General features: G+C 61.2%; 104 protein-coding genes and 1 tRNA gene (1 of these 105 running past the window's edge). 93 read left to right on the forward strand and 12 right to left on the reverse strand.

The features are described from left to right. Positions 1-85: IS3 family transposase (locus tag GJE22_RS10305; RefSeq protein WP_407923528.1), on the forward strand; the 85-nt coding region annotated here is incomplete at its 5' end. A gap of 1,221 nt (positions 86-1,306) precedes the next feature. On the opposite strand, the gene rpmB is transcribed toward GJE22_RS10305, so the two are convergent. Next, entirely contained in the window at positions 1,307-1,495 is a 189-nt protein-coding gene (gene rpmB, locus GJE22_RS05945; protein ID WP_019128451.1) for a 50S ribosomal protein L28, read from the reverse strand. Positions 1,496-2,130: 635 nt separating this feature from the next. Here rpmB and GJE22_RS05950 point away from each other — a divergent pair. The 16 genes from GJE22_RS05950 to ffh all read left to right on the forward strand — a co-directional run bounded on the left by GJE22_RS05950 (position 2,131) and on the right by ffh (position 21,751). Further along, complete coding sequence (locus GJE22_RS05950; protein WP_144688373.1) at positions 2,131-4,443, forward strand: ABC transporter ATP-binding protein; 2,313 nt, start codon at positions 2,131-2,133, stop codon at positions 4,441-4,443. Then, positions 4,443-6,257: an ABC transporter ATP-binding protein gene (locus GJE22_RS05955; protein ID WP_144688374.1), complete on the forward strand. Its 1,815-nt coding sequence runs from the start codon at positions 4,443-4,445 to the stop codon at positions 6,255-6,257. Before GJE22_RS05950 ends, GJE22_RS05955 begins: the two co-directional genes overlap by 1 nt. Before the next feature lie 153 nt (positions 6,258-6,410). Then, positions 6,411-6,794: an Asp23/Gls24 family envelope stress response protein gene (locus tag GJE22_RS05960; protein WP_186297433.1), complete on the forward strand. Its 384-nt coding sequence runs from the start codon at positions 6,411-6,413 to the stop codon at positions 6,792-6,794. Positions 6,795-6,841: 47 nt separating this feature from the next. Then, positions 6,842-8,512, forward strand: a complete 1,671-nt coding sequence (locus tag GJE22_RS05965; RefSeq protein ID WP_144688375.1) for a DAK2 domain-containing protein — start codon at positions 6,842-6,844, stop codon at positions 8,510-8,512. A 3-nt stretch (positions 8,513-8,515) separates the two neighbouring features. Beyond that, the gene (gene recG, locus GJE22_RS05970) at positions 8,516-10,711 is read left to right on the forward strand and encodes an ATP-dependent DNA helicase RecG (protein WP_144688376.1); all 2,196 of its coding nucleotides are present in this window, start codon (positions 8,516-8,518) and stop codon (positions 10,709-10,711) included. After that, on the forward strand, positions 10,708-11,292 hold the full coding sequence (gene rsmD / locus GJE22_RS05975; RefSeq protein WP_144688377.1) for a 16S rRNA (guanine(966)-N(2))-methyltransferase RsmD: 585 nt from the start codon (positions 10,708-10,710) through the stop codon (positions 11,290-11,292). The genes recG and rsmD overlap by 4 nt, the downstream gene beginning before the upstream one ends. A gap of 87 nt (positions 11,293-11,379) precedes the next feature. Then, entirely contained in the window at positions 11,380-11,889 is a 510-nt protein-coding gene (gene coaD, locus GJE22_RS05980; RefSeq protein ID WP_144688378.1) for a pantetheine-phosphate adenylyltransferase, read from the forward strand. A 65-nt stretch (positions 11,890-11,954) separates the two neighbouring features. Next, positions 11,955-12,458, forward strand: a complete 504-nt coding sequence (locus tag GJE22_RS05985) for an ATP synthase subunit B family protein (protein ID WP_019128442.1) — start codon at positions 11,955-11,957, stop codon at positions 12,456-12,458. 2 nt (positions 12,459-12,460) lie between these two features. Further along, positions 12,461-13,015, forward strand: coding sequence for a YceD family protein (locus tag GJE22_RS05990; RefSeq protein ID WP_144688379.1), 555 nt, complete (start codon positions 12,461-12,463; stop codon positions 13,013-13,015). A 95-nt stretch (positions 13,016-13,110) separates the two neighbouring features. Next, positions 13,111-13,290 (forward strand): 50S ribosomal protein L32, encoded by a 180-nt coding sequence (rpmF, locus tag GJE22_RS05995; RefSeq protein ID WP_019128440.1) that lies wholly within the window; start codon positions 13,111-13,113, stop codon positions 13,288-13,290. Positions 13,291-13,369: 79 nt separating this feature from the next. Next, the gene (gene plsX, locus GJE22_RS06000) at positions 13,370-14,389 is read left to right on the forward strand and encodes a phosphate acyltransferase PlsX (RefSeq protein WP_144688380.1); all 1,020 of its coding nucleotides are present in this window, start codon (positions 13,370-13,372) and stop codon (positions 14,387-14,389) included. A gap of 126 nt (positions 14,390-14,515) precedes the next feature. After that, entirely contained in the window at positions 14,516-14,761 is a 246-nt protein-coding gene (locus tag GJE22_RS06005) for an acyl carrier protein (RefSeq protein WP_144688381.1), read from the forward strand. A 3-nt stretch (positions 14,762-14,764) separates the two neighbouring features. After that, positions 14,765-15,490, forward strand: a complete 726-nt coding sequence (gene rnc, locus GJE22_RS06010; RefSeq protein WP_144688382.1) for a ribonuclease III — start codon at positions 14,765-14,767, stop codon at positions 15,488-15,490. Positions 15,491-15,499: 9 nt separating this feature from the next. Beyond that, entirely contained in the window at positions 15,500-19,036 is a 3,537-nt protein-coding gene (smc, locus tag GJE22_RS06015) for a chromosome segregation protein SMC (RefSeq protein WP_144688383.1), read from the forward strand. Further along, positions 19,036-19,947, forward strand: coding sequence for a signal recognition particle-docking protein FtsY (gene ftsY / locus GJE22_RS06020; protein WP_144688384.1), 912 nt, complete (start codon positions 19,036-19,038; stop codon positions 19,945-19,947). The genes smc and ftsY overlap by 1 nt, the downstream gene beginning before the upstream one ends. Before the next feature lie 310 nt (positions 19,948-20,257). Continuing rightward, positions 20,258-21,751, forward strand: coding sequence for a signal recognition particle protein (gene ffh, locus GJE22_RS06025; protein ID WP_144688385.1), 1,494 nt, complete (start codon positions 20,258-20,260; stop codon positions 21,749-21,751). A gap of 326 nt (positions 21,752-22,077) precedes the next feature. Here the strand turns inward: ffh and GJE22_RS06030 are convergent, their stop codons facing one another. Continuing rightward, positions 22,078-22,962 (reverse strand): MerR family transcriptional regulator, encoded by an 885-nt coding sequence (locus GJE22_RS06030; protein WP_144688386.1) that lies wholly within the window; start codon positions 22,960-22,962, stop codon positions 22,078-22,080. 95 nt (positions 22,963-23,057) lie between these two features. Between GJE22_RS06030 and GJE22_RS06035 the strand changes: the two genes are divergently transcribed. The 10 genes from GJE22_RS06035 to GJE22_RS06080 all read left to right on the forward strand — a co-directional run bounded on the left by GJE22_RS06035 (position 23,058) and on the right by GJE22_RS06080 (position 33,115). Next, positions 23,058-23,768, forward strand: coding sequence for a YitT family protein (locus GJE22_RS06035; protein ID WP_144688387.1), 711 nt, complete (start codon positions 23,058-23,060; stop codon positions 23,766-23,768). 128 nt (positions 23,769-23,896) lie between these two features. Beyond that, positions 23,897-24,745 carry a thymidylate synthase gene (thyA, locus tag GJE22_RS06040; RefSeq protein ID WP_144688388.1) on the forward strand — a complete coding sequence of 283 codons (849 nt, stop codon included), beginning with the start codon at positions 23,897-23,899 and terminating at the stop codon, positions 24,743-24,745. Between the two features lie 373 nt (positions 24,746-25,118). Beyond that, positions 25,119-25,721: a dihydrofolate reductase gene (locus tag GJE22_RS06045; protein WP_144688389.1), complete on the forward strand. Its 603-nt coding sequence runs from the start codon at positions 25,119-25,121 to the stop codon at positions 25,719-25,721. A 2-nt stretch (positions 25,722-25,723) separates the two neighbouring features. Then, entirely contained in the window at positions 25,724-26,650 is a 927-nt protein-coding gene (locus tag GJE22_RS06050; protein ID WP_144688390.1) for a TrmH family RNA methyltransferase, read from the forward strand. A 154-nt stretch (positions 26,651-26,804) separates the two neighbouring features. Further along, positions 26,805-28,709, forward strand: coding sequence for an ATP-dependent zinc metalloprotease FtsH (gene ftsH, locus GJE22_RS06055; protein ID WP_186297430.1), 1,905 nt, complete (start codon positions 26,805-26,807; stop codon positions 28,707-28,709). Between the two features lie 247 nt (positions 28,710-28,956). Next, on the forward strand, positions 28,957-29,526 hold the full coding sequence (locus GJE22_RS06060) for an RNA polymerase sigma factor (RefSeq protein ID WP_144688391.1): 570 nt from the start codon (positions 28,957-28,959) through the stop codon (positions 29,524-29,526). After that, complete coding sequence (locus GJE22_RS06065; RefSeq protein ID WP_144688392.1) at positions 29,523-30,398, forward strand: hypothetical protein; 876 nt, start codon at positions 29,523-29,525, stop codon at positions 30,396-30,398. Before GJE22_RS06060 ends, GJE22_RS06065 begins: the two co-directional genes overlap by 4 nt. 170 nt (positions 30,399-30,568) lie before the next feature. After that, positions 30,569-31,582 (forward strand): NYN domain-containing protein, encoded by a 1,014-nt coding sequence (locus GJE22_RS06070; protein WP_144688393.1) that lies wholly within the window; start codon positions 30,569-30,571, stop codon positions 31,580-31,582. Between the two features lie 167 nt (positions 31,583-31,749). Then, positions 31,750-32,265, forward strand: coding sequence for a zinc-ribbon domain-containing protein (locus GJE22_RS06075; protein WP_022349467.1), 516 nt, complete (start codon positions 31,750-31,752; stop codon positions 32,263-32,265). A gap of 334 nt (positions 32,266-32,599) precedes the next feature. Continuing rightward, positions 32,600-33,115 carry a DUF523 domain-containing protein gene (locus GJE22_RS06080; RefSeq protein WP_154324126.1) on the forward strand — a complete coding sequence of 172 codons (516 nt, stop codon included), beginning with the start codon at positions 32,600-32,602 and terminating at the stop codon, positions 33,113-33,115. A gap of 81 nt (positions 33,116-33,196) precedes the next feature. Here the strand turns inward: GJE22_RS06080 and GJE22_RS06085 are convergent, their stop codons facing one another. Together GJE22_RS06085 and GJE22_RS06090 are read right to left on the reverse strand one after the other, a co-directional pair. Further along, on the reverse strand, positions 33,197-33,751 hold the full coding sequence (locus tag GJE22_RS06085) for an NADPH-dependent FMN reductase (RefSeq protein WP_144688395.1): 555 nt from the start codon (positions 33,749-33,751) through the stop codon (positions 33,197-33,199). A 129-nt stretch (positions 33,752-33,880) separates the two neighbouring features. Further along, a complete protein-coding gene (locus GJE22_RS06090; RefSeq protein ID WP_144688396.1) occupies positions 33,881-35,215 on the reverse strand; it encodes a PAS domain-containing protein in 1,335 nt (444 codons plus the stop codon). Positions 35,216-35,600: 385 nt separating this feature from the next. On the opposite strand from GJE22_RS06090, the gene GJE22_RS06095 reads away from it, so the two are divergent. The 32 genes from GJE22_RS06095 (at position 35,601) to GJE22_RS06250 (ending at position 68,960) form a co-directional block, all read left to right on the forward strand. Further along, a complete protein-coding gene (locus GJE22_RS06095) occupies positions 35,601-36,425 on the forward strand; it encodes a Cna B-type domain-containing protein (RefSeq protein ID WP_186297431.1) in 825 nt (274 codons plus the stop codon). A 474-nt stretch (positions 36,426-36,899) separates the two neighbouring features. Further along, complete coding sequence (gene ileS, locus GJE22_RS06100; RefSeq protein ID WP_144688398.1) at positions 36,900-39,737, forward strand: isoleucine--tRNA ligase; 2,838 nt, start codon at positions 36,900-36,902, stop codon at positions 39,735-39,737. A 123-nt stretch (positions 39,738-39,860) separates the two neighbouring features. Next, positions 39,861-40,466: a signal peptidase II gene (gene lspA / locus GJE22_RS06105; protein WP_235895830.1), complete on the forward strand. Its 606-nt coding sequence runs from the start codon at positions 39,861-39,863 to the stop codon at positions 40,464-40,466. A 2-nt stretch (positions 40,467-40,468) separates the two neighbouring features. Further along, entirely contained in the window at positions 40,469-41,488 is a 1,020-nt protein-coding gene (locus GJE22_RS06110; protein ID WP_144688400.1) for an RluA family pseudouridine synthase, read from the forward strand. 278 nt (positions 41,489-41,766) lie between these two features. Further along, positions 41,767-43,008 carry a glycosyltransferase family 2 protein gene (locus tag GJE22_RS06115; RefSeq protein ID WP_235895840.1) on the forward strand — a complete coding sequence of 414 codons (1,242 nt, stop codon included), beginning with the start codon at positions 41,767-41,769 and terminating at the stop codon, positions 43,006-43,008. A 116-nt stretch (positions 43,009-43,124) separates the two neighbouring features. Next, positions 43,125-44,522, forward strand: a complete 1,398-nt coding sequence (locus GJE22_RS06120; RefSeq protein ID WP_144688402.1) for a hypothetical protein — start codon at positions 43,125-43,127, stop codon at positions 44,520-44,522. Beyond that, complete coding sequence (locus tag GJE22_RS06125) at positions 44,519-44,956, forward strand: prepilin peptidase (RefSeq protein WP_186297432.1); 438 nt, start codon at positions 44,519-44,521, stop codon at positions 44,954-44,956. Before GJE22_RS06120 ends, GJE22_RS06125 begins: the two co-directional genes overlap by 4 nt. A gap of 78 nt (positions 44,957-45,034) precedes the next feature. After that, positions 45,035-46,306, forward strand: coding sequence for a deoxyguanosinetriphosphate triphosphohydrolase family protein (locus GJE22_RS06130; protein ID WP_144688404.1), 1,272 nt, complete (start codon positions 45,035-45,037; stop codon positions 46,304-46,306). A 10-nt stretch (positions 46,307-46,316) separates the two neighbouring features. Then, positions 46,317-47,666, forward strand: coding sequence for a replication-associated recombination protein A (locus GJE22_RS06135; protein WP_144688405.1), 1,350 nt, complete (start codon positions 46,317-46,319; stop codon positions 47,664-47,666). Between the two features lie 102 nt (positions 47,667-47,768). Beyond that, complete coding sequence (locus tag GJE22_RS06140) at positions 47,769-48,386, forward strand: hypothetical protein (protein WP_144688406.1); 618 nt, start codon at positions 47,769-47,771, stop codon at positions 48,384-48,386. Then, a complete protein-coding gene (locus GJE22_RS06145) occupies positions 48,379-48,762 on the forward strand; it encodes an ATP-binding protein (RefSeq protein WP_144688407.1) in 384 nt (127 codons plus the stop codon). Before GJE22_RS06140 ends, GJE22_RS06145 begins: the two co-directional genes overlap by 8 nt. A 1-nt stretch (position 48,763) precedes the next feature. Beyond that, positions 48,764-49,555: an RNA polymerase sigma factor SigF gene (locus tag GJE22_RS06150; RefSeq protein ID WP_022349452.1), complete on the forward strand. Its 792-nt coding sequence runs from the start codon at positions 48,764-48,766 to the stop codon at positions 49,553-49,555. Further along, positions 49,552-50,883: an AI-2E family transporter gene (locus GJE22_RS06155; protein ID WP_235895831.1), complete on the forward strand. Its 1,332-nt coding sequence runs from the start codon at positions 49,552-49,554 to the stop codon at positions 50,881-50,883. The genes GJE22_RS06150 and GJE22_RS06155 overlap by 4 nt, the downstream gene beginning before the upstream one ends. A 336-nt stretch (positions 50,884-51,219) precedes the next feature. After that, positions 51,220-53,877 (forward strand): alanine--tRNA ligase, encoded by a 2,658-nt coding sequence (gene alaS, locus GJE22_RS06160; protein WP_144688408.1) that lies wholly within the window; start codon positions 51,220-51,222, stop codon positions 53,875-53,877. Positions 53,878-53,880: 3 nt separating this feature from the next. After that, positions 53,881-54,294, forward strand: a complete 414-nt coding sequence (ruvX, locus tag GJE22_RS06165) for a Holliday junction resolvase RuvX (protein WP_144688409.1) — start codon at positions 53,881-53,883, stop codon at positions 54,292-54,294. A 489-nt stretch (positions 54,295-54,783) separates the two neighbouring features. Next, complete coding sequence (locus tag GJE22_RS06170; RefSeq protein WP_144688410.1) at positions 54,784-55,776, forward strand: PTS sugar transporter subunit IIB; 993 nt, start codon at positions 54,784-54,786, stop codon at positions 55,774-55,776. Between the two features lie 13 nt (positions 55,777-55,789). After that, positions 55,790-56,605, forward strand: coding sequence for a PTS mannose/fructose/sorbose transporter subunit IIC (locus GJE22_RS06175; RefSeq protein ID WP_144688411.1), 816 nt, complete (start codon positions 55,790-55,792; stop codon positions 56,603-56,605). Between the two features lie 18 nt (positions 56,606-56,623). Further along, positions 56,624-57,568: a PTS system mannose/fructose/sorbose family transporter subunit IID gene (locus tag GJE22_RS06180; RefSeq protein ID WP_144688412.1), complete on the forward strand. Its 945-nt coding sequence runs from the start codon at positions 56,624-56,626 to the stop codon at positions 57,566-57,568. 118 nt (positions 57,569-57,686) lie between these two features. Beyond that, positions 57,687-58,061 (forward strand): DUF956 family protein, encoded by a 375-nt coding sequence (locus tag GJE22_RS06185; RefSeq protein WP_144688413.1) that lies wholly within the window; start codon positions 57,687-57,689, stop codon positions 58,059-58,061. Between the two features lie 116 nt (positions 58,062-58,177). Beyond that, a complete protein-coding gene (gene mltG / locus GJE22_RS06190) occupies positions 58,178-59,461 on the forward strand; it encodes an endolytic transglycosylase MltG (RefSeq protein ID WP_235895832.1) in 1,284 nt (427 codons plus the stop codon). Next, positions 59,458-59,955 carry a YqeG family HAD IIIA-type phosphatase gene (locus GJE22_RS06195; RefSeq protein ID WP_144688414.1) on the forward strand — a complete coding sequence of 166 codons (498 nt, stop codon included), beginning with the start codon at positions 59,458-59,460 and terminating at the stop codon, positions 59,953-59,955. Before mltG ends, GJE22_RS06195 begins: the two co-directional genes overlap by 4 nt. A 6-nt stretch (positions 59,956-59,961) precedes the next feature. Beyond that, on the forward strand, positions 59,962-60,516 hold the full coding sequence (locus GJE22_RS06200) for a shikimate kinase (protein ID WP_144688415.1): 555 nt from the start codon (positions 59,962-59,964) through the stop codon (positions 60,514-60,516). After that, positions 60,513-61,613, forward strand: a complete 1,101-nt coding sequence (locus GJE22_RS06205; RefSeq protein ID WP_144688416.1) for a hypothetical protein — start codon at positions 60,513-60,515, stop codon at positions 61,611-61,613. Before GJE22_RS06200 ends, GJE22_RS06205 begins: the two co-directional genes overlap by 4 nt. A gap of 96 nt (positions 61,614-61,709) precedes the next feature. Then, on the forward strand, positions 61,710-62,840 hold the full coding sequence (locus GJE22_RS06210; RefSeq protein WP_144688417.1) for a M24 family metallopeptidase: 1,131 nt from the start codon (positions 61,710-61,712) through the stop codon (positions 62,838-62,840). 207 nt (positions 62,841-63,047) lie between these two features. After that, positions 63,048-63,611, forward strand: a complete 564-nt coding sequence (efp, locus tag GJE22_RS06215) for an elongation factor P (RefSeq protein WP_019128392.1) — start codon at positions 63,048-63,050, stop codon at positions 63,609-63,611. A gap of 33 nt (positions 63,612-63,644) precedes the next feature. Next, entirely contained in the window at positions 63,645-64,004 is a 360-nt protein-coding gene (locus GJE22_RS06220; RefSeq protein WP_144688418.1) for an Asp23/Gls24 family envelope stress response protein, read from the forward strand. A 2-nt stretch (positions 64,005-64,006) separates the two neighbouring features. Beyond that, the gene (gene nusB, locus GJE22_RS06225) at positions 64,007-64,570 is read left to right on the forward strand and encodes a transcription antitermination factor NusB (RefSeq protein ID WP_144688419.1); all 564 of its coding nucleotides are present in this window, start codon (positions 64,007-64,009) and stop codon (positions 64,568-64,570) included. A gap of 2 nt (positions 64,571-64,572) precedes the next feature. Continuing rightward, positions 64,573-64,869 carry an exodeoxyribonuclease VII small subunit gene (locus tag GJE22_RS06230; RefSeq protein ID WP_144688420.1) on the forward strand — a complete coding sequence of 99 codons (297 nt, stop codon included), beginning with the start codon at positions 64,573-64,575 and terminating at the stop codon, positions 64,867-64,869. A 12-nt stretch (positions 64,870-64,881) separates the two neighbouring features. Continuing rightward, the gene (locus GJE22_RS06235) at positions 64,882-65,685 is read left to right on the forward strand and encodes a TlyA family RNA methyltransferase (protein WP_144688421.1); all 804 of its coding nucleotides are present in this window, start codon (positions 64,882-64,884) and stop codon (positions 65,683-65,685) included. Continuing rightward, entirely contained in the window at positions 65,682-66,542 is an 861-nt protein-coding gene (locus GJE22_RS06240; RefSeq protein ID WP_144688422.1) for an NAD(+)/NADH kinase, read from the forward strand. The genes GJE22_RS06235 and GJE22_RS06240 overlap by 4 nt, the downstream gene beginning before the upstream one ends. After that, the gene (locus GJE22_RS06245; protein ID WP_144688423.1) at positions 66,532-68,166 is read left to right on the forward strand and encodes a DNA repair protein RecN; all 1,635 of its coding nucleotides are present in this window, start codon (positions 66,532-66,534) and stop codon (positions 68,164-68,166) included. The genes GJE22_RS06240 and GJE22_RS06245 overlap by 11 nt, the downstream gene beginning before the upstream one ends. 44 nt (positions 68,167-68,210) lie before the next feature. Then, positions 68,211-68,960, forward strand: a complete 750-nt coding sequence (locus tag GJE22_RS06250; protein WP_144688424.1) for a transposase — start codon at positions 68,211-68,213, stop codon at positions 68,958-68,960. A gap of 23 nt (positions 68,961-68,983) precedes the next feature. On the opposite strand, the gene aroQ is transcribed toward GJE22_RS06250, so the two are convergent. Genes aroQ through aroF form a run of 8 tightly spaced genes read right to left on the reverse strand, consistent with a single transcriptional unit; the run spans position 68,984 to position 77,528 of the window. Next, positions 68,984-69,418, reverse strand: a complete 435-nt coding sequence (gene aroQ / locus GJE22_RS06255) for a type II 3-dehydroquinate dehydratase (protein ID WP_144688425.1) — start codon at positions 69,416-69,418, stop codon at positions 68,984-68,986. 43 nt (positions 69,419-69,461) lie between these two features. Next, positions 69,462-70,706, reverse strand: coding sequence for a shikimate kinase (locus tag GJE22_RS06260; RefSeq protein ID WP_144688478.1), 1,245 nt, complete (start codon positions 70,704-70,706; stop codon positions 69,462-69,464). After that, positions 70,706-71,851 carry a prephenate dehydratase gene (gene pheA, locus GJE22_RS06265; RefSeq protein WP_144688426.1) on the reverse strand — a complete coding sequence of 382 codons (1,146 nt, stop codon included), beginning with the start codon at positions 71,849-71,851 and terminating at the stop codon, positions 70,706-70,708. The genes GJE22_RS06260 and pheA overlap by 1 nt, the downstream gene beginning before the upstream one ends. Before the next feature lie 26 nt (positions 71,852-71,877). Beyond that, complete coding sequence (aroC, locus tag GJE22_RS06270) at positions 71,878-72,981, reverse strand: chorismate synthase (protein WP_144688427.1); 1,104 nt, start codon at positions 72,979-72,981, stop codon at positions 71,878-71,880. 4 nt (positions 72,982-72,985) lie between these two features. After that, positions 72,986-74,302, reverse strand: coding sequence for a 3-phosphoshikimate 1-carboxyvinyltransferase (gene aroA, locus GJE22_RS06275; RefSeq protein WP_144688428.1), 1,317 nt, complete (start codon positions 74,300-74,302; stop codon positions 72,986-72,988). Beyond that, positions 74,299-75,498, reverse strand: a complete 1,200-nt coding sequence (gene aroB, locus GJE22_RS06280; protein ID WP_235895833.1) for a 3-dehydroquinate synthase — start codon at positions 75,496-75,498, stop codon at positions 74,299-74,301. The genes aroA and aroB overlap by 4 nt, the downstream gene beginning before the upstream one ends. Positions 75,499-75,542: 44 nt before the next feature. Further along, a complete protein-coding gene (locus GJE22_RS06285) occupies positions 75,543-76,502 on the reverse strand; it encodes a prephenate dehydrogenase (RefSeq protein WP_144688429.1) in 960 nt (319 codons plus the stop codon). A 3-nt stretch (positions 76,503-76,505) separates the two neighbouring features. Beyond that, complete coding sequence (aroF, locus tag GJE22_RS06290) at positions 76,506-77,528, reverse strand: 3-deoxy-7-phosphoheptulonate synthase (RefSeq protein WP_144688430.1); 1,023 nt, start codon at positions 77,526-77,528, stop codon at positions 76,506-76,508. A gap of 401 nt (positions 77,529-77,929) precedes the next feature. Between aroF and GJE22_RS06295 the strand changes: the two genes are divergently transcribed. From GJE22_RS06295 to GJE22_RS06460, 34 genes are all read left to right on the forward strand, one after another. Next, positions 77,930-78,006 (forward strand) — tRNA-Arg (locus tag GJE22_RS06295). Positions 78,007-78,250: 244 nt separating this feature from the next. Beyond that, positions 78,251-81,127, forward strand: a complete 2,877-nt coding sequence (locus tag GJE22_RS06300) for an HAD-IC family P-type ATPase (protein ID WP_235895834.1) — start codon at positions 78,251-78,253, stop codon at positions 81,125-81,127. A gap of 10 nt (positions 81,128-81,137) precedes the next feature. Continuing rightward, positions 81,138-83,813, forward strand: coding sequence for an aconitate hydratase AcnA (gene acnA, locus GJE22_RS06305; protein WP_144688431.1), 2,676 nt, complete (start codon positions 81,138-81,140; stop codon positions 83,811-83,813). Between the two features lie 44 nt (positions 83,814-83,857). Next, complete coding sequence (locus GJE22_RS06310; RefSeq protein WP_144688432.1) at positions 83,858-84,970, forward strand: zinc ribbon domain-containing protein; 1,113 nt, start codon at positions 83,858-83,860, stop codon at positions 84,968-84,970. A 162-nt stretch (positions 84,971-85,132) separates the two neighbouring features. Then, a complete protein-coding gene (locus GJE22_RS06315; RefSeq protein WP_022349424.1) occupies positions 85,133-85,684 on the forward strand; it encodes a peptidylprolyl isomerase in 552 nt (183 codons plus the stop codon). Positions 85,685-85,711: 27 nt separating this feature from the next. Continuing rightward, entirely contained in the window at positions 85,712-87,109 is a 1,398-nt protein-coding gene (locus tag GJE22_RS06320) for a tetratricopeptide repeat protein (protein ID WP_144688433.1), read from the forward strand. A gap of 137 nt (positions 87,110-87,246) precedes the next feature. Further along, on the forward strand, positions 87,247-88,278 hold the full coding sequence (gene mreB / locus GJE22_RS06325) for a rod shape-determining protein (RefSeq protein WP_019128371.1): 1,032 nt from the start codon (positions 87,247-87,249) through the stop codon (positions 88,276-88,278). Positions 88,279-88,293: 15 nt separating this feature from the next. Beyond that, positions 88,294-89,316 (forward strand): rod shape-determining protein MreC, encoded by a 1,023-nt coding sequence (gene mreC, locus GJE22_RS06330; RefSeq protein WP_328592322.1) that lies wholly within the window; start codon positions 88,294-88,296, stop codon positions 89,314-89,316. A gap of 9 nt (positions 89,317-89,325) precedes the next feature. Further along, a complete protein-coding gene (locus GJE22_RS06335; protein ID WP_144688434.1) occupies positions 89,326-89,904 on the forward strand; it encodes a hypothetical protein in 579 nt (192 codons plus the stop codon). Positions 89,905-89,916: 12 nt separating this feature from the next. Next, a complete protein-coding gene (mrdA, locus tag GJE22_RS06340) occupies positions 89,917-91,971 on the forward strand; it encodes a penicillin-binding protein 2 (protein WP_144688435.1) in 2,055 nt (684 codons plus the stop codon). Between the two features lie 12 nt (positions 91,972-91,983). Next, positions 91,984-93,195 carry an FtsW/RodA/SpoVE family cell cycle protein gene (locus GJE22_RS06345; RefSeq protein WP_144688436.1) on the forward strand — a complete coding sequence of 404 codons (1,212 nt, stop codon included), beginning with the start codon at positions 91,984-91,986 and terminating at the stop codon, positions 93,193-93,195. Positions 93,196-93,222: 27 nt separating this feature from the next. Continuing rightward, the gene (locus tag GJE22_RS06350; protein ID WP_144688437.1) at positions 93,223-94,149 is read left to right on the forward strand and encodes a YcjF family protein; all 927 of its coding nucleotides are present in this window, start codon (positions 93,223-93,225) and stop codon (positions 94,147-94,149) included. A gap of 74 nt (positions 94,150-94,223) precedes the next feature. Next, a complete protein-coding gene (locus tag GJE22_RS06355; RefSeq protein ID WP_144688438.1) occupies positions 94,224-96,101 on the forward strand; it encodes a TIGR03960 family B12-binding radical SAM protein in 1,878 nt (625 codons plus the stop codon). Then, positions 96,098-96,853 (forward strand): TIGR03936 family radical SAM-associated protein, encoded by a 756-nt coding sequence (locus GJE22_RS06360; RefSeq protein ID WP_144688439.1) that lies wholly within the window; start codon positions 96,098-96,100, stop codon positions 96,851-96,853. The genes GJE22_RS06355 and GJE22_RS06360 overlap by 4 nt, the downstream gene beginning before the upstream one ends. 281 nt (positions 96,854-97,134) lie before the next feature. Further along, the gene (gene rplU / locus GJE22_RS06365) at positions 97,135-97,509 is read left to right on the forward strand and encodes a 50S ribosomal protein L21 (RefSeq protein ID WP_019128363.1); all 375 of its coding nucleotides are present in this window, start codon (positions 97,135-97,137) and stop codon (positions 97,507-97,509) included. Between the two features lie 28 nt (positions 97,510-97,537). Continuing rightward, positions 97,538-97,795: a 50S ribosomal protein L27 gene (gene rpmA / locus GJE22_RS06370; protein WP_019128362.1), complete on the forward strand. Its 258-nt coding sequence runs from the start codon at positions 97,538-97,540 to the stop codon at positions 97,793-97,795. A 78-nt stretch (positions 97,796-97,873) separates the two neighbouring features. Beyond that, the gene (gene obgE / locus GJE22_RS06375; RefSeq protein ID WP_144688440.1) at positions 97,874-99,274 is read left to right on the forward strand and encodes a GTPase ObgE; all 1,401 of its coding nucleotides are present in this window, start codon (positions 97,874-97,876) and stop codon (positions 99,272-99,274) included. A gap of 6 nt (positions 99,275-99,280) precedes the next feature. Next, complete coding sequence (nadD, locus tag GJE22_RS06380) at positions 99,281-99,961, forward strand: nicotinate-nucleotide adenylyltransferase (RefSeq protein ID WP_035101364.1); 681 nt, start codon at positions 99,281-99,283, stop codon at positions 99,959-99,961. Between the two features lie 2 nt (positions 99,962-99,963). Further along, positions 99,964-100,593 (forward strand): bis(5'-nucleosyl)-tetraphosphatase (symmetrical) YqeK, encoded by a 630-nt coding sequence (yqeK, locus tag GJE22_RS06385; RefSeq protein WP_235895835.1) that lies wholly within the window; start codon positions 99,964-99,966, stop codon positions 100,591-100,593. A gap of 177 nt (positions 100,594-100,770) precedes the next feature. Continuing rightward, positions 100,771-101,187 carry a ribosome silencing factor gene (rsfS, locus tag GJE22_RS06390; protein ID WP_235895841.1) on the forward strand — a complete coding sequence of 139 codons (417 nt, stop codon included), beginning with the start codon at positions 100,771-100,773 and terminating at the stop codon, positions 101,185-101,187. A gap of 33 nt (positions 101,188-101,220) precedes the next feature. Beyond that, positions 101,221-102,513, forward strand: a complete 1,293-nt coding sequence (gene dinB / locus GJE22_RS06395; RefSeq protein WP_144688442.1) for a DNA polymerase IV — start codon at positions 101,221-101,223, stop codon at positions 102,511-102,513. 179 nt (positions 102,514-102,692) lie between these two features. Next, positions 102,693-103,031, forward strand: a complete 339-nt coding sequence (gene rpsP, locus GJE22_RS06400) for a 30S ribosomal protein S16 (RefSeq protein ID WP_019128356.1) — start codon at positions 102,693-102,695, stop codon at positions 103,029-103,031. Positions 103,032-103,036: 5 nt separating this feature from the next. Next, a complete protein-coding gene (locus tag GJE22_RS06405) occupies positions 103,037-103,321 on the forward strand; it encodes a KH domain-containing protein (RefSeq protein ID WP_019128355.1) in 285 nt (94 codons plus the stop codon). A gap of 36 nt (positions 103,322-103,357) precedes the next feature. After that, complete coding sequence (locus tag GJE22_RS06410) at positions 103,358-103,924, forward strand: ribosome maturation factor RimM (protein WP_235895842.1); 567 nt, start codon at positions 103,358-103,360, stop codon at positions 103,922-103,924. After that, complete coding sequence (trmD, locus tag GJE22_RS06415; protein ID WP_144688486.1) at positions 103,924-104,688, forward strand: tRNA (guanosine(37)-N1)-methyltransferase TrmD; 765 nt, start codon at positions 103,924-103,926, stop codon at positions 104,686-104,688. The genes GJE22_RS06410 and trmD overlap by 1 nt, the downstream gene beginning before the upstream one ends. 10 nt (positions 104,689-104,698) lie before the next feature. Further along, the gene (lepB, locus tag GJE22_RS06420; RefSeq protein WP_144688446.1) at positions 104,699-105,259 is read left to right on the forward strand and encodes a signal peptidase I; all 561 of its coding nucleotides are present in this window, start codon (positions 104,699-104,701) and stop codon (positions 105,257-105,259) included. Between the two features lie 77 nt (positions 105,260-105,336). Next, positions 105,337-106,251 (forward strand): glycine--tRNA ligase subunit alpha, encoded by a 915-nt coding sequence (locus GJE22_RS06425; RefSeq protein WP_019128351.1) that lies wholly within the window; start codon positions 105,337-105,339, stop codon positions 106,249-106,251. After that, positions 106,252-108,348 carry a glycine--tRNA ligase subunit beta gene (gene glyS, locus GJE22_RS06430; RefSeq protein ID WP_144688448.1) on the forward strand — a complete coding sequence of 699 codons (2,097 nt, stop codon included), beginning with the start codon at positions 106,252-106,254 and terminating at the stop codon, positions 108,346-108,348. A 549-nt stretch (positions 108,349-108,897) separates the two neighbouring features. Continuing rightward, positions 108,898-109,731, forward strand: coding sequence for a pyruvate, water dikinase regulatory protein (locus GJE22_RS06435; RefSeq protein ID WP_144688450.1), 834 nt, complete (start codon positions 108,898-108,900; stop codon positions 109,729-109,731). Between the two features lie 240 nt (positions 109,732-109,971). Next, positions 109,972-112,713, forward strand: a complete 2,742-nt coding sequence (ppdK, locus tag GJE22_RS06440; RefSeq protein WP_144688452.1) for a pyruvate, phosphate dikinase — start codon at positions 109,972-109,974, stop codon at positions 112,711-112,713. Positions 112,714-112,849: 136 nt separating this feature from the next. After that, positions 112,850-113,191: a 50S ribosomal protein L19 gene (rplS, locus tag GJE22_RS06445; RefSeq protein ID WP_019128348.1), complete on the forward strand. Its 342-nt coding sequence runs from the start codon at positions 112,850-112,852 to the stop codon at positions 113,189-113,191. A 171-nt stretch (positions 113,192-113,362) separates the two neighbouring features. Next, entirely contained in the window at positions 113,363-114,151 is a 789-nt protein-coding gene (locus tag GJE22_RS06450) for a ribonuclease HII (RefSeq protein ID WP_144688453.1), read from the forward strand. A 165-nt stretch (positions 114,152-114,316) separates the two neighbouring features. Further along, entirely contained in the window at positions 114,317-114,772 is a 456-nt protein-coding gene (locus GJE22_RS06455; protein ID WP_235895836.1) for a YraN family protein, read from the forward strand. Next, positions 114,769-115,343, forward strand: the start of a protein-coding gene (locus GJE22_RS06460; protein WP_144688456.1) for a YifB family Mg chelatase-like AAA ATPase. Its footprint extends 934 nt past the window's final position; 575 of the gene's 1,509 nt are visible here — the first part of the coding sequence; it begins with the start codon at positions 114,769-114,771; its stop codon lies off the right edge, out of view. The genes GJE22_RS06455 and GJE22_RS06460 overlap by 4 nt, the downstream gene beginning before the upstream one ends.

Consider the following 115,343-nt stretch of genomic DNA (forward strand, 5'->3'; position numbering starts at 1 on the left):
TTGGAACCACGTGAGGCGCCAGAAGAAGCTGGGCGGGCTGACCCCGGTGGAGTTCCGGGAGCGGGCCCTCCGGGAGGCGGCTTAGGGGTTATCATTTAGCGCGTCCAAGTTTTGGGGCGCAGTTCAGGACGCCGTTTTGGGGTATACTCGTAACGAGCAGAAGGTTTTAAGCCCTCCTGTGGATAAAGCTTGGTGGGTGATGCCCACACCGAACAGCCGTCTCCACGAAAGGCGGCTGTTCCCATTTGCGCAGGCATCACCCTATGCTCGACCTAGCCGAGCAGCATCTCGTAGGCCAACAGAATCAGCGCTACAAGCACAGCTGCCGATAGCAGCAGCTGGGTGAGCTTGCTCATGGGATCCCTCCATATACCCCGTTGGACTCGGAGGGCACCGCCCGCTCGTATGGCGATATTCTACCATTCTGAGCTGGCAAAAGAAACATACGTTCGTATATTGAAGAAAAAGTAAACTAGTCTAAAGAGGCTCATTCTCGAATGCTATAAAGTATACCTTCTTGAAGCTCGCCGCTCCTTCAAACAAGCGTTGCTCGACCTGCTCATACCGCTTGATATGCGAGCATATTCAACGAGTGGCATGGTGCATGCTTGACCGGCTACCTGAAAAAGCAGGTAGTTGACAAGGGAAGCGATTCACCTTTCGAGCAGACGAGTCGCTTAAGTACGAGATGCGGGTTCTCGAGTGTTCGGATAGTAAGCTCAGGTGCCATTCACCATTCAAAATGTCGGATGATGCAAGTTTGTTTTGCCTTTTCGTCTCGGGAAAACGCGTCAGAGCCTTCCGGTCTCCGTATGTTTGGGGTCTTGCCCCCTCGCCGCCCGCTTTATGGGCGAGTTTTGGGCGTTCAATGGGTCCTAGGAGATTCCGATTTCAACTTTTGGTCACTCGAACGCATGCTATCAAAGTAGACGTGCCGATTGCGGTTTATCGTACGCATGTTTGCGCAGCTCAGCGGCTTGCGTTTTTTGCGGCATTCTTTGTGTACTTGACGGGTTCGTGATGAAGTGCCCAAAAGTTGAAACTACGTATTTGGGCGGGGTCGTAATTCCGGGCTCAGTCAATTTTGGTGGCGCACGAAGTTCGTTTTGTGGCGCGCCGGGTCCGCTTTTATGGTGAGCGGAGTCCGTTTTGGCCGCGTACGGCTTCGTCGTGCTTTGCTTCCGGGGGGGGCGACGATCAAATTTAACTGCGAGCGAACAACGAACAAAAAAGACGCCCCGAAGGGCGCCTTGCATGCAAATAAGTTCCCAAGAAGGGGAGCGCCGCGTCTGCGACGCCAGTGCACTTAGGAGCGTGCCACCTTGCCGGACTTGAGGCAGTTGGTGCACACGTTCATCTTCTTGCGCTGGCCATCGACCACGCAGTACACGCGCTGGATGTTGGGACGGAACTTACGGTTGGTCACGCGGTGGGAGTGGCTGATGGAGCGACCAGCAACGGGGTGCTTACCGCAGACTTCGCAAACTTTGGACATATCGAAACCCTCCTTGGGCGGTCTGGAACTACCCACTTAATCAAACAGATAGGAACTATAGCACAGAACACCGGAAATGCGAGTAATCTTCACGAACAAATTCCAGCATTTTGCCCGCGTACATGCTACGCGTACCGCTAAGCGCCGTCAACAGGCGGGGCGAACCTCCATGAGCGCTATCCTTGCCTCCCGGGCGAGATCCAGCAGGACGTGGTTCGCGAGCTCTTTGGGGGGAACCTCCATGAGCGTTATGTTCGCCTTCTTATATAGATATCTACAGGCGATTCCTTTCGCGACCGTTCGCTTGCCACCCGGCGCATCGTGCTCAGGCACAACGCTGCCCGAACCACGCATTCCGTTCGGTACCTCATGAATGATAATTGTATGAAGGGTGCCCAAAGCTTTCCCGCGACAACCCATTTTCGAAATCGATGGGGTACAACTTGCTCCACGTGCGCGGAGGGGTAGGGCGTGCGACAGGTGTGCTGCCTGGTTCGCATGCGGCAACTCTACACACATATATACGAGAAGAGGAGGGTGCCTACGGGCGCCCTTCGAGCGTCTGGGCTCATAGGCCGTCGCGAGGCATGCGGCGGGAAGATGGCCCGGCGCACGGCAACGGAAGGGATGGGCCGTTGAAGATCTTCAAGTTCCTCAAAGGGCACGGGATCAACTTCCTCATCGCGTTGGTGCTGCTATTCATGCAGGCCAATTGCGAGCTGACCCTGCCTGGGCTCATGAGCAACATCGTAGACGTGGGCATCAGCCAGGGCGGCATCGAGAGCGCCGTTCCGGATCAGATCACCGAGAGCGACCTCGCAGATGTCGAGCTATTCCTCGACAAGGACGTTGCAAGCCAGGTCGATGCGTTCTACAGCGGGCCCGATGCGGGCGGCGTGCGCACCTTCGTTGGCTCAGACGATGACCGTGCCGCGATTGAGAGCGAAATGGCCGAGGCCGAGATGCTCGTCTACCAGATAAACCAAGGTATTGCGGTGGAGGACTTTGCTTCCGCCGAGGCGGCCGAGGGCATGCCGGCGTTCGATGCCCTCAAAGCGCAGTTTGGTGACACCATCGACCTCGACGAGCTCGTCGGCATGGTTGAAGGGTACTTGTCTGCCGAGGCCGGGCACGCCGTCAAAGTGGAGGCGGGCAGCTTCGCGCAGATGCGCGCACAGCTCGTCGATTCCCTCGGCGATCAGGGCGATACCATCATCGAGGGCCGCGCCATCGAATACGTGAAGGATGCCTACCGCGATGCCGGCCTGGACCTGAACGACGTCCAGACGTCCTATCTCTTCTCCGAAGGCCTTACCATGCTCGCCTACGCGCTGCTCTCGGCGCTCTGCGCCATCCTTGCGGCGTTCAACGCGTCGAAGACCTCGGCCGCGATCGCGCGCGACCTTCGCCACCAGCTCTACGAGCGCGTGCTGTCGTTCTCACCTGCGGAGATGGAGAAGTTCTCCGCCGCGTCGCTCATTACGCGCGCAACAAACGACATCCAGCAGATCCAAATGGTCCTCGTGATGTGCCTGCGCATCGTGCTCTTCGCGCCCTGCATGGGCATCGGCGCCGTGGTGCGCGTGCTCACCACGCCAACCGGGCTCGAGTGGATTCTTGTGGTCGCAATCCTGGTCATCGCCATCACCATCGGCATCCTCATGGGCATCACCATACCCAAGTTCCGCCGCATGCAGAGCCTGGTGGACCGCAACAACCTGGTCGCCCGCGAGATCGTGACGGGCATCATGCCCGTCCGCGCCTTCGGCCGCCAGACCTACGAGCAGGAACGCTATGACAAGGCGAACCGCGAGCTCACCAACACCTATATCTTCACCAACCGGTGCATGGCGGCGCTCATGCCCATGATGCTCATCGTGATGAATGCCACGACTGTCGGCATCGTGTGGTTCGGCGGGCAGGGTGTCGACGCGGGCAACCTCATGGTGGGCGACCTCATGGCCTATATCAACTACGTCATGCAGGTGATCATGAGCTTCATGATTCTCACGATGATCTCGGTCATGCTGCCGCGTGCCGACGTGGCGGCGGAGCGCGTCCAAGAGGTCCTTGCCTGCCATTCCAGCATCGAGGACCCCGCCCCCGCCGATCGCGTGTCTCGTGAGCACGGCGAGGGGTGGCGCGGCGTCATCTCCTATAACGACGTGACGTTCACCTATCCTGATGCCGACGAACCCACCTTGGAGCACATCAGCTTCACGGCCGAGCCGGGCAAGACCTGCGCCATCATCGGCTCCACCGGCTGCGGCAAGTCTACCCTCGTGCAGCTTATCCCGCGCCTCTACGATGTCACTGAGGGTTCCATCACGCTTGATGGCGTGGACATCAGAAAGATCGGCCTCGAGGAGCTGCGCCGCACCATAGGATATGTGCCGCAGAAGCGCATGCTCTTCAGCGGCACCATAGCGAGCAACATCAAGTACGGCGACCCCTCCATGCCCGATGCCGACATGGTCGAGGCAGCTCAGATCGCTCAGGCGACGGAGTTCATCGAGGGTAAGCCCGATACGTACGAAAGCCCCATCAGCCAGGGCGGCTCCAACGTGTCCGGTGGCCAGAACCAGCGTCTTTCCATCGCCCGCGCCCTGGCCATCCGTCCGCGCGTGCTCGTGTTCGACGACAGCTTCAGCGCGCTCGACTACAAGACCGATTCGGTGCTGCGCCAGGAGCTTGCCGACCGCGCGGGAGACGCCGCCATCGTGATCGTGGCGCAGCGCATCGCGACCATCATGCACGCCGACGAGATCCTCGTGCTCGACGATGGCCGCATCGTGGGCCGCGGTACGCATGAAGAGCTTCTGCGCTCCTGCCCCGAGTACCTCGAGATTGCGAAGAGCCAGCTCTCTGCGAAGGAGCTTGGCCTTGACGATGCGGCAAACGGGGCCTCTGCCTTGGACGCCAACGCTTTGGAAGGAGGTGAGCGCTGATGCCGGGCCCCATGGGACGTGGTCCCGCGTCTGAGCGCGCGAAGGACTTCAAGGGAACCATCAAGAAGCTCGTCGCCTATATCGCGCACGAGCGCATCGCGCTCATCATCGCTATCGTCTGTGCCATCGCTTCGGTGGTGTTCAACGTGCTCGGCCCCCGCATTCTGGGCCAGGCTACGACTGGGCTCTTCCAGGGCCTCGCTGCGAAGGTCACGGGCACGGGTGGTATCGACTTCACCAAGATCGGCTACATTCTGGCTGGGCTCCTGTGCCTTTACGTGACGAGCGCGGCTATGAACTTCGTCCAGGGCTGGATTATGACCGGCCTGACCCAGCGCGTGTGCTATCGCATGCGTAGGGAGATCGTCGAGAAGATCGACCGCATGCCGCTCAGCTACTTCGAGACGAACTCGGTCGGCGACGTTATGAGCCGTGTGACCAACGACGTGGACACCCTCGGGCAATCGCTCAACCAGAGTGTGACCCAGCTCATCACCTCGGTGACGCAGATCATCGGCGTCGCCGTCATGATGGTTTCGGTCTCGGTGACGCTCGCGGGCCTCACCTTCCTCACGGTGCCCGTCTCGCTCGTGCTCGTGGTGGTCGTCGTGCGCTCGTCGCAGCGGTATTTCCGCCGCCAGCAGGCCATCTTGGGCCGCGTGGACGGCATCATCGAGGAAAGCTTCTCGGGTCAGAATGTCATCAAGGTCTTCAACCGCGAGCAGCGCGCCGTGGCCGATTTCGATGTGGAGAACGCTAACCTCTATGATTCAGGCTGGCGGGCGCAGTTTTTCAGCGGCCTCATGCAGCCGATCATGAACTTCGTGGCGAACCTCGCCTACGTGGCGGTGGTCATCGTAGGCGCATTCCTGGCCATTGCCGGCACCATCAACCTGGGCGATATCCAGGCGTTCATGCAGTATGTGCGCAACTTCACGCAGCCCATCACGCAGCTTAGCCAGGTGTCGAACATGCTTCAGATGCTCTCGGCTGCAGCCGAGCGCGTATTCGAGTTCTTGGCCGAGCCCGAGGAATCTGCCGACGCGTCCACGCCCGAGCTGCCCCGCTGCCGCGGAGAGGTCGCCTTCGACCACGTGCGCTTCGGATATGTTCCCAACAAGACCATCATCCACGATTTCAGCTGCCATGTGGAGCCGGGCCAGACCGTTGCCATCGTAGGGCCCACGGGCGCGGGCAAGACCACGCTCATGAAGCTCCTCATGCGCTTCTACGACGTGAACGCCGGGTCCATCACCGTGGATGGCGTGGACCTGCGCGACTACGCACGCGACGACCTGCGCGAGAACTTCGCCATGGTCCTGCAGGATACGTGGCTCTTCAAGGGGAGCATCAAGGAGAACATCCGCTATGGCAGGGCGTCTGCCACAGACGATGAGGTGCACGCTGCCGCCCGCGCCGCGCTCGCGGACCATTTCATTCGCACGCTTCCCGGTGGCTACGACTTCGAGCTCAACGAGGACGCCTCCAATGTGAGCCAGGGCCAGAAGCAGCTTCTCACCATCGCCCGCGCGTTCATTGCCGACCGCCCCATCCTCATCCTGGACGAGGCCACTTCCAACGTGGACACGCGCACCGAGGAGCGCATCCAGCGCGCCATGGACGCCCTCATGCAGGGCCGCACGAGCTTCGTGATCGCGCACCGCTTGAGCACCATCCGCAATGCCGACGTGATCTTGGTGCTGCGTGACGGCGACATCGTGGAATCTGGCACGCACGACGAGCTCCTTGCTAAGAACGGCTTCTACGCCGAGCTCTATAACTCCCAGTTCGAGGATGGCGAGCCCGAGGAATAGCGGGCGCAGATCATGAGGCAGCCAGGGCAGGGGACGCAGCATTTCCTCTGTCCTGGTTTTGCAAAAATACCTCTGTCCTGATTTTGCATGGCGTGCATTTTCAGCATGGGTTCCAAACTCGTAGTAAGATACAGGGGATTACTCGTGAAACCGATGCGCTGTGCATCAGATAAGGAGATTCCCGTGCCTGATACAGTGTCCGGAAGCCTGAGCGTTTCTAACGATGTCATTGCCGATATCGCCGGCTACGCTGCCATGTCTTGCTATGGCGTGGTGGGCATGGCCGAGCAGCTGCAGGGTGCCGAGAGCGTGCGCCTGCTTGCCGGCCAGCGCCTGCGCAAGGGCGTGCTTGTCTCCAACACCGAGGAGGGGCTCGCCGTCGATTTGCACGTGGTGCTCGAGAGCGGTGTGAACATGAAGTCCGTGTGCGAGAACCTTTCCAGCGCGGTCGCGTTCACGCTGCAGGAGATCGCAGAGATCGACCCCGCCAAGTTGAAGGTCGTCATCCATATCGACGCGCTCAAGAACCTCGGCTAGACGCCGGGCGCAACGTACCCTGGCTAGAACCAACGGAGATATCCCACATGATTGCGAAGACCATTCGAACCTGCTTTCCCATTGCGGCCGCCGCGGTCTCTGACAAGGCAGAGGACATCAACAAGCTCAACGTGTTCCCCGTGCCCGATGGCGATACCGGAACCAATATGTCGCTCACGCTCGCCTCGGTGGTGAAGGAGCTCAGCAGCCTTCCCGCCGATGCCGATATGGAGGCCATCGCCGGCGCCATCACCCACGGCTCGCTCATGGGCGCGCGTGGAAACTCTGGCGTCATCACCTCGCAGATCCTGCGCGGCGTTGCCGAGGGGCTCGTCGACGCGACGGACCCTGCGACGTCTGCCGATGTGGCCGCTGCGCTCCGCAACGCCGTGAAGGTCGCCTTCAAGGCGGTACGCAAGCCGGTCGAGGGCACGATCCTGACCGTGCTGCGCGATATCTCCACCAAGGCCGATTCTTGCGCCAAGGCTCGCGAGTCGGTCGAGGATACACTCGACGCCATCGTGGTCGAGGCGTATCAGTCCGTCGCGCGCACGCCCGATCTGCTCCCGGTGCTCAAGGAGAACGGCGTGGTGGACTCCGGCGCGTTCGGCTTCGCCATCTTCCTCGAGAACTTCGTTGCGGCCGCCCTCGGGCGCACCGCTGTCAAGACCGAGGACTTCGCCGCCACCTTCGATGCCTCCGCCGATAGCGCCCGCGAGGGTGCGCTCGATCGCGTGAAGATCGAAGCGAACGACGACTGGGAGGGCTCGGAGTACCGCTACTGCAACGAGTTCCTCTTCAAGGCGGATGCTCCCTTCGACGAGGAGGAGTGCCTCCAGTTCCTCGCCTCCATGGGCGATTGCGAGCTTCTCGTGGGCGCCTATCCCGACTATAAGATTCACGTTCATTCCAATACCCCGAACCTCGTGCTCGAGCACATGCTGCAGCTCGGCCAGATCTACGAGGTTTTCATCCACAACATGGATATGGAGTCGCGCGAGCGCACCGCTAAGATTCACGAGGACCAGGATGCGGCGCCTGCAGAGCCTGCCAAGCCGCTCGGCTTCGTGGCGGTGGCGGCAGGTTCCGGCGAGGCCGAGATCCTTGAGTCGCTTGGCGTCGACGTGGTGGTCTCGGGCGGGCAGACCATGAACCCGAGCACGGCCGACCTTCTCGATGCCGTCTCGAAGGTCAACGCCGAGGCCGTGATCATCCTGCCCGACAACGGCAACATTCGCATGGCGGCCGAGGCCGCTGCGACCGCCTGCACCGACAAGCAGGTTGCGGTCGTTCCCACGAAGACCGTGCCGCAGGCATTCTCGGCGCTCTTCGCCGTGCTCCCGGATTCTTCGCTCGAGGATGCGGTCGAGGCTATGACCGAGGCGCTCGAGGATGTGCGCGATGGCGAGGTTACCTCGGCCGTGCGCGATAGCCAGGCGTCCGATGGCTCGCCCATCCACGCTGGCGATGTCATGGGCATCATCGGCGGGTCGATCGATGTGGTCGGGTCCGACGTCAAGCAGGTTACGCTTGAGTGCATCAACCGCATGCAGGAAGATGAGGAGGGCGACTCGCTCACCATTCTCGCTGGCGCGGATCTCTCCGACGAGGATTTCGAGGATATCATCGCCGCCATCGAGGAGGTCCAGCCCGACCTCGAGATCGATTCGCACCGTGGAGAGCAGCCGCTCTATCCGGTGATTTTCTCGATCGAGTAGATCGTGGCCGCGCCTCAGCGTAGCTATGCCTTGTCGCCGGCGCACGCGCGCCTGCTTCGGGCTAGCGCGCTCGATGAGGATGTGTCGCGCCTAAAATATGTATCTGGTGCTCGCGAGGAGGCGCTCAGGCGTTTGGGGATCGAACGCGTGGGCGACCTCCTTCTCCATATACCGCGTCGCTACCTCGATTTCTCACATGCCTATACCATTGAAGATGCTCCGCTGGGCGAGGTGTCGACCATCGTCGCAACCGTCGATCGCGTGGTGGAGAAGCACCCGCGCCCGCGGCTCAGCGTGGTCGAGGTTTCGCTTATCGATGAAACGGGCGTGATCCAGGCGGCGTTCTTCAAGCAGCCATGGCTTGCGCGCGACATCAAGCCCGGCGATCGCCTCGCACTCATGGGCAAGGTCGAATTCGCCTACGGGTTCAAGCAGATGAGCTCGCCTCATTTCGAGAAGCTCGACGAGCGCGCGCAGTCGGGGTCCATCATGCCGGTGCATCCGGTGGGGGAGGGCATTTCCGTTGCCTGGATGCGGAGGATCGTTTCGGGCGCCTTGGAGCGCACCGACGGCTTTGTCGATGCTCTGCCCGCTCGCATCCGAGCGCGCCGCCACCTTATGAGCATTTCCCGCGCGCTCCGCTCCATTCATTTTCCTACCTCATTCGATGAGCGTGACGAGGCCCGGCAGCGTCTGGCCTATGATGAGCTCCTCTTCTTGCAGCTCGCGCTTCGCCTTCGCAACGATGCCAACCTGCTTGATGTTCACCCCGTCGCGCATGTGCCCGGCGCGCATGTTGCTGCTTTGCGCGACGCGCTGCCGTTCTCCTTCACCGACGAGCAGGAACGCGCCGTAGGCGAGATACTTAACGACATGGCCGAAGGCGGCCGCGTTATGAACCGGCTTCTTCTGGGCGATGTGGGTACGGGCAAGACGGCCGTTGCGTGCATGGCGCTCGCCGCGGTCGCCGACTCTCATACCCAGGCATGCGTGATGGCCCCTACGAGCGTGCTCGCTCAGCAGTACGCGGTGAAGTGCGGCCCGCTGCTCGATCAGGCGGAGATCTCGTGGGCGTTGCTCACGGGTGCGACGGCGGCCGATGAGCGGGCGTCTATCGAGGAGCGCCTCGCTTCGGGCGAGCTCGCGGTGCTCTTCGGTACCCACGCCGTGCTTTCTGAGGATGTCGTCTTCAAGCGCCTCACTCTTGTGGTCATCGACGAGCAGCACCGGTTTGGCGTGAACCAAAGGAATGCGTTGCGCGCCAAAGGTCCCGGCGCCGACCTACTCGTTATGACCGCTACGCCCATTCCGCGCACCCTTGCGCTCTCGGTTTACGGTGACCTTGAGACGAGCGTTATTCGCACGCGGCCCGTTGCGGGAGCAGGGGTCCAGACGCGGGTGCTCACCGAATCGAACCGCGACATCGCCTATGGCGCCGTGCGCGAAGCGCTCGAGGCCGGGCAGCGCGCCTACATCATCTGCCCGCTCGTGGCAGAGAGCGACTCTGCCGACGAGCTCGACGACGTGCCGGGGTCGGCCCCCTCGCTCGACGCGGATGATGGCAAGGCGGCGCCGAAGGTTCGGCTGCACAGCGTCGAGCGCGAGCTCGAGCGCGTGCGGAGAGCGTTTCCCGCGGCGCGCGTCGAGGCGCTCCACGGGCGCATGCCGAACCACGAGAAGGATGCGGTCATCGACGCGTTCCGTCGGGGCGATGTGCAGATACTCGTCTCTACCACGGTGGTCGAAGTGGGCGTCGATGTGCCCGAGGCGACCGTGATGGTCATCGAGGATGGCGAGCGCTTCGGCTTGGCAACACTCCACCAGCTGCGTGGTCGTGTGGGCCGCGGGCGCGATGCGGGGCGTTGCTTCATCATGACGCATGCGAAGAAGTCCGGCGCGCGAAGCACCGCCCAGGAGCGCCTTGAAGCTTTAGAGCGCACTTCCGACGGCTTCGCGCTCGCCGAACTCGATCTGCGCCTTCGCCATGAGGGCGAGATCTTGGGTCTTAGGCAGCACGGCGGGGTGACGCTTCGGTTTGTTGACCTCGAGGCGGATGTCGAGATTATCCAAGCTGCCCACGATGACGCGCAAGAGATCTTGCGTTATGCTCATGACCTTGCGTCGACCGCCACGATGCCCTTGAGGATCGAGGTCGTCAGGCGCTATGGAGATGTATTCAAGGAGGTGAGCGGTGGATGAGGATCGTTGCCGGTATGTGGCGAGGCCGTCGCATCGAGGAACCGCGGGGGCGCGAGGTAACGCGCCCGACGACCGATCGCGTGCGCGAGGCGTGCGCTTCGGTGCTCGATTCTGCCCTCGATGAGGGCATCGGCGGCGCGCGCGTGCTCGACGCGTTCGCTGGGTCCGGGGCGCTGGGCATCGAGATGCTCTCACGCGGGGCGTTGCATGCCACGTTCTTCGATATCGATCGGCAGGCCGCCTCGCTTGTTCGCCGAAACCTCGAGGGGCTCAAAGCGGAGCGCTCTACCTACCGTGTGGTGACGGGCGATGTGCTCGCCGCAGCATCGCGCGGGCGCGTGCCGGGCGGGCCCTTCGACGCGGTGCTCATAGACCCTCCCTATGCGCTCGGGCCCGAGCCCGCGGAGGCGCTACTTGAAGCGCTTGCGGCGCACGACCTGCTCGCCTCGGGCGCCATCGCCCTGTTCGAGCACCGATCAGATCTTCCTGGGGCACACCCGCAGGGCTTCGAGATCGTGCGAGAGAAGCGCTATGGCACCACCACGGTCGATGTCCTCCAGCTTGTTGATGAGACAAATTAACCCGGCACAACTGTCTCAGAGACAAAATGACCCGGCACAACTGTCTCACCCGTGCCTGTCCTGTACCTCCGTTCTCAAGGAGCTTCCATGCCCGATCCCATCACCCATGTGCTCGTCCCCGGCACGTTCGATCCCATCACCTATGGTCATGTTGACGTCGTGCGCCGCGCGCGCCGCATCTGCCCGCAGGTTACGGTGGCGGTTGCCGAGTCGCTCGGTAAGAACGGAGTGGGCACTACCTTCTCGCTCGACGAGCGCGTGAGCCTTGCGCGCGAGGCGCTCCTGTGCGAAGGGCTTGACGACGTTCAGGTTCTGCCCTTTACCGGCCTTCTCGTGGATCTTGCTCGCGAAGTAGGCGCCGGCGCCGTGGTCAAGGGCCTGCGCGCCATGACCGATTTCGAGTATGAGCTTCAGCAGGCAGACCTCAACTACCGTCTCGACGCGGACCTTGAGTCGATCTTTGTGATGAGCAGCCCGCAGTACGGCTATCTCTCGTCGTCGGTCGTGCGGCAGATCGCCTCGTTTGGTGGAGATGTGTCGGAATTCGTCACACCGAATGTTGACGCCGCGCTCAAAGAGCGCTTTAAAGAGCGATAATCGCGCTCTGTGGTACTATGTGAAAATGAATCGCAGTTTATTCGCAGCCTATGAAAGGAGACCGAATGCCGGGCGATAACTTTCCGGGGGAGAGAATCGAGAGCCTGGTCGATGAGCTTGAGGGCATCATCGAAGAGGCCAAGCCGCCGTTCGGCAAGAACGCGCAGTTCAAGGTGATTGAGACTGAGGTCTTCTTCAACATTCTTGACGAGATTCGCATGAGCTATCCCGAGGAGTGGCAGAAGTCGCGTCGCATCCTCAAGGAGCGCGACGAGCTTCTGGCATCTGCCGCCGCTCAAGCCGATTCCATCATCGCTGACGCTCAGCAGCAGGCGCTTACCATCGCTGGAGAGCAGGAGATCGTTCGCCTTGCGCAGCAGCAGGCCGATGACATCCGCGACCGTGCTCAGCAGTATGAGCGCGAGACGCGCTACGCTGCCGAAGATTATGCGGAGCAGGTCTTCACGCATCTCGAGGAGAACCTCAAGAGCCTGACCTCCACCGTTGCTCGTTGCCGCCAGCAGCTCAACGAGGGCGCGAACACCAGCAACCAGAACGGCGCTTGGTAATCATGGCGCTTTTCGATCCGGTGCTCATCGAGCTCGCAGACCACATCGAGAATCCCGGCGACAGCTATCCCGTTGCGGGCACCGTTGGCGCTCCCTCGTATTCGGTGGGCGAGAAGGAGTTCGCCCTCGATGACGGCATCTCCTATGATGTCGTGCTCACGCATACGGGTGACGGCGTCCTCGTGACAGGGCTCGTGCGCGCTGGTGCCACGGGTGCGTGCGACCTTTGCCTTGAACCCGCGCACATCGATATCGCAGGCGAGATCCAGGAGTATTACCTCTTCGAAGAGCCCGACGATCCGGATGCCTATGAGGATGGCTTCGAGGTTGTGAGCCCTGAGCGCGTCATCGATCTTTCCGGCCCCATCGCCGATGCCGTCATCATGGACACGCCGTTCGTGGTGCTCTGTCGGCCCGATTGCAAGGGGCTGTGCCCCACGTGCGGAGCCAATCTCAACGAAGGGCCGTGCGGCTGCGCTGAGCGCGAGGCAGAAGAGCGTGCGATGAGCGACGATAACCCGTTTGCCGTGCTCAAAAACCTCAAGCTTGACGACTAATCCAAATAATCACTATACATCTGAGCAGCGAGTATGCTATTATCACTGCTTGCGCGTAAGCAGTGCCTTAAGGTGAAGTAATAAGGAAGGTCAACATGCCAGTACCTAAGCAAAAGCAGGGACGCATCCGTACGCATAACCGTCGTTCCGCAAATATGAAGATCGATGCCCCCTCTCGTTCCACCTGCCCCCGTTGCGGCGCCGTGAAGCTTCCGCATCATGTGTGCCCCAACTGCGGTTACTACAAGGATCGCGAGGTCATCGTTACCGAGTAACGATGGTGCATCGCAAGTATGTTGCTGCATGATATGGCCGGCCTTAGCGTCGGCCATTTCGCTATTGAGAGGATATGTCATGTCTAAGGTGTGCGTTGCGGTCGATGTCATGGGCGGGGACGAGGAGCCGCAGGTCGTGCTTGATGGTATCGATGCCGCGCTTGCGGCCGATGCTGAGCTAACCGTCTTTGCCGTGGGCCCCGAGGAGCTCGTGGTCCCCTTTGCCCAGAAGCGCGATCGCGTGGAGCCGCTTGTGGCGCCCGATACCATCGAGATGGGCGACGACCCCATCAAGGCGGTCATGAGCAAGCGCAAGTCGTCGATTGTTGTCGCGTGCCGCGCGGTCAAGAAGGGTACGGTTCAGGGTTTCTTCTCCGCTGGTGCCACCGGAGCGGTAACTGCCGCCGCGACCGCCTATGTCACGCCGTTCAAATATGAGGACGAGGGCGAGCAGCGCCCCATTCGTCCCTGCATCACCACCGCGCTGCCTAACCGCACGGGCGGCCTCACCGTTTTCTGCGACCTCGGTGCCAACCCCGATGTGGAGCCGGGCGACATGCTTCGCTTCGCGCAGATGGGCGCTGCGTATGCCCGTGTGGTCTGCGATATCAAGAACCCGCGAATCGGTCTGCTCTCCAACGGAACCGAGGACTCCAAGGGCTCGCATTTCACCAAGGAGTGCTTCAAGCTGATGAAGGAGCGGCTCACTGGATTCGCCGGGAACTGCGAGGGCTCGGACCTCGTCTCGGGCTCCTATGATGTCGTGGTCGCCGACGGCTTTGCCGGTAACGTGGCGCTCAAGGCGACCGAGGGCGCAGCGAAGCTCATCCTTCAGGAGCTCAAGAGCACCCTGCTTTCCTCTACCAAGGGCAAGATCGCGGGGCTTTTGGTGAAAAGCGAGCTCAGCGCAATCAAGGAGAGGCTATCGGGCGACGCCAAGGGCGGGGCGATCCTTCTCGGCCTCAAGGGCGTGGTGCTTATCGGGCATGGCGCAACTTCCGTTGAGGCGGTGAAGAACGGCACCCTTGCCACTGCAGATGCCGTTCGAGCTGGCCTGATTCAGCATGTGATCGATTCGGTGGATTCTATCGTCAAGTAGCGCGAAAGCGTCACCAGGGGCGGTGATTGCGCGCGGGATCTCGGGCGGCAGCCCACGGCTATCTGGGGTAGAATCAGAACGCATAGTGAGGCCGGCGTGCCCGGCATGGTGAGAGGAGATGCGAGCATGGATCGCACAGAGATCTTCAACAAGGTTGCCGATATCGCGAGCGATGTCCTCGGTATCGATATCGATCAGATCACCGAAGAGACCATCTTCGACGACCTCGATGCGGATTCGCTCGACCGTCTGCAGCTCGTGACGGCCTTCGAGGACGAGTTCGATATCGAGATGGACGAGGAGCGCCTGCTCGCCATCGCCTCCGTCGCGGATGCCATCGATGCCATCGAGGCAACGCAGCAGGGGGCATAGGCCTTGCTCATCTCAGAAAAACTCGCGCTCGCAGAGCAGATCTGCGGGCACAAGTTCCACGACCGTGACCTGCTGCAGAGCGCGATTACGCACCCCTCCGCCGTCGAGGGGCAGCCGGTTGCGGCCTCATACGAGCGCTTGGAGTTCTTGGGCGATTCCATCCTGGGTTCCATCGTTGCGCTCGCGCTCTACCAAGCCTACCCGCAGTTCGACGAGGGCAGGCTCACGCGCCTCAAGGTCTCGCTTGTTTCGGGCCAGATGCTCTCTGAGGTTGGGCAGGAGCTCGGGATCGACCAGTGCATCATCTTCGGCGCTTCCGAGACGGGAACGGGCGCGCGCGGCCTGCACTCCGCGCTCGAGAACGTGTACGAGTCGCTCGTGGGCGCCCTCTTTCTCGATGGCGGGCGCGCCGCGGCCGAGGACTTCATCACCCGCACCCTCGAGCCGCATCTCGCCGCCGATCGCGCCGAGCGTCCGAGCAATCCCAAGTCCTACCTCCAGGAATGCGTGCAGAGCGACCATCATGAGCCTCCTGCCTACAAGCTCGTCGGTACCGGTGGGACGGCTCATGAGCCCATCTTCACCGCAGTGGTGCTCGTGGACGGCGCTCGCCAGGGAAAGGGGACCGGTCCTTCGAAGAAGAAGGCCGAGGCAGCCGCAGCGCTCGATGCGCTCGAGCGCATGGGCTACACCTCTGACGGCGGTATCGTCTCGCCGCGGAACGGATAGGGGAGCGCCATGTACCTGAAGTCGCTCACCTTGAAGGGCTTTAAGTCGTTTGCCGACCGCGCGCACATGGTCTTCGAGCCCGGCCTCACGGTCATTGTCGGTCCCAACGGATCGGGTAAATCGAATATCTCCGATGCCATCCTCTGGGTTTTGGGCGAGCAGAGCGCGAAGCAGCTGCGCGGCCAGGCCATGGAGGATGTCATCTTCTCGGGTTCCTCGGCGCGCAAGCCCGTGGGCGTGGCCGAGGTCTCGCTCGTGCTCGACAATTCCGACCACGTGCTCCCCGTCGATTTCAACGAGGTTGCCATCACGCGGCGCATGTACCGTTCGGGTGAGAGCGAGTACCTCATCAACCAGAGCCCGTGCCGCCTCATGGATATCCAAGACATCCTGCACGATTCCGGCCTGGGCAAGGACACCCATTCCATCATCAGCCAGGGCAAGCTCGACTCCATCCTTCAGAGCCGCCCGGAGGAGCGCCGCGCGCTCATCGAGGAGGCCGCAGGCATCTCCAAGCACAAGCGCCGCAAGGAGCGCGCCGCGCGCAAGATCAAGAGCATGGATGAGCATCTCACTCGTGCCCGCGACATCAGCCGCGAGATCACGCGCCAGCTGCGCCCGCTTGAGCGCCAGGTGGACCGCGCCCGCAAACATCGCGACCTTACCGAGCGAGCAAACGAGCTCACGCGGATACTTGCCGTGGACGAGCTGCGCCGCCTGCAGAAAACCTGGGGAGAGTGCGAGCATCGCGCCAAGGAGGCCGCGGCCGCGCTCGAGCTCGCGCAGTATCGTTTGGGCGAGAAGGAACGCGAGCTGGAGAAGCTCCAGGTCATGCTCGAGGAAAAAGGGCTCTTCGTGGGCGACCTCGGGGAGCAGCGCCGCCGCATGCAGGATGTGATCGGCAGGCTCAACTCGGACATGCGCCTGCTTGAGGAAAAGGGCCACAACATGGTGACGCGTCTCTCCGAGATGCGGGGCACGCTTTCCGGGTCGGAGCACCAGCGCCGGCGCTTGGCGAGCGAGCTCGCCGAGGCGCGCGAGAAGCTCGAAGAAGTGGGCGCCGCGCTCGCGGTGGCGGAAGACGACGTCGCGCGCCTTGAGCCGGCGGCGCAGGAATCGCGCACACGCCGCGAGGAGCTCGACCGCCGCATCGGTGCGCTCACGCGCGAACAGCGCGAATCTCAGCGCAAAGCCGATGACGCCACGCTCGAGCTTGCAAAGGTTCGGGAATCGCTCTCCAATGCCGAGCTCGAGGATTCGATGTTCGCCTCGCGCCTTGAACAGATCGACGATGAGGCCGATAACGTTCGCGCTGCGCTCGAGGCCCGCCGTGTCCGTGCCGAGGAAGTCGATGCTGAGCTTGCCGATGCGACGGCAGCATTGGAAGAGGCCAAGGACGCCATCGAAGCCTCTCAGGACACCTTGGCGGAGCTCCGTAAACGAGAATCCGATGCGCGCGACCGCCTGAATGAGGTTCGCTCCGAGCTCGCGAGCCTCAAGAAGCTCGATGAACGCTTTGCGGATGCGTCGCCTCTGGCCGCCCGTATCGCGCATGAACATGCTGGTGCGGTTTCTGCGCGCCTGGGCGATCTTATCGAGGCCCCAAGGGCGCTGGAGCCCCTGGTAGAGCAGCTGCTTTCCGGCGACCTGGAAGCGCTCATCATGGATTCTGCCGAGGGCTTGAGCGAGGTTGGCGCTTCGATGCAGGGAGGGGTTGCCTCTTCGGGGGAGGCCACCTTGATCGCGCGCGATATCAATGTACCCGAGCCCGCGGCTGGGGCTGCGGGAAAACGCTTGGTCGAGCAGCTCTCCGTGGTCGATGGCTACGCTGCTCCCGTTGCGGCTTTGCTGGGCCACGTGTATCTCGTCGATTCGCTTGAAGAGGCCCTCGCAGCGCCCGCGGTACCGGGTGTGCTCTATGTGACGCCCGATGGGGCTCGTGTGCGCGACGGCGGCATCGTTCGTCTTGGCAGCGCTGCGGACCACGAGGCCGGCGCTCTTGAGCGCAAGCGGCGCATTCGTGAGCTCGAGGACCTTGAGCCCGATCTTTCCACCGTCTTTGACGAGGCTGGGCAGAGCGTGAGCGAGGCGCAGGCGGCGCTCGACGTGGCGCGTGCTGAGGAGCGCGACGCTTCGAGTGAGATTGCGCGCCTTCAGGGTGAGCAGCGCTCGGCGCGCGAGGAAATCGGACGGCTCGAGCAGACGCTCGCCAACGCGGAGGCCGAGCATGCAAAACTGGCTGCTCGCCGCGAGCAAGCCGCCCGGCAGGCTCGTGAGGCTGCACCGCGCGCCCAGGAGCTTGAGCGCACGCGTGACGAAGAGCGTGCGCACGCGGGAGAGCTTGCCGACGAGATCGCCGAGGCGAATGACGAGCTCGATCGTCTTCGTCGTGCCGATAGCGATGCTGCCGGCGAACTTGCCGATGCGCGGGTCCGTAGGGCGCAGGCGCTCGAGCGCAAACGCTCGCTTACCAGCCGTGTCCCGGAGCTGGAGCGTCGCCTTGAGGGGCTTGACCGCCGCATTCGTGCGACGACGCAGTCCGCGCGGTCACTCGAAGTGCTCCGCCTGCGCGTCGATCCGCTACATGACCGCTACACCGCCCTTCTTGAGCGCGCTATGGAATGGGCTGCTCGTCTGCGTGACCAGGCTTCTCTCGAGGAGGCTGATTCCGCCTCGCTCAAGAAGACCATTGAAGACGCCAAGGAGCAGGTCGCTGCGGCCAAGCAGGAGGTGGATGCGGCGGTTGCCGCGCAGAACGAGATCAACGTCGAGCGCGGAAAGCTCGAGGTCCAGGTGGAGAGCGCGGTCTCCGCTATCACCGCCGACGGCACCACCGTGCTCGAGGAAGCGCTCACCCTTCCTGAGCCCGAGGACCGTGAGGCGGCGGAGCGCGAGCTCGCGGGCCTCGTCCGGCAGATCAATAACCTCGGCCCGGTGAACCAGGTAGCTATGGAGGAGTACGAGCGCCTGCGCACGCGTGCAGACTATATCGCGGAGCAGCTCGCCGACCTCGAGAGCGCCCGCCGGGCCCTTACGAAGATCACTGCGGCGATCGACCGCAAGATGCGCTCTGCCTTCCTTACCACCTTCAGCAAGGTGGATGAGAACTTCCAAGAGATATTCGGCATGCTCTTCCCGGGCGGGCAGGCCCACCTCGAGATGACCGATCCCGAGCACCCCGCCGAGACGGGTATAGAGGTCATCGCTCAGCCGCGCGGCAAGCGCATCACCAAGATGACGCTCATGAGCGGCGGCGAGAAGAGCCTCACGGCCCTTGCGCTGCTCTTCGCCGTGTACAAGACGCGCACGGTGCCGTTCTACGTGCTGGATGAGGTCGAGGCGGCGCTCGACGACTCCAATCTCTCGAAGCTCCTCGACGCCATCGATGTGCTGCGAAAATCTACCCAGCTTCTGGTCGTCTCGCATCAGAGGCGCACCATGGAAGATGCGGACGTGCTGTACGGCGTCTCTATGCAGGCCGATGGCGTGAGCCGTGTCGTGAGTCAAAAGCTTGATCGGGCAACCGGAAAGGTCGTGAACGCATAATGGGTCTGTTTGACGCCCTCTCGCGCGGGCTTGAGCGCAGCCGCGAGGCTTTAAATGAGCTCTTCTACTTCGGCGGCGAGGTCGATGAAGGCTTCTGGGTAGAGCTTGAGGACACCCTCGTCATGGGCGACATGGGTGCCGAGATTTCCATGCAGGTGACCGACGACCTGCGCGATCTTGCGGCGCGCAAGAACCTCAAGACCGCCCAGCAGCTGCGCGGTGCGCTTGCTGACCGCTTGGCCGAGGTGTTTGTGGAGCCCGAGCACGATTTCTTCTTCGATACGCCGTCGTGCGTGCTCTTCGTGGGCATCAACGGCGCGGGCAAGACAACCACGGTGGGCAAGATCGCCTCCGCCGCGCACGGGGCGGGCAAGCGCGTGGTCATCGGTTCGGCCGATACGTTCCGCGCTGCGGCTATCGAGCAGCTCGATGTGTGGGGAGAGCGCGCCGGCGTGCCCGTAGTCAAGCGTGACCGCGGCTCGGACCCCGCGAGCGTTTGCTACGACGTGCTCGACGAGGCCGACGCGCAGGGAGCTGACCTCGTGCTTATTGATACCGCTGGTCGCCTGCACACTTCGGCTGACCTCATGCGCGAGCTTGCGAAGGTTGTGAACGTGACCCGCAAGCGCGCCGAGAAGTGCAAGGCGGGGCCCATGCCGGTGCACGTGGTGCTCGTTCTTGATGCCGGGACCGGCCAGAACGGTCTCAACCAGGCGCTCGAGTTCAACGAGGCCCTGGGGCTCGATGGCGTCATCATGACCAAGCTCGATGGCACCGCCAAGGGCGGCATAGCGCTCGCCGTGGCCTCCAAGCTCAAGCTTCCCATTCTCCACGTGGGCGTAGGCGAGCGCATCGAGGACCTTCAGGACTTCGACGCACACGATTTCTGCCGCGCCCTGGTAGGCGAGTGAGTCATTTTGGGACGTGTCCGTTTTGACCACCGAGTCATTTTGGGACGGGTCCGTTTTGACTACCGCATGGGCGTAAAGCCGAGAGACTTGTTTTCCCACTCACACGCTCCAGCTACGAACCTGCTACCATGTCCGTAGTACCTTCCGTATCCACCCGCTGCGAGCACGTGATGCCGCGCAGTGCGGCCGGATGCATGGTCCGCCGCGAGTTCCACAGCCCTTTGTAGCTTTGCTACAGAGGGCGAGGACTGCCCGAGCGCCGGATCATGCATCCGGCCACCCCTGGAGCGGCACCACGATAGGAGCCCCTATGTTTAACAGCTTATCCGATCGCCTCAACGATACCTTTGATCGCCTGCGCGGCAAGGGCAAGCTCACCGAGGCCGACATCACGAGCGCGATGCGCGACATCCGCATGGCGCTCCTCGAGGCCGACGTCAACTTCAAGGTCGTCAAGGACTTCGTTGCCAAGACCAAGGAACGCTGCCTCACGGCCGAGGTCATGGATTCGCTCACCCCGGCGCAGAACGTTGTGAAGATCGTGCTCGATGAGCTTGTCGAGCTCCTTGGGTCTACCGAGAGCAAACTCGTGCTCTCGAGCCGTATCCCCAACGTCATCATGCTTGTGGGCCTGCAGGGCTCCGGTAAAACGACCGCTGCTGTGAAGCTCGCCTACTTGCTCAAGAAGCAGGGTAAGAGCCCGCTGCTCGCCGCGTGCGACGTCTACCGCCCCGCAGCCGCCGACCAGCTCGCCACGCTCGGCGGCGAGATCGGCGTGCCGGTGTTCCGCGGCGACGGCGCCCATCCCATCGAGATCGCCCAGGGCGCGGTGCGCGAGGCCGTCGACAAGATGCGCGACGTGGTGATCGTCGACACCGCAGGCCGCCTGCAGATCGACGAGCAGATGATGCAGGAGGCCGTCGACATCAAGAAGGCCGTGAAGCCCGACCAGGTGCTCATGGTCGTCGATGCCATGACCGGCCAGGACATCGTCAACGTTGTCTCCACCTTTGCGGAGCGCACCGATTTCGATGGCGTGATCATCTCCAAGCTCGACGGCGACGCTCGTGGCGGCGGCGCACTCTCCGTGCGCGCGGTAACCGGCAAGCCGATTAAGTTCGTCTCGATGGGCGAGAAGCCCGATTCTCTCGAGGTCTTCAGCCCCGACCGCATGGCCAAGCGAATCCTTGGCATGGGCGACGTCGTTGGCATCATCGAGAAGGCTCAAGAAGCCGCCAACGCTGAGCAGCTCGAGGCCGCTGAGCGCATGCTGCGCGATGGCTTCACCATGAACGACATGCTCGAGCAGATGCGCATGCTCAAGAAGATGGGCGGCATGAAGTCCATTCTCGGCATGCTTCCGGGCGGCCAGCGCATGCTCAACCAGATGGGCGGCAGCATCGATGACTCGGTCTTCGACAAGATCGAGGCCATGATCCAGTCGATGACGAAGCAGGAGCGCGTGAAGCCCTCGATCATCAACGGGCAGCGTCGCGCGCGCATCGCCCGCGGTTCCGGCACCACTCCCGCAGATGTGAACAACCTCATGAAGCAGTGGGGCGAGATGAACAAGATGATGGGCAAGATGCGCACGATGGCCCAGCAGGCTCAGGGCGGTAAGAAGGGGAAGAAGGGCAAGCGCGGCAAGAAGATGCGCATGCCTGGCATTCCTGGAATGGGCAACATGGGCGCGCTCGGCGGCATGGGCGGCAACCCGTTTGCGGGCATGGGCGGCAGCTCCGGCAATGCCGACATGGATATGCTTCGCGCTATGGAGCAGCAGATGAAGGGTAAGAAGTTCTAAGCGATTCAGGTCGTTCGCATCTTCATCTATTCAAATTCAGTGGAAGGCCCGGCAATCCGGGCCTTTTACGTTGCGGATTATGGCCGAAGGGGCTTTGCGCGGCTCCTTTTCTGGAGAAAGCGCTGATTGCGTCTCCCGGACGAAGCCCGGTTTCAACTTTTGGGCACTTGAACGGACATACGCCGAGTAGAGCCGCATCTGCATAAAAGATATCAGCATCCTGACCTGCGGTTTTATTTTAGTTGCCCGCCTGGCTACTTACGCGCAGTGGCTTGGAGTGCCCAAAAGTTGCAATCGCAGATGAAGTGAGTGTCTCAAGGGCCCTCTTACGCTTCGTTTCCTGAGGGGGAATGCCCAATAACGGGGCCATCAACCCTGATTTCAACGCGCGAGAGGAATTCCGTTGGATCTGCGGTATCTCGATTGTCTATCTCGTAGAACTCATACGGCGGGCCCGCAATCTCAAGGCGGTGCAGAGCGGCGTAGGACAAGAGCTGCTCGTAGATTGCGCCGTTCTGCTCATAGGGGCCCCGGTAACGCATAACGAGGTAGGTGCCACCTTCCAGCATGAAGTCGCACGGCGCGTCCTCGTCGTCCTCAAGACCCTCGAGAACGAAAAACACCGAATGATAGACATTCGCTCTGCCTGCATCGAGGTCTTCGACAGAAAGCGCGCCCCCTATCTCGAGCATGCCTAGGTGGGGGAGTATGTGTTCGTACTGTCGGTGCAGGCGCTGGATAAGAAGGTCCATCTCGGCATCTCGTTCGATGCGCTCGGAGAGCTCGACGCAGCGCCGATTCGCCCGGCTTACCATTTCAATCGTATCGACCGGCCGGTTTTGGGCATCATCGAGCTCATGGGCATGTTCCTGAACGGTCTTCAGGTCGTTTTGAAGCTGCGCGATGCGTTCCTCGAGCATGCAACGCTCGCGATCGAGCAGTTCGCGGGTAGATGCGACCGTCTGCCGATCAAGGTAGTCCTTGATCTGTTTCATGGGAAGGTCGAGCCTGCGCAGATCCTTGATGAGCGAGAGCTTGTACATGTCGTCGAGGTCGTAGAGCCGGTACCCGTTTGAACCGCGCTGGGGAGAAACGACGCCGAGGCGTTCGTAATACCGTAAAGAATCGATGCCTATCCCGAACAGGCGGGAGATTTCGCTGATGGTGTAGTTTCGCTTTGTATGTTCAGGCTTCTGATGTGCAGATTCCATGGTTGCATCCCATCGATTGCTTGACCCTGGTACGTTACCAGAGTTTATCGTTACGGGCGAATTAAAGGAACGTACGGTAAAGGGATTTCGATACTATGCGTCTTGAAGCATCCGCCATCAAACGACAACTGCGCTCGCTCGCTTCGTGGTCTACGGTTCGGCGCATTGCCACGATTGCGCTTGGATGTGGCATCCTCACCTTCGGTATGCACAACGTTCACCAGGTCGTTGGCATTACCGAGGGCGGTGTCCTCGGTGGCATCCTGCTGCTCAATCATTGGTTCGGCATCGATGCCTCGATTGCCTCTCCTATCCTTGATGCCTTGTGCTACACGGTTGGCTTCTTCGTTTTGGGCGCGGGGTTCCTCGGCTGGTCCGCCGTGTCGAGCGTTCTCCTTGCGCTGTTCTACGCGCTTTGGGAGCGCCTGCCGCACCTTTTCCCGGATCTTTCGGCGTATCCGCTGCTTGCTGCTATTGCTGGAGGCATCTTCGTGGGCGTGGGAGCTGGGCTTGTGGTGCGCTGCAATGCCTCTGCGGGGGGTGACGACGCTTTGGCGCTGTCAATCCACAAGGTGTTCGGCCTCAAGCTCGCTCGCTGCTATCTGTTCACCGACCTTACGGTGCTCACCCTGTCGCTCTCTTATATTCCACTGTCTAAGATTGCGTTCTCGCTCGTTACCGTGTTCATCTCTTCTCCGCTGATCGATTTCGTGCAGAACATAGGTGCATCCCCGGCCGAGGGCACGCAGAGTGTCGCGGCCCCTGCGCATGAAGCTTGCCCAGAGGCATCGTCGGAGCTTTCGTGAACGTTTTCGGGGGCATCGGTCCTCGCGTACAATGAAGATGCATCCAAGTGGCTGCGCCCGGTTCGGAGGCACCGAGCCGGGCGCGCCGTTTTGCTTACGGGGCTTAGCCGCCGGAAAGGGAGACGCATATGAGCAAGGCAGACCAGCTGTTCGTGAAGATGTGCACGGATATCTTGGATCACGGCACCACAACGGAGGGACAGAAGGTTCGCCCTCGTTGGGAGGACGGTACGCCCGCCTATACCATCAAGAACTTCGGCGTGACGGCCCGTTACGACCTTCGTGAGGAGTTCCCGGCGCTCACGCTCAGGCGCACGGCGCTGAAGAGCGCCATGGATGAGATTCTTTGGATCTATCAGCGTAAATCGAATAACATTCATGACCTCAATAGCCATATCTGGGATGAGTGGGCCGATGAGTCGGGCTCGATCGGCAAGGCATACGGCTATCAGATCGCGCAGAAGTCGCACTACCCCGAGGGCGACTTCGACCAAATGGATCGCGTGCTCTACGACCTTACGCACACACCGTACTCGCGCCGTATCATGACGAACATGTATACCTTCTCGGATCTTTCCGAGATGCATCTGTATCCCTGTGCCTATAGCGTGACCTATAACGTTACGCATGCCGCGGGAGACGAGAAGCCAACGCTCAACATGGTGCTCATGCAGCGCAGCCAAGACATTCTCGCAGCGAACAACTGGAATGTATGCCAGTACGCGATTCTGCTCATGATGGTCGCGCAGTCGGTAGGCATGGTTGCAGGCGAGCTTTTGCACGTGATCGTGGATGCGCATATCTACGACCGTCATGTTGACATCGTGCGCGAGCTCATTGCGCGGCCGCAGTACCCCGCGCCGACGGTTCGGCTGAACCCTGAGGTCACAAATTTCTACGATTTCACGACCGACGATCTTATCGTCGAGAACTACCAGCACGGCCCGCAGGTCAAGAACATCCCCATCGCGGTGTAGCTATCTTCCGGGGAGCGCCTCCCGCCGGCTTTTCGTCCCGTGCTCAGACAGTCCTCGGCTGCGCTTCGCTTGCCTGTGGAACTGCGCCGGGACGATAAGCCGGCGGGAGGCGCTCCAAGACGGTTATCTTGCCTTCCAGTAAAGGATGCTGCCAGTTTAATAAACCCATGCGATACTTTTTGGTGGCAAGGTGCATCAACAAAGCTGCCTGTGCGCTCTTTTACTGTCGCGGACCGAAGCGTTCCGCGCAGTCATGAACGGGTTTTGATCGCCCGCCCCATTGTCCCGCGCGCAGTTCCGCAGCGAGCGGAGCGAGCGAGGACTGTCTGAGCACGGGACAATGGGGCGGGCGATACCAACGAGGAGGTATCTCATGAGCAGAACGCTTTCCGCTATCGTGGCGGTGTGCGATGACTGGGGCATTGGTCGCGATGGAGACATGCTTGTGACCAATCGTGCCGATATGCGGCATTTCGTGCGGTGTACCAAGGGACATACCGTCATTCTGGGACGCAAGACTCTCGAGAGCTTTCCGGGAGGGCGTCCGCTCAAGGACCGTCGCAACATCGTTCTCACGCGCGACGCGTCCTTTACTTGCGCCGGTGCCGAGATCGCCCATTCCGTGGACGAGGCGTTATCGCTCCTCGGTGAGGATGAGAACGCATGGGTTATCGGCGGGGCAGAGATATATCGCCAGCTCCTCCCGCATTGCACGCGCGCTGTGGTTACGAAGAACCATTGCACGCGTGCCGCGGACACGTTTTTCCCAAATCTCGATGGCGAAAAGTCCTGGCGGCCTGTTGAGACCGATGGCGGCTACGTCATCCAGCCGGGCGAGGGCGATGAGGGGGTTGCGTTCGAGTTCGTGACGTACGAGCGCGTGGAACCTAGCGACGCCGACAAGGGCACGGGATATTCCTGGTTCGATGTTGCGGTCGACGTTGTTTCGACTGCGCTTGACCACGTGGTGGGATAGCGATGGCCGCCTACGAGATCATCCATATTACCTCCCTCGACGACCCTCGTCTCGATGCGTACACCAAGCTTACGGAGCGCGAGCTGAGGAGCGTCCTCGAGCCAGATAAGGGCATCTTCATCGCAGAAAGCATGAAGGTTATCGAGCGCGCTCTTGCGGCCGGTATGCAGCCTGTGAGCTTCCTTTTGGGTGAGCGCTGGCTCGATGCGGTTCAGCCGTTGCTCGATGGCCTGGAGCGGCGGCTGGCCTCGGAGCCAGGTGAGGGGAGCGCAGAGCAGGCTGGCGGGGAGTATCCCATTCCCGTCTTCGTTGGACCCATGGATCTCCTCGAGCAGCTCACGGGCTTTAGCGTGACGCGCGGGGCGCTTTGCGCCTGCCGTCGTCCCAAGCTGCCCGAGCCGCGCGAGCTGCTGAGCGAGGCGCATCGTGTCTGCGTGCTCGAGGGAATCGTCGACCATACGAACGTGGGCGCTATCTTTCGGAGCGCAGCCGCCCTTAACGTGGACGCGCTGCTCGTAAGCCCAACATGCTGCGATCCGCTCTACCGCAGGGCTGTTCGCGTATCGATGGGCACCGTTTTCCAGGTTCCGTGGACGCGCATCGGCTCGGATGCACGCCGTTGGCCCGCCGACGGCATCGCTATGCTTCACGAGTCTGGCTTTACCTGCGCTGCGATGGCCCTGACCGACGATTCGGTTTCGCTTGACGATCCCGCTCTTGCCGAAATCGACCGCCTTGCGCTCTTTATGGGAACTGAGGGCGCCGGGCTTGGCCGCAGGACCATCTCGGGCTGTGACATGGCCGTGCGCATCCCCATGGCTCATGGTGTGGATTCGCTCAACGTGGCCGCGGCTTCGGCAGTTGCGTTCTGGCAGCTCTGCCCGCACGCGTCTAACAGCTACCATTACCAGCGCGGCATCTACGGCTGAGGTTGCCCGTCGCACTCAGGTGCGGTTTTGTGAGCGCAGCACGGCAGCCCGCTAAGGCTCGAGCTATTTCGCCGACCATCAAACCCGTCCGTTTAGGGGCCCTCTGCAGGGGGTATCATGCACAGCATATGCCCCAAAGAAACGGAGTAGCCCTATGGAGATGGACGACCATAAGCGTAGACGGAATATGATCCTCTACGTGCTTATAGCTCTCGTCGTGTACCTTGTGCTCAACACCCTGTTGTTCCCTAATATGGCGCAGCAGGTTCAGATCAACGATGTGAGCTATAGCCAATTCATCGATGACCTCGAGGAGAAGAAGGTCGAATCGGTCCAATACACCGATGGCGATTATTCGGCGCTCTACACGCTTAAGGGTGGCGAGGACAACGTTGCCTATCAGTGTACCGTCATGCCGAACGACTCGGGCCTCACCGACCGAATCGTTGACGCTGGTGCAACGCTTGAAGTCATCATTCCCAATAACGATTCGAGCATCTGGACCTACTATCTCATGACGCTCGTTCTGCCCTTGCTCATCTTTGCCTTCATTGGCTGGTGGCTTAACCGCCGCATGAAGAAGGCCATGGGCGACGATGGCCCGTCGATGAACTTCGGTTCCGGCGGCTTCGGCGGCGGCATGGGCGGCGGCCTCGGCAAGAGCGGCGCGCGCATCGTGGCTTCGAAAGACGTGGGCGTCACGTTCAAGGACGTCGCGGGGCAGGAGGAGGCCAAGGAGTCGCTCAAGGAGGTCGTCGACTTCCTTGAGAACCCGAAGCGCTACGAGGACATCGGTGCCCGTCTGCCGCGCGGCGCCCTGCTCGTAGGCCCTCCGGGTACCGGTAAGACGCTCCTCGCCAAGGCAGTCGCCGGCGAGGCAGGCGTTCCGTTCTTCAGCATCTCGGGTTCCGAGTTCGTCGAGATGTTCGTGGGCCGCGGTGCCGCCAAGGTACGCGACCTCTTCAAGCAGGCGAACGAGAAGGCGCCCTGCATCGTCTTCATCGACGAGATCGATGCCGTGGGTAAGCGGCGCGACCAGGGTCTTTCGACCAACGACGAGCGCGAGCAGACCTTGAACCAGCTCCTCACCGAGATGGACGGCTTCGATAACCACAAGGGCATCGTCGTGCTCGCGGCAACGAACCGCCCCGACTCGCTCGACCCGGCGCTTCTGCGCCCCGGCCGCTTTGACCGGCGCATCCCTGTCGAGCTTCCCGATCTGGCCGGCCGTAAGTCCATCCTCGAGCTCCATGCCAAGGATGTGAAGGTCCAGCCCCCGATTGACCTCTCGGCCATCGCGCGCGCCACGCCCGGTGCCTCGGGCGCAGACCTCGCCAATATCATCAACGAGGGCGCGCTCCGCGCCGTGCGCCAGGGGCGCAACCGCGCCACGCAGGAAGACTTCGAGGAATCGGTCGAGGTCGTCATCGCGGGCCAGCAGCGCAAGTCCACCGTGCTTTCAGACCACGAGAAGCAGGTCGTCTCGTACCACGAGATCGGTCACGCTATCGTTGCGGCCAACATGAAGGAGGGTGCGCCGGTCACCAAGATCACCATTGTGCCGCGCACGTCGGGCGCGCTCGGCTACACCATGCAGGTGGAGGAAGACGAGAAGTTCCTCACTACGCGCCAGGAGGCGCTCGACAAGCTTGCCGTGTATTGCGGTGGTCGTGCGGCCGAGGAGCTTATCTTTGGTGAGATGACCACCGGTGCCGCCAACGACATCGAGCAGGCCACGAAGCTCGCGCGCAACATGATCACGCGCTTCGGTATGTCTGAGGAGTTCGGCATGATGGCGCTTGGCACCGTCCAGAACGCGTATCTCAACCAGGACACCTCGCTCACCTGCGCGCCGGGCACCGCCGAGCGCGTGGACGAGGACGTGCGCAAGCTCATCGAGGAGGCGCATACGCGTGCCATGCAGATCTTGAAGGAGAATAAGTTCAAGCTGCACGAGCTCGCTCGCTACCTCTATAAGAAGGAGACCATCACGGGCGACGAGTTCATGACGCTCCTGAAGCGCGAGAATCCGCTCATGCCGCCGAAACCCACGGCGTAAACGTTCATCGCATCGCGACTTTGTAACGGCCCGCACCGGATTGTTCTGGTGCGGGCCGTTGCATGTCGAGGCATCATGCCATGCGCTTTCGTGAGGCATGCCCTCGCACCGTGTGCCGAGAAATTGTCGTAGGTATTATCGAAAAACAAGACGTGAAAGCTACAAATATTGCGACAATTTATGAAGCCGTACCATGCGGTAACAAGCCCATGCCCTCATACGTGTATAGGGTAGGGAGGTGATTGATGTGCGGGAATCAAATAACGAGCTCCGAAGCGAGGAGTTCATGGACGAGGCAATTGCAGCACATCAAGGAGCCGTGTACCGGCTGGCGCTGAGCCAAACGCGGAGCACGGCGGATGCGCAGGATGTTATGCAGGATGTGTTCATCAAGCTTATGCGCTCGCAGGTGCCGTTTCGCGATAGCGATCATCTGCGCGCCTGGCTACTTCGCGTAACCATCAACCAGTGCCGCGATCTTGCAAGGCAGGCGTGGCATCGACGTGTCGAGGTCGTGGAAGAGCCCGATATGGGCTCAACTGTTACGCAAGACGAAGCGGTTGAATTGCTGATGGAGCACCCTGTATGGCGCGCAATGGATGCGCTCAAGGAATCGGATCGCTCTGTGCTGCATCTTCGATACGTCGAGGAGCTTTCAATCCCAGAGATTGCCGAGGCGCTTTCGTGCACGCAGGTTGCGGTGCGCGTGCGGTTACGGCGGGCGCGGACGCGGCTCAGGCAGATGATGGTTGCGCAGTGTGAGCAACAAAGCGCGGATGTTCCGTCCTTTTCTCAGCAGACAGGAGTAATACGATGAAGCAACAGGGGTTTGCCTCGTATGTTACGCAGATGAAACAAGTGGGCCCAACATCGATGGGGCAAGAGCGACTGCGGGCAGCATTGCAGCGCGAGCGCTCGGCGGCGAGTGTTCCCGCGAGCGAGCGTGTGGTGAAGCATCGCCACGGGGTGCTTCCCTCTGCAGGTGTTGTGGCGCGGCGCGCCGTGCTCGCAGCTGCGGCGGTTGCGGCGGTCGTGCTCGTGACCGGCGTGGTGGGCGCCAATCTCGTAGGGGAAGGGCAACAGGGTGGCACTGCTGTGGCTAACGGCCCGGTGCTGGCAGCCTATGCTCAAGGTGTCGAACAGCCCGACGGTTCGGTGCTTCTGCCGGAGGAGTTTGGTTCGGTGGTGAGCTGGAGCCAGGGCGACGATGGTGCCTATACGGTGAACATGAACATGGACCTCTCCTTGGCCGATGGCAGCTATCGTGATGTCACCTATTCGATTATCGAAGGTGATGCGACATTTACATTCATGCAGAGCCGTTCGGGCGTAAAGACGGGAGACATGCTCGCTGACTACCAGGGCGTTACCACCTTCACGCTTAGCGATTCCTCTATCGAGGGTACGTACAGCCTTGATGTAGTGATTCCGGAAGACGAAGTCGATGCAGCTACGGACGAACCGCTGCGCGACCTTTACGTCGTCAACGCACTCGCGGCGCAAAAAATCGCGGGTACGCGCATCAAGATCGCAGCAACCGACGCGGAGGGCAACACCAGCTCGCACACGTATGAGATCCAACCGGTTGAGAACATCGCGGAACGCTACCAAGAGCTCCAGGCACAGGCGGAGTCGGATGAAGAGCAGCAGCTCGGTGAGCCGCTCTTTACCATGCGCGAAGTTGCATAGCGCTACACGAAGGTCTAGGCGGTTTCATGCGTGCGTCGACTCATCGCGTGCATGATGCATACCGTGTACTCCGGCGGCTGTCGTGTGCACTTGCTCGCGGCAGCCGCTTTGCAGCGGAGTGCGCACTTTTGGGTATCATGAGGGCATACGTTTCGAGTAGAAAGGCCCGTATGCCAGCTCAGACCAGCTCCGAGCCCAGGTTCGCCATCCTCATCGACGCGGACAACATCTCGGAGAAGTACATCAAAATCATCCTCGACGAGGTCTCGAACGCAGGCGTTGCCACGTACAAGCGCATCTACGGCGATTGGACGAGTCAACGCCTCGTTTCGTGGAAGAACTGCCTACTCGAGAATTCGATCATTCCCATCCAACAGTACAGCTATACCTACGGCAAGAGCGCGACCGATTCCGCGATGATCATCGACGCGATGGACATCCTCTACAGCGGCAACGTGGACGGATTCGCCATCGTGAGCTCCGACTCGGACTTCACGCGACTCGCCGCGCGCCTGCGCGAAAGCGGCATGCAGGTGATCGGCATGGGCGAGCAGAAGACGCCCGAGCCGTTCATCAGCGCGTGCAACCAGTTCAAGTACCTCGACCTGCTCTATGCCGCGCAGCGCGCTGAGGCGAAGGAGGAGGCCGAGGCGGAGCGCGAAGCGGAAACTGCGGCCGAGGCACCCGCCAAGAAAAAGGCCGGCAAGGGGACGGTCAAGAAGACCGCCAAGGACGAGGGCACTGCGGCGCAGAAGAAGCCTAAGGCAAAGTCCTCCGGTGTCGAGAAGACGGCGGATAAGCAGGCCGCACCTGAAAAGGCGGCCGTGCGCCCCAAGCGCTCACCGGGCGATATGGGCGGCGATGCGTCGCTGGTAGCCGACTCCGAGGCCGACTTGGGCGATGTAGAGTTCAGCGAGCTTAGCCGCGCCGCGCGCCGGCGGCATATGAAGCGCATTCGCACGGCGGTCGATTCGGTCATCGACCAGTTCTCCGACGAGGAGGGATGGGTCTTCCTCGGCACTATCGGCAGCGAGCTGCCCAAGCGCCTGCCCGATTTCGACGTGCGTAACTACGGGTACCGCAAGCTTAGTCCGTTCCTGAAGTCGATGGGCGTCTACGAGTTCGATGAGCGCGCGAACGCTTCGGGTGCCAAGGCTATGTATCTGCGCATCAAGGAATCGTAGGCTGCGTGTTCGCGCACGTGGTTCGTGGTGTTAATTGGCCGCGCCACCACCGTACTGTTTGAGTACCGTGGTATAGTGGCCGTGGATGCGTGGCACCGTGCCTTGCAACCCGATCGGTATCTCTCACTGGTGCTTTTCAATGGGTGCCTGAGTTAGAAGGTGGAATCATGGGATTTCTTGACGATGTTCAAGCTTCGCTTAACCGTGGCGTTGCCGGCGCCAACCGCGGTGTTGAATCGATGAAGCTTAAGAGCCAGCTGAACGATGCGAACAAGCGCCGTTCTCAGCTGGCTGCGCAGCTGGGTGCAAGCCTGTATGAGGCAACGAAGGATGACGAATCCTTCCGTGCAGGCCGCGAGCAGCTGTACGATGGCATCGCTCAGATCGACCAGGAGCGTGCGAATATCCAGGCGCAGCTCGATGAGATTGAGCGTCAGGCTGCTGAGTCCGCTCAGGCTGCAGCGCAGATCGAGTGCCCATTCTGCCATACGCGCATGAGCGCGACCGACCTGTTCTGTGCGGGATGCGGCAAGCCCATGGCTGAGGTACAGGCTGCTTTGGCTTCTGCTGCCCCGGCTCCCGCCCCTGCGCCGGCTCCTGTCGAGGGCCCCACGTGCCCTGGATGCGGCGCGCCCGTTAACGAGGGCGACGCGTTCTGCATGTCGTGCGGCGCGAAGCTCTAGGAAATCGCTGAACACATAGGTCCCGAACGATCTTGATCGAACGTGCGCGCAAGTTTTGGGCACTTCCGGTTGCTCATCTAGAGTAGCCCTTCCATTTTGCAAAAGGGACGTGCCTTCTGAGCTGCTCTTTCTTTGAAGGTCTCTTTGTTTGTACTTTGACGTTCTGTCCGGAAGTGCCCAAAACTTGAATCTTGGAGTGGATAGGCTGCGGCTTTGGGCTTCAAAGTGCCCAAAACCTGCATCCTTGGGTACTCCAGATGCTTTTTTTGGGCACTTTCACGCCTTGATTTTCTTGCGCAGGCGTTATGCACTGGCGCCAACGGCGCTTGTCTGCATGTCAAAAGTGCTGGGTGCGCGCTTAAGTAAGTTTGTGCGTCTTGAGCGTAGGTTGGGAGGTACGAGCATTGTGCGTATAGCGGTAAGCGCGTGCCTGTTGGGCGAGAATTGCAAGTATAGCGGGGGCAACAACCTATGCCCCGAGCTTGTCGATGCGCTATCGGGCCATGAGGTGATTCCGGTTTGCCCCGAGGTGCTCGGTGGCCTTCCTACTCCGCGACCTCCGGCCGAGATTGTGCATGGTGAGGTTCGCACTCAGGCGGGAGCGAGCGTTGATGCCGCGTTTCGCCTTGGTGCCAAGCGAGCGCTTGACCACATTGAAGCTGCTGGCGGTTGCGACCTTGCGGTCCTGCAGCCGCGCAGCCCTTCCTGTGGCGCCTCGGAAGTCTATGACGGTACGTTCTCAGGCCGGCTTGTTCCTGGCAGCGGAGTGTTCGTTCGGCTTCTGCGGCAGCATGGCTTGCGCGTCATGCAACCGGATGATTTCCTAACTGAATTCGCAAGACTTGGATGAGTGGCGGCGCATCGACCGTGTCGTTGGTGTGCCGATATGCGAGCACAAACGATGATATGAGCGGCATTCGCCGCCTTTCGGCTAGCGGCTAGCGACAAACTCCAAGAAGGTTTGGGCCTGCCGTTCAAGATAGGGGAGTGAGTCTCCCAGGTCGAGTACTCCATCGTTCATCTTTGAGAAGCCGAACGGAATCGTGAGGCGCGGTTTGTTCATAACGTCCATGTTGAGGAACGAGATGAGCGCAACCAGATGATCCTGGGCAATGGCGGTTCCTGAACCTCCTGCAGAAATGCCGCTAATTGCCGCTGGCTTGCCATCGAGCACCTGGCCTTGCGCCGCGCTCACAGGGCGGGAAAGCCAATCAAGAAGGTTCTTGAGTGGGCCAGGGAAGAAATGGTTGTATTCGGGCGTGAAGAACCAGATGCCGTCGGCATCGAGAATTTGCTTGCGCGCCCGCGCGACTGCTGGCGGTGCGGGCCGCTCGATTTCCTCGTTGAACATGGGCACATCGGCCCAATCGAGCAGGGTGAACTGGATGGCCGGGTCGAGCTCGTATACGGTGCGGCGCGCGGCCTCGGCGAGCTGGCGGTTCATACTTCCTTGGCGAAGCGAACCTGCGATGGCGACGATATGCATTTTGATTCCTTTCGGTCAGATGCTCTCGGCATGCGACATGGTATTGCTACATACCGTATGCCCCATATCGACGCAGAATGACGCGCCCGCCCGCTCATCTTTGGAAAGCATCAACGGACGGACCCTTGTTCAGCTTCGATAGTAGTTTTGCATGAGCTCGGCGAGCGTGGCCTCGGCCCAGCTATAGTTCTTCAGATAGCTGCCTCTAAAGGTGGCTTTCCTGTTTGGAACGGGAGAAAGAAAATCAAAGAGGTCGCAGGCGACCGCTTCCGGCACGATGCGGCGCTTTCCTCGTACCGACTCCATGATATGCGCCGCCCCGTTTGCTTCGAGCGTTCGGTTGAGCCGAAGGGCCACTTTCCGGCAGCGAGTACGCGTCTGGGCGGTTATCGGCTCATCTTCCCAAAGCGCCGTGATGATATCGGCTGAAGTTACAAAACCGCCCCTTCGGTCAACAAGCAGGGCGAGCAGCTCCTTGGCCTTCTCGCTTCGAAATGCGATGGGCCGACCATCGACAAACACGTCGAAGTAGCCGAACGTACGGATCTCGATGCGGGGCATCGTATCGACGATTTCCAGGCTCGATTCCGAAGTCTGCTGGCTTTCTGCCGGAAAGGTTTTGCCGGGTACGGCCGTGTTCGGGGCGGCGTTCATGGCTCCAATAAAGCGCGAACACAGGAAGAATGCCCCGCCCTCCGCATCGACGAGGATCGCTTCACGGTAATCTGCCGCCTTGCCGGTAAGCCCGCTTCGTCCAGCGAATACCATTCGTTGCGGGACGGCGGCAAAGGGCTCGCTGCATCGATATGCATGGCATGCTGCCTCGATGAACGCTTTGAGGGTGGTTTGATCTTGCGCGGCGGGCAGATGCTCGATGAGTTGGTCGACTGCATCGGATAGGCTTACTCGCAGGGCGCCCAAGCTCGCGAGGCGTTCGTCTTGAGCGAACTTGAGGCAGCAGGCGCGCTGCTCATTCGGTTCAATGAGAAGAACAGTGTCGTAGATGAGCGCAAGCTCCTGGGCGCGGCGAGCACGGCTCTTCGCGCGGGATGCGTCGCGCTTCTGCGTGACGTCCACGATGACAAGCTGGTAGATGTCCTCCCCTTCATCAAGGATGGGAAGGTGCGAGAGCCAGCATGCGATTTCGATGGGAGTCCCATCTGCACGCCTGATGCGCGTATCGAATTCGGTCGGTGGCTGGGCGGCGCTCGCCTCCTCGAGCAGCGTTCGAAACGGCCCCTGGTCCGATAAGGGTACGAGGCGATCTATGCTTTCGCTTACCGCAGCACGAAGGCCCGCATCGCTTGAGTCGATACCCACGATGCGCCATGCCTGTTCGTTGCAGCTGACAATGCTGAAATCGCGTGCCCTAAAGTGGACGATTCCGACGGGCGATGCCTCGCAGTATTCCATCGGGGCAGAGGCGGCGTCACCGACGGAATGTGATAAAAGCTGGGTTTGCATGATGGCTTCCATTCGCTTGCTGGATGGTGTGATCTCGCGATGTTTTGCGAGAGGGATATCTATGGTGTGCACGAGCGTATGACCCGTGAGTACGAGATTCGTTCCTAATTCGTTCCCCATGGGCGCGCCCGAGGCTCGAATTGTTACAAGACTAGGGCTACATGTTCCCGAGCGGCCCAGCTGCGAACGTACCCTCGCACTGATTTGTGAGCGAAACCATCGTTCCTGCACAAGACGGGTGCCATGCGTGACGGTTCGAGGAACGTTTTTGGGTCGAATCCTCGGTAAAGTCCACCTTAATGCTTGGGTTAATTCCAGCACGGCAAGGGTGTTCACGCTGGGTCATTCACCTGCGTGCGATTGGCGCAAGAAAGGGATGGGCTTCATGAAGAAAATGATAATGCGGGGGCTGCTTGCAATCGCAACGCTCGCGCTCGCGGCCGCCACGCCTTTCGTGGCGTTTCCGACAACTGCCCTTGCAAAGGAAGAGTCGGGTTCATCGTACATTACGGTAGAAAAGATATGGGAGGATTCTGATAATAAGGGCGGAACGCGGCCTGATTCGGTGAGGGTGCGTGTGAAGATCGATGCCGTGGAGGCTCGTAGCGATGAGCCCATCGATTACTTCTCCCTCATCTCGCATACCGGCGAAGGCAGCGATGATGAGCTGTCGGCTGAGGGGCCGGACGGGATTCTGGGAACTGACGACGACTGGACCTTGGTGCTCTCAGAGGAAAATGGTTGGGAAGTGCAGATAGAGACGAGTACCGGGGGTTCGTACATACGAGGCATCGAGGTCGAAGAGCTCGATGTTCCCTCCGGGTATACCTCCTCTATAGAGAAAGACTTTAGTCGGGATATGCTATCTGGGTACATCGACGTTACCAATACGAAGGCGGCCGAGGAGCCGGGCGACCCCAGGGACCCAAATCCTGTGAGCCCAGAAGATCCGGTCGGTCCGGTTCAACCCGAAACGCCTGTCAATCCAGAAGAGCCGGTGACACCGACGGAGCCTGGCAATATGACGCCTGATACTCCCGACATCACCCCCAGCGCTGAGGCTCCTGCAGCCGGCGGCGATCGCGAAAAGAGGCCTTCAGAGGCATCGAAGCTCCCGCAAACCGGCGATTCGTCCGGCTATCTTTTAGCTGCTGGCTTGGGCTCCATCGTCCTTCTGGCAGGAATGGGGCTTGCGAAGAAGCAGTCATAGACGTGAAGACTCCTCGCTCACCCATCACTGCTATGCAAACGTGCTACAATACCGCGCAATGGCTGTGATGGGGAGGAGTAGCCGGCCTCCGCACTGTTAAGAGAGCGAGCGGTAGCTGAGAAGCTCGCCGGTGCGACCGAGCGAAAATCACCCCGGAGCTGCGGCCCGAACGAATGAGCCCAATCTGGCGGAGCGTGCAAAACAACCCCGTCCCATTTTGACTCATTTCAGTAGGCGTCGCCGGGATGGTCGCCGTGATGGACCAGCCGAGTAAAGGGTGCGGGCTGCCTCCAGGCGGCAGGGGCACCTAAGCTGGGTGGTAGAGCGAGGAGCTTTAAGCTCGTGGCCGCGCATGCTACGGCAGCGAGATTCTGGAAGCGCTTCGTCCCAGCTTCGAGGGACGGGCGCTTTTTTCTTAGGCGCCCACGACGGCGGGGCGCCGCGCCAGTGTTCCGCCTGTAGCGAGGAGGGCACATGGCGAAGGAGAAAAGTAAGTACAACGACACGATGCAGTTGCCCAAGACGGGCTTCCCTATGCGCGGCGGGCTTCCAAAGAACGAGCCCAAGCGCCTGACAGCTTGGTATGAGAACCATGTATACGAGCAGCTGCAGAAGAAAAACGAAGGGCACAAGAAATTCGTCCTTCACGATGGCCCTCCGTATGCGAACGGTCCGATCCACATCGGCCATGCCATGAACAAGATCTCCAAAGACATCATCATGCGGTATCACGCCATGCAGGGCGAGCAGACACCGTATGTGCCCGGTTGGGACTGCCATGGCCAGCCCATCGAGCATAAGGTCGAGGAGATGCTCGGCACCAAGAAGTTCAACGCCACGCCCACGGCAAAGATTCGCGAGCTCTGCAATAAGTTCGCTGTTGAGAACATCGACCTGCAGCGCGAGGGCTTCAAGCGCCTCGGCGTGCTCGGCGATTGGGATAACCCGTATCTCACGCTCTATCATGAGCACGATGCCGCGGATATCGAGGTCTTCAAGGCCATGTTCGATAAGGGCATGATCTATCGCGGCCGCAAGCCGGTCCATTGGTGCAAGCACTGCCATACCGCTCTCGCCGAGGCAGAGATCGAGTATTCCGATGAGGTCTCGCCGTCTGTCTTCGTTCGCTTTGAACTCATCGACGTGCCCGAAGCACTGCGTTCGGCGGGTGTGCCGGTCGATGTGGTGATTTGGACCACGACCCCTTGGACGCTTCCCGCGAACGCTGGCGTGGCGTTGCTCGCCGACGCCGACTACGTCGCCGTCCAGGCGGAGGGCCGCTTGGGCATCATGGCCAAGGCGCTCTGGGAGAAGGTCTTCCATGGGGTGGCCGGCATCGAGGATGCTTGCCTGTACGTGCCCGAGGGTGCCGCCGAACCGTGGAGCGTCCACGGTGAGGAGCTCGTCGACATCACCTATACGCACCCGATTTTCAGCGACGTGCAGGGCAGGATCGTCACGGCCGATTACGTTACGCTTGAAGATGGTACCGGGTGTGTCCATACCGCCCCTGGCCATGGCGTGGACGACTATTACACGGGCATGCGCTGCAACCTGCCGATTATCATGCCGGTTGATGATGATGGCCACTTCTACGCAGGTGACGGCCTGGGAACGGGCGGTCCCTTCTCCGGCATGGACACCGATGAGGCTAACCCGCACATCATCGAGTTTTTGCGCGAGCGCGGTACGCTCGTTGCCGAGAAGAAGATCAACCACAGCTATCCGCATTGCTGGCGTTGCAAGAACCCGGTCATTTTCCGTGCAACCGACCAGTGGTTCGTTTCGATGGACGAGACCAATCTGCGCGGCGAGGCGCTCGATCAGGTGCTCAACCATGTGACGTGGTACCCCGATCACGCCAAGAACCGCATCGGGTCCATGGTGGAGGGCCGTCCCGACTGGTGCATCAGCCGCCAGCGCAACTGGGGCGTGCCGATTCCGAGCTATACCTGCGCCGACTGCGGTGAAAAGGTCATGAACGACGCGACGCTCGACGCCGTGATCGCCCTCTTCAAGGAGAAGGGCTCCGATGCCTGGTTTACCGACGCGCCTGAGGAGTACCTGGGCGAGGCCTGCGTGTGTCCCAAGTGCGGTGGCCACCATCTCAAGGCGGATCGCGATATCCTTGACGTCTGGTGGGATTCCGGCGTCTCCTGGAAGGCCGTCTGCGAGAACCGCGAGGAGCTCGAGTATCCGGCAGACATGTATCTCGAGGGCTCCGACCAGCATCGCGGATGGTTCCAAAGCTCGCTTCTCACGAGCGTGGGCGCGAACGGCGTGGCGCCGTACAAGGCCGTGGTGAGCCAGGGCTTCACGCTCGACGGCCAGGGCCGTAAGATGTCGAAGAGCCTGGGCAACGTGATCGATCCCAACAAGGTCTGCGACGAGATGGGTGCCGATATCATCCGACTTTGGGTTGCGAGCGTCGATACCTCGACCGACGTCGCCATCGACCATGAGATCCTTGCCCGCACCTCCGATGCATACCGCCGCTTCCGCAACACCTTCCGCTTCCTGCTTGGTGAGCTTGAGGGGCAGTTCGAGCCTGAGACCGACGGCGTTCCTTTCTCTGATCTCACCGCTCTCGACCAGCTCATGGTCGCGCGCTTGACGCAGGTGCAGGCCGAGGTCGACGCAGCCTATGCGGGCTATGAGTTCAACCGTGCCTATCGCGTGCTCTACGACTTCGTGGTCACGGAGCTCTCGAATGTCTACCTCGACGCGCTGAAGGACCGTCTCTATTGCGAGAAGCCCGGTTCGCTCGCTCGCCGCAGCGCTCAGACGGTGCTCGCCGAGCTGCTGAGCATGCTCCTGCGCGACCTCCAGCCCATCCTTGCCTTCACCTGCGACGAGGTCATGGCCTATGCGCCCGCCGGCTGCCGCGGCGGTGAAACCTACGCGGCCATGCTCGATTGGTACCAGGCCCCCATCTCGGTTGAGGAGGCCAATGAGTATTCCGAGGTACTAACCGCTGCCCTCACCCTTCGTGGCGCGGTGACCAAGGCGCTCGAGGACGCGCGCACGGCTGGCACCTTCACCAAGAGCCAGGAAGTTCGCATCTCCGCTACGGTGCCGTCTTCGGACTTTGCGCTCCTTACCGGTGAGCGCGGCATCGACCTTGCCGAGTTCTTCATCGTCTCAGAGGTTGCGCTTACGGAGAACGAAGATGCTGAGGACGACGGCATCACCGTCACCGTCGATGCCGCCCGCGGCGAGCGTTGCGATCGCTGCTGGAACTATCGCGAGGACACCGGCGTGCATGGCGAGCACGAGCACATCTGCTCCCGCTGCGCCGCTGCGCTCGAATAGGACGTTCGCGGGGCAAGGTGCTGGTCGCCTTGCCCCGCATGAGACAGTTGTGCCAGGCACAAGTGTCTCATGTTGAGCGACGGATGGTACCTGGACACCTGGCTCAAGTTGGAAGGTTTGGTTGTGGCAAAGAAGCGTGTGGACGTCAAAGAGTTCAAGCCGCCGCTCCTGTGGAGGCTCGGCGTGCTTTTGGTGGTCGGTGTCACGGTTGCGTGCTTCGACCAGATCGCCAAGGCGGTCGCGCGCGTTGCGCTATCTCCTGCGGGGACAGTGGGTGTCCAGGTAATCCCCGGAATTCTCAATTTCGAGCTCGTCTATAACGAAGGCGCTGCGTTCGGGCTGGGGGAGGGCTACACCCTCGTTTTCGTCACGCTCGCTGTGATCATGGTCATGGCGTCGCTTATCTACCTCTTGCGGGCTCCGCTCGTCTCGTCTTGGGAGGTCGTTGGCCTGGCGCTTGTGTGCGGCGGAGCGGTGGGTAACGCCATCGACCGCGTCGCCCATGGCGTTGTGACCGATTTTATCGCTACGGCTTTCATCGATTTTCCCGTTTTCAACATCGCCGATATCGGCATCACCGTGGGCGTCGTCGTCGCGCTGATCGGTTTCATTTTCCTTTCTCCCGCAAACCTCGCTGCGCGGGAGCGCGCCGAAGCCGAGCGAACCGCCCATGCCGATAGCGCTATACGGCGGCGCGCCTCACGCAAGAGCGGGCGGAAGGGGCGTTAACCATGCCGGGCGACCTCCATATTCTTGTAGCTGAGCCCGATGCGGGAACAAGGCTCGATGTTTATCTAGGGGCTCAGGATTCGTGTCCTTCGCGTTCCGCGTGCGCGCGTCTTGTGGAGGCTGGCGCCGTCGCCGTGAACGGTGAGGTGTGCCTTTCGAAGAAGTATGCCGTTGCGGCGGGCGACCGCATCTCGGTCGAGCTTCCCGAGGAGGAGGCGCTTTCCGGTGCGGTGATTCCACAGCCCATTCCGCTCGACATTCGCTTTGAAGACGATTACCTCATCGTCTTGTCCAAGCAGCGCGGTCTGGTGTGCCATCCGGCGCACGGCCATGCGGATGGCACGCTCGCGAACGCGCTCGTGTATCATTGCGGCCTCGATCACCTGGGGACATTGCAAGGGGAGGACCGCCCCGGCATCGTTCATCGCCTTGACCGCGATACCTCGGGGCTCATGCTTGCCGCGAAGGACGATGAGACCCAGCGGGCGCTTCAGGACCTCATCCGCCTGCGCACCCTCGACCGGCGTTACATTGCGCTCGTTCACGGCTATATCGCACACGATGAGGGCACCATCAGCACGGGGATTGCCCGTTCGACGCGCGACCGGGTGAAGATGGCGGTCTCGGACGATCCGTTCGCACGCCAGGCGATCACCACGTTCAAGGTTCTTGAGCGCTTCGAAGCTAGCCGTACCGATGACGGCTACACGCTCGTCGAATGCCATCTCTATACCGGCCGCACGCACCAGATCCGCGTCCATATGCGGCATATCAACCATCCGCTCGTTGGAGACCCTCTCTATGGCAAGGGGAAGGGGGCTGAGCGCGCCGACCGCGGTCTCGCAAGGCAGTTCCTTCACTCTTGGCGCGTTGCGTTCACGCACCCGGTAACAGGTGAGACCATTGAGTGCCGCGACACGCTTCCCTGGGACCTCGCTGCGGTGCTCGAGGATATTGAGCCGCTTTCGATTGGTCGAACACCGGCGGGCGACAAGATCATCCCGCAGCTTCTGGAGTGGTGACGCTCCGTGAATCGCCAACACCCGGTGCCCGCGCTTCATTGAAACGCCAACACCCGGTGTCTGGGATTCCCGGTGTCTGTGATTCATTTTGTGAGGGATGCTCGTTGGCATGTCTGTGTAGATGCCTTGAGATGGGCTTACGGGCGGTGGGCGCTCGACTAGACTAACAACACGTATGCATTGCGACTATGGAGAATGCCGTGCTTCAATTCCTCCTTAACGACCCCGTCGGCGCGTTTCTCAGCGCTACGCCTATCGTGAAGTTCAATCTGATCGTCATGGTGCTGTTCGGGGTCATCTTTTTCTACCAGATCGTCTTCTTCTTCATCGGCATCGTTAAAGGCGAATATCGCTATCCCAAGGCCAAGACGCTCCATCACTATGCGTACTTCATTGCCGCCCATAACGAAGAGGCGGTGATCGCCAACCTTGTCCGCTCCATCAAGCAGCAAGACTACCCGCAGGAGCTCATCGATGTCTTCGTGGTGGCCGATGCCTGCACGGACGAAACCGCCCGTGCGGCCCGCGAGGCCGGTGCCATCGTTTACGAGCGCAACGACCTTGCGCGCAAGGGCAAGAGCTGGGTCATGGATTACGGGTTCGAGCGAATTCTGCGTGAATACCCGGGCGTGCACGAGGGGTTCTTCATCTTCGATGCAGACAACCTGATTAGCCCTGAATATACCCGCATCATGAATGATGCCTTTGACCAGGGTTATATGGCGGTGACGAGCTATCGCAACTCTAAGAACTTCGGCAGCTCCTGGATCTCGGCGGCGTATGCGACCGCGTTTTTGCGAGAGGCGCGCTTCCTCAACAACGCGCGCATGATCTGCGGGACCTCCTGTGCGGTTTCGGGGTCCGGATACCTTATCTCTGCCAAGATCGTCGAGGGCATGCGCGGTTGGCAGTTCCATTCGCTTACCGAAGACATCCAATTTTCCACGTTCTGCGCCGTCCATGGGGTGCGCATCGCCTATGCTCCCGCTGAGTTCTTTGACGAGCAGCCGGTTACCTTCGCGGCATCATGGAAGCAGCGCATGCGCTGGACCAAGGGGTTCTACCAGGTGTTCTTCACCTATGGCGGACGATTGGTAAAGACGCTTTTCACCAGGCGCCATTTTGCCGCATACGATATGCTCATGACGGTTGCGCCCGGCAACCTCATAACGCTCATCTCGATTCTCGCAAACGGCGCGTTTCTCGTCGTCGGGCTGCTGAGCCACGGGTTCCTTGCCACCGACGCCGAGCTTGAAAGCTGCTTCGAGTCGATCATCATGACGCTTTTCACCCTGTATCAGACGTATTTCGTGCTGGGGCTGCTTACCACCGTCTTTGAGTACAAGCATATCCACTGCCCGCAGCGTTGGCGCATCGTCGTGAACCTCTTTACGTTCCCCATCTTCATGTTCACCTACATTCCGCTCATCGTGGCCGCGCTCTTCCTCAAGGTCGACTGGGTGCCCACCCCTCATAGCCTCGCGCTCACCTTGGACGATGTGGTGGGCGAGGCGAGCTAAGCCGCTTATGACCTGGCTGGGCCCGCGCGCCAAAGCTTTTGCAGGGGCGTGGTGTTTTGCGCGTCTTGCGCACCCGAGCCATTGCGTGCTTGATGTGGTAATCGAAAGGAGCACCTATGGAGCAGCAAAACCTCATCCATGGTCGCACGGCAACGCCCATTGCTCCCGCATGCGACCATCCGGCGCCCTTGGACAGCTGCGCGCTCCAGGCCGAATACATCGATATCGCCCGCGAACTCGAAGGCGATGCCTCGTCTCACGAGGCGGGCGATGCACACCTGCTCACCACCAATGCGCTCTATCACGGCGGTCCCGTGCAATGGAGCTTTGTTCCCAAGGTGTTCTCTCGCCGCGACCTAGTGTATCTTGCGTGGATCGCTGAGACCATGGGGCGCATCATGGACAAGGTGACGCTTCGCTTCGTAGAGGACGAGGGCTTTCGCGCCGCGTTCGAGCTCGATCCGCGCATCGAACGTCTCGCCTGCATGCCCAACGCCTTCGGGACGCAGATTCCCATCGCCCGCGTTGACATCTTTCTGGACGAGGAAACGGGCTCGTTCAAGTTCTGCGAGCTCAACACCGATGGTTCTTCGGGCATGCTCGTGACCGAGGAGGTCACGAAGACGAATCTGCTCACTAAGACGGGGAAGACGTTCGCATCGCGCCACGTGGTCTCTACATTCGACATTTACGGTGCATGCGCTTCCGCCGTGCTTGACTGCTACCGCGAAGCGGGCGGGAAAGCCGCCGTGCCCGAGGTGGTTGCCGTCGATTATGCCGAAAGCATCGCCCGCGAGGAGATCGATGAATTCGCTCGCGTGTTCGCCGAGCACGGTGCGCGGCTGCGCTTTGCGGACATCCGCGACCTTCGATATGAAGACGGTGTGCTCACCGATGCCTTGGGTCCTATCGACTGCGTATGGAGGCGCGTCGTTATCTCCGAGATGCTGGAGAAGCCCTGCCCGGGTGCCGATGCGTTCATGGCCTGTGCCGCCGATGGCGCCGTTCCCATAGTGGGTGGATTTAGGACGTGGCCCTGTGCGACCAAGACGGTGTTCGCCGTGCTCCATAGCCCGGCGGCGCGACAGGTGCTCAACGAGGAGGAGCTTGCCTTCGTTCGCGAGCACGTGCCTGCTACCTATATGCTCGATAGCCAGAGCGACCTTACCCGATTTGCGGACCGCACGCGTTGGATCGCCAAGCCCCGTGACGGCTACAACAGCCTGGGCGTGCGTGCCGGCCAAGATTGCACCGACGAGGAATGGGCCGAGGTTCTCGCCCAGATGGCGCAGACCCGCGGCACGGTTCAGGAGTATGTGACCCCGTACGCGACCTTAAACGTTGAGGGCGGGGTAGCCGGCATCGGCCGGGCCTTCGAGCCCTATATGAACATGGAGGGGCTCTTCCTCTTCCGGAACCGATTCGCCGGCGTGTTCACGCGATGCGGCCAGTCGGCGGTGATCGGGGAATTCGCTGGGCGTCTGAATATGGGATGTCTGGTGGTAGAGGAGTGATCGCCCGATCGGTTGCCTTCGCGGTGCTGAATGCGCTCTTGCTGCTTGCGGGGGCAATCGATGCACGCGAACGCCGGCTTCCGAACGTGCTCGCCGTATTGCTCGCTGCTGCCTCCGCCATCGTAGCGCTTGCATCGGGTGGCGTGAACGCGCTTGCTCTCAATGCGCTTGCCGCCTTTGCCATATGCGGCATGCTCTTGGCCTTTGAATTGTTTTGGCGAACCCGTCGAGGGGTTGCAGGACAGGGGATCGGCGACATCAAGGCGTTGTTCTCCCTTGTGCTTGCCGCTCCGGTTCGAGGCGTGATGTCGTACGCGCTCGCCCTTATCTGCCTTTCGATTACCGGTATCGCCGTGCATCGCCCGGCTCTTCCCCTCCTGCCGTTTCTTGCCGTTGCGTTCATCTGCCTTGGCCTTCTCCCTTCATTTGGTTAGCGAACCCTTGTTCGTGTCCTGTCGATGTGCGATGATACGATAGTGGATGACCAACTCATGCAGGTAAGGAGGGCGGTCATGCAGGAACCGTTGACGCGCGAACAGGTTCGCGCCCGCATGGATGCCATTCCCGATGTGCTTTCCGACGAACTCATCGAGCGCATGTCCGATGACCGCGCTCGGGGATGGAAAAACCCCTATCGTACCTCCGACGAGGATGCTCTTCGCCGCGAGGAGCGCCCCGCTGACCGCTCGAACATCTGGCGTCCCGCCTTCGTTCGCGATGTCGAGAAGATTCTCCATATGCCCGCCTACAACCGCTATGCGGGCAAGACGCAGGTATTCAGCTTTAGAAGCAACGACGACCTTTCACGCCGCGGGCTCCATGTGCAGCTCGTGGCGCGCATCGCGCGTGATATCGGCTATGCGCTCGGTTTGAACTGCGACCTTATCGAGGCAATCGGCCTCGGGCACGATCTGGGGCACACCCCGTTCGGGCACGCAGGCGAGCGCTGTTTGAATGACGTCTTCCATGAGCGCACAGGCCGCTGGTTCTTCCATAACGTGCACTCTGTCCGCGTGCTCGACAAGCTCTATGGGCGCAACATCTCGCTTCAGACGCTCGACGGTGCGCTCTGCCATAACGGCGAGTACGAGCAGCGCGTGTTTGAGCTTTCGGGCCTTTCCTCATTCGGTGAGTTCGACCGCGTGGTGGATGAATGCGTTTCGGGCGGCGGTGCGGTCATCGGACACCTGAGGCCGATGACGCTCGAGGGCTGCGTGGTGCGCATCTCGGACATCATCGCCTACGTTGGTCGCGACCGCCAAGATGCCATAGAGGCGGGCCTGCTCACCGGCGACGCGTTCGAAGATGGCCTGGGCGGTGCGTACAACTCGTGGATCTTGACGCATGCATCGGCCGACATCATCGAGCATAGCTACGGCAAGGACCGTATCGAGATGAGCGAGGAGCTCTTTGCGGAGATTCGCCGCGCCAAAGCGGAAAACTATGCCAAGATCTATCGGTCCAGCGGGATCGAAGGGGAGCGTGCGGAGGTTCTCGCACGTGCCTTCGAGCTCATGTACGAGCGCTGCCTCGATGACCTCAATAAGCGCGACGAATCGAGCTTTATCTGCCGCCACCATATCACGCGCATCGAGGAACAGCTCGCGCATTATGGCCGTACCTACGATTGGCAAAGCGACCCCGAGCAGACGGTGGTCGATTACATCGCGAGCATGACCGACGGCTATTTTGCCGAGCTAGCGAGCAAGTTCTTCCCCCAGATTCACTTCCCTAAACGCACCTATATCAACGAGCCTGTAGGTCAGCACGCATCCGAGGCATAGATTGGATACCATGGAAACCCTCTTCAAGCAGGTCGAGAAGGAGAAGAAGCTCAAGAACGCCCCGCTTGCCGTGCGCATGCGCCCGAGCACGCTCGACGAATACGTGGGCCAGCGAAAGGCGGTGGGGCCCGGTTCTTGGCTTCGTTCCGCCATTGAGCATGACGTGCTTTCCAGCGTGATTCTCTACGGGCCTGCCGGCACGGGTAAGACCACGCTCGCGCATATCATCGCATCGCATACGCGCAGCGAGTTCGTCGAGGTCTCTGCGGTCACTGGCTCGGTCAAGGATCTTCGCCGCGAGATCGATGAGGCCGAGCGCAGGCTCATGGCGTTCGACCGCCGCACCATTCTGTTCATCGACGAGATTCACCGCTTCAGCCGTTCCCAGCAAGATGCGCTGCTCCATGCAGTTGAAAACCGTACCGTCGTGCTCATTGGAGCTACGACCGAAAACCCGTACTTCGAGGTAAACGCCGCCTTGCTTTCGCGCTCTCGCGTCGTTGAGCTTGAGCACCTTACAGACGACGACATAGCCGTGCTCGTGCGCCGGGCACTCACTGCCCCCGAGGGGCTCGATCGCCGCTTCGAGGCGTCGGATGAGGTCGTTTCTGCAATATGTACGCTTGCGGCGGGCGATGCCCGCTCTGCGCTCACAACCCTTGAGCTTGCGAGTGAGATTGCCGTAACGCGGCCAGATACCGAGGGCACGCCGGAGCCTGCCGAGGGTGAGGCGTACGTTATCACGATCGAGGATGTTCAGATGGCGAACCCTCGCCGCGGGCTCTCATACGATAAGAGCGGCGATATGCACTACGACATCATCTCCGCGTTCATCAAGTCGATGCGCGGCAGCGACCCGGATGCCGCGGTGTATTGGCTTGCCCGCATGATCGATGCCGGCGAAGACCCGAAGTTTATCGCTCGGCGCATCATGATCGCCGCTTCAGAGGATATCGGGAACGCCGATCCACAGGCGCTCCTTGTTGCCGAGGCCGCGTTCAAGGCTGCGGAGGTGATTGGATACCCCGAGTGCCGCATTAATCTTGCGCAGGCAGCCATCTATAACGCACTTGCACCTAAGTCGAATGCTGCGGAGGCGGCGATAGACGCGGCGCTTGCAGATGTTCGGACGAGTGGGCAGCGCGAGGTGCCGAGCTATCTGCGCGACAGGCATCGGCCTGGTTCAGATGAATACGGCGAGTACCTTTATCCGCATAACTATCCTGAGGGCTGGGTGGAGCAGCGCTATCTTCCCGACGGTTTGGAGCGTGGCTGCTTCTGGAGCCCCGATGGGCGTGGCTGGGAGCAGTACCGGTTCGAGCAGGGGCCCTGTTCGAGGGGCGGTGCCGGGCAGGCGTAGTTCTCCGTGCGCGTTTGTGGCAACAACGCGTAGGGGGTAAGAACGTCATTCGTTGGGGTAGAATCAACACATATGTGTTTCTGGCCAGCTCAAGGAGGCTCAATGGATCCCCTCCATATCCTACTCGTTCTACTCGTCATCGCTGGAATCTGGGCGCTGATCGAGCTCGCTCTCACCATCCGCCGCGCGCGGACTACGGTCGACTCGCTCGACAAGACCATGGGCGAGGTGAACGACATGCTTGCCGAGACCCGTCCGGTCGTTGCCAAGCTCGATGGCGCCATCGACGAGCTGCAGCCTGCGCTTACGCAGGTCGAGCCGCTGCTCAAGTCTGCGAACGTTGCGGTCGACGCGTTGACGTCGAACCTTATCGAGGTTGAGGCCGTCGTGCGCGATGTCTCTGCAGTAACGGGCGCCGCGGCGAATGCCGGCAATGTTGTCTCGGGCGTCGCCGACTCGGCATCGGAGGCGGTCCAGAAGTTGCTCGGGAAGTTCAAACCCGGCTCGCCCGATCCCGAGCGCGCGCTTAACGAGGGAGCGGATTCCTCTCGTGAGGCGGTTTTGACGAGTGCCCCTGAGGATGCTCCCGCTGAGGCGCCCGCACCCGCGCCGCGCTATTACACCTACGACTCTGAGCCGTCCTCCGCTGCTCCTTCAGAAGCAGAGACCGCTGCTGCCGATTCCGTCCCTTCGAACCAGGGAGATTCCACCAATGACTAACACCCAGGCACTCGATCCCATCGTTCTTACGGTCGCTGCCGACCCGCGGTTGGCGCGGCTCGTTCGTATGACGGCTGCCAACGTGGCCGCTCTTTCGTCGATGTCGGTCGACCGCGTGGAGGATCTGCGCATGGCCGCCGAGGAGGCGTTCATCTTTGCTTGCTCGGTCGATGCGGGGGAGTGCGTCTCGCTCACCTTCACCGTCGACGACGAGCATGTTGCTCTCGACGTCGATCTTGGCGAGGGGGCAGTCGCCGATCCTGAACCCGATAGCACTGCGGCCTATGCGGGCCTCATCCTCACTGCGGTTTGCGACGCATATGAGAAGACCGACGCTCCCGCACGACTCCATCTCGAACTCAAGGCGGATGTCTGATATGACAGAAAAGACCTCGTCGAGTAAATCGGCTTGGGACAAGCAAAAGACGCGCGAGCTCTTCCGTCGCTATAAGGAAGATGGCGACATGGAGGCGCGTGAACAGCTGGTTATGTCCCATCTCAACCTCGTGCGCTTCCTCGCGAACAAATTTAAGAACCGCGGCGAACCCTTGGACGACCTGGTCCAGGTTGGCTATCTTGGCCTACTTAAGGCGATAGACCGATTCGATCCCGACCGCGGGCTCGAGTTCACCACCTATGCGACCCCCACCATCCTGGGCGAGATCAAGCGCCACTTCCGCGACAAGGGCTGGAGCGTGCGCGTTCCGCGCCGTCTGCAGGAGCTCTCCGCCAAGGTCAACCAGGCTACCGATACCTTGACCACCCAGTTCCAGCGTTCGCCTACCATCCAGGAGATCGCCGATTACCTTGACGCGTCGGTAGACGAGGTGCTCGAGGCCATGGAGTCTTCGAGTGCGTACAGCTCCGTTCCGCTCGAGGGCACGGGCAGCTCTGAGAACGACGATGCCCCATCGGTGATCGATCGCTATGGCAGCGAAGACAATGAGCTCGCTTTCACCGATGATCGCCTGGTCATCGAGGAGGCGCTCAAGGGGTTCTCGCCACGCGAGCGCGAGGTAATCGAGCTGCGGTTCCTGAAGGGCATGACCCAGATCGAGATCGCCGAGCAGCTCGGCATCTCCCAGGTGCAGGTTTCTCGTCTGCTTCGTCGCACCCTTAAGAAGATCCAGGATAAGATCGACCCAGATGGCGTGATGGCGCGGCAATGATGACGAAACGGGCTAACAAGAACGAGGCAGCGGAGGCTAAGCTTCCCGGCGCTCGCCTCATCGCGCTCCGCGTGTGGTCAGTGGTCGGCGCCATCATCATCGGTGTCGCGATTCTGAACGTGATGGGCGTCCTCGCCCCGGTGATCGAGTTCCTTGCGGTGGGCTCGCTCATCGCGTTCATCGAGTCGCCGATTGTGAACGCCCTTGAGCACAAGGGTGTTCCGCGCTCGGTGGGCGCGCTCATAGGCCTTGTCGCCGTCGTTGCAGTCATACTCTGCGTTCTCATGGTGATTGGGCCGGTTTTCGCCGAGCAGATCATGGAAGTGCTCTCCCGACTCCCGCAGCAACTGCGCGGTCTTGGAGATTGGGCGATCCAGGTGTCTCGTGATTTCGAGGCGCTTTCGCAGTCGTCGTGGGCAAGTCAGTTCGATGAGGCGCTTCGCTCGATCGCAGATGTGGCCTCTACGTATATAACTCAGCTGGCGAGTGGCCTTGGTGCGGGCATTTTCCCCTTCATATCGTCCTTTACCTCGCAGCTCTTTATCGTCTTTCTTGGGATCGTTCTCGCATACTGGCTTGCGCTCGATTATCCGCGCATTCACCGCGAGATCGGCATCATCGTGGGAGGGGAGCGTGAGACCAGCTACCGGTTTATGGTCGCGATCCTCTCGCGTTCCGTCGGCGGCTATATGCGCAGCATGGTGATCACATCGTTTGTGAACGGCGTGCTCGCCTTCGTCGGCCTTGCGATCGTGGGGCATCCGTATGCGGCGCTCATGGGCGTTCTCACCGGCGTCATGCATCTCGTTCCCGTGCTCGGCTCCTGGATCTCTTCGTTTGCGGCAACGCTTCTCGCGGTCTTCTATGGTCCGGTGCTTGCCATCTGGACCCTCGTGATCACCATGGTTGCTCAAAACGTTACCGACAACGTCATCAGCCCGAAGGTTATGCAGAGCTCGGTCAAGATTCATCCTGCCATGAACCTTGCCGCGCTCGTGGTCGGCTCCACGCTCATGGGGCCGCTCGGCATGGTCATCGCCATTCCGCTGTGCGCCGCGCTCAAGGGGCTTTTCGTGTTCTACTTCGAGAAGGAGACGGGCCGCGCGCTCGTTTCCTACGATGGCGCCATCTTCCAGGGAACGCCGTACCGCGACGCGGACGGTGCCCCGGTTCCGGCGTTCGATGCGCTCGGCGACGACAGCTTCGTCGCGGAGTCGGAGCTCATTAGCGACGATGTTGCGCCCACGGGCGAGGCTGTTCCGCGCCCTGCTGAGCTTGAGAACCCATGGAGCAAGCTCACCTTCCTTCATCGTCCTAGCGATAAGTGACGCAATCCCGCCGTTAACTTCCCTTGCTTCCAAAGGCGATTGCATGAGTCGAGTTTGGGGCTGCATTCGCCAAGCCTCGAACAGTTCAGGGCTCGAATCGGAAAGTTATTGGCGACCCGCTGAGTAATCGGCCTAAATTCATTCACAAAACCGCAGGTCATGTGAATTTGAGGAGTGCGACTACTCGACGGATCTCAAATAACCTTCCGACTCGAGCCTCGAGTGTGTTCGGTGACCTGATTTTGCAGCGCAGGCGAGCTGCGCGCACCCGCTCGCCGCTTGTTTCATATATACTTTGTGCGTTTGAGATTTGCTGATGTTCAAGGAGATACCGCAATGGCTGCAGATTTTCCTTCGATGACCACCGCTGAGATTCGCTCCGCGTTCCTCTCGTTCTTTGAGGAGCGTGGCTGCAAGCTGTATCCCAGCTCGTCACTCGTGCCGGATGACCCTTCGCTTCTGCTCGCGAATGCTGGCATGAACCAGTTCAAGGAGTATTACCAGGGCAAGAAGACCATGCGCGAGATCGGCGCGACGTCGTGCCAGAAGTGCGTCCGCACGAACGACATCGACATCATCGGTTCCGACGGCCGTCACGCCAGCTTCTTCGAGATGCTCGGTAACTTCTCCTTTGGAGGCGTGTCGAAGGAGCAGGCCTGCGCCTGGGCGCTCGAGCTCTCTACGCAGGTGTTCAAGCTTCCCATCGAGCGGCTGTACTTCACCGTGTTCACCGAGGACGACGAGGCCTTCGAGATCTGGCGCAAGCTTGGGGTCGCCGAGGATCACATTAGCCGCCTCGGTGAGGACGATAACTTCTGGGCGGCAGGCCCTACCGGCCCGTGCGGTCCCTGCTCTGAGATCTACTTCGACCAGGGCGAGGAGGTTGGCTGTGGCAGCCCGGATTGCCACCCCGGCTGCGATTGCGACCGCTTCCTTGAGTTCTGGAACCTCGTCTTTACGCAGTACGATCGTCAGGAGGACGGCTCTATGCCGGAGCTCCCGCACCGCAACCTCGACACGGGCATGGGCCTTGAGCGCATGGCGGCCATCATGCAGCATAAGAGCTCGTTCTACGATGGGGACCTCATGCGCGGCCTCATCGCCCTTGGCGAGGAGATCTCTGGTGTCTCGTATGTCGCCGACGATTACGATGGCCCGAGCCGGAGCCTCCGTATCATCGCGGACCATGCTCGCTCCGTCGACTTCATGATCTCCGACGGCATCCTGCCCGGCAACGAGGGGCGCGGTTACGTGCTTCGCCGCCTCCTCCGTCGCGCGGTCTTCCATGGTCGCCTTATCGGTATCGAGGGCGCCTTCCTTGGCCGGTTCATCGATGCCGTGAACGAGGCCATGGGTGACGCCTACCCCGAGCTCCTCAAGAACGATGCCCTTGTCAAGGGCATCGTCGATGCGGAGGAGGAGCGCTTCTCGGGCACGCTCGACACCGGCCGCGTCTACCTCGACGAGGCGCTCGGCGGCCTGGCAGACGGCGCCGTGCTCGATGGTGCCACCGCCTTCAAGCTGCACGACACCTTCGGCTTCCCGATCGACCTCACCGTTGAGATCGCCGAGGGCGCGGGCCATGCCGTTGACATCGACGGCTTCAACCGCGAGATGGAGGCGCAGCGCGAGCGCGCCCGCGCGAACGTGAAGGGCGATGCCTGGGGCTCGTTCAACGATGTTTGGACGGAGCTCTCAGATTCCGTTTCCGCAACTGAGTTCGCTGGATACGAGGATGAAGAGCTTGAGGGTGCCAAGGTGCTTGCGCTTGTCGTTGACGGCGAGCGCGTAGCTCATGCCGGCGCTGGCCAGAAGGTTGAGGTCGTGCTCGATCGCACCCCGTTTTATGCCGAGATGGGCGGGCAGATGGGCGATGCGGGCGTGCTGTCGGCCGAGGGCGTGCGCCTTGCCGTTGGTGACACCAAGGCTCACAACGGCCTGTATGCGCACAGCGCGGTCGTCGAGGAGGGAGAGCTTGCGGAAGGCGCCATCGTGAACGCTGCGGTCGACCATCATCGCCGCGCGCTCCTGCGCCGCAACCACACCGCGACGCACCTGCTTGACGCTGCCCTTAAGAACGTGCTTGGCGACCATGTTAACCAGGCAGGATCGCTCGTTGCTCCCGAGCACCTGCGCTTTGACTTCACGCACTTCGAGGCGCTGTCTTCCGAGCAGCTTGCACAGATCGAGCGCCTCGTGAACGACCAGATCTTCGCTGCCAAGCCCGTTGTGACCCGTGTGATGGCTATCGACGAGGCCAAGGCCGCCGGCGCTGTGGCGCTTTTCGGCGAGAAGTACGGCGACGTTGTCCGCGTGGTTTCGGTCGGCGCCGAGGAGCGCCCGTTCTCGCGCGAGCTCTGCGGTGGTACCCATGCTGCAAACACGGCAGAGATCGGTCTCTTCAAGATCGTTTCCGAGTCTTCGACGGGCTCCAATGTCCGCCGCATCGAAGCGGTAACGAGCGAGGGCGCCATCGCGTATCTTGAGGAGCGCGCACGCATGCTCGAATCCGCCGCATCTGAGCTCAAGTGCCGTCCAGACGAGGTGGCAGGCCGTATTGCCGGGCTCCAGAAGGAGCTTCGCGAGACCAGCCAGAAGCTCAAGAACGCGCTTACCGGCGGCGGCTCCAACGCCATCGACGATGCCATCGCCCATGCAGAGGACCTCGGTGCCTATAAGCTCGTTGTCGCACAGCTTGAGGGCCTTGAGGCTGCAGACCTCCGCAACGTGTGGGACACCATTCGCCAGAAGCTTCATGAGCCGGTCGCGTGCGTACTTGCTACGGTGACGAGCAAGGGCCAGCCGGCGCTTCTCGCCGGTGCCACCGACGAAGCGGTCGCGGCAGGCTTCAAGTCTGGTGATATCATCAAGCAGATCGCTCCGCTCGTGGGTGGTGGCGGTGGCGGCCGCCCACAGATGGCGCAGGCTGGCGGTAAGGACGCGAGCGGCATTCCCGCTGCGCTCGAAGCCGCGCGCGCCGCACTTTCTGCGTAGACCATGATCGCGCTCGCACTCGACATCGGGGAAGCGCGCGTTGGCATTGCCGTGTCTGATGCTACGGGGACCCTTGCCATGCCGGTGAAGGTCCTGCCCGCGCAGGAGGTCCTCGGCAACGCGCGCTCATTCCGCTATATCATCGAAGATTACGAGCCTGAGGTGCTCGTCTGCGGCCGTCCTGAGACCCTGGCGGGGGAGGACGGCCCGCAAGCCCAGCGTGTCGTAGAGGCGGCGGAGAAGATCGCGCGCGCAACCGGCCTTCCCCTTGAGTTCATAGACGAACGCCTCTCCTCACGCGAAGCGAAGCGGATTCTGCGAGAACAGGGGCTTTCTGAGCGCGAAATGCGCGGCAAGGTAGATAGCGTTGCCGCAAGCCTTTTCCTTCAGACCTGGCTTGATGTGCGAAACAAGTGATTCGGGCTCCGCTTGAGCTTCACTCTCGCGCTCTGTTTCGGGCGACACTCGATGCCCTCTCTGTGTTCGGGCACAATCGGTACGCATCCTCGCTCTCGGGCGATAATTGGACACTCATTTCGTTTTCGGGCGACTTTGGTACGTTATTCGACTGCTGAATGTCCGAATGTCGCCCGACAATCCCGCGGTTGTCCGAAGGTCGCCCGAGAACGGTGGTAGCGTACGAATGTCGCCCGAGAAGCACGCGACTGTCCGGAAGGCGCTCAAGAGCGCCTTGCGGTACCGGCGTGGCACTCATGCGTTTCGTTCGTATTCTCAGGAACTATTTCTCAGCTTCTACCTCGTGGTATACGCAATGCGTATACCCTCATGCAAGATTTCATCACGGTTCCTCTACCAACCCATCACATTTTGTCTATAATTGCCACTGTGTGCGCAAGAAGGTCAGTGCACGCACGTAGGTAACCTCTCAATAGTAAGGAGGTAGGTATGGTAGGAATTGTCCTCGCAAGTCATGGCGACCTCGCGCAGGGCATCAAGCAGACGGCGTCCATGGTCTTCGGCGACCAGCCGGACGTGGTTTCCGTCAGCTTGCAACCTAGCATGGGTCCGGATGACCTTAGGGCGGAGATCGAGAAGGAGGTGGCAACGCTTTCCGATCAGGAGCAGGTGCTCTTCCTCGTCGACCTGTGGGGCGGCACGCCGTTCAACCAGATCAACGGTTTGCTCGACGGGCATCCCACGTGGGCTGCCGTTACGGGTATGAACCTCCCCATGGTCATCACCGCGTACACGCTGCGCATGAACCCCGAGGCCACGGCACACGAGATCGCGACTGGGCTCATCCAGGAGTCCCGTGATGGCGTGCGCGTGAAGCCCGAGAGCCTCGAGCCCGAGGCCCCGAAGGCCGTTGAGGCTGCTCCGACCCACCCGACGGGCTCCATCCCCGAGGGAACGGTTCTGGGCGATGGCCATATCAAGTTCGTGCTCTGCCGCGTGGACACCCGCCTGCTTCACGGCCAGGTGGCAACCACTTGGACCAAGCAGACCGGCCCCGACCGCATCATCGTGGTTTCCGACGCCGTCTCTCATGACGAGCTGCGCAAGACCATGATCCAGCAGGCGGCCCCTCCGGGAGTCAAGGCCCACGTCGTCCCCATCCAGAAGATGATCGACGTTGCCAAGGACCCCCGTTTCGGTGCGACCAAGGCGATGCTCCTCTTCGAGACGCCGCAGGATCTGCTCAAGTGCATCGAGGGTGGCGTGGACATCAAGAAGGTGAACCTCGGTTCCATGGCTCACTCTGTGGGCAAGGTCGTCGTCACCAACGCGATCGCCATGGATCAGGCCGATGTGGAGTGCCTCGAGACCCTCGCGGCCAAGGGCGTCGAGTTCGACGTGCGCAAGGTTCCCGCGGACTCCCCGGAGAACTTCGACTCCATGATGAAGAAGGCCAAGTCCGAGCTGGCCGCGCAAGCGTAAGAAGGAGGGAAACATGTCGGCATTCACAATCATCCTGATTGTCATCGTTGCCTTCCTTGCCGGCATGGAAGGCGTTCTGGACCAGTGGCAGTTCCACCAGCCGCTGGTCGCATGCACGCTCATCGGCTTGGTGAGCGGTCAGCTTGAGGCTGGCATCACTTTGGGCGGTACGCTCCAGATGATGGCCCTTGGCTGGGCTAACGTTGGTGCTGCCGTCGCCCCTGACGCCGCACTCGCGTCGGTCGCATCGGCAATTCTCATGGTCATCGCCGTTGGTAACGGCGCCGACCAGAGCACCGCTATCTCCACGGCCATCGCCGTGGCCGTGCCGCTGTCCGTGGCTGGCCTCTTCCTTACCATGATCGTGCGTACGCTCGCCATTCCGGTGGTCCACATCATGGACGGCGCTGCTGCCAAGGGTAACTTCGCCGCCATCGACTTCTGGTCGATCGTCGCGATCTGCATGCAGGGCATCCGTATCGCCATTCCGGCAGCTGCCCTCTGCTTCATCCCGTCCGACGCCGTCATGGGCGCCTTGAACATGATGCCCGCGTGGCTCTCCGATGGCATGTCCATCGGCGGCGGCATGGTTGCTGCCGTTGGTTACGCCATGGTCATCAACATGATGGCGACCAGGGAAGTCTGGCCGTTCTTCGCGCTCGGCTTCTGCCTCGCTGCCATCTCCGAGCTCACCCTTATCGCCCTCGGTGTCATCGGCATCTCCCTCGCCCTCATTTACCTGGGCCTCAAGGAGCTTGCCAAGCAGGGCGGCGGCATGGGTGGCGGCTCGGGCGACCCGCTCGGCGACATCCTGGACGACTACGAGTAGGAAGGGAGGAGAGAGACTATGGCAGAGAACAAGATCACCCTTTCCAAGAGCGATCGTCTCAAGGTTTGGTTCCGTCATCAGTACCTGCAGGGCTCCTGGAACTACGAGCGTATGCAGAACGGCGGCTGGTGCTTCTCGATGGTTCCGGCCATCAAGAAGCTCTACCCCAACAAGGATGACCAGATTGCGGCGCTCAAGCGTCACATGGAGTTCTACAACACCCATCCGTACGTTTCTTCGCCCGTTATCGGCGTAACCCTCGCTCTTGAGGAGGACCGTGCCAACGGCACCCCCGTCGAGGATGCCGCCATCCAGGGCGTGAAGGTCGGTATGATGGGCCCGCTCGCCGGTGTTGGCGACCCCGTCTTCTGGTTCACCCTTCGCCCGATCCTCGGTGCCCTGGGCGCCTCGCTCGCTATGAGCGGCAACATCATGGGCCCGATCCTCTTCTTCGTTGCCTGGAACGTGATTCGTCTTGCGTTCGAGTGGTACACGCAGGAGTTCGGCTATCAGCTCGGTACCTCCATTACGAAGGACCTTTCCGGCGGCCTCATGGGCAAGATCACCGAGGGCGCCTCGATCCTCGGTATGTTCGTGATCGGCTCGCTTGTTGAGCGCTGGGTCTCTATCTCGTTTGCTCCGACCGTTTCCACGGTCACGCAGTCTGAGGGTGCCTACATTGACTGGAATGCCATTGCTGATACCGCGAGCAATGGTGGCCAGGGTGTGGCAGACGCTATTCATAGCGCACTTTCCCAGTACTCGTCGCTTGGTGCCACGGGCCTCGAGGTCGATAAGGTCACGACCCTTCAGGCGAATCTCGATTCGCTCATCCCCGGCCTCGCCGCCGTGGGCGTGACGCTTCTGTGCTGCTGGCTGCTTAAGAAGAAGGTTTCCCCGATCGCCATCATCATCGGCATGTTCATTGTCGGTATCGTTGGTCATTATATCGGCCTGCTCTAAAGCGGTTTTGCGCCGGTAATGGCGCTTTGTGTGCGGGGTCGCGGACTGTGCTCGGTTTTCGAGCCTGTAGCGCGGCCCCGCGCTCTGTACGGGCAATATTTACGAGGAAGGTGACGCTATGGTGCAGTCTCTGAACACGAAACTGGACCTCACGACGCGGGGCACCATGTTCATGGGGCTGTCTAAATACGGCGACGTCATGATCGGTGATAAGGCGTTCGAGTTCTATAACGAGCGCAATCCCGAGGACTACATCCAGATTCCCTGGCAAGAGATCGATCACATCTCGGCGGCCGTCATGTTCGGAGGGCGTCTCATACCGCGCTTCGCCATCTTCACCAAGCAAAACGGCACGTTCTCGTTTTCCACGAGGAGAAATAAGCAGACCCTTCGCGCAATCCGCGAATACATCCCTGCCGACCGCCTGCTTCGTTCTCCCACGTTCTTCGGCGTCATAAAGCGCGGCATTCTGCATCTGATTCATCGCCGTTAAACGATAGGTGGCAAACCTTCAAGGTTCGATGAAAACTTTAAGGTTTGGGCGCTCCTGCGGTACACTATCGGGGATTGACAGTTTTACCCCTCGATATGATTCCGGAGGACGATGCCGTGGCAGAACTTAGGGATGATGGGGCGCATCGCCCCGCTCGCCGGGCGCATGCCCGCAACGTTTCCGCTGCGGGGCAGGGCCGTCCGCAGGGCGCGAGGTTCAGGACCGCTCCTCAGGCAGCTCCTTCGCGTACCGTAGGCGCACCTGCGAGGCGCACGGCGGCCCCGGCGCATGGGCGCCCGCAGGGCCGTCATGGCGTCCAGCCGGCTTACCAGCGCCGCTCGACCACCCAAGCTCGCCGTAAGCCCATCGTTCCCATCATCATCGTCTGCGCCGTGGCCGTAGCGCTTATTGCGGCGATCGTCCTGTTCGTCGTTCCGGCTGTTGGCCGGCTCATTTCCGGCTCGAACGAACCGGCGGTCGAGGCTGGCGTCGAGGTCCAGATCAACATTCCCCAGGGAGCCTCTGGCGACCAGATCGCCTCCATTCTTTCGCAGAACCATATCATCGAGGATCCCAAGGAGTATTACGCCACGGTTCGCAGCATGCAGGCCGATGCTCTGCTAAAGCCCGGTGACTACCTCTTCACCACGCTGCAGGACCCAGAAGAAGTGGTGCAGCAGCTTATCGATGGTCCGAACGTCGAGGGCGTGACGTTGACGATTCCTGAGGGCCTTACGGTCCAACAGACCGCCGAGCGCGTGCAGGAGACGTATGGCATCTCAGCCGACGACTTCCTTGCTCAGGCGAAGGCCTCGAACTATGTTTCGGATTATCCCTTCCTCGAAGGCGCTTACAACGATTCACTCGAGGGCTATCTTTATCCCAAGACCTATTCGTTCCAGGATGATCCCACAGCAGACGAGATTATTCGCGCGATGCTCGACCAATTCGAGACGGAGACCGCAGGTCTCAACCTGACCGATGGCGCCAATGGGCTCACGGCGCAGCAGATCGTGACCATGGCTTCGCTCATCGAGCGCGAGAGCTCGGTCGAAGGCGAGCGCTCGACCATTGCGAGCGTCATTTATAACCGCCTCGACGAGGATATGCCGCTCCAGATTGATGCCGCGATCGTCTATGCGCGCGGCGGCGGGTCCGGCACGGTGACCTACGATGACCTTGAGATTGAATCGCCGTACAACGTCTACCAGAACCCCGGCCTCACTCCCGGGCCCATTTGCTCTCCGAGCGTTTCGTCCATTCAGGCCGCTCTCAACCCCGATGACACCAATTACCTGTATTATGTGCTTTCGAGTGCGGGCGATGGTTCGCACAAGTTCAGTGAAACCTACGACGAGTTCCAAGCGAACGTGCAGGAGTATCGGGATTCCCAATCATGAGCCTCTTTTCACCCACGCGTTATGTAACATCTGTCGACCGTATCGACCTTGAAGAGCTTTTCGCTCAGGGCAAGCGCGCTATCTTGCTCGACCGTGATAACACACTCGTGCCGCGCGATCGCGCGACCGCACCAGACGAGGTTGCCGCGTGGCTCGATCGAGCGAAGGCCTTGGGGTTTAGGCTCTGCATGGTTTCGAATAACTGGCATCGAGACCAAGTCATGCGCTCGGCGGGCGAGCTCGGTCTCGAGGCAATAAGCCATGCCATGAAGCCCGCCCCCTTCGCGCTCAATGCCGGGCTCAAGCGAACCGGCGTCTCGAAGGATGAGGCCGTCATGGTGGGGGACCAGCTCTATACGGATGTGTGGGCAGGTAACCTTGCCGGCATCGACACGATTCTCGTGAAGCCGCAGGCAACAGCCGATCTATGGTATACGCAGATCTTCCGCATCTTCGAGCGGCGCGCGCTTCGCAACCTCACGTGCGAGGAGTAACGGCGCATGGGGGGGTCCGAAGGCGGTCGCGTCCTTGCTTCGAAGCACGGGTGCGACCATATCTTCTTCATTGGTTTTCTGGGCGCAGGCAAGTCTACGCTTGCAAGGAACCTCGGCCGAATGTTCAAGCGCCGCTATCTCGATACCGATCGTCTCGTTGAGCGCAGGGCGGGGCATTCGATCTCGTACCTTTTCCGCAACAAGGGCGAAGCTTCGTTTCGAGAGCTTGAAACCAAGGCGCTTGAGTCGCTTGCGAGCGAGCGCAGTCTCTTGGTCTCGTGCGGGGGCGGTATTGTGGAGACACCGCGCAACATCGAGCTTATGCACGAGATGGGCGTGTGCGTATACCTGGATGGCGAATTCGATGATTCGCTTCGGCAGATTCGCTCGCTTGCGAGTCGCCCCGATTTCCGTTCGCGCGAGCACGCGCAGCGCCTCTACCAGCACCGTCGACCGCTCTACCGTTCGGCGGCGGATTTGACGGTGGATATTCGCGGCCGCTCATTCGAAGACGTGTCCTATATCTGTGCCGATATGCTTTTGGAGCGTGGTTTGCTGTGACGATCAAGCGTCAACTGCTCAACATCAGTCAGAAGAGCATCGATGTCCGTTCGGGATCCGGTGCGCTCGAGGAGCTTCCTCGCATCGTGTCGGGAGCGGTCGGCATGCCTAAGCGCGCCCTGCTCGTTTCGACCGACGATGCATATGCGGCTTACGGCGATGCGGTGCGCAGGGCGCTTATCGACGCCGGTTTCTCGACGGAGGAATGCGTGTTCCCTCGCGAGACGGATCCCGCCACGCTCTCGAGCGCTACCGAGGTGCTCGCTGGATGCGCTCGTGCCGCTCTTACCGCCGACGACCTCATGCTCGCTCTCGGCGATGCGAAGCTCTGCTCTTCGGCGCTTCTCGCCGCGCAGCTTTGGTGCGGGGGCGTTCCGTGCACCCTGATTCCCACCGCCCTTGACGCGATGGTCACGCTTCCCACCGAGATGCATCCGCTTGCTACTCCAGAGGCCCCTGACATGGTGTCGCTCAGGCCGATGCCCACCATGGTCGTTTGCGACTTCGACCTTATCGCCGACATGCCGCTCGAAGCACGCCTCGAGGGCAGGGCTCTTATGCTCGGCGCCGCCCTTGCAGAGGGGAGGCGTGTCTGGGAGCAGTTGGTTGAGAGCGCTCCTCTCATCGCTGCCGATGAGCCCGTTGCATTCAGTGAGGTCTTTGGATCGGTGCAGCAGGCGCGTCGCAACGTCGTTAAGGCCGCAAACCCCTCTGCCCGGCATGCGCTGTCCTATGGGCGTGCAACGGCGCGCGCGCTCGCGCGTTGTCTAGGACCTGAAGCCCCTGGTTGGGCGCTTTTGTCAGAGGGTATGCGCTTCGAAGCCCGTCTTGCGGTGGAGGCGGCTGGCCTCGATGCCGATATCGTCTTTGATCAGGACGATCTGCTTGAAGACCTCGGTATCGAGGAATACGGATTCTCGCTCGATGCCGAGGACCTCGTGCGCGCCCTCAAGGAGGAGCATGCGCGCCGGTCTAACCGTTTCCTCCTCCCACTTCCCAAATCGGTGGGCACTATTCGGTTAACTGCCGTTCCCGACGATGTGCTCATGCGCCATGCACGTGCCTATGTTGCTTCGCGTGCGGAGCTCGTGGCATAGCGAACGCTCGATTGTCTTAGGTTATCCACGTTGGGGCGTACTTGCAGTATGCTCTACTGCGAACGTGCGTAAACGATTTAGAAAGAAGGGGTACTTATGTCCTCACATGCTTCTGGCCCGCTCGGTCGCATCGAGCGTGTTCGCGAGCTCATGGACGAGCGCGGCTACGATGCCGTCATTATTCGCGATGAGGCGAATCTTCGATGGCTAACCGGCGCCGAAGGCGTGTTCGACTATACGGGTGAGCTGCCGCACGCCGCGTTCATCACCGCGTCGAATACGTTCCTGCACACCGATTCTCGCTACTACAACAGCTTCATCGAGCATCTTCCGGCAGATAGCCCTTGGGTTCTCGATATGGAGGTCATCGGTATTCCGCGTTGGGCTGCCGAGCGTGCTCGCGATGCCAAGTGCCGCGTCGTTGCCGTTGAGGACACCATGGAGCTTTCGTTCTACGACGGTTTGGTCCGTGGACTCGAGGATCTTTCCATCGGCGCCCTGCTTCCGCAGATGCATGGGGACCTTCGCCTCATGCGCGCGGTGAAGGACGAAGAGGAGATCGCCCTCATGAGGCGGGCCCAGGCAATCACCGACGCCGCGTTTGCGCACATGCTTGAGTTCATTCGTCCCGGTCTCACCGAGAAGCAGATAAAGCTCGAGCTCGAGAACTTCATGTTCGAAAACGGAGCCGACGGCCTTGCGTTCGGCTCTATCGTCGCTGCAGGCCCTAATGCGGCGAACCCGCACGCCATCCCGAGCGATCGCCCTGTGCAGAAGGGCGAGTTCGTTCTCATGGATTACGGCGCGCGCTACCACGACTACGATTCCGACATGACCCGCACGGTTGCCGTGGGCGAGCCCTCGGCGAAGATGCGCGAGATTTACGACCTCGTGCAGCGCACGCATGAGGAGTGCGCCAAGGCGGTCTATGCCGGCGTTGACGGCAACGAGATCCATGAGCTTTCGAGGAAGATTATCGGCGATGCCGGTTACGGCGAGTACTACGGTCACGGCCTTGGCCACGGCGTGGGCATCGACATCCATGAGCTCCCCAATTTTGGGCGCACGCACAATACGGTGGGGGAGGGCTCCGTCGTCACGATCGAGCCGGGCGTGTACCTGCCCGGGGAGTTCGGCGTTCGCCTTGAGGACTACGGTCTCGTGACCGCCCAGGGCTTCGTCCCCTTCACCCAGAGCCCGCATGACCTTCAGGTCATCGACTGCTAGGAGCTGCTAGCTCCCTTTGGTTCAGCCTGGCTCGCACCCATCGCGTCGCTGCCAGACTGCTTCGTCGAGAGGCGGGCGCTTCGACGCTCGCTCTGTGGATAGTTGCGCTTGCACCTGCGTAAAGGCGCGGGAAAGCGTATACTTTGTACGTTCATGCATCAATGCAGCGCAGGCCTCTGCGTGGCAGACAAGCAAGAAAGGTAGCACATGGCAACCATCACCACCGCCGATTTCAAGAACGGCATCGGATTGCGCATCAAGGACAAGGTCGTGACCATCGTCGAGTTCCAGCATGTCAAGCCGGGCAAGGGCGGCGCGTTCGTTCGCTATAAGACCAAGGACATCAAGACCGGCCGCGTGGTCGAGAATACCTGCAACGCCGGCACCAAGTTCGAAAGCGTCATGCTCTCCACCCGCGAGATGCAGTACCTCTACAACGACGGCAACGACTTCATCTTCATGGACAACGAGACCTATGAGCAGGTTCCCGTGCCCGAGGACTTCATCGGCGACAACGCTAAGTGGCTCAAGGAGAACGACGTCTGCCAGCTTCTCTACGCCGACGATGACCTTATGGGCGTGAACCCGCCGATGTTCATCGAGGTCCAGATCACCCAGACCGATCCGGGCTTCAAGGGCGACACCGTTCAGGGTTCCACCAAGCCTGCCACCATCGAGACCGGTGCAGTTGTCCAGGTGCCCATGTACCTCAACGAGGGCGAGATGATCAAGGTCGACACGCGCGACGGCAAGTTCGTTTCCCGCGTCTAGTTTCTGCTCCATCGTACGTATTTGGGGGACCCCATGTCTCAGGAGATCTACATTTCCGGTATCGGCATTGCGCCGGAGGTTCTCGCTGCGGTCGTTTCGCGCGCCGTCGAGGAGATCGAGGGCATCGCGTCGGTCGGCGTGAAGGACCTCGCCACCAACCTCGTCTCGATGCTCTCTGCGCGCAGCACCGCCGCCGCTCCTGCGGTCGAGACCGAGGTCGTAGATGACCAGCTTGCGATCACGGTGCACCTTGTCGTGTTCTTCGGCTATCCCTTCAAGAAGCTCGCCGAGGTCGTGCGCGAGGCGGTCGTCCACGCCATCGATGCCCAGGTGGGCGTTTCCGTGGCGCGCGTCGATGTGTGCATCGACGGACTCGTCTTCCCCAAGGAGTAGTAGTGAGCCTCAAAGTAGAACGCGGGCGCACGCTTGCCCGTAGCCAGGCCCTTCAGCTCCTCTTCCAGGCCGAGATTCTCGGGCGCACCGTTGACGATGTGCTCGCAGGCGATTATCTTTTGGCGCGCGCCTCCGAGGAGGCAAGCCCGCTCGTGCCCTACGCTGCCGAGCTGGCGCGGGGTTGCTATGCGCATATCGGCGAGATCGACCGCGGCCTTGCGCGAGTTTCGGAGAACTGGGCTCTTGACCGCATGCCCGGCTCGGACCGCAATCTGCTGCGCCTTGCCGTCTACGAGCTGCGGTTCTCGCCAGAGCGCGTCGATGATGCCGTGGTGATCAACGAGGCCGTCGAGATTGCCAAGGCCTACGGTACCGATGAATCCGCAAGCTTTGTTAACGGCGTGCTTGGGCGCGTGGTGCGTGATCCCCGCATCTTCCCGCGCCCCGTTGATTCCACGCCTGCAGAGGACGCTGCTGCGCCCGCCTTGGGCGCTCAGGCGACGGATGCCGTTGAGGTTGCCGCGCCGGCTGCTGCCGAAGCTCCCGTGTCGATTGAGGGCTGCTAGGTATGCCTGAAGTCGCCCCGAACAGCTTCGCCGATATTACGGAGCGCTTGGACGAGATTATCTCGGTCGTCCGCTCGAAGGACACGTCGCTCGAGCGCAGTCTCGACCTGTATGATGAGGCCATCGAGCTTGGGTCTCGTGCTGCAGAGCTCGTCGATAGCTTCGATTTGAGCCCTGAGGAGGCAGCACAGCTCGATCAGGCGGCTCGTGCCGACGACACCTCCCTCGATGCCGCGGCTCAGGATGGGTCCGATTCGGCTTCCGATGCGGGCGCCGATGCAGCGCCTCCTACTGAATAGGGTTTGCGTGCCATGAAGCGCGTACGCCTCGATGATGAACTCGTTGCTCAGGGCATCTGCGTTGATCGCGCGGATGCCCTGCGCACCTTGATGGCCGGTGATGTCTCTGCACGGGGAGAGCGGCTCACCTCACCCGGCATGATGGTCGACCCCGGCCTTCCTTTGCATGTCAAAGGGCGTCTTCCCTATGTTGGGAGGGGAGGTCTTAAGCTCGAGGGTGCGCTCGATGCCTTCGGCGTGGATCCTTCTGGCCTTGCGTGCGGAGATATCGGGTGCTCGACGGGCGGCTTCACCGATTGCCTTCTTAAGCGCGGTGCGGCCTCGGTAATTGCAGTCGATGTTGGACGGGCGCAGTTCGCATGGTCGCTGAGAAACGATGAGCGCGTCACGCTTCTTGAGCGGACGAATGTGGTCGATCTGCCCTCGCTGGGCTATCGCGCCTGCTGCGATCTGGTCGTCTGCGATGTTTCCTTTACGAGCATTGCGCACATCATCGATGCCGTCATCGCCTTGCTCGTGCCCGGCGGTCGCTTTCTCACGCTCGTCAAACCCCAGTTCGAGGCACCTGCCTCTGAGGTCGGTGAAGGTGGGATCGTGCGTGATCCGCTCGTGCGTCGTCGCGTGCTCGAACACGCGGTAGACCTGTTCTCCGGGCGCGGCCTCACGCCCGAGGGTGTGTGCACCTCGCCCATAACGGGTACGAAGGGTAACGTTGAGTTCTTTCTCCTTGGCCGTCTGGGCTCCGGCGGTGAAACTGAGGTTGCCGCGGCGCGCGAACGGGTTCTCTCATCCATCGAAGGGGTGGTGGGCGCATGAAGGTCTTTCTCGTGCCGAACTACTATAAAAACGAGGCAGTCGAGAGCGGCCTGGCGCTCGAGCTCTGGCTTTCGCGCCAGGGTTATGAGGTGGCATGGGCGGCAGATCAACGCTCGAAGATCGTCTCGACTCCCGATATTGAGGGCTCGGACCTCGTTATCTCGCTTGGCGGCGATGGCACGCTTCTGCGGGCTGCGCGTATCGTCGGCTATCAGGAGATTCCCATTCTGGGATTGTCCTATGGGCATCTTGGGTTCCTCACGGCTGCGAGCCCCGATGATACCGACATCCTCTCTGTGGTGAGCGATGCCCTGGCGGGCGAGATGCACGTGAGCCGGCGCGCCACACTCGCCATCGATGTTTTCGCGCATACCGACGAAGGTGAAGAGCAGACCCTCGACACCTTTGCATTAAACGACCTCGCCCTCACGCGCGGTCCTCTTTCCGACATGGTTGAGTTCACCATCACGGTGTCGGGGCATCGCATCGACCGGCTGCGGGGCGACGGCGTGATCGTGTCGACGGCGACGGGGTCTACCGGTTATGCGCTCTCGGCGGGCGGCCCTATCGTAAGTCCAGATTACACCGGTATGGTGTGCGTGCCCATTGCGCCGCATACCATTCAGGCCCGCGCGTTTTTGACCTCGCCTTCCGATGTGGTCGAGATCGAGATGTCACGCGATCGCCCCTCTATCCCCGCTGTTGCCGTCGATGGCGTGTTCGTAGCGAAGGATGCGGTGGTCGACCGTGTGGTTGCTCGCCGCGGGCCAGGCGATATCCTGCTGCTCGATTACGGCCCTGAAAGCTTCTATACCTCGGTGTCTCGCGTGTTCTACGGAGTCCACCATGATCGATGAGATTCACGTTCTAGACCTCGCGCTCATCCATGAAGCGACTTTTTCGCCGGCGGCGGGCCTTACCGTGCTCACCGGTGAGACCGGTGCCGGCAAGACGGCGCTCCTTTCTGCTCTGAAGCTTCTGGTGGGTGAGCGCGCGGATGCGTCGCTCGTGCGCGAGGGTGCTGAGTGCGCCGTCGTCGAGGGGCGGGTTTTTCGCGATTCCCATGACGTTGAGGGCGTTTGCGCGTCGCGCAGGGTTGGCGCCGACGGTCGGAGCCGGGTGCGCCTCGATGGGCATTTGGGAAGCGTACGTGAGCTTACGCAGGCGATTGGACCCACGATCGATCTCTGCGGCCAGCATGAGCATCAGCGATTGCTCGATGCCGCGACGCATGTCGAGATGGTTGACGCTTGGGCGGGTGCTCCGGTGGCCGCAGCCCTTGAGGGGTATCGTGAAGCGCTGAAGCGTGCTCGCGCGGCTAAAGATGAGCTTGACCGGGTTACGGCGGCGGCGCGGACGCAGGGCTCTCGTCTTGAGGAGGCGAGATTCGCGCTCGAGCGCATCGATGAGGTGGATCCCCAAGAGGGTGAGTTCGAGGAACTTGAGGAAACCTTGCCTCGTGCGGAGCACGCTGAGGCGCTCGCGGGCACCGCGCACGAGGCGGCGGAGGCCATTTCGGGCGAGGGCGGCGCGCTCGACGCGCTGAATTCGGCGATTGCCGAGCTTGCGCGCATGGGATCGGTCGACGCGAAGCTCGCCCAGTTCGCCGACACCTTGACTGGTGCGGCTATCACGCTCGAAGATGCTTCGTCTGACCTCAGAAGATACCGCGATAACGTCGACTTCGACCCTGCCGAGCTCGCGCAGCTTCAGGAGCGCTTCTCGGCGTTCAAGGGATTGCTCAGACAGTTCGGGCCCCGTATGGAGGATGTCTTTGCCCGCCGCGAGGATGCGCGCGAGCTGCTTGCCGTCGTAAGCGATGGCGAGGCGCGGATCAAGCGCGCGCAGGAGGCGGTCGATGCTGCAGAGGCGGCGCTCGCTAAAGCGGCCAAGATGCTTACCAAGCGCCGTAATGAGGCTGCGCCTCGCTTTTGCCGCGAGGCGGGCAAACAGATGGCGCGTTTGAAGATGGGACACGCTGAGCTCGTTTGGGATTCGCGGCCGCTGCCGCGTGAGCGCTGGAACGAGACCGGTCCCACGACGTGCGAGCTTTTGTACCGCAGCGGTGCCGGCCTGACGCCGCGACCGCTTCGGCGCATCGCCTCTGGTGGCGAGCTCTCGCGCGTCATGCTTGCCTGCAAGGTCGTTTTGGGAGAGACCGACGGTGTGGATACCCTCGTCTTCGATGAGGTCGATGCCGGCGTGGGCGGTGCCGTGGCCCGCTCGCTCGCAGCGGTGTTGGCCGACCTCGCCCGCACGCATCAGGTTATCGTCGTGACCCACTTGGCGCAGGTCGCCGTGATGGGGGAGCGCCATTACGTGGTGCGCAAGGACGACGCCGATGTGCCCGAAACCCAGCTTGCCGAGGTTTCGGGCGAAGCGCGCGTGCACGAGATCGCCCGCATGCTCTCCGGCGATGAATCCGAAGCGTCCCTCACCCATGCCCGTCAGATGTTGCGAGAATCCGGCACCTGGCAATGATAAAATGAACCCGTTTATTTTTATCACTTCGGACGGTGGTTAGTATGCCGAATCGCAGACATTCCGAGTCGGGCTTTTATCACGTGATGCTTCGCGGTAACGCACGACAGGTGGTGTTTCGTGATGATGAGGACCGATCCAAGTTCGTAGGAATACTCGACACAGCTCGTAGGAACACCCAGCTTTCGCTGGTGGCATGGTGCCTTATGGATAATCATGTGCACTTGGTGTTTAGCGACCCAAAGGATGAGCTGAGCTCTGTGATGCACCGGCTCGCGTTATCCTATGCGCGGTATTTCAACCGGCGATACGGCCGAACGGGCCATGTCTTTGAAGGCCGATTCAAGAGCTTGCCGATTGAAACCGATGAGTATCTGCTGCAGGTCGTTCGCTATGTGATGAATAATCCCGTTGCGGCGGGGATCGGCACGCTCGACAACTACCACTGGTCAAGCTACCCCGAGTATCTTGGCGAAATCGGGCTCGCTGACACAGGAATGATTTTGGACATGTTCGAGAGCGTCGAGGCGTTTGATCGGTTCTGTCGAGATGGGACACCGCAGTACGACGCCCAGCTTGAGAGCGATGTGGTGTCCGATGAGCAGGCACCGGTTCTTGCGGGCGAGGTTGTCCAGCGGCTGGGCATTGGACGCACCTCGGATATCGCGGGCCTCCCCAGGGGCGCGCGCGACGTTGCCGTACGAGAGCTGCGCCGCACCGGGCTGAATGCCAAGCAGATTGCTCGTGTGACCGGCATCTCCCTACCGACCGTCTACCGCATCCTCAAGAAGTGATAAATCGAACCCGGTTCGTTTTATCACTTGAGGTGATCGGCGAGGAGCTGGAGGGCGTGGCGGTAGCCGGCAAGGCCTTCGCCGGCTACGCGGGCAAAGCAGGCCATGCCAGCATACGAGACCTGCCGGAAGTCCTCGCGCTCGTCCACGGCGGAGATGTGGACCTCAACAGCAGGGATGCTCACGGCCTTGAGTGCATCGAGAATGCCGATGCTCGTATGCGTGTACGCAGCCGGATTGATGACGATGCCGTCCACCGTGCCATACGCATCCTGAATCCGGTCGATGATCGAGCCCTCATGGTTCGACTGAAAGACCTCTACATCGTCGAATCCAAACTCGTTGCCAGCCTCCTTACATATGCGAACGAGGTCGTCATAGGTTTCACGACCATAGATGTTTGGCTCGCGTATGCCGACCATGTTGATATTCGGTCCATTGATGACAAGTGCGTTCACGAGGTTCCTTCCTGCGGTGATAAAATGAACCGGGTTCGTTTTATCAAAGTTGTGCGATGGTGGCCCGCGCGGTGGCATCGGCCGACTCGCGCGAGGTCACAACGACATCAGCCCAGCTTCGATAGCGCGGCATGCGATCTTCGGCGAGCTTCTGAACCCCGTCGCGCTGCGAGACCGGCCGTCCCTTGCTCGACAGCTCCCCAAGGGGTCGGTCGAGCATCACGATCCGGCTGTTCTGGTGAAGGAGGGGATAGTTCTCATCCCGCGTTACCACGCCCCCGCCGCATGAGAGCACGATGCCGCCGCGTTTGGCAACCTCGCCCAAGAGGGCAGTCTCCTCGCGTCGGAATGCGGCCTCGCCGCGCTCGGTGATAAACGAGGAACAGCTGCAACCAAGGCGCTCTTCAAGGGCCCAATCAAGATCGATGTGCTCACGCCCAAGCCTCTGGGCGATACGCTGGCCAACGCGGGTTTTACCTGCCCCCGGCATGCCGATGAGGGCGATGTTCTGCATCTCGCATGCGAGCTCGTTTGTCACAGCGGCGATGCGTTCGGCGGAGTAATCCTCGCCTGTGAAATCATGGAGCGAGCCCGCGGCTTGCGCCACGAGCATGAGGAGCCCGCCGGCCGCCGGGATGCCTCGGCGCTCAGCCTCCATCATAAGCCCGGTGCGCGCAGGGTTGTACACGATGTCAACGACAGCCTCCAGGTGGGGGAGTGCATCAAGCGTGCAGGGTGCCCCAGGGCAAGACGGGTACATTCCGGCAGGTGTAGCGTTCACGGCAAGTGCAGCGTCAGCAAAGCGCGGAAGATCATCGTAGGTCACCTCTCCGGTGCGTCCCACGGCAATCGGCTCCATGCCTAAATCTGCAAGAACCGCCATGCAGGTCGTACCGGCGCCGCCGCGCCCGCCGAAAACGAGCGCGCGCTTGCCGGCAAGCTCGAGCCGGAGCGACTCAACCAACGTTTTGAAGCCGAAGTAATCGGTATTGTCGCCGCGAAGGCGTCCGTCGGAAAGCCGGACGATGGTGTTCGCGTTGCCTAAGCGCCGGGCAGATTCGGACAGTTCATCAAGAAACGGCATGACCGTTCGCTTGTAGGGGATCGTGACGTTAAGGCCTTGCCATGTGTCATCACGCAAGAACTGCTCGACCTCGCCAGGCTCCCGCTCGAAGCGCTCGTAGGAGGCTATACCGGCAAGGAGATCGTAAATGCGCGGAGAGTAGGTGTGCCCGAGGGTGCGGCCAAGCAGGCCGTAGCGAGGCGTATCCTCGCAACCATGCGTCATCACAGCACCTCCGTGTAGCTGCCGAAGTACTTGACGCTTTCGCACACGTCATCGAGGCTGTCGAGGAGCGTATCGAGGGGCTCGGTGCCCGCAGGGCTCTCGATATCGAAGTAGAACATGAACTCGAAATCGCGGCCGGGGATGGGGCGGCTTTCAAGTTTAACAAGATTGATATCGAGGGCGTAGAAGCGCTCGAGCACGCGGTACAGAGATCCTGGCTCGTGCTTCATCGTGAGCATGAGCGAAGTGCGCGTGGCGCCAGGGAAGATTTGCGGCTCTGCCGAGACGACGATGAAGCGCGTGTAGTTGTTGTCGGAGTCCTGCACGTTCGATTCGAGCACATCGAGGCCGTAGAGGGCGGCGCAATCGCGCGATGAGAGGGCCGCGATATCGTTTCGAGGGGAGCGGGAGACGAACTCGGCTGCCTGCGCGGTATTCTTGAGCTCATGGGCGGTTACACCGAGCTTTTCTAGATAGTCGCTGCATTGCGCGATAGCCTGTTCATGCGAGTAGACCTCGTGTATATTCTCCCGTTGCACGCCGGGGCGCGCGAGCAAGTTGTGATCGATCTTGAGACGAAGGCTCCTCACGATGGAAAACGAATATTCGGCGAGAAGGTCGTAGACGGCATTCACCGAGCCTGCCGTGGAATTCTCGATAGGAAGCACGCCAAAGTCGCAGAGGCCTTCGTGCACCGCGCGGAATACGCCTTCAAAGGTGTTGAGGAACGTGATGCCGGGCACGCGGAAGAGCTTGCACGCGGCGATCTGGCTATAGGCGCCCTCGACGCCCTGGCATGCTACGCTCGCCGTGGCAGGGAAGGGCTCGCTCACCGGCTTGAGGCTTGCGTGCGCCCGCGCGGATCGGCTTTCGCCGGTACCGCGCGCGATGATGCGCTGCTGCTCAGCCTTGTTCATGCTCATGAGGAGCGAGAAGAGCGCAACAGCTTGCGGTTGGAGGCGCTCGGGCGAGCGGCGTGCCACGTCCAGCAGCTTCTCTCGCTCCCGTGCGGGGTCGAAGACTGCTTTGCCTGAGCCGATCTTTGACTCGGCAACCTCGGCGGCGAGCTCCATCCTCTGGCAGAAGAGGTCAAGCAGCTTGTGGTCGACTTCGTCGATCCGATTGCGCACATCTGCTAGGTCCATGATCGTCCCTTCGGTCCAGAAAACGGCTAAAGAGCTCTGTTGCCCAGAGATTCGAGGATAAGGTCGAGGAGCGCGAGCGCGCAGACGGCTTCGGCTATGGGCACGGCTCTTGGTACGATGCAGGGGTCGTGCCTCCCTCGAACGACAAGGTCGGCATCGCACCCCGCATCGAGGTCGACGCTTTGTTGTTTCCTCCCGATGGACGGCGTGGGCTTCACGGCCATCTGCCAGACAATGGGCATGCCGGTTGAGATGCCGCCCAAGATGCCCCCGGCGTTGTTAGTCCGCGGCGCCACGTTGCCGTGGTCCATACGGTAGGGGTCGTTGTTCTGGCTTCCACGTAAATAGGCAGCGGAGAAGCCGGCCCCGAAATCCACGCCCTTGACTGCGGGTATGCCGAATGCTACGCGGGCGATTCGGTTCTCGATGCCATCGAACATGGGATCGCCGAGCCCTGCGGGCACGCCATATGCCACGCACTCGATAACGCCGCCAACGCTATCGAGGTCGTTGCGCGCATCAAGGATGCATTCCCTCATGGCCTTTGCTGCACCCTCGTCTATGCAGGGAAAATCATGGGAACTCAGACGTGAGAGCTGGTCCTCATCAAGCTCCATATGATTGAGCGGGGTATCGGGTATGCCCTGAGGGCCCAGGTTGGCGATGTGAGCCGCGATTCGGATTCCTCGCTGCGCGAGAGCTTGGAGCGCGATGCCGCCGGCGATACAGAGCGGTGCGGTGAGTCTTCCTGAGAAATGGCCGCCTCCCGCCACGTCGTTGAACCCGTCGTAGCGGATACGCGCGGGGTAATCCGCATGCCCCGGCCTGGGCACGCGGCGCAGCTCGTCGTAATCCTGCGAGCGCGTGTTCTCGTTCTCGATAATCGCCGCAATGGGGGATCCGGTCGTATGACCGTCGACGACGCCGCATAGAATGCGCGCCCGGTCCGTTTCCCGGCGCGTCGTCGCCGTGGCATCGCGACCGGGGGCGCGCCGGTCCAGGAAGTTCTGGAGCTCGTCAAGATCGAGCGGAACGCCCGCGGGCATGCCGTCAATCGAGCAACCGATGGCCGGTGCATGCGACTCCCCGAAAATGCTCACCCTGAGCGCGGTACCCAACATCGACGACATTCGATCACTCCTCGCTCAACGCCACCGAGCCGCCAAGAGCCCGATAATGCTCGAAGAACAGCGGATACGACTTGTTCACGGCCTCTGCTCCGTGAATCTCGACCGGCCCGCTCGAACGCGTCGCTGCGACGGCGGCCATCATGGCGATGCGATGGTCGTTATGAGCGCACACCACCCCGCCGGAAAGTTCATCGACACCTTCGATGACAAGGTCGTCGTCTACAATCCTGACCCGCGCCCCGAGGTTGCACAGCTCTTTCGTGGTCGTTTGAAGGCGATCGGATTCCTTGATGCGCAAGCGCGAACAATCGCGAATCACCGTCGTTCCCTTTGCTACCGAAGCTACGGCCGAAAGGACGGGTACCAGATCCGGCACATCGCGCGCGCTGAGCGTGAAGCCATGGAGGGTGCCAGGTTGCACCGTCGCTGCGCCCGTCGACCGGCGGATGCGCGCCCCAAAGCACGAGAGGGCAGCCAGGACATTGCGGTCCCCTTGGGCCGAGGAAAGCGAGAGGCCACTGACGGTGATGCATTCTGTGCCCATCGCACCGGCGCATAGCCAAAAAGCGGCATTGGACCAATCGCCCTCGACGGAAACGCTACCGGGGGTGCGGTAGGGGCTTCCGTCGAGCAGGTAGCGCGTGCGCGGTTGTCCGTCGAGCGCCGCTCCCGTCTCAACGCGAACGGATACCCCGAAGGTTTCAAGCGCCTGAAGCGTGAGGGCGATGTAGGGCTTGCTTTCGATGGTCCCCGTGACCTCGATGACACTCGGCTGACCAAGAATCGGAAGCGCAAGAAGCAGGCCCGATATGTACTGGGAGCTTACGTTGCCGGGAAGCTTGAACGTTCCCGCGCGCAGACGCCCCTTCGTGGTGAGCGGAAGGCTGCCAAGGCCCTGAAGGTCGCATCCTGCTGCGATAAGCTCCTCGGCGAGAGGGGAGAGAGGTCGCTCTCCCAGCCTCCCGGCACCGGTGAAGGTTACGTCTGCGCCAAGTGCGCAGGCAACGGGAAGCATGAATCGAAGCGTGGAGCCAGATTCACCACAATCAAGCGTAGCCCCAGCCAGTGCGCGCAGGATTCCGTGCTCTTGGCTCTTGGGTATGGGGTGGACGCGCAATCCCTGCTCCGCTCGCTCCACCTTTGCGCCAAGCGCTTCAAGGCAGCGGATCGTTGCCTCGATATCGGCGCAGGAGGTGTTGAAGGTCACATCGGTCACGCCGTTGGCGAGCGCGGCGGCGATGATGAGGCGGTGCGCGACGGATTTCGAGGCAATGGCGGGTACGGTGCCGGCAAGATGTGCCGGAGCGATGCGAGCGATCATCGAGAGGCTTCCCCTCCAATACTGTCGTTGTCTGCGGGTGCTTCATCTGGTACGGCGGGCGCGTTCGCTGCGGATGAGAGTCCGTCATAGAGGAAGTCCCTGAATTCCTGCAGGTCCATCGTCTCGATTGAACAAGAGCCGATCTCGTGGGGGAGGACGACATCGATGGAGTAGCCTTGCCGCTTTTTATCGTGGAGGGCTTCGGAAAAGATCTGCTCTGCGTCCCATCGGCACGAGGTGGCGAGCCCATGACGGCGAACGAGGTCCTCGATGCGCTGAGGCACGGTCTCGTCACATACCCCACGCACAGCTGCCGCCCGCGCGATGATGCCCATGCCCAATGCGACGCAGTTCCCATGTCCTAGCTGGTACGCTTCGAGCGCTTCGATAGCATGGCCCGCGCTATGGCCGAAGTTGAGGAGCTTCCTCAAGCCCGATTCGCGCTCATCCGCTACGACCACATCGCGCTTGATCTCGATGTTGCGTGCGATAATCGCGGCAACAAGGCCGAGATTCTGCGTAAGGAGCTCTTGGGTGAGCGGCGTCTGCTCCAGTTGGCAGAAGAGCGCGGCATCGCAGATTACACCGTGCTTGATAATCTCCCCGCAGCCGTCGGAAAGCTGTTCAGCTGTGAGGGTGCCGAGGCAACCCACGTCGGCGATGACGATGCTCGGCTGCCAGAAGGCGCCTGCTAGGTTCTTGCCCGCCGCAAGGTCGATGGCGGTCTTTCCGCCCACCGAGGAATCGACCATGGCCAGAAGGCTCGTGGGAATCTGGGCGAACCGTATGCCGCGCATGTAGGTCGCTGCGGCGAAGCCGGCTACATCTCCGACCACGCCTCCGCCAAGGGCCACGACCACATCTTTGCGGCCGAGTTCATTTTCTGCAATGAACTCAAGGATTTCGATAAGCGCGTCTGCCCGCTTGTGCTCTTCCCCCGCTTCGAACATGTGGACACACGTAGTGTAGCCGGCCTCGGCGAGGCTCTTGGTCACGATATGCGCGTAGAGCGGTCCCACGTTCGTGTCGGTGATGACGGCGGCGCGCGACCCCTTGCATGCGTCACGAATGAGCTCGCCGGACTGCTCGAGGAGCATCGTGCCGATATGCACGCGATACGGCGATGAGCAGTTGATATCGATCGTATACATAGGAAAGCTCCAATCGAGGTGGCCGATGGCTTCGGCGTGGGCCATGCCCGTGTACCCTGGGCGCGGTGCCAGATAGATGCGCGTGGACGTTAGGCGCCTGACGCCTCGTCATCGAGCGCGCGCTTGATGCGGTCACCTTCAGCGAGCAGCATGCGCAGCCGGTCGCGGTCACCTGCATCGAGGGCGAGGCGGTATGCGTCGAGCGCTTCGATGAGCGAAGCAATCTCTTGGGATAGGTTCTTCGCATCGTCCATCATGAGTTCGGCCCACATGCCGGGGTTCAGGTGCGCCACGCGCGTGAGGTCGCGATAGCTTCCCGCTGAAAACCCGTGGTGCGCGCGGGCGGTGGGGCTCTTCACGTAGGCGTTCGAGACCACGTGTGCAAGCTGGCTCGTGAACGCGATGACGCGATCGTGCTCCTCAGGGCTCGTGACGCTAAAGCTACCGAACCCTACGGGGGCCAGGAGGGTGTGGACGCGATCGAGCAAGGTGAGGCGGCGGGCGTCATCGGTTTCGGGTGGAACGAGGACCATGGGCGCGCCGCGGAAAAGGTCGGCGCGCGCATGCGCGAAGCCGGAGAACTGCGTACCGGCCATGGGGTGCGTGCCCACGAACGCGAAGCCGTTCACGCGGGCAAGCTCGAAAGCACGGGCGCAGACGGCCTCCTTCACGCCTGCGGTATCGATGACGATGGGGCCGCGTGAGGTATCTGGGTCCGAGATGCGCCCGAGCTTTTCGGCATGCTCTTCGAGCCATTCGATGCACGCTTCCGGGTAGGCAGCGAGGATGATGAGGTCGCAGGAGGGGATGGACGCATCATCGAGCGGAGCCTCAACCGTCTCGATCATGGAAGCGTCCATCGTGTCTCGGTCGGTGTCGAGGGCATAGACCGTGGCTCCAAGCGAGCGGTACGCACGGGCGAAGCTTCCACCGATAAGGCCCAGGCCTACGATGCCCACGCGCATACTGCGGCAAGCCTCATTCCGGGGTGCGTCCGCAGCGGTTATTCCCTGTTCCCGTTCCACCTGCTCCTCCTGCTGTTCTGCCATGGCCTATGCGCCCGCTTCCGGGGTGATCGCCTCACGGATGATCTGGATGCGGCGCATGACGTCGTCGAACATGTCGGGCGTGAGGGCCTGCGCGCCGTCGGACCACGCGTGGCTCGGGTCGTCGTGGACCTCGATCTCGAGGCCGTCCGCGCCCGCGGCGGTGGCGGCGAGCGCCATGGGCTCCACGTAGCGGGTGTAACCGGTCGCGTGGCTCGGGTCAGCCACGACGGGCAGGTGCGAGAGGTAGTGGAGCACGGGCACCGCGTTCAAGTCGAAGGTGTTGCGCGTGCGCGTCTCGAACGTGCGGATGCCGCGCTCACAGAGGATCACGTTGTCGTTGCCCTCGCTCATGATGTACTCGGCTGCCATGAGGAGCTCGTCGATGGTGCCGGACATGCCGCGCTTCAAGAGGATCGGCGTCTGAGTCTTGCCAACCTCCTTGAGCAGCGGGAAGTTCTGGGCATTCCGCGCGCCGATCTGCATGACGTCGATCTTCTTGTCGAGGAAGATCTGGACGTCACGTGGGTCCATGATTTCGGTAACGATAGGCATGCCGAGCTCGGCGCGCGCCTCGCAGAGGAGGTCGAGGCCTTCTACCCCCATGCCTTGGTAGGCGTACGGGCTCGTACGCGGCTTGTAGGCTCCGCCTCGAAGCATCGTTGCCCCTGCGGCCTTCACGCGTCGGGCGATGCGGATGAGGTTCTCGCCCTCCACCGAGCAGGGGCCGGCGATTACCTGGAAGTTTCCGCCGCCGATCTTTACGCCAAAGCCGCAGTCCACTACGGTGTCGGTGGGATGGAACTTGCGATTTGCCTTCTTGAAGGGCTCGGAGACGCGCTGCACGCGCTCCACGATGTCCATGCTCTCGAGCAAGAAGGGGTCGATCTTGGTGGTATCGCCCACGAGGCCGATGATGAGCTCATCGGTTCCTTGGCTCACATGAGCCTCCAGGCCCTTCTTTTCAATCCAACTGACGAGGTGGCTCACAGCGCTCTCGTCGGCATTCTTCTTGAGGATGGCAATCATGTCGTCTCCTGGCTTTGCCGTGGTTGCGCCAGCTTTGGCGCGGGATAAGTCGTCATATTGTATACCAAGGCGAACGTATGGGCGGGCAGGGTGCGGAGCGGCATCATCTCGTTACAGATGCTGCTGGCGAGGTGCTCCTTTGGGATTTTTTGCAGAGCTGTCAACCCGTCCTTCGCGCAGGGGCGGGGGCGGCCCTCTGGTCATAAAAGGTGTACACGAGCGTCATAATTCTTGCGTTTTTACCTATTTTGTGACGCTCATGTACACCTTTTGCTGCGATGCATCTTTGCTGCGGTGCGCCTTTCACGGCGCGCTCATCGTGCTCGCGTGTTCTTTGGTTACCCCTGCAGCCGATTCAAAGTTGCCCGCGCGCTGCGTTTGGGTATAATGCATGGTGCTTCGTCCCTTTAGCTCAGTGGATTAGAGTGTCTGCCTCCGGAGCAGAAGGCCGCAGGTTCGAATCCTGTAAGGGACACCAGATTGGTCAACCCGGGTTGCTTCACGCGGCTCGGGTTTTTCTTTACAAGAGCCTGGGGTGCCCTCACAGCGGTTCGCAGTAACCAGGTATCTGAGGATTTTCGCCGTGGGGATGCGATGGTTGTGCCTGATGCTGTGTTTGTCCGTGCTTTGCACCGGGCATACAATGGCACGTTAGAATTAAGAGCTTACCGCGCTCGCGTATGGGCGCGATACATGTGCTGAACGTGTTGTGGGGAGATGCCATGGCTCAAGAAGCCGAAGAGAGAGCAGCTGGAGCCATGGGCTCGCCGGAGGATGTGCCCCTTTCCGGCCTTACCGCCTCCGAGGTGGCCGAACGCATCGAGCAAGGCCGCGTTAACGTCAATATGGAGCTCAAGACCAAATCGGTTCGAGAGCTCATTGCCGACAACCTTTTCACGCTCTTCAATCTCATCAACCTCGTTCTCGCGATCCTTGTGATCATCGCAGGGTCGTTCAAAAACCTCACCTTCCTCGCCATCGTCTTTCTCAACACAGGCATCGGCGTCGTGCAGTCGCTGCGTTCCAAGCGCATGGTGGACAAGCTCACGCTCCTTGCCACCAAGAAGGCGCGTGTCATTCGCGATGGCCGCGAGGTAGAGCTCGATCTCGACCAGATCGTGATCGACGACCTCGTCAAGCTTGGGCGGGGTGACCAGATTCCCGCCGACGCCATCGTGGTTGATGGTGAGGCGCAGGTGAACGAGAGCTTGCTCACCGGAGAGAGCGACCTCATCAAAAAGACGCCGGGCGACGAGCTCATGAGCGGCAGCTTTCTTGATTCGGGCCTCGTGTTCGCGCGGGTTATCCATGTGGGCGCCGAGAACTACGTGGCCAAGATCAATAATGAGGCCAAGTATGTCAAGAAGGTCAACTCCGAGATTCTGAACACCCTGAACGTTATCGTGCGGTTTGCGAGCGTCATCATGCTGCCGCTCGGCATCGCACTCTTCATCTCGAGTCTTTCGGAAAGCTATGTGGAGGCCGGCGCGCCGGGAACGGGCCTGTGGGGCTGGTTCACCGGAGAGCTTGCGCAAGGGCACGTGCCCTCGGACGAGATCCTTTCTGTCACGGGCGCGCTTCTCGGCATGATCCCGCAGGGGCTCGTGCTTCTCACCTCGTCGGTGCTTGCCATCGCAACTATTCGCCTTGCCCGTAAGAATGTGCTTGCCCAGCAGCTCTACTGCATCGAAACGCTTGCCCGCGTGGATGTGCTCTGCCTCGACAAGACGGGAACCATTACCTCGGGGCGCATGACGGTCGAGGGCACGTATCCGCTGCCCGTTGAGGGGTCCGTTGCCCGGGACGCCGCGGAGCTCCTGTCACGGGACGTGTCGGTGCTCGATTTCGCCCTAGCGAACGTGGCGCGCGCGACCTCTGCCGATGCCAACGAGACCTGCAAGGCGCTGCTCGATTTCTATGCCGAGAGCCAGGTGCCCGTAAGGAGGCCCGAGCGCGTGGTTCCGTTCTCGTCGGCGAAGAAGTGGAGCGGAGCCTCCTTCGCGGAGGGCGCGTTTGTTATGGGCGCGGCGCAGTTCGTGCTTGCGCCTGCGGAGTTCGCTGAAGTTGAGATGCGCGTCGCAGAGCTGGCGAGCACCTGCCGCGTGCTCGTGGTGGCGCATGTGGACGGTTTTACCGAAGACGGGGAGATGGTGGGCACCGCGCGCCCCGTGGGCTTTGTGACCATTCGGGATGAAATCCGTACTTCAGCGGCTGAGACCATCGGATACTTCTGCGAGCAGGGCGTAGAGCTCAATGTCATCTCGGGCGACGACCCACGGACCGTCTCGAGCATCGCACAGGTCGTCGGGGTTCCCGGCGCGGATGCCTATGTGGATGCCACCACGCTCGATACTCCCGCGAAGATTGATGCCGCGGTAGATCGCTACCATGTGTTCGGCCGCGTGACGCCTCAGCAGAAGCGCGAGCTCGTACAGGCTCTCAAGCGGCGTGGCCACACCGTCGCCATGACGGGTGACGGCGTAAACGACGTGCTCGCTCTTAAAGAGGCCGACTGCTCCGTGGCGATGGCCGCGGGCTCAGATGCAGCCCGCAACGTCGCCGAGATCGTGCTCGTGGACAATGATTTCGCGAGCATGCCCGCCGTGGTCGCCGAGGGCCGCCGTGCAATCAACAACCTCCAGCGCTCTGCTGCGCTTTTTCTCACCAAGACGCTCTTCTCCATGGGGCTCGCGGCAATCTGCATCGCATTCCCCCCATACCCGTTCCAGCCAATCCAGATGACGCTCATCAACTTCTTCTGCATCGGCTATCCCGGCTTCGTGCTCGGTCTCGAGGCGAACAAGGCGCGCGTTGAGGGGAGCTTCCTCGTAAACGTTATCAAGCGCGCGCTTCCCGCATCGATTTCCGTTGTCGTGGCCGCCTGCCTGTGCATGATGGGAGCCGCCTTTGCCGGGCTCGATAATCGGACGCTTTCCACCATGTGTCTCGTCACGACGAGCGTCATTGGCTGCTGCCTCATCTTCCGCATCTCCCAGCCGTTTACGCTCCTCCGGCGCCTTCTCTTCGCGTCGATCGTTTCCGGTCTGGTGATCGGCGTGGTGGCGTTCCCCGACTTCTTCTCCATCGCCCGGCTCTCGCTTGGCCTCGTCGTCTATCTCGTGATCATTGCCTTGGCCTGCAGCCTTCTATTCATGAAGCTCGCTGGTGCCATGGACGCTCAGGCTCCTAAAACCACCAGGCTCGCGACGGGCTTTGGCCGCGGCGTCAGAGTCACGCGCCGGCGCAGGGGAGTGCCGCAGGTGACTTCGACCGGTTCAACCGCTCGCCGAGTGATCACGCGCGCCTACGCATCCATGACGCGCCATCAAGAGCACCGCGCGCTCGAACGGGCGGAGTCGCATGCCGAGGAGGCGTTGGACGATTCGAGTTCGCCCCGTTCGGCCGCGCCGGAACCTTCAGACTCACGCGAGATGTATCGTGCATCTGAATACGCGCACGAAAGCGCTCGCCCGCGTGGTGTGAAGGGCGCGAGGAGCTCCTCGGGTGTTTCTGTAACAAAATCGGCTTCGGGCATTCGCGTGAAGATGCCCGCGCGCAGACGCGGTAGGATGGGAGACGGCCATACCCCTACCTCCTGATGGGAGCAGCATGACAAGCTCGCAAGAACCGCGCTTCGCGGAAAAGGCCCTCCTCGTCGACGGGACTGAGTACCGCTATTTCGATGTTTCCGAGGTGCCGGGAAGCGAAGCGCTGCCCGTGAGTCTGAAGATCCTTCTCGAGAACGTCTTGCGCTGTGCGCGGACGCCCGATGAAGCGCGCGTGTTCGCCAGCCGCATCGTCGAAGCTGGCCGGGATGGCCGCTCGGGCGAGGAGATCGAATTCATGCCGGGGCGCGTGCTCTTCCAGGACTTCACCGGCGTGCCCGTTTTCGTTGACTTCGCCGCGATGCGCGATGCAGCCTCCGGCCGCGGCGCGGACCCCACGCTCGTCAACCCCCAAATTCCCTGTGTCCTTGTCGTTGACCATTCGGTTACCGCCGATGTCGTGTCCTGCAGCGAGGCTGCGCGTGAGAACGCTCGCATCGAGGCGGAGCGCAACGCAGAGCGCTTCTCATTCCTCAAGTGGAGCGCCGAGAGCTTTCAGAACGTCTCGATCGTGCCCCCGGGGCGCGGCATCTGCCACCAGCTCAACATCGAGCGTTTCTGCACGGTAGCCATGAGCGGCGCCGCTCCCGACGGTAGCTTGTGCGCTTATTTCGATACGCTCGTTGGCACGGACTCGCATACGCCCACGGCCAACGGCATGGGTGTGCTCGGTTGGGGCGTGGGCGGCATCGAAGCCGAGGCCGCGGCGCTGGGCCAGCCCATCACCATGATGGTGCCCGCCGTCGTTGGGCTTCGCCTCACCGGCGAGCTTCGAGCGGGTGTGAGCGCCATGGACGCTGCGCTTTCGTTTGCCGAGCTGCTGCGCTCGCGTGGTGTGGTGGGCAAGATCGTGGAATGCTTCGGGCCCGGCGTTGCCTCGCTTACCGCTACGCAGCGCGCGACGATCGCCAACATGACTCCCGAGTACGGCTGCACCGCCACCTTCTTCCCGCCTGATGCCGTCACGCTTGACCAGCTCGACACCTTTGGCCGCACTAAGACAGAGCGCTCGCTGGCCCGAGCATATCTGGAAGCCCAGAACCTGCTCGCCGATACAGAAACCCCGGTCTTCTCGGAGATCGTCGACTTCGATCTGGGTTCGGTCGAACCGTCGCTCGCCGGGCCCTCTAGGCCCCATGATCGGCTCGGCGTGGCCGGACTTCAGGCCCGCTTCAGGGCATCGCTGGCGGAGCACGGCCGGCATGCGGGAGACCGCTTCGAGGTGTCATTCGGCGGGAAGACGCATGCTTTGGGCCATGGCGCCATCGGAATCGCTGCGGTCACCAGCTGCACGACGGCGACCGACCCCGATATGATGCTCGCCTGCGGCCTTGTTGCACGCCGTGCGGTAGAACTTGGCTGCAAGCCGGTTCCCTGGGTGAAAAAGGTGCTCGCCCCGGGTTCGCATGCGACGACCGAGCTCTTGGCACGCGCAGGCCTCCTTGAACCGTTGGATGAGCTTGGGTTTACAACGTGCGGCTGGGGCTGCATGAGCTGCATCGGCAATTCTGGGTCCCTCTTCGACCCCATGCATCGCATTGCGGGCGAGTGCGAGCTGGTGAGCGTGCTTTCCGGCAATCGGAACTTCGAGGGCCGCATCTCGCCGGACATCGTTCAGAACTATCTCTGCGCGCCCGCTCTCGTTGTCGCCCTTTCGCTCGCGGGTACGGTCGACATCGACCTTGAGCGCGAGCCTCTGTGCTCCGGGACGCAGGGACCCGTCATGCTTGCCGATCTCATGCCTGATGCGAGTGAGGTTGAGCAACTTCGACGCTCGCTCGTGAGCCAAAGCTTGTTCCAGGGTTCCGATGACGATCTATTCCGTGGGGATGAGTCGTGGAGTGCGCTCGATGCGTCGCGTGGAGAGACCTTCTCGTGGGATGATGCCTCTACCTACGTTCGCCGGCCCACGTTTTTGGACGACGCGTTGCGCTCTGACTCGATTGCTATCGAGGACGCCCGTTGCCTGGCCCTTCTCGGCGATTTCATCACCACCGATCATATCTCTCCTGCGGGAGCCATCGACCCCTCGTCGTCTGCGGCGTCCTATCTCCGCGCGCACGGCGTCGATGATGCCGACTTTAACACCTACGGCGCCCGCCGCGGTAACCATGAAGTCATGATGCGGGGCACCTTCGCGAACATCCGTCTCAAGAACAAGCTCGTAGAGCGTACGGGAGGTTGGACCGTCGACCCGGTGACGGGCGAAGAGGCGACGATCTTCGATGCCTCCGAGTCTGCGCGCCGTGCTCACCATCCGCTTGTTGTTATCGCGGGCAAGATGTACGGATCGGGCTCATCGCGCGACTGGGCTGCGAAGGGTCCGGCGCTTCTCGGCGTTCGCGCCATCATCGCCGAGAGCTTCGAGCGCATTCACCGGTCGAACCTTATCGGCATGGGCATCCTTCCGCTTGAGTTCATGCCGGGCGAGGGGGCAGAGACGCTTGGGCTCACCGGTCTCGAGACCTACTCCAGCGGGGCCGTCTCGCTTGCGCAGGGGCTGCCTGAACCCATGACCACAAGCGTGCGCGCCCGCGCCGAGGACGGTACCATTACCGAGTTTTCCGTGCGCGTGCGCGTGGACACGCCCACCGAGGGCGCATATCTTGCAAGCGGTGGTATCCTACCGTATGTCCTCGACGGTCTCGTGTCTCGCCGCGCGACCGCCCATTCATCCTAAAACGCACCCTGTAACGCACTACCCACAAGGAGGACGAATTCCCGGTGATTTGCCCGCACTGCCTCAAGACGATTGACGACGGCGCGACCGTTTGCCCCCATTGCCATGCCGAGGTGACTTCCGACGCTGCCCGGCCGCGGCTTGTGTTCTGCGACGGGTGCGGCGCCCGGCTTTCCCCCCATGACCGCACGTGCCCAAAATGCGGTCGTCCGGCGCCGGGCATTCTCTCCACGGCTGCATCGGCGTCCGATCTTGCAGCCGGAAAAACCGCAAGCTTTCCGCGCCTCACTCAGGCGGCGATCGAGGCCGAGCTTCCGCATGCTGAGCCGGTCACTGCGAGAAGCGTGCTCAATGATTCCCTCGACCCTTGTGCGACCAATGTGCTCGATCGAAACCAGCTTGACGCCCACCTCGGCGCCAAGGGCCGCTCGAACGATGCGGATCCCTACCACAAGCGCAAGCGCCCCATTAAGGCGATCGTGCTTTCGCTCCTGTGCATCGCGCTTGTAGGCGGTGGCGCTGCCTTCGTGGCGCTCGACCCTTTGGGTGTGATGCCAGCGGTCTATGCGTGGGTTCAGCAGTCTGCGAGCGATATGTTTCCGAGCCGCGCGGGCATGGGCGGATCATCGAGCACCGAAGACCAGCAAGCCGAAGATGCCGAAGGCGATTCCTCGGACGATGCGCAGACGGAGCCGCTCCAGGACGAGGCCCTCTCCGATGCCGCTGCCTTCGAGCGCCTGAGCGCGGCCTACGATGCCATCGTTGCGATCAATGGGGGAGAGCGGTTCGCCGACGCCATCGATTCGTTCAACGCCTCGTACCTCTCGTCGAGCCTTTCTGCTCGCCAGCAGGCCTCGACCGGTGCCTACGATTTGCGTGAAGAGCTTCAAACCATCATGGACGACCTTGACAGCATGCAGCTTGCCGAAGGCTCTGCCTATGAGGAAGACCGCGCTAACGTCCGTCAGCTCGCCGCATGGATGTATGAACGGATCGATGCCATCTGCGCCTCTTGGGACGTCTCGCTCAGTTATCCAGATGGCGAGCGCATGTCCCAGCATCAAGACGAGATTTTGAAGCCCATGCGCGCGGCGGGAAACACGGCGCGCGATAACTACTATGCCCATGTATCGGAGTGGGAGCCCGAGGAGAAGTAACCTCGCGCGCGATCAAGGCTGGTGAGTATCTCGGTCCCGGCCGCGGTTCAATGAGCTTTCAAAGCATTCAACCCGCTCCGGCGGCTACTTTGTCAAAAGGATGAAGTGCGCAGGTTCTTGCTAGAATATTCTCGATTATGACGATACTGCGGAAGGAATGAGATGTTTGGATTCGCTCAGCCTGAGCTGCATACTCCTGAATACGACGTTATGGGCGATGAGGTAGCCGTATTCGAGACGTCGAAGGGCACCGTCCGCGTCCGCCTCGATGGCGAAGGCGCTCCCATACACGTAGGCAACTTCTGCGAGCTCGCCACGATGGGGTTCTACGACGGGTTGAAGTTCCATCGTTACGTTCCTGGATTCGTTATCCAGGGCGGGGATCCCAACACGCGCGACATGTCCGGCGAGGATGTTGCGGCGGGAAAGCCCGGGCCCGACGGAATGCCTGGCACCGGCGGTCCCGGCTGGCGCATCAAGGCCGAATTTGCATCCAATCCCCGCAACAGCCATGTTGACGGTGCGCTCGCCATGGCGCGCTCCCAGCATCCTGATTCCGCTGGGTCGCAGTTCTACTTCTGCCTTGGCCCGCAGCATAATCTTGATTCCGGCTACACCGTGTTCGGCACCACGATCGAAGGGCTCGATGTTATCGGCCAGCTGCGCGCGGGGGACGAGATTCGCCACATCGAGATCGTCCACGAAGCCGTCTAGTCCGCCGCATCATCGAAGGAGAATCCCGTGAACGCAGAATTGCTCGAGCGTGCCCGCGCCGCTTATCGCGCAGGCGATTTTTCCACTGCTGCACAGATGTTTTCCGCCTGCAAGGAGAACTCAGAGGTTGCTGGCGAGGTCGACCACCTTCGCGGTAACTCCCTTATGAAGCTCGGCTTGGCCCGCGAGGCTGCATCTGCCTATGCGCTCGCCCTGAACGACGCTGCTTATGGCAAGCGCGGCGCGCTTCTTACGAATGAGGGCAAGGCACTTTCTGCCATCGGCGATAACGAGGGCGCCGTCCGGTGCTTCACCGAGGCGCTCCAGGACAGCACCTATGCCACCCCGTACAAAGCGCAGCTCGGCCTTGGCCGGGCGCTCCTTGCTTTGGACCGCGTTGCCGAGGCGGGCACGGCGTTTCGCCAGGCGGCGATCGACGGCGCGAACCCTGCGCCCGCGTCTGCCCTTGCCCAGCTTGGTGACTGCTTCGTGAAGCTCGGACGTCCGGGAGACGCCATCGAATCGTTCCGCACGGCGCTCGATTTTGCCGGCCCTCGTGACGACGCGCGTTCGATCAACGCAGGGCTCGGATGCGCCTATGCCGCCTCTAACCGGCCCACCGAGGCGCTCGAGGCGTTCCGTCAGGCCACGGCCGATGGGCTTTATCAGCTCACGCCCGAGCAGGAGGAAGCGCGCGGCCGCGCACAGGATGCGCTCGACGCTGCCTCTGCCCGCAATGCGATGGCACCTGCAGGTGCTTCCGGGCTCGATAACACGATCGACCCGCTCGATCCCCTCGGTAAGTCCGGTGCGCTCATGCCCGACCCCTCCGACACCGGCTTCTTCAAGATGACCGAGGCCGAGATGATCCAAGAGGACAAGCGCCAGATGAAGATTCGCCGTAAGCACCGTCATACGGGGCTCAAGGTCTTCATCGTCTTCCTCGTGCTGCTCGTTATCGCTGCTGGCGGCCTTGCCTTCGCCTATACGCGCGGGCTCGGCTTCCCCTCGCAGCAGGATGCCCTGAACGGTCTCTTCGACGCTGCCGCTAACGAGGGCGATACGAACGCCTATCTCGCCTCAGGCCTCTCTGATGCGGCTAAGGCGTCGATCGTCTCCTCGATCCCCGATGGCGCGACCGCTACGATCACCAACATGGACCAGTCTATGACTGAGTCGACGGCTCTTGTTACGGTCGAGCTTCCTTTGGGCGGCACCCCTCAGTACGATGTGACCTTCGTGCGCAGCGACAACCATATTGGTTGGGTGGTGAGCTCCTTCGATCTCCATTACGACGAAGATACCGCTGCTTCCGATTCGGCCTCTTCGTCTGATACCACTGCCGAGACCGATGCCGCATCGAGCTCCAAGGTAGATACCGCGCAGGGTTCGGCTTCCGATGGATCGAGCGCCGCTGCGGAGTAAGCATCGCGCTCTTGTGGTGTTTGACGAGATACGTCTGCCGCCATCATCGGTTGGTTGATGAGTGGGCTACACTTTGACCAGATTCGCGCGTGCGCGCCGTTCGAGCAATGTGATAAGGGGAAACGTTGTTTTCTTTGATGGATATGCTGTTTGGCCAGTATGCAGGCGACCTCGCCATCGACTTGGGCACCGCCAACACGCTGGTCTCCGTTCGCGGGAAGGGCATCGTGATACGCGAGCCCTCCGTCGTTGCGATCGATAAGAATGATGACCGCATCCTCGCGGTCGGCATCGAGGCGAAGCGCATGCTCGGCCGCACGCCGGGCAATATCGTGGCAGTGCGCCCGCTCAAAGACGGCGTCATCGCAGACTTCGATGTCACCGAGGCCATGCTTCGCTACTTTATCGACAAGGCTTCCGATAAGCGCTACCCCTGGACTCCGCGTCCGCGCGTGGTGGTGTGCGTGCCGTCGGGCGTTACCTCGGTCGAGAAGCGCGCGGTCTTCGAGGCTACCATGTCGGCAGGGGCACGCCAGGCTTATCTCATCGAGGAGCCGATGGCCGCGGCCATCGGTGCCGACCTTCCTGTTGAGGAGCCTACGGGCTCGATGGTCATCGATATCGGTGGCGGTACGACCGAGGTCGCTGTCATCGCTATGGGCGGCATCGTCGTCTCGCAGTCTATTCGCGTTGCCGGCGATGAGTTCGACCAAGCGATTCTCTCTCACGTGCGCGATGCCTACAACCTCGCGATCGGCGAGCGCACCGCCGAGGACATCAAGATCAAGGTCGGTTCCGCCGTGCCGCTCAAAGACGAGCTCGACGTTGAGGTGAACGGCCGCGATGTGATCACCGGCTTGCCCAAGACGGTTCGCATCGAGAGCGAGGAGATTCGCCGCGCGCTGCAGAAGCCGCTCGAGGAGATGGTCAAGGCCGTGAAAGATGCGCTCGACGCCACCCCGCCCGACCTCGCCTCGGACCTCATGTACTATGGCATCCTGCTCACAGGCGGCGGCGCGCTCCTGCGCGGCCTCGACGTGCTTCTCCGCGATGAGACGGGCGTCTCGGTCAACGTGAGCCCCACGGCGCTCGATAACGTGGTCAATGGCTGCGCGCGCGTCCTCGAAGCCAATGCCTTCGATGGCGGGTTCGTCCAGAGCAACGCCTAAGGGGGAACATCGTTCGTGCCGCGCTCGCAGGGGTTTTCCACCAGCCTGAACAATCGCAGACAATCGACGGGGCTGCGCCCCGTCATTGTTCTGTGCGTCATATCGATCCTGCTCCTCACGTTTTACATCCGTGAAGGGGAATCCGGCCCCATCCATGGGGTACGCTCCGTGGTGACCACGATCACGAGCCCGGTGCGCTACGCCGGCTCGGTTGTCGCTTCCCCCTTCAACGCACTCGGCAACGTCTTCTCGAACCTCACCGCCTCCCAGGAGACGCTCTCCGATCTCAAAGCGCAAAACGAGGAACTCACTGCTCAGGTTGCCGAGCTTTCGGAGGCCCAGGAGACCGCCTCGCGGCTTGAGAGCCTCCTCGGGCTGCAGTCAACGTACAATCTCGAATCCACGGCCGCTCGCATCATCGGCGAATCGAGCGATGCATGGTCGCGTACGGTGACCATCGATAAGGGTTCCGCCGATGGTTTTGCCATCAATATGCCCGTTTGCAATTCTGCGGGCGTTATCGGCCAGATTATCGAGGTTTCCGCCAATACCTCTACCGTTCGTCTTATCACCGACGAGAATTCCGGCGTCTCGGCCATGGTTCAGAGCACGCGGGCGCAGGGCATCTTGCAGGGCCAGCCCGACGGCACCCTCCGCTTGGAATACGTCACCACCGATGCTGATGTGCAAGAGGGCGACATCATCGTCACCTCGGGCATCGGCGGGGTCTATCCCAAGGGCCTCCCGCTCGGCACCGTCTCTACGGTGGTTCGCGAGGAGAATGCTACCTACTACACCATCACCGTCACGCCCGCCTCATCGGATACGGAGAACAACGAAGAGGTTCTCGTGATCACCTCGCTCACCTCTGATCAGCAGGCGAGCGATGAAGAGGTGGCGCAGGCCAACGATGCGCCGCAGGGTACGTCGCGCACATCTGGCTCAGGCTCCTCTGGATCTTCTGAATCCACAGACAACTCTGGCTCCAGCAGCGGTGGCGATGGAGACGGTTCCGGCTCCTCTTCGGATGGGGAGTAGGTGAGCGCCATGGATTTTCGTGATTCGGGCCCGAGCCAGCGCACGCTCGTCATACTTGCAGTCGTCGCCTGCGTGATTCAGGTAGCGCTCTCGCCCCAGATTTCCATCTTTGGCGGGCGCTTCAACGCCATGCTGGTGCTTGCCGGCACCCTTGCGCTCACGGGAAACGCCCCCCGCGCGGTGTACGTCGGGTTCTTCGCGGGCCTGTTCTACGACCTTACCGCATCGGTGCCCGTAGGTCTCATGACGCTGCTGCTCACCATCGGGTCGTTTGCGCTTTCCCATGTCTCCAATGCAGGCACCACGGGATTCTCGGGCACGTCGATTCGTCTCTTCTTTGTGTTCTCGATTGTCGTGTGCCTCGCCAACGGCATCGGTCTTCTGCTCTTGGGGTACGAGGGTGATATTCTCGTCTCGCTCGGTGCCCACGGGCTCATGTCCGCGTTGCTGAGCTGTGCGCTCGCCGTACCCTTCCTCATGGTTGCTGGAAGCGGCAACCAAGGGCGTGGGGGCTTCACCGCTAAGGGGAAGGGCGGAACGCGCTTTAAATCGTCATCTTCGGGCAAGCGATTGCGAAACCTGCGCTAGGGGGTGTGAGGAATGGATGCCCAGCTTGTCGTTATCATAGCCGGCGCCGTCCTCGTCGCCGCCATCATCGGGTCGCTCCTTATCATGAGGGGCTACTCGGGCAAATTCACGTTCGATACCAAGAACGGCACCAAGCCGAAGGCCTCCGAGGGCGAGGGCAATACGCAGGGGCTTGCGTATAAGGGAAGGTTTACCCTGCTTGCCGTAGGCGTTGGCGCAATGTTCGCAACGCTCATCTCCAAGCTCTGGAGCATGCAGATGGTGAGCTCGGATTATTATGACCAGCTCGCTGTAAGCAATCGCACGAGAACCGTGACCACATCCGCCCCTCGCGGCCGCATCCTCGACCGCAACGGGGTTGAGCTCGTGCGCAATCGCGCGTCGCTCGCGGTGACCGCATATCGCGATCTTGCTGACGACCCCGTTCTCGTTCGCCACCTGGCAAATGTCTTGGGCATGCCCTATGTGGCCGTTCGCCGCAACATCCAGGACAATACCGAGGGTGCGCAGGCCCAGCATACGATCGCGACCGACGTGCGCCGCTCGACCGTTGCCTACATTCAAGAGCATGCTGGCGAGTTCGCGGGTGTCTACGTTGCCGATCGCACGGAGCGCGAGTACCCTTACGGCACCCTTGCCTGCCATGTGCTCGGATACACCGGCACCATCACCTCAGAGCAACTCCAGGAGCAGGAGAAGGCCGAGCAGACCGAGGGCAGCATCGAATACCGATCCGGCGACGTGGTGGGCCAGGCCGGCGTCGAGAGCCGCTACGAGCGCTTGCTCCAAGGCATTCGCGGTGAGCAGACGGTGACGATCGATGCCTCTGGCAACGTTACCGGACAGGTGGGGGAGGTACCCGCGCGCGCGGGTTCCGATATCCGTCTCACCATCGACGTGAATATTCAGAAGGCTTGCGAAGACGGTCTGGCGTACGCCATCGAGGTTGCGCATCGGGCGGGCTACGGCAACGCGCAATGCGGCGCCTGCGTGTGCCTCGACTGCACGAACGGCGAGATCCTTGGCCTGGCGAGCGCGCCCACCTTCGATCCTTCGGTATTCGTTGGCGGCGTCTCGTCTGACATCTGGTCGCAGCTCAATAGCGAGGAGTCGAAAAACCCGCTGCTCAACCGTGCGGTTGGCGGTCAGTACATGTCAGCCTCGACCATCAAGGCGTTCTCTGCGCTCGCCGGACTTGAGTATGGCATCTATTCGTCTTCCCGAACGACCAACTGCACTGGCTGGTGGACGGGCAACGGCGAAGCGTACGGCAAGTACTGCTGGAACCACAGCGGCCATGGCCCGTTGAACCTCAGAAACGGCATCGTGTATTCATGCGACCCGGTCTTTTACGACATCGGCCATGATTTCTACTACGACGAGGAGCATCCCGAGGGCCTGCAGGAGATGTTCCGTCGCTGGGGCCTTGGCTCCAAAACCGGTGTCGACCTGCCGAGCGAGGCGTCTGGTCGCGTGCCCGATGCTGAATGGAAGAACGAGTACTTCTCAAGTTATTCGGATGAGGATCGGGCTTGGAACCCGGGAGACATGACGAACATCGTTATCGGCCAGGGCGATATCTTGGTCACGCCGCTGCAGATGGCTACGGGGTATGGCGGCATCGCCATGAACGGCTTGGAATACACGCCGCACGTCTTCCTCTCTGCCGTCGCACGCGATGGCGAGGGCGATGCCTATCTCTACAACGAGTCTGGCACCAAGGAGCGCCTGACCGCCGAGGTGAACGATCAGAGCGAGCTCGATCTCGTGCACGACGCACTTGAAGGCGTCATCTATGAGGAGACCCCGAGTACGACGGCGCACTTCACCAATCTGCCGGTTCGCGTTGCCGGCAAGACCGGAACGGGCGAGAAGTCGGGTGAGGATCCCTACTCATGGTTCATCGTGTATGCTCCGGCCGACGACCCGAAATACGTTGTTGCAAGTTTGGTCGAACAGGGCGGGTACGGCGCAACGACCTCGCTGCACGCCGTGCGCCACGTTCTGGGCGTGATCTACGACTCGCCCGACGACGCTGCCGTCTCGTTCAGCGATACGACCCGCTAGGAAGGAGGAGCCATGCCTGCTGGATCTCATGCAGCCCCTCGCGGCAAAGACAGCCTGTCGCGCGTGAACAAGACGTTGAGCTCGGCAAGGAGCTCCTTCCGCTCCCAGGTCCATCTTGGTGTCCTCGTCGCGTGGGTCGGCCTTCTGCTCTTTGGCACCGTTGTCATCTGGACGGCGTCGCTCTCGATAGCGGATGCATCTTTTTCGCGCCATCTGCTCGGTATCGGCATCGGCGTCGTTCTCGCGTTTCTCACCTGGCGGTTCGTCGACTTCTCCAATCTCCAAAACCTCTCGACCGTACTTTTGGTCATCGATATCGTCTTGGTGTTCCTGCCCAACGTACCAGGCCTTCAGTACAGCGCCATGGGCATGACGGGCTGGATACGCATCCCGTTAATCAACCTTACCTTCCAGCCCGTCGAGCTCGTGAAAGTCGTGACGATCTTTTTCATGTCGGCGCTCGGGGCGCAGTACCATGGCAAGATCGACACGCTCCGTGATTACGTCAAGCTGTGCGGCATGCTCGCGATACCCTTCGCATGCGTCATCATTCAGGGCGACCTGGGAAGCGGCCTCGTCGTGTTCGTTTCGGGTGCCATCGTGATCATGATGAGCGGAGCGCGCAAGGAATGGGTTCTTATGACCCTCGCGCTCATCATCGGACTCGTCTCGCTCATGCTCGCGACCGATTCCATCATCGACGGCGTTCTGGGTGATAGCCGCTCATTTATCAAGAACTACCAGATGAACCGCCTACTTGTGTTCCTCGATCCCGAGGCCGATACCTCCGGCGCGGGGTACAATCTGCAGCAGTCCCTCATCGCCGTAGGCTCGGGCGGGTTTTTCGGAAAAGGAATAGGCAATGCGACGCAATCCACCTCGGGCTTCCTGCCTGAGGCGCATACCGACTTCGTGTTCGCTCTGCTCTGCGAGACATTCGGTTTTGCCGGCGCCTTCGTGCTCCTCGCTCTCTTCGCCCTGCTCATGTTCTCAACCATTCGCATCGCCATCAAATGCGAATCGCTCTTCTACCGCCTCGTGTGCGTTGGGTTCGTTGGTATGTGGCTATTCCAGATTTTTGAGAACATCGGCATGTGCATCGGGCTTATGCCCATCACGGGTATCCCGCTGCCATTCATCAGCTTCGGATCTTCGTCTATGATTGTCCAGTGCTTGATTATCGGCATCATCCAATCGATCTGGCGTCGCAGGGGCGCCCGATAAGCGGTTTGGGAAGGTATGGGACGTGCGATGAGGCTACCGATCGATGCGCTTGCCCAGGCGCTTAAGCTGGGTGCATCGGCAAAGAAGGATTCCGATACGCCGGTGCGCGTGGCGGTCTATGTTGACAGCTCCGCATCGCCGTTCGTCATTGAGACGGTGCGCGACGCGCTCGTTCCGCAGACGACGTCTGCTCTCGTACGTGTGGAGCGCTTGGGTGGGGCGCCGATCGAGGTTCGCGCCGACACCGACGTCGTACTTGTGCTTTCGTGCGGATCCGAGCGTCTTCAGCCCGCCGTGCAGGAGATGCTCGTGGCGGGTGCCCCGGTCGCCGTGGTTGCCGAATCGAGCATCGAGGTGCCGTTCATTACCGCCGATACCCCCATGCTCGGACTTATCGCGGCTACTGATGCGAGTTATCTGCTTGAGACGCTTGCTCGCTGGATCTTGGACCGCACCGAGAAGGACGTCGCCTTTGCAGCTAATTTCCCGTTCATGCGCATCGCTGCTGCGAACCGCATCATCACCTCTTGCGCGCTCACGAACATGGCTACCGGCGCGCTCTTCTTCATTCCGGGTGCGGATTTTCCGGTGATGACGATTGCTGAGATCGGCATGGTGCTTAAGCTCGCAGCTGTCTTCGGCTATAAGCTTGAACCGGAACGCGGTTACGAGGTCGCCGCTGTTGTGGGCTCCGGCCTTCTGCTTCGCTTGGCTGCTAAGGGCCTTTGCCGCCTTACCCCCAGGCTTTCCTTCGTCGTCAAGGCGCTTGTGGCTGCTGGAGGAACCTATGCCATGGGGCGGGCACTCGCAAGCGCGTATGAGCGCGGGATCGACTACGCTCCCGTGAACGCCCGCGTGTCTCGTGTGGTCTCGTTCGCTCGCAGCGTGACGGCATCGGGTTCCGCAGACCCCACCGGAGTGCAGGAGGCGGCGGTTAACCGCAGCGCTCGCTAACCTTTGCCCCCGTTTGCCTTCATCCGTGGCCTTGTATGGTCCATGCCTCTATTGATCGGTATGAGAGGAGTGCCGTGCGCACCGCTTATCGCGATTGCTTCGATCAGCTTCAACCTTTACTTGCTCGCGTGGAGAAACCGAGCCGCTATATCGACCATGAATGGGGTACCCGGTCTTCGCAGGAAGCCGATTATCGCGCGTGCCTGATTTATCCGGATGTCTACGAAGTCGGTCTTCCTAACCAGGGCATTGCCATCCTGTACGCTGCGCTCAACCGCGAAGATGGTATTTCATGCGAGCGTTCGTATGTTCCCTGGATCGACATGGCAGATGAGATGCGCGCCGCAGGGGTTCCGCTGCTTTCCCTTGAGGGGGCGGCGCCCGTAGCGTCCTTCGACGTGGTGGGGCTGCATGTCCCACACGAGATGGCCGCAACCAACTACCTCGAGGCGCTCGATTTGGCCGGCATTCCGCTTCTTGCCTGTGAACGCGGGGAAGACGACCCGCTTGTCATTGCCGGGGGACCCTCCGTCTATAACCCTGAACCGATTGCCGAGATCTTCGACTGCATCCTCATCGGCGAGGGTGAGGAGCATATCGTTGAGCTCTGCCGCGAGCACCGCCGCCTCCGTGATGCGGGTGCCTCGCGTACGGAGGTGCTGCGTGCCCTTGCTTGCGTGCCGGGGACCTACGTGCCCTCGCTTTATGAGGTGTCTCACGAGGGAACTTGCACCGTGCATGGCTACACCGTTCCTCGCACGGGAGAGCATGTGCCCGACGTTGTGTACAAACGCGTCGTTGCCGATTTCGGTGCGACCGATCCGGTGAGTCAATCTGTCGTTCCTTACACGGAGCTTGTGCATGACCGCCTCTCGATCGAGGTGCTGCGCGGGTGCGCGCGCGGGTGCCGCTTCTGCCAGGCGGGAATCACCTACCGCCCCGTTCGAGAGCGCACGCCCGATCAAATCGTTGCAGCTGTTTCGCGAGGCCTTAAGGAGACAGGCTACGACGAGGTCTCGCTCACCTCGCTTTCGACTACCGACCATTCCTGCTGCTCGCAGATTCTCGAGCGCTTGAATCGCAACCTGCAAGACACAGGGATTTCGGTCTCCATTCCTTCGCAGCGACTGGATTCCTTCGGCGTTGACATGGCCCTTCAAGTCGCGGGCGAGAAGAAGGGTGGGCTCACCTTTGCTCCCGAGGCCGGCAGCCAGCGCATGCGCGACATCATCAACAAGAACGTTACTGAGGAAGACTTGGAGCGCGCTACGCGTGCCGCCTTCGAAGCCGGGTGGCGCCGCTGCAAGCTTTACTTCATGATGGGGCTCCCCGGCGAGCGCGATGAAGATATCGTCGCCATCGGCGAGCTTGCTGAGCGTGTTCTCCAGATCGGCCGTGAGGTCGTTCCCAAAGGTCAGCGCGGCGGGCCTTCGGTTTCAATCTCAGTCTCGGTCTTCATCCCCAAGGCGCACACGCCGTTCCAATGGTGCGGCCAGCTCGATGACGACGAGGTCCGTAGGCGCCAGAAGCTCCTGCTCGACAGCGTCCACGACCGGGCAATTCGCGTCCATTACCATGATGCCGCCACCTCGCTCATCGAAGCCGCTCTCTCGAGAGGCGGACGAGACATGCTTCCCGTTATCATGGGCGCGTGGAAGCGTGGAGCGCGCTTCGATGCGTGGACGGAGCAGTTCTCGCTTGACCGTTGGCTCGAGGCGGCACGCGATGCGGGCGTCGACTTGCGCGCCGTCGCGCGGGACCCGTTTGAGCTCGACGCCCGGCTTCCCTGGGAGCATGTGAGTCCTGGCGAGTCGCGTGGCTTTTTGGAGCGCGAGTGGCGCCGTGCCCTCGCTGGCATCACGACGGCGGATTGTACGCGCTCATCCTGCACCGGGTGCGGTATCTGCCCCACGCTCGGAGTGAGTAACGTTTTGGTAGGTGATCGTTCGTGAGCGAGCAGACCCTCTTTCGCCTGCGGGTTCGCTATGTCAAGCAGGGGCGCCTTCGCTACCTCGGGCATCTCGAGGTGCTTCACACCATTGAGCGCATCATCAGGCGAGCCCAGCTTCCCTATGCCGTCACCCAGGGCTTTTCACCCCATATGCGGGCAGGTTTCTCCTCGGCGTTGCCGGTGGGGACTGCCTCGGATTGCGAATGGTACGACGTGTTCCTAACCGAGCTCGTTCCCCCAAACGAAGCTTTCGAGCGTCTTAAGGCGGCATCTCCCGTTGACCTTGCTCCTGTCAAGGCGGGATACGTTGACGTGCGCGCTGCCGCTTTGACGGCCTTCATCACCTGCGCTGAGTACGCAGTCAACCTGTGGACTGGTGACGCATCGGTTACCGAGAGCATGGTCCGCGAGGCATTGGAAGCCATCCGAGCTCAAGGCACCATAGCGTATCTGCGCGGCAAGAAGGAGAAGAGCCTGGATCTCACGCGAACCCTTGCGGGCTATACGCTCGCGCAGGCGGGGGAGGGCCATTTCCTGCTCACGCTCGATACCCGCATGGATAACGACGGTGCGTTGCGACCCGAAGTGCTCGTGGGGGCGCTCAACAACTACCTCGACGGAACACCGGACGCACCCATTCACTCCACGGGCACCCAGCATCTTGCCCGAATCCCCCGCTACGAGGTGACCCGTACCGCCCAGTACGCCCTTTCCGACGAAGGCGCCCACCTCGACCCGCTTCACGTGCACTGAGCGCGTCTTGCCGCTGCTTGATGAGTTTGAGATAGTCGTGAAGCCGAACTTGCTGCTTGCCGTTGGCGGAGTCCTGTTTTGGCCGCTTTTACATATGGTCCGCAGCGAGTTTCGCAGCCCTGTAGCCAAAGCCTACAGGGCGAGGACTGTTTGATGCTGCGGACCATGTGTAAAAGCGGCTACCTTGAGTTGCGGAGACTCTGCGAATATCCGTTGACGCACGAATACGCAGCTGCTATTATGTTCGACCGTTGCACTACCAGATGCATGAAGGGCTAAAGATGTACGCAATCGTTTCAACAGGCGGCAAGCAGTATAAGGTCGCTCAGGACGATGTCATCACCGTCGAGAAGATCGACGCCGAGGTCGGCTCCAAGGTCGAGCTCCCCGTCCTCTTCCTGAACGACGGCAAGAAGATCGTCACCGATCCTGCTAAGCTTGCCAAGGCCAAGGTCACGGCCGAGATCGTCGATCAGTTCAAGGGCGAGAAGCAGCTTGTCTTCAAGTTCAAGAAGCGCAAGCGCTATCATCGTCTCAAGGGCCATCGCCAGCAGCTCACCAAGGTCAAGATCACCAAGGTCCAGGCTACCTCGCGCGCTGCCCGTAAGACCACCAAGGATGCCGAGGCTGCGGCCGAGGCTCCCGCCGCCGAGTAGCTCGCGGCTTCGAGAGAGTAGGTAGGACATGGCACACAAAAAAGGACTCGGTTCCTCCCGTAATGGCCGCGATTCCCGCGGTCAGCGTCTTGGCTGCAAGCGCTTCGGTGGCCAGACCGTCACTGCGGGCACGATTCTCGTCCGTCAGCGTGGCACGCACATCCACCCCGGTGAGAATGTGGGCCGCGGCAAGGACGATACCCTCTTCGCGCTCGTTGACGGTACCGTTGAGTACAAGCGCGGTGTGAAGCATCGCGTGAGCGTTCATCCGGCTGCCACTGCGTAACAGCCCCTTCATACGCATGCATATTCGGGAGGCCCACTGGATACCCAGGGGTCTCCCGTTTTTTGAAAGCGAGGCACGATGCCCCAGTTTACCGATATAAGTCGCATCAACGTCAAAGGCGGCGACGGCGGCGCCGGCTGCATGTCGTTCAGGCGAGAGGCCCATGTGCCCAAGGGCGGACCAGACGGCGGCGACGGCGGCCGTGGCGGAGACGTCATCATTCAGGCCGACGCCCAGCTCTCTTCGCTCATCGACTATCGCTACAAGCACCATTTTCGTGCGGAGCGCGGTACTCACGGCAAGGGCGCTCGCAAAGACGGTAAGGCGGGGGAGGATCTCATCCTGCGCGTGCCCGTGGGCACCGTCGTGCGTGAGCTCGATCCCGATACGCAGGAGCCTGTTTTCGAGATCGCCGATCTTACCCATGATGGTGAGCGCGTGATCGTTGCCCCGGGCGGTGCCGGCGGTCTTGGTAACACGCATTTTGTCACCTCGGTCCGCCGCGCGCCTGCTTTTGCCCAGCTTGGTGAGCCGGCGCAGGAGCATTGGATCGAGCTCGAGATGAAGCTCATGGCCGACGCCGCGCTCGTTGGCCTGCCATCGGTGGGGAAGAGCTCGCTTATCGCGCATATGAGTGCAGCGCGGCCCAAAATCGCCGACTACCCCTTCACCACGATCGTTCCTAACCTCGGTGTCGTGCGCGCAGGTGAGTATTCCTACGTCGTCGCCGATGTTCCCGGCCTCATCGAGGGTGCGAGCGAGGGTAAGGGGCTGGGCCACCAGTTCCTCCGCCACATTGAACGCACCGCGCTCATCATGCACGTCGTCGATATCACCGGCGGCTTCGAAGGGCGTGATCCCGTAGAGGATTACCGCGTTATCAACGAGGAGCTTCGCCGCTATGCGGTCGAGCTTTCCGAGCGGCCTCAGGTCGTCGTGGCGAACAAATGCGACGTTTCCGGCATGACCGACCGCGTGGCCGAGCTCAAGCAGGCGGCTCTTGCCGATGGCCATATGTTCTTTGCGGTTTCTGCCGTCACCGGTGCCGGCATGAACACGCTCATGCTCTCCGTTGGCGAGCTCGTGGCACGCCTTCGCTCCGAGCTGTCGAGCACGGAAGATCCCGTCGTCTACGATGAGCGCTGGGAGCGTCGTCGCCGTGAGCGCGAGAGGCGCTTCCAGGTGTTCCAAGAGGAGCCGGGCGCATTTCGCGTCACGGGCACCCAGGTCGAGCGCTTGGTGGTGCAGACCGACTGGGAAAACGAAGAGGCCATCATCTACCTGCAGCGTCGGTTCTCGCGCATGGGTGTAGACGACGCCCTCGAGGCTGCGGGCTGTCGCGCTGGCGATGAGGTCCGCATCGTAGGACGAGCTTTCAGTTTCGAGGGGGCCGAAGAGTTCCCTGAAGAAGATGACGGGGATGCTATCCTTGTTGAGGAGGACGAGGCCCTCAGGGCCGCGGTCGACGAGAAGGGCTAGATGCTCATGGATGGGCGAAAGAAGCTTGCGCTTCCCGAGATCGGGAGCGATCCGAATCGAACGTACCGGCTCGGCATCATGGGCGGAACGTTCGACCCCATCCATTATGGACACTTGGTCACCGCCGAGCAGGCTCGCGAGGCGCTCGGTCTCGACCTCGTGCTCTTCATGCCCGCGGGCTCGCCGGCTTTCAAGCTCGATCAGGAGGTCTCGAGCCCCGAGGACCGGTATGCGATGACAGTGCTCGCGACAGCTGCGAACGAGGCTTTCTACACGAGCAGGCTCGAGATTGATCGCGAAGGCGTGACCTACACCGTCGATACGCTCACCTATCTGCGCGAGCAATATCCGAGCAACGTCCACCTCTACTTCATCACCGGCGCTGACGCGATTCTCGATATCGTCTCATGGCGTGATGCAGGGCAAATCGCCGAGCTTGCGACCCTTATCGCAGCTACCAGGCCTGGATACGATATCACACAAGCGCGTGAGCGCATCGAGGCATCAGGGTTTCCGTTCGATGTTCGCTACATCGAGATTCCTGCCCTTGCGATCAGCTCGACGAATATCCGACAGCGCGTGGCGCTCGGGAAAAGCGCTCGATACCTCACTTCGGAATCGGTGATTGGGTATATTCGCAAGAACCATCTCTACCGCAAGAGCGATAGCCGCCGAAAGGATGCGTGACCATGTCCCGCGAACAGGGATCAGTTTCCTCTACCTTGGGGTTTGCCGAAAACGAGCTGCTCGAGCTTGAACGCATTGAAGGGCTGCTAGATGTGCGCATGAAGGAGGCGCGCAAACGCCATGCGCACTCGCTCGGTGTTGCGCGCACGGCCGATAAGCTTGCCCGATGCTATGGTGTCAATCGCTTCGAAGCGGTTGCAGCTGGTCTGCTTCACGACTGGGACAAGGTGCTATCAAGCGACGAGGTGGTTGCGCGCGCCATTCGCTACGGCGTGGATGTGGCAGGTTCCCCCGAGCTTGCGGCTCCGCTCCTCCATGGTCCTGTTGCCGCGCGCGAGCTGCCCGAGCTCTTTCCGGAGCTTCCGGCTAGCGTCTTTCAAGCCATCGATCGACACACGGTAGGGGCGTGCGACATGACGCCGCTTGATATGGTGGTCTTCGTGGCCGATGCCATCGAACCCGGTCGCCACGGTAGCTATGCTGTCGAGCTCAGGTCGATGGTGGGGGTCTCGTCGCTGCCCGAGCTCTTTTTCGCGTGCTTCTCCCAAGGTCTCGTCTATGTGATTCAATCTGGGAGATATCTCTATCCTACGGCCCTCGACATCTATAACCACTACGTACTGTCAAAATAGGTACGTGTCATAGTGGCCAATGGGTCAAAACGGGACTGTCCCGTTTTGACCCAAAATGGGACAGTCCCGTTTTGACCACTATGACATGATTGACCAGAACGAAAGGACGCTATGAACCAGGAAAACGCAACCGACGCCACCGATGCCCTCATCGAGCCCATCGACCGCTCTGACGCCATGCCCGAGCGCGATGAGTCCGTAGCCTCGGTTGATCGCTCCGCGGCCTCGCTTTCTTCTTCGGGTGTTGCCGCCGAAGAGGTCGCTCGCGCCGCTGCGCAGGCTGCATTCGATAAGAAGGCTGAGGACGTCGTCGTGCTCGACCTCACTGAGCTTTCCGATGTATGTGACTTCTTCATGATTGCGACCGGATTCAACAACCGCCAGGTCGATACGATCGTCGATGAAATCGAGGAGCAGGTGGCCAAGGCATGCGGAGAGCATCCGTTCTCCATCGAGGGCCGCGATCAGCGGACGTGGATTCTCATGGACTACGGCTCGGTTGTCGTTCATGTGTTTACTCCTGAGGCGCGCGAGTACTATCGGCTCGAGAAGCTCTGGGGAGATGCTCCGCAGCTTTCGCTCGACTTGGTCTAAGAGCGCTCTGGGCACTCATGGGTGCCCGTGATCATGGGGGAGCGGTGCGCGGTGGAAGACATCTTCGAGCTCTTCGGTAATTGGCGAGGTCCAGCCATCGGGCTTATGGACCTCGATGCCTTCTTTGCGAGCGTGGAGCAGCTCGATCACCCTGAATGGCGCGGTAAGCCCGTTATCGTAGGGGGATCCCCCGAGGGGCGCGGCGTCGTTTCCACCGCTTCATACGAAGCGCGACCCTACGGTGTCCACTCAGCCATGCCTTCCGCCCAGGCTAAGCGCTTGTGCCCCCATGCCATTTGGACGAGCGGACATTTCGATCGCTACCGCGAGATGAGCGCAAAGGTCATGGACATCTTGGCCGATGAGACGCCCTTTGTCGATCAGGTTTCTATCGATGAAGCGTTCTTCGACATCACGCCGGGCCGCTTCTCGCGCGAGAACCCAATCGATATTGCGAGCCGCATATCGCGCCGCGTGAGCGAGCTCGGCATCACATGCTCAATTGGACTTGGAACCAGTAAAACGGTCGCTAAAATCGCGAGCGATCGCGATAAGCCGCACGGGCTCACGATTGTTCCGCCCGGCACCGAGGAAAACTTCCTAGAGCCGTTGCCGGTGCGCGCCATGAGCGGCATCGGTACATCGGCGGAGGCATCGCTCAAGAGGATGGGCATCTACACCTTGGGCCAGCTCGCTGCCGCCCCTGTGGCGCGCCTCGTCACGGTGTTCGGATCGAACGCACAGCTTATGCATGATCGCGCCGCAGGCCTTGAGGTAAGCGGCGTTGCCCCCATCGATGCTCCTGAAGAGACGAAGTCCGTAAGCAACGAGCGCACCTTTGCCCAAGATCTTACCGAACGCGATGATATCGATGCGGCTCTTGCCCTGCTCGGTGAATCGGTCGGGCGCCGGTTGCGCAGGCGCGGGCTGGCGGGTCGCACGGTTACGGTGAAGGTCAAGTATTCTTACGGCAGTGGCCGCACGATCCAGCGCCGTCTGCCGCATGCCACCGACGACGAGAACATCTTCGTCTCCGTCGCGCGCTCGCTTATGGACGAGATCTGGACGGAAGGAACGCATATTAGGTTGCTCGGTATCTGCATGAGCGATTTCAGGTGCGATGGCGACGTTCAGACGGACCTGTTCTGCGAGGTCGACGAGCGCGGAGCCGTATCGAGCAGCAAGCGAGAGCTTTCGGTCGCCGTCGACAAGGTGCGAGAGCGCTTTGGCAACGGCGCGGTGAATTTCGGCCGAGCGGCACGCTTCGGCGACGACCTGGTGAGGCCCGACAAGTTCCTCAACCAAAATAAACCGAGTGACGTATAGGATCGCAATACCGCACGGGCTTGCATTCTTAGATTTCATGCGTAAGATATGGAGGAGCCTGCGGAAATACCGAAGAAGTTGCCTGCTTGCACTTCACCTGCCCGCTCCGTTGGCGTATTATTACAACCTGTTTGTCTGTAGTCGCAGCCTTTTTGGCTGCATGGTTGGAGGAGTTTTCATTGGCAGTCAAGATTCGCCTTGCTCGTCACGGCTCTAAGAAGCGTCCGTACTATCGCGTCGTCGTGGCCGATTCCCGTTCCCCGCGTGATGGCCGCTTCATCGAGGAGGTGGGCCGCTACAATCCGCTGACCTCTCCCAAGACGATCAGCCTTGATATCGAGAAGATCAACGATTGGCAGAGCAAGGGCGCCCAGCTCACTGATGCCGTCGCAGCGCTCATGAAGGCTGCCGAGGAGGGTCCGAAGACCGAGACCGTAGCCAAGAAGTCCAAGAAGCAGCTTGCCAAGGAAGCCGAGGCCGCGAAGGCTGCCGAGGCTGAGGCTGCCACCGAGGAGTAGGCATCGTGGCCGAGGAGCAGGCGGTGGCTGCCGCAACCGAGGCCGAGCTTTCCGATCGCATCGCCGATCTCGTCGAGTACCTCGTGCTCAGCATCGTCGATGATGCTGATGCCGTGAGCCTCGAGGTTATCGATGGCGATAACGCCTCGGTCATCGAGATCACGGTTTCCGAGCCCGATGTCGCCAAGGTCATCGGCCGCCATGGCCGCACCATCAAGGCGATTCGCACGCTTGCTCGTGCACTTGCAGCTCGTCTTGGCACATCCGTCGAGGTCGAGGTCTTGGGTTAGGTCATCGTGTCGAGCGCCTATCGCAACATAGCCCGTGTGGTTCGTCCGCATGGGAAACGCGGGGAGGTCATCGTACGTGCGGTACGTGGCCTTCCCTTTGTTCTGGAGCCCGGGATGGAGGTTGCGCTCACGCCACCGGCATTCGAGCGTGACCGCTTCTGCACCGTGCGTTCGGTTACGGATACCGGTCAGGATTGGCTCGTTGCTTTCAGCGGTATCGAGGGGATCGATGGAGCAGAGTCCATCAAGGGCTGCTATGTGCTCGCGCACGCTGAGGATGTCGTCCTCGATGGCTTCGAGGCTGCATGGGAAGATCTTGTCGGGCGCAACGTCGTAGATGTCCGATTTGGTGAACTCGGCTGCATTACCGGCGTTATCGAGACTCCGGCCAACGATGTGCTCGAGATCGAAGGCCCCTTTGGCGAGGTGCTCGTTCCCATCATCGAAGAAGCGATGGACGAGATTCCGCCTACGGGACCACTCAGCACCCATATCATGGATGGCCTGATCGACACCAGCAAGATTCAACAGGTCATGAACGAACGTGCCGTTTCGAAGGCGCGCCAAGGAAGCGACCGAACGGGGGAAGTGGACCAAGCATGATGCTCATCGAGACGCTTTCCGTCTTTCCCGAGATGTTCGAGCCCGTTATGTCGACATCCATCCTTGGACGCGCCCGACAGGCGGGCATCTTCGATTTCAGGGCCTATGATCTGAGAGACTGGACCCACGACCGGCATCGTACGGTCGATGACGAGCCTTATGGCGGCGGCCAGGGCATGCTCATGAAGGCCCCTCCCATCTATGAGGCGGTACGTTCCATCGCAAGCTCGGGCCCGCGCCCGCACGTCGTGTTCTTCACACCGTGCGGCGCGCCCTTTACCCAAGCTGCAGCTGAGCGGCTTGCAATGCAGGAGCGCTTGCTGTTTGTGTGCGGTCGCTATGAGGGTATCGACGAGCGCGCCTACGACCTTGCCGATGAGCGGATCTCGATCGGGGACTACGTTCTTACCGGTGGGGAGCTTGCCGCTATGGTGGTAACCGATGCCGTGGTGCGCTTATTGCCCGGTGCGCTCGGCGACGCGATGAGCAGCGTGGATGAATCGTTTGCCACAGGCGATTCGGGTGGTCTGCTGGAATACGCCCAGTACACGCGCCCCGCCGAATTTGAGGGGGCGGCCGTTCCGGATGTTCTCCTTTCTGGAGACCATGCCAAGGTCGATGCCTGGCGTCGCGAGAACGCAATCGATCGCACGTGCCGCTGGCGTCCAGACCTGATTTCTTCCGCACGCCTCACGGACTCAGAGCGCGCCCTCGCAGAGGAGCTTATCGCGCGCTATCATGGGCCCAGTCAACAGAACGCTTAGGAGTGCAACCGTGGTACCGCAGCAGCATTCATTTGTGAGGAGCCTCCTCGAGTGGGTCATCATCTTCGCGCTCGTCTTCGTGTTCTTCATCTTCATCCGGTGGTTCGTCGTGGAACCCTACCGAGTCCCCACGGGCTCGATGGAGCCCACGATCGAGGTGGGCGACCAGGTGCTGGCTCAAAAGGTCACCATCAACCTTGGGATGGGAGTGAACCAAGGCGACATCGTCGTCTTCCGTAACCCCGACGGCGGCTCGGACCACGATATCCTCGTGAAGCGCGTCATCGCGACCGCGGGCCAGACCGTCGACCTTCAGGGCGGCGTGGTGTACGTAGACGGCGAACCGCTTTCTGAGGCCTATGCGCAAGGCGACAGCTATCCGCTTGCGGCGCAGGCGGAAGGGGTCTCAGTTGGGTTCCCCTATACGGTGCCAGAAGGTTGCGTGTGGGTTATGGGCGATAACCGCGAGAACTCCGCCGATTCACGTTATTTCGGCGCGGTTCCCGAAGACGACCTCATTGCCGTGGTGTTCTTCCGGTACTGGCCTTTTGACCGGTTGGGCGGGGTGTAAGCCAGCTCCGGCGCAGCACCTTTCCTCAACGCGATCTTAGCTTTCTATTCATCAGAAACCAGAAGGGTAGGCAAGGCATGGACACGAGCGTTCGTACCTTCCAAGACATCATCCTTTCGCTCCAACGCTATTGGGGCGAGCAGGGATGCGTCATCATGCAGCCGTACGACTCCGAGGTGGGTGCCGGTACGTTCCATACCGCGACGACCCTGCGAAGCTTGGGTCCTAAGCCTTGGCGCACCTGCTACGCGCAGCCTTGCCGCCGTCCCGCCGACGGTCGCTACGGCGAGAACCCTAACCGCATGCAGCACTACTACCAGTTCCAGGTTCTCATCAAACCCTCGCCGGTGAACAGCCAGGAGCTCTATCTCGACTCGCTCAAAGCAATCGGCATCGATCCGGCTGAGCACGATGTTCGCTTCGTCGAGGACGACTGGGAGAGCCCCACGCTTGGTGCCTGGGGCCTTGGCTGGGAGGTCTGGCTGAACGGCATGGAGGTCACGCAGTTCACCTACTTCCAGCAGGTGGGCGGCATCGAGGTCGACCCCGTCCCCGTCGAGATCACCTATGGCCTTGAGCGCCTGGCCATGTACGTGCAAGGCGTGAACTCCGTCTACGACTTGGTGTGGAGCTATCTGCCCGATGGCACGCCCATGACCTACGGCGAGGTCTTCTTGGAGAACGAGCGCGAGTTCAGCGCGTACAACTTCGAGGTCGCCGACGTGCCCATGATGCGCCAGAAGTTCGACGACTACGAGCGCGAGTGCCATTCCTGCCTGGATGCCAAGCTGCCGCTGCCGGCGTACGACTGCGTTATGAAGTGCAGCCACGCCTTCAACATCCTTGACGCGCGTGGCGCGCTTTCCGCTGTGGAGCGCGCGAACTACATCCTGCGCGTGCGCACCGTGGCCAAGGCCTGCTGCGAGGCCTACCTTGCCGAGGTCGCTGGTGCTGATGCAAACGACGACGCCCGGGAAGGGGAGGTGGCATAAATGGCCGAGACCAAGGACCTGCTATTCGAGATCGGCACCGAGGAGATGCCGTCCGCGCCGCTCATGAACGCTGTGAAGCAGCTTAGCCCGCTCATGGAGCGCGGCCTCACCGAGGCCGGCCTGGCCCATGGCGCCGTGCGTGTCGTGTCTTCGCCGCGCCGCCTGGCCGTGCTGGTTGACGCTGTTGCCACGGCGACGGACGAGGTGCATGAGGTCAAGCGCGGCCCTGCGGCCAACATCGCCTTCGATGCCGACGGCAATCCCACCAAGGCTGCCGAGGGCTTCGCTCGCAAGTGCGGCATGACCGCCGCTGAGCTTGTGCAGCGCGAGGATACCGATGGCCGCACCTATGTGTTCGCCGAACGCAACATTCCTTCCGCTCCCGCGATGCCGTTGCTTTCCGCCCTGTGCGAGCGCATTATCGCTGGGCTCGAGTGGCCCAACTACCGAAGCCAGCGCTGGGGCTCGACGCACGAGACCTTCGTGCGCCCTATCCGCTGGATCTGCGCGCTGCTGGGCACCGAGGTCATTCCCGTTCATTATGCCGATGTAACGAGCGCGAACACCACACGTGGTCATCGTGTGCTCGGGCCGGGTGAGCACGAGGTGGCAGAGCCCGCCGTCTACGAGCAGGTACTCGAAGCCGCCGGCGTTCTTTCTGAGGAGCGCCGCCGCGAGGTCATCGCTGCCGGCATCACTCAGGTCGAGGCAGAGCGCGGTGGGGCCCATGTGGACACGCCCAAGAAGGTACTCGATGAGGTCGTGAACCTCTGCGAGTGGCCGACGGTGGTCGTGGGAACTTTCGACGAAGAGTTCCTGCAGGTCCCGCACGAGATCATCTGCGAGTCCATGCTCTCCAACCAGCGATATTTCCCTATCTACGACACCGAAGGCCAGCTGACCCGCGAGTTCGTGGTCGTGGCTAACGGCCGCCCTGAGTGCGCCGACACCATCATCGACGGCAACGAGCGCGTGGTCCGCGCCCGCCTGTACGATGCGAAGTTCTTCTACGACGAGGACCTCAAGGTCTCGCTCGAGGAGTTCCGCGAGCGCCTGGCGAGCGTCGTTTTCCAGGAGAAGCTTGGCACCGTGCTGCAGAAGAGCGAGCGCATCGAGGCCCTTGCCGGCGAAGTTGCCCGCGCCGCCGGCTGCGATGCCGTGGTGACCGCCGACGCGGTTCGTGCCGCGCACCTCTGCAAGGCCGACCTCGTCTCCAGCGCCGTGGTCGAGTTCACAAGCCAGCAGGGCGTCATGGGCGGTTACTATGCACAGGCCGCTGGCGAGACCGACGCCGTTGCCGCTGCGATTCGCGACCACTACCGCCCGCGCTTCGCCGGCGACGAGCTTCCTGAGGGCATTGCCGGATGCATCGTGGCCGTGTCCGACAAGCTCGATACCATTGCGGGTATGTTCGCGATCGGTGAGCCCCCGACCGGTTCCAAGGATCCCTTCGCGCTTCGCCGCTCCGCTATCGGCCTGCTCAACATCCTGCGCAGCCGTCTGGGGTGCGGCTACGAGGAGCTCGTCGCGCACGCGCTCGCTTCCTACGCTTCCCAGGGCATCCAGTTCGATGCCGATGAGGTTCAAGCTGCCGTCTGCGCCTTCATCAAGGGCCGTATGGAGCAGATGACGCGCGACGAGGGCGTCTCCGTGGACGTCGTTGCTGCCGTTTCCGCTGGCTCCGTGCGTGTCCCGGCGAGCTATCTTGCGCTCGCTCATGCGCTCGAGGACGCTCGCGCCAACGATGCCGCGACCTTCGAGAACCTGGCAACCGCCTACGCCCGCGCGAGCCACCTTGCCGACGCATCGCTCGGTGTCGAGGTTGATTCCGCGCTTCTAGGTGAGGCAGAGGCGAACTTGCTTACCTCGACCGACCAGGCCCAGCAGCGGGTTTCCGATGCGCTTGCCGCTGGAGACTTCACCGCGGTGATCGGCGCGCTCGCATCGCTTCGCGAGCCCATCGACCGCTTCTTCGACGAGGTGCTCGTCATGGACGAAGACGAGGCGCTGCGCCAGAACCGTCTGCGCCTGCTCAACCGCTTCGCCGCCGTCTTCGCCGACGTCGCTAACATCGGCGAGCTCGCAAAGAAGAAGTAGCGCTCTTTTTCGACAGTGTTTACGAGCGCCCCTGCTGCAGAACTCCGCAGCAGGGGCGCTCTCGTATAAGCGATGGGTGAACGTTCAGTTCAGCCCCTTACTGACAGCCGGATCTGTGGTCTAGCACAGAAATACCTGCAACTCATGTTGGGAGCGAATCCCTGGGGCGTTTTTTGCTTCAGCAGAAGAATTCTGGATAGTTTCCGCCGTTTTGTTGGCTGCGGCAGGCTTTGGAAGCCGCTGCACATCAGCAATGACGACGATTGGCTTGCATACGGGGCTCAAACGACCTGGAAAGCGGCGGCTCCACAGATCGCATATCGCTCACCGTCACTACGTAAGCCACCAAAACGGCGGAAACTATCCACTTTCAAGCACATAGATTCAAAAAACCGTTGTGCAACGCGCATCGACTCTAGATACAACATGGCTGAGCGACCTTGCCGCCCGCCGATACGCTCTTGTCCAGCTTCATGAGTCTCGTTACATTGAGGCAAGGTGACGTTATGGTGGCATCTGGCATCGCTCGGCAACAGAAAGGCGTACCCCATGAACCAGCCCGTGACCGTGCTTGTGATATCCGATGCTCTGGGTGAAACCGCTGCTTCGGTGGCGCTCGCGGCGGCAGGTCAGTTTGATGAAGGGGCCGTGGCTATCGAACGATTGTCTCGCGTTCAAGATGCGCGGCAGGTGAAAAGCTATCTGGAACCCTTGCTGAGTGCGGGCAAGAAGATCGCCGCATTCCACACCATTGCCCAAGACAAGCTTCGCAAGGATGTCGCCGATTTGTTGGTCAAGCTCGGAGTTCCTGCGATCGACCTTCTCGGCCCAGCCATCGGCACCATCGCAGCCCTCACCGGGCTCGCGCCCAAAGGCATCCCCGGTATCATCCATCGTACCGATGAACACTACTTCCAACGCATCGCCTGCATGGAATACGCCGTCGAGCATGACGACGGCAGGGGAGCGGACGACCTCTCCGAAGCCGATATCGTGCTCATCGGCGTGTCCCGTACGTCCAAGACGCCGCTTTCCATGTACCTGGCGCTACAGGGGTATCGCGTGGCGAATATCCCGCTTGCACCCCAGATGGAGCCCCCGCAGGCGCTGTTTGAGGTCGATCCCGCACGTATCTTCGGGCTCGTAACGACGATGGAAGCCATAGCCCCCATCCGGGCCCAACGCCTTGGCACCACACTGGCGCAATCAGTTGCGGGCTCCTATGCGGATCCCACATCTATCGAGCTGGAATTCGCTTATGCTCGCTCCCTCATGAAGCGTCTCGGATGCTTTGTAGTCCATACAGATGGCAAGGCGATCGAGGAGTCGGCAACCGAGATTATCGAGCGTGTTAATCGCATACTTTTGACGAGAAATGCATAAGCCGTATGAAACATGCTTGCAATCACCGCTTCATACACCCTTCATAAGCTGGGATGACACTAACTGGTATCTTCATACCATATCCACTTAAGCGACCACTTACCGCATAATCGCAGCCGACTACCGGAGTCCGCGCAGTCTGCACAGCTCCCCGGCCTGCGCATCGGATACTACGCCTGAGCAGTATGTGCTCAGTCGTACCACGATACGCAGCCATGCGCTGCCGAAAGGGGGAGCATCGTGAACGATGTGAAGCGCGTCTACCGGTTTGGCACAGATGCCGCTGGAAACGACGTGACGGAGGGCCGTGCGAGCATGAACTACGTGCTCGGAGGCAAGGGCGCAAACCTTGCTGAGATGTGCCGGATCGGCCTGCCTGTGCCGGGGGGATTCACCATCACGTGCCAGACCTGCACGGACTACACCGGTGCCGGCGACACGTGGCCCGAAGGCGCCCTGGACGAGATTGCTGATGCGGTGCAGGACCTTGAGGCGCGTATGGGAAAGCGTTTAGGAGATCCAACCGACCCACTGTTAGTTTCCGTACGCTCAGGTGCGCCATTTTCCATGCCGGGCATGATGGACACGGTGCTCAACCTTGGCCTTACCGACGCATCGGCTCAGGGTCTCATCACGCAGACGGCCGACGAGCACTTCGTCTGGGATTCCTACCGACGCTTCATCCAGATGTTCTCAAACGTGGTGATGGGAATCGACGCGGATCTGTTCGAGAACGCGCTGACCGAAAAGCGCCTCATGGCGGGAGTCCGCACCGATTCGGAGCTGAGCGCATCTACGCTCCATGAGCTCGTTGAAGAGTTCAAGCAGATCTTCTGCACGCATGTGGACCCTGAGGCTCACCCTGAGCTCATGCAAGATGGCCGCGTCGTCTTCCCGCAGGATCCGAAGGTTCAGCTCAAGCTTGCCATCGAAGCTGTCTTCGGAAGCTGGATGAACGAACGCGCCTCGATCTATCGTAAGCAGCATGGCATCTCCGATAGCCTTGGCACAGCCGTCAACGTGCAGGCCATGGCCTACGGCAACAAGGGCGAGAGCTCGGCTACGGGTGTCGCCTTCACGCGCAACCCCGCAACAGGCGAGCGTGAGCGCTATGGCGACTTCCTCGTGAACGCGCAGGGTGAGGACGTCGTCGCAGGCATCCGCAACACCCAGCCCATCCAAGATATGGCAACGTACCCAGCGCTCGCGCAGGCGGCTGAGGATCTGGAGCGCATCTTTGTGATCCTCGAGAACCACTACCATGACATGTGCGACATTGAGTTCACCATTGAGCAAGGCAAACTCTGGATGCTGCAGACCCGCTCCGGCAAGCGCACCGCCCGAGCGGCGCTCCGCATCGCTATCGAGATGGTTGAAGAGGGCCTCATCGACCGCGAAACGGCAGTAAAGCGCATCGATCCCAGCCAGCTCGATCAGCTCCTCCATCCGCAGCTCGATACCACGGCCTCGTTTGAGGTACTGGCGCGCGGATTGAATGCGAGCCCTGGCGCCGCGGTGGGCGAGATCGTGTTCAGCTCCGATGACGCCGTCAAGCGTTCGAGCGAGGGCCATCCGGTCATTCTCGTGCGCTGGGAAACGAATCCAGATGATCTTAAGGGCATGGTAGCTGCGGAGGGCATCCTGACCAGCCACGGCGGGAAAACGAGCCACGCCGCCGTGATCGCGCGCGGCATGGGCACGCCCTGCGTCTGCGGCGTCGAGGCCTTCCATATCGATGCCAAGGCCAAGGAGGTCCGCATCGACGGCTCCGACGTGGTGCTGCACGAGGGAGACCTCATTTCCATTGACGGTGGCGAGGGAATCGTGGTTCTCGGCGCCATGCCTCTCACGCGCGCAGAACTGACCGGCGACCTCGAGATGGTCCTCGGATGGGCTGACGAGATTCGCTTGCAAGAGGGTAGCTCGCATCCGTACCACGTGCGGGTCAACGCGGATAATCCAGAAGACGCCTCCCTCGCGCTTGACTTCGGGGCTGAGGCGATCGGTCTTTGCCGCACGGAGCATATGTTCCTCGGTGAGCGCAAGAACATCATCCAAACGTATATCCTGAGCGAGGAGGCGCAAGAACGGAGCAGGGCCTTGGAAGAGCTGCTCCAGGTGCAAACGAGCGACTTTGTCGAGATGTTCCGCACCATGGATAGACGTGACGTCGTGGTGCGCCTCATCGACCCGCCGCTTCACGAGTTCCTGGACGATCCTCGAGAGCTTGCCGTAGCTCTCGCGCGCCGCGAAGCGGAAGGTGCCCCGCAAGACGAGCTCAGCTTGCTTCGAGCACGGCTCCGCCGAATCGATGCCATGGCAGAATCCAACCCGATGCTGGGACTGCGAGGCGTACGCCTGTCCTTCGCGTTCCCTGACCTACCGCTCATGCAGGTCCGTGCCATCGCGACCGCCGCGGCGACGCTCATACGCGACGAGGGGCTCAGCCCACGTCCTGAGATCATGGTTCCGCTCGTATCGGTTGCGTCCGAACACATCCAGATGCGGTCGATTGCCGAACGCGTCATCCATGAAGTGGAGTCTGCGTTTGGCGTTGCGCTGGATATACCCATCGGCACCATGCTTGAGCTTCCGCGCGCATGCCTTACCGCCGATGAAATCGCCCCGCACGCCGACTTCTTCTGCTTCGGCACGAACGACCTCACGCAGACGACGTTCGGATTTTCGCGTGACGACGCGGAGGCGAAATTCATCCCCGCATACCTCCATCAAAAGCTCCTGACCGCTAATCCGTTTGAAACCATCGATAGCGCCGTTCTCGAGTTCGTGCGCATGGCGGTTTCGAAAGCGCGCGCAGCGCACCCTGGCATGACATTCGGTGTCTGTGGCGAACATGGAGGCGACCCTGCATCGATCTCACAGCTCTTCAATATCGCAGGCGTTGACTACGTAAGCTGCTCGCCCTACCGTGTTCCGGTCGCACGGCTTGCCGCCGCCCATGCGAAGCTTGCGATCCGGTAGGCGAAGGGGTGCGTAGACGTTTCTTGAAGGAAAAAAGGGGCTTGCGACCTGCTGCACATTGCGTATAATTAAGCCCGTTTGCCAACCTACGTGCCGGCGTACGCGTGCGGCACCTCTAGAAGAGTAAGGAATTGAAATGGACTACATCCGCGCAATCGAGCGCCAGCAGATCCGCGAGGACATCCCGCAGGTCCGCGTCGGCGACAACGTCAAGGTTCACTATCGCATCAAGGAAGGCGACCGTGAGCGTGTCCAGGTCTTCCAGGGTGACGTTATCCGCATGAGCGGTGGCTCCTCCCGTGAGACCTTCACCGTTCGCAAGATCTCCTTCGGCGTGGGCGTCGAGCGTACCTTCCCGCTTCACAGCCCCAAGATCGCCAAGCTCGAGGTCGTGCGTCACGGCCGCGTGCGTCGCGCCAAGCTTTACTATCTGCGCGACAAGGTGGGCAAGGCTGCTCGCATTCCCGAGAAGCGCTAATTCTCAGCACAGATGCACCTCTAGGGCCGTCTCATTGCAGGCGGCCCTTTTCGTCTATGACCAGTGTTTCCTATCTGAGAGCCGTTGCGATAACCACAAGCGCGCGAATCCGCCCGTCAGACGGCGCAACGTATCCAGCGGTGGCGCGCAGTCGTTCCAAGGGAGTAAATGATGGCCAATCAAGTGAGCTCGCGATCCGCTTCCGAGGTTGCCGCCGTGCTGGGAAGCGCAGCGCTTGAGGAGCTTCCCGCCCTGATTGAACGGTATCGCGACGACCCGCGCAAGCAAGTCCAGTCTGCTCTCGCTCGCGCAGAGCGGCGCTTGGATCGCGAGCGCGCCGAGCGCGAGCGCGTCGACGCGATGTATGCAGAGATGGCAGAGCTCGGTGGCCCGGGCGTCGTCGTTGGCGTGGACGAGGTGGGGCGTGGATCGGTGGCAGGGCCGCTTACGGTCTGCGCCGTCTGTTTGCCGGAGCGCCCGCGCATCTGGGGGCTCAACGATTCGAAGAAGCTCACCCCAGCGCGAAGGGAGCGTTTGGCAGAAGAGATAGCACAGGTTGCAGTTGCTATAGGGTTCTGCCATATTCCGGCCGCGGAAATCGATCGCATCGGCATGGCATCGGCGCTGCGCCGTGCCGTTGCAGGCGCCGTCGCCGATACCGGGCTTACGCCCGACTGCGTGCTGATGGATGGAAATCCTCTTGGGGCGGTAGACCATGAACGCGATGTTGTTCATGGCGACGCGCGCGTGGCCTGCATCGCTGCCGCCTCGATTGTTGCCAAGGTGACGCGCGACGCGCATATGGTCGAGCTCGATGCCCTGTATCCCGATTATCACCTCGCCGAATCGAAGGGTTATGCATCTCCTGAGCATATTGCTGCGATCAAGGCCCATGGTCTGACCGAAGAGCACCGCGTGAGCTTCTGTGGGAACTTCTTGGAAACTGAGAGCCTCTTCTAACCAGCGCTATAAACGGTTGCGCATGCTGCGTTGCCCATACGCTGCGTCGGAGAGGCGCCTGTTTAGATTCTGTTCAGCTTCTGTTCCGTGATGTGTCAGCTTCAAAGGAATTATTGACCTGTTCCATGGGAGACGATGCTTCTACCGCTAGGGGAAGGAGCAACCATGGGTGCAGTAGAGGGAACCCTCCGTTCGGCATACGATCTTACCGACATGGCCGAAGGTGAACATGTTGACGAGTTTACCGCCAAAGAGCTTGGCAATCTAGGCGAGCTCATTGCCGCGAGCTACCTTGACCATCGCGGTTACGAGGTTCTTGAACAGGGGTATCGGTGTCCTGAGGGCGAAGCGGACCTCATAGCCTACGATCCCGACGAAGATGTCATCGTATTGGTGGAGGTTAAAACACGACGCGTGCACGAACCCTGCTCTGCGGAGCCTGAGGCCGCCGTAGATCGAAGGAAGCGAGAGAGGTATCGACGCATCGCGTCCTGCTATCTCATGGATCGCTTTCCCGTTCTATCCTTGCGGTTTGATGTGATCGGCATATCGGTTACATCCGAGACGGAAGCCATCATCGAACATTACTTCGATGTGTTCGCATGGGAAGCAGACCGATGAGCGCCCCGGTGTATGCAGTGCATGCGGCGTGCATCCGAGGTGTCGAGGCGGTGCCCGTCACCGTCGAGGTCTCCATGGGCGGCGGCCTTCCGAGCATCTCGATTGTGGGCATGGCTGATTCATCAGTGCTCGAGGCGCGAAGCCGTATGCGGTGCGCATTGAGAAGCGTTGGATTCGAGGTCCCTAAAAAGAGCATCACGATCAACCTCGCTCCGAGCGACATGCGAAAGTCTGGAACGGGCCTCGACCTTCCCATCGCGGTCGCCGTGCTTGCCCTCTCTGGCCAAATACCTGTAAACGACCTCGACAGCTGTCTCTTCGTTGGGGAACTCGCACTTGATGGCTCGGTATGCCCCGTAAAGGGTGAGATTGCCTACCAGGTGCTTGCTCGCGACACGCACCTTACGCTCATCGAGGGCCCGTCCTCTCCCCATCAGGGGCTCTTTGAGGCGGCCCGGTTTGAGCTCGATAACATCGCGCGTCTTAGGATGGGCGTTCGCGACGCGATTCATCGCTGTGACCTGGAACTCGATCGGCCACCTTTGGAAATGAAGCACGACTATGCCGATGT

This window comes from Enorma shizhengliae (assembly GCF_009676995.1).
GTDB classification, from domain to species: Bacteria; Actinomycetota; Coriobacteriia; order Coriobacteriales; family Coriobacteriaceae; genus Enorma; species Enorma massiliensis.

Coding starts and splice junctions, on each gene's coding strand:
- rpmB (WP_019128451.1), bottom strand. CDS start 1,495: ATGTCCAAAGTTTGCGAAGTCTGCGGTAAGCACCCCGTTGCTGGTCGC.
- GJE22_RS05955 (WP_144688374.1), top strand. CDS start 4,443: ATGCCGGGCCCCATGGGACGTGGTCCCGCGTCTGAGCGCGCGAAGGAC.
- GJE22_RS05960 (WP_186297433.1), top strand. CDS start 6,411: ATGCGCTGTGCATCAGATAAGGAGATTCCCGTGCCTGATACAGTGTCC.
- GJE22_RS05965 (WP_144688375.1), top strand. CDS start 6,842: ATGATTGCGAAGACCATTCGAACCTGCTTTCCCATTGCGGCCGCCGCG.
- rsmD (WP_144688377.1), top strand. CDS start 10,708: ATGAGGATCGTTGCCGGTATGTGGCGAGGCCGTCGCATCGAGGAACCG.
- coaD (WP_144688378.1), top strand. CDS start 11,380: ATGCCCGATCCCATCACCCATGTGCTCGTCCCCGGCACGTTCGATCCC.
- GJE22_RS05985 (WP_019128442.1), top strand. CDS start 11,955: ATGCCGGGCGATAACTTTCCGGGGGAGAGAATCGAGAGCCTGGTCGAT.
- GJE22_RS05990 (WP_144688379.1), top strand. CDS start 12,461: ATGGCGCTTTTCGATCCGGTGCTCATCGAGCTCGCAGACCACATCGAG.
- rpmF (WP_019128440.1), top strand. CDS start 13,111: ATGCCAGTACCTAAGCAAAAGCAGGGACGCATCCGTACGCATAACCGT.
- plsX (WP_144688380.1), top strand. CDS start 13,370: ATGTCTAAGGTGTGCGTTGCGGTCGATGTCATGGGCGGGGACGAGGAG.
- GJE22_RS06005 (WP_144688381.1), top strand. CDS start 14,516: ATGGATCGCACAGAGATCTTCAACAAGGTTGCCGATATCGCGAGCGAT.
- smc (WP_144688383.1), top strand. CDS start 15,500: ATGTACCTGAAGTCGCTCACCTTGAAGGGCTTTAAGTCGTTTGCCGAC.
- ftsY (WP_144688384.1), top strand. CDS start 19,036: ATGGGTCTGTTTGACGCCCTCTCGCGCGGGCTTGAGCGCAGCCGCGAG.
- ffh (WP_144688385.1), top strand. CDS start 20,258: ATGTTTAACAGCTTATCCGATCGCCTCAACGATACCTTTGATCGCCTG.
- GJE22_RS06030 (WP_144688386.1), bottom strand. CDS start 22,962: ATGGAATCTGCACATCAGAAGCCTGAACATACAAAGCGAAACTACACC.
- GJE22_RS06035 (WP_144688387.1), top strand. CDS start 23,058: ATGCGTCTTGAAGCATCCGCCATCAAACGACAACTGCGCTCGCTCGCT.
- thyA (WP_144688388.1), top strand. CDS start 23,897: ATGAGCAAGGCAGACCAGCTGTTCGTGAAGATGTGCACGGATATCTTG.
- GJE22_RS06045 (WP_144688389.1), top strand. CDS start 25,119: ATGAGCAGAACGCTTTCCGCTATCGTGGCGGTGTGCGATGACTGGGGC.
- GJE22_RS06050 (WP_144688390.1), top strand. CDS start 25,724: ATGGCCGCCTACGAGATCATCCATATTACCTCCCTCGACGACCCTCGT.
- ftsH (WP_186297430.1), top strand. CDS start 26,805: ATGGAGATGGACGACCATAAGCGTAGACGGAATATGATCCTCTACGTG.
- GJE22_RS06065 (WP_144688392.1), top strand. CDS start 29,523: ATGAAGCAACAGGGGTTTGCCTCGTATGTTACGCAGATGAAACAAGTG.
- GJE22_RS06070 (WP_144688393.1), top strand. CDS start 30,569: ATGCCAGCTCAGACCAGCTCCGAGCCCAGGTTCGCCATCCTCATCGAC.
- GJE22_RS06075 (WP_022349467.1), top strand. CDS start 31,750: ATGGGATTTCTTGACGATGTTCAAGCTTCGCTTAACCGTGGCGTTGCC.
- GJE22_RS06080 (WP_154324126.1), top strand. CDS start 32,600: ATGTCAAAAGTGCTGGGTGCGCGCTTAAGTAAGTTTGTGCGTCTTGAG.
- GJE22_RS06085 (WP_144688395.1), bottom strand. CDS start 33,751: ATGCATATCGTCGCCATCGCAGGTTCGCTTCGCCAAGGAAGTATGAAC.
- GJE22_RS06090 (WP_144688396.1), bottom strand. CDS start 35,215: ATGCAAACCCAGCTTTTATCACATTCCGTCGGTGACGCCGCCTCTGCC.
- GJE22_RS06095 (WP_186297431.1), top strand. CDS start 35,601: ATGAAGAAAATGATAATGCGGGGGCTGCTTGCAATCGCAACGCTCGCG.
- ileS (WP_144688398.1), top strand. CDS start 36,900: ATGGCGAAGGAGAAAAGTAAGTACAACGACACGATGCAGTTGCCCAAG.
- GJE22_RS06110 (WP_144688400.1), top strand. CDS start 40,469: ATGCCGGGCGACCTCCATATTCTTGTAGCTGAGCCCGATGCGGGAACA.
- GJE22_RS06115 (WP_235895840.1), top strand. CDS start 41,767: ATGGTGCTGTTCGGGGTCATCTTTTTCTACCAGATCGTCTTCTTCTTC.
- GJE22_RS06120 (WP_144688402.1), top strand. CDS start 43,125: ATGGAGCAGCAAAACCTCATCCATGGTCGCACGGCAACGCCCATTGCT.
- GJE22_RS06130 (WP_144688404.1), top strand. CDS start 45,035: ATGCAGGAACCGTTGACGCGCGAACAGGTTCGCGCCCGCATGGATGCC.
- GJE22_RS06135 (WP_144688405.1), top strand. CDS start 46,317: ATGGAAACCCTCTTCAAGCAGGTCGAGAAGGAGAAGAAGCTCAAGAAC.
- GJE22_RS06140 (WP_144688406.1), top strand. CDS start 47,769: ATGGATCCCCTCCATATCCTACTCGTTCTACTCGTCATCGCTGGAATC.
- GJE22_RS06145 (WP_144688407.1), top strand. CDS start 48,379: ATGACTAACACCCAGGCACTCGATCCCATCGTTCTTACGGTCGCTGCC.
- GJE22_RS06150 (WP_022349452.1), top strand. CDS start 48,764: ATGACAGAAAAGACCTCGTCGAGTAAATCGGCTTGGGACAAGCAAAAG.
- GJE22_RS06155 (WP_235895831.1), top strand. CDS start 49,552: ATGATGACGAAACGGGCTAACAAGAACGAGGCAGCGGAGGCTAAGCTT.
- alaS (WP_144688408.1), top strand. CDS start 51,220: ATGGCTGCAGATTTTCCTTCGATGACCACCGCTGAGATTCGCTCCGCG.
- ruvX (WP_144688409.1), top strand. CDS start 53,881: ATGATCGCGCTCGCACTCGACATCGGGGAAGCGCGCGTTGGCATTGCC.
- GJE22_RS06170 (WP_144688410.1), top strand. CDS start 54,784: ATGGTAGGAATTGTCCTCGCAAGTCATGGCGACCTCGCGCAGGGCATC.
- GJE22_RS06175 (WP_144688411.1), top strand. CDS start 55,790: ATGTCGGCATTCACAATCATCCTGATTGTCATCGTTGCCTTCCTTGCC.
- GJE22_RS06180 (WP_144688412.1), top strand. CDS start 56,624: ATGGCAGAGAACAAGATCACCCTTTCCAAGAGCGATCGTCTCAAGGTT.
- GJE22_RS06185 (WP_144688413.1), top strand. CDS start 57,687: ATGGTGCAGTCTCTGAACACGAAACTGGACCTCACGACGCGGGGCACC.
- GJE22_RS06195 (WP_144688414.1), top strand. CDS start 59,458: ATGAGCCTCTTTTCACCCACGCGTTATGTAACATCTGTCGACCGTATC.
- GJE22_RS06200 (WP_144688415.1), top strand. CDS start 59,962: ATGGGGGGGTCCGAAGGCGGTCGCGTCCTTGCTTCGAAGCACGGGTGC.
- GJE22_RS06210 (WP_144688417.1), top strand. CDS start 61,710: ATGTCCTCACATGCTTCTGGCCCGCTCGGTCGCATCGAGCGTGTTCGC.
- efp (WP_019128392.1), top strand. CDS start 63,048: ATGGCAACCATCACCACCGCCGATTTCAAGAACGGCATCGGATTGCGC.
- GJE22_RS06220 (WP_144688418.1), top strand. CDS start 63,645: ATGTCTCAGGAGATCTACATTTCCGGTATCGGCATTGCGCCGGAGGTT.
- GJE22_RS06230 (WP_144688420.1), top strand. CDS start 64,573: ATGCCTGAAGTCGCCCCGAACAGCTTCGCCGATATTACGGAGCGCTTG.
- GJE22_RS06235 (WP_144688421.1), top strand. CDS start 64,882: ATGAAGCGCGTACGCCTCGATGATGAACTCGTTGCTCAGGGCATCTGC.
- GJE22_RS06240 (WP_144688422.1), top strand. CDS start 65,682: ATGAAGGTCTTTCTCGTGCCGAACTACTATAAAAACGAGGCAGTCGAG.
- GJE22_RS06245 (WP_144688423.1), top strand. CDS start 66,532: ATGATCGATGAGATTCACGTTCTAGACCTCGCGCTCATCCATGAAGCG.
- GJE22_RS06250 (WP_144688424.1), top strand. CDS start 68,211: ATGCCGAATCGCAGACATTCCGAGTCGGGCTTTTATCACGTGATGCTT.
- GJE22_RS06260 (WP_144688478.1), bottom strand. CDS start 70,706: ATGACGCATGGTTGCGAGGATACGCCTCGCTACGGCCTGCTTGGCCGC.
- pheA (WP_144688426.1), bottom strand. CDS start 71,851: ATGGACCTAGCAGATGTGCGCAATCGGATCGACGAAGTCGACCACAAG.
- aroC (WP_144688427.1), bottom strand. CDS start 72,981: ATGTCGTCGATGTTGGGTACCGCGCTCAGGGTGAGCATTTTCGGGGAG.
- aroA (WP_144688428.1), bottom strand. CDS start 74,302: ATGATCGCTCGCATCGCTCCGGCACATCTTGCCGGCACCGTACCCGCC.
- aroB (WP_235895833.1), bottom strand. CDS start 75,498: ATGGCCCACGCCGAAGCCATCGGCCACCTCGATTGGAGCTTTCCTATG.
- GJE22_RS06285 (WP_144688429.1), bottom strand. CDS start 76,502: ATGGCAGAACAGCAGGAGGAGCAGGTGGAACGGGAACAGGGAATAACC.
- aroF (WP_144688430.1), bottom strand. CDS start 77,528: ATGATTGCCATCCTCAAGAAGAATGCCGACGAGAGCGCTGTGAGCCAC.
- GJE22_RS06300 (WP_235895834.1), top strand. CDS start 78,251: ATGGCTCAAGAAGCCGAAGAGAGAGCAGCTGGAGCCATGGGCTCGCCG.
- acnA (WP_144688431.1), top strand. CDS start 81,138: ATGACAAGCTCGCAAGAACCGCGCTTCGCGGAAAAGGCCCTCCTCGTC.
- GJE22_RS06315 (WP_022349424.1), top strand. CDS start 85,133: ATGTTTGGATTCGCTCAGCCTGAGCTGCATACTCCTGAATACGACGTT.
- mreB (WP_019128371.1), top strand. CDS start 87,247: ATGGATATGCTGTTTGGCCAGTATGCAGGCGACCTCGCCATCGACTTG.
- GJE22_RS06335 (WP_144688434.1), top strand. CDS start 89,326: ATGGATTTTCGTGATTCGGGCCCGAGCCAGCGCACGCTCGTCATACTT.
- mrdA (WP_144688435.1), top strand. CDS start 89,917: ATGGATGCCCAGCTTGTCGTTATCATAGCCGGCGCCGTCCTCGTCGCC.
- GJE22_RS06345 (WP_144688436.1), top strand. CDS start 91,984: ATGCCTGCTGGATCTCATGCAGCCCCTCGCGGCAAAGACAGCCTGTCG.
- GJE22_RS06350 (WP_144688437.1), top strand. CDS start 93,223: ATGAGGCTACCGATCGATGCGCTTGCCCAGGCGCTTAAGCTGGGTGCA.
- rplU (WP_019128363.1), top strand. CDS start 97,135: ATGTACGCAATCGTTTCAACAGGCGGCAAGCAGTATAAGGTCGCTCAG.
- rpmA (WP_019128362.1), top strand. CDS start 97,538: ATGGCACACAAAAAAGGACTCGGTTCCTCCCGTAATGGCCGCGATTCC.
- obgE (WP_144688440.1), top strand. CDS start 97,874: ATGCCCCAGTTTACCGATATAAGTCGCATCAACGTCAAAGGCGGCGAC.
- nadD (WP_035101364.1), top strand. CDS start 99,281: ATGGATGGGCGAAAGAAGCTTGCGCTTCCCGAGATCGGGAGCGATCCG.
- yqeK (WP_235895835.1), top strand. CDS start 99,964: ATGTCCCGCGAACAGGGATCAGTTTCCTCTACCTTGGGGTTTGCCGAA.
- rsfS (WP_235895841.1), top strand. CDS start 100,771: ATGCCCGAGCGCGATGAGTCCGTAGCCTCGGTTGATCGCTCCGCGGCC.
- dinB (WP_144688442.1), top strand. CDS start 101,221: ATGGGGGAGCGGTGCGCGGTGGAAGACATCTTCGAGCTCTTCGGTAAT.
- trmD (WP_144688486.1), top strand. CDS start 103,924: ATGCTCATCGAGACGCTTTCCGTCTTTCCCGAGATGTTCGAGCCCGTT.
- GJE22_RS06425 (WP_019128351.1), top strand. CDS start 105,337: ATGGACACGAGCGTTCGTACCTTCCAAGACATCATCCTTTCGCTCCAA.
- glyS (WP_144688448.1), top strand. CDS start 106,252: ATGGCCGAGACCAAGGACCTGCTATTCGAGATCGGCACCGAGGAGATG.
- GJE22_RS06435 (WP_144688450.1), top strand. CDS start 108,898: ATGAACCAGCCCGTGACCGTGCTTGTGATATCCGATGCTCTGGGTGAA.
- rplS (WP_019128348.1), top strand. CDS start 112,850: ATGGACTACATCCGCGCAATCGAGCGCCAGCAGATCCGCGAGGACATC.
- GJE22_RS06450 (WP_144688453.1), top strand. CDS start 113,363: ATGGCCAATCAAGTGAGCTCGCGATCCGCTTCCGAGGTTGCCGCCGTG.
- GJE22_RS06455 (WP_235895836.1), top strand. CDS start 114,317: ATGGGTGCAGTAGAGGGAACCCTCCGTTCGGCATACGATCTTACCGAC.